Origin of the sequence: Solilutibacter silvestris (genome assembly GCF_002895945.1) — a bacterium.
GTDB lineage: Bacteria > Pseudomonadota > Gammaproteobacteria > Xanthomonadales > Xanthomonadaceae > Solilutibacter > Solilutibacter silvestris.
Genome location: NZ_NPZB01000001.1, coordinates 1451491 through 1563960 on the forward strand (window position 1 = coordinate 1451491; position 112470 = coordinate 1563960).

Below are 112470 nucleotides of genomic sequence, written 5' to 3' on the forward strand. Positions count from 1 at the left end.
GCCAGTGATGGATCAAAAGGCCAGACTCGCGTCTGGCCTTTTTGTTGATTCGTCTGCCATGTTCGACACCACGCCGATACTCGATTGCGCCGGACGCATCCTCAAGCTCGACCGCGTGCGGGTGATGGGCATCGTCAATGTCACCCCGGATTCGTTTTCCGACGGTGGCGATCATTTCGCTGCCGATGCGGCGATCGCGCATGGCTTGAAGCTGGCGGAGGAGGGCGCGGACATCCTTGATGTCGGTGGCGAATCGACGCGCCCCGGCGCTGCCGATGTCCCGCTGGACGAAGAACTGCGGCGCGTGATCCCCGTGATCGAAGCCTTGGCGAAACAGACGACGTTGCCGATCAGCATCGACACGTCGAAACCGGAAGTGATGCGCGCAGCGGTCGCTGCCGGCGCCGGCATGATCAATGACGTATATGCATTGCGACGCGAGGGTGCGCTCGATGCCGCAGCGGAACTTGGCGTGCCAGTGGTGCTGATGCACATGCTGGGCGAACCGCGTTCGATGCAGGATGACCCGCGCTACGACGACGTGGTCGCCGAGGTCCATCGTTTCCTCGCCGAACGCATCTTCGCCTGCGAGATGGCGCGCGTCGAGCGCAAGCGGATCGTCGTCGATCCCGGTTTCGGTTTCGGCAAGACGCTCGATCACAACCTGCAATTGCTGGCGCAGTTGCAACGGCTCACCGATCTTGGCGTGCCGGTGCTGGCCGGAATGTCGCGCAAGCACACCATCGGCAAGCTGACCGGGCGCCAAGCACCGGCTGATCGCGTGCATGGGTCGGTGGCCGCGCATGTGATCGCTGCCCAGCGTGGCGCCCGCATCATCCGCGCACACGACGTCGCCGCCACCGTCGACGCGCTCAAGGTCTGGGAAGCGGTGGCTGTGGTGCCCATGCCGCGCGTGGCCGCAGCGCCTCCTGCCATCCAATGGCCCGACGACGCCTGATCGAACCGGTTTCACACCCCCTTGTCGGAATCTTAACAACCGCGTAGCTTCCGGGGTTGGCATTCAGGATTCCCTCTCCGATGCACGCCAGTTCCGAACCATCCGGGACACTCGAGACTGCGCTCGCGCATGCGGCGCGGCTGCTCGGGGAGTCGCCGCGAATGGCCGAGGCACAGGCACAGGAAATCATTGCCAAGGTCGGGCCGCATCCCGCTGCCGAACACATCCTGGCGCGCGCGCTGGCCGGGCAGGGGCGTTGGCAGGAGGCTCAGGGACAGCTGCAGTCCCTGTGCGAGCGTTATCCCCGGATCGCGCAGGTGCAGTTCGATCATGCGCAGGCCTTGCTCGCGCTCGACAGGCATGCCGAGTCGGTGGCGCCCTTGCAGGCGGTCATTCGCGGGCAGTCGCCACATCCCGCCGCATGGCGGATGCTGGCCGATGCGCTGGCTGCAACGGGCGATCCCGGCGCGGGCGCGGCCTATCTCGAGCACGTCCGCCAGTCGGGCCGTGATCCGCTGCTGATGCAGGCGGCCGATGCATTGACGCGCGAGGAACTTCCGCTCGCCGAATCGCTGCTGCGCGAGCGCCTGAAGGACGCGCCAACCGACGTCGCCGCGATCCGCATGCTCGCCGAAGTCGCGGCGCGCCTCGGTGAATATGGCGACGCCGAATCGCTGCTGCGGCGCTGCCTGGAACTGGCGCCCGATTTCCACGAAGCGCGCCAGAACCTGGTGCAGGTGTTGCACCGGGCCAATCGGATGGAGGAAGCGTTGGCCGAAACCGAGCGATTGATGGCGGCCGATCCGCATAGCCCCGCCAATCGCAACCTCAAGGCGGTAATGCTGTCGCGCTTGGGCGATTACGATCAGGCCATCGCGCTGTATCGCGACATCGTCGCCGAATTTCCGGCGCAACCGAAAATCTGGCTGAGCTACGGTCACGCGTTGAAAACCGCCGGACAGCAGGCCGATGCCGTCGGTGCCTATCGCCGCAGCGCGGAATTGCAGCCCACGTTTGGTGAAGCGTGGTGGAGCCTGGCCAATCTCAAGACCTTCCATTTCGCCAAGGAAGATCTCGCCGAAATCGAGCTGCGCCTCGCTGATCCGTCGTTGAGCGACGAAGATCGCCTGCATTTCGAATTCGCGGCCGGCAAGGCGCGCGAGGACGCACGCGAGTACGAAGCATCATTCGCCCATTACGCCCGCGGCAATGCCTTGCGCAAGCGCATGATTCCCTACGATGCCGGCGACGTCAGCGCGCGGGCGGCGCAGGCAAAACGCATGTTCACCCGCGAATTCTTCCGCGAACGCGCGGGTTGGGGCGCGCCCGATGCCGATCCGATATTCATCGTCGGATTGCCGCGCGCCGGCTCCACGTTGATCGAGCAGATCCTGTCGAGCCACAGCCAGGTCGAAGGCACGATGGAATTGCCGGAAGTGCTGGCGCTGGCACACCAGTTGCGCAAGCGCGTCGATCCTGCGGGGCAGGCGCCGTATCACGGGCTGCTGGCATCGCTGGATCGCGACGAAGTGGCCGAACTCGGTCGCCTTTATCTTGAGCGCACCAAAGTGCAACGCAAGGACGGCGCGCCGTCCTTCATCGACAAGATGCCGAACAACTGGCTGCACATCGGCCTGATCCATCTGATGCTGCCGAATGCACGCATCATCGATGCGCGCCGCCATCCGCTGGCCTGCGGCTTTTCCGGGTTCAAGCAACAGTTCGCACGCGGACAATCCTTCACCTATGACCTCGCCGATGTCGGCCGCTATTACCGCGATTACGTGGAACTGATGGCGCATGTCGACGACGTGCTGCCCGGTCGCGTCCATCGCGTGTTCTACGAAGCGATGGTCGACGACACCGAAATGCAAGTACGCGCGCTGCTGGCGTATTGCGGCCTGCCCTTCGAGGACGGTTGCCTGCGCTTCTTCGAGAATCGCCGCGCAGTGCGCACCGCCAGTTCCGAACAGGTGCGCCAGCCGATCTATCGCGATGGCGTGGACCACTGGCGCCACTACCAACCCTGGCTTGGCCCGCTCGAGGCCGCGCTGGGCGATGTCCTTTCGTTGTACCCCACCGTGCCGGTGTTTTCCGGCGTTTCCCGCCCCGCCCCAGAAGGAAAGACCGCATGAAATCGAGAAGTCCCGATCGTCGTTCCTGTCGCCCGCCCACGCGCCTGCCGCTTGCGGTCGCGATCGCCATTGCCTGCGTGCCGGTGGCTCATGCACAGGACGCCACCGCGCCAGCGCCGCAACAAGCGAGCGAATCGCAGAAGAAGAACCAGGCTGGGGATCTCGGGCAGGTGATCGTGACCGCGCAGAAGCGCAGCGAGAACATGCAGAAAGTGCCGATCAGCATCCAGGTGCTCGGCCAGCAGAAACTCGAGGAATTGCACGTCAACAAGTTCGAGGATTACGCCAAGCTGCTGCCATCGGTGTCGTTCCAGAACGATGGCCCGGGGTTCGACAAGCCGTACATGCGCGGCGTGGTCAGCGGTGACAACGCCAACCACTCCGGTTCGTTGCCCAGCGTCGGCGTCTATCTTGACGAAGAGCCGATCACCACCATCACCGGTCCACTCGACATCCATATCTACGATGTCGCGCGCATCGAAGCACTGGCGGGGCCACAAGGCACGCTCTACGGCGCCAGTTCGGAATCGGGCACGCTGCGCATCATCACCAACAAACCGGACCCGAGCGCTTTCCAGGCAGGTTTCGGCCTGGAAGTGAACACGGTGCACGGTGGCGGTCTCGGCAATGTCAAGGAAGGTTTCGTCAACATCCCGCTGGGCAAGCGCGCCGCGGTCCGCCTGGTGGCTTGGGACAAGACTGATGCGGGATTCATCAACAATGTCCACCAGACGCGTACGTACCCGTCGTCCGGTCTCACCAGCGACAATGCCGAACTGGTTCGCAACCGCTACAACGATTCGCACAGCACCGGTGCGCGCGCTGCGCTCAAGATCGATCTCGACGATGGCTGGAGCATCACGCCAGGCATCATGGGACAGACCCAGAAGACCAACGGCCAGTTCGCCTTCGACCCTGCCATCGGCGACCTGAAGGTTGGCCACTTCAAACCGGAATGGACGAAAGACCGCTGGTGGCAGGCGGCGTTGACGGTGCAGGGCAAGATTGGCAACTTCGATCTCACCTATGCCTATGCGCACCTCAAGCGCACGGTCGATACCGCCTCCGATTACAACGATTACAGCTTCTGGTACGACACCTTGTTCGGTTCCGGCACGGCTTGGGTCGACAACAATGGCGCGATGGTCAATCCGTCGCAGTACATCCAGGCGCGCGACGGCTACGGCAAGACCAGCCACGAACTCCGCCTCGCCTCGCCAGTGGAAAATCGCTTCCGCGTGGTCGGTGGCCTGTTCGTGCAGACGCAGACGCACAACATCTTCCAGGACTATCGCATCGATGGACTTGCCGACAATCTCTCGGTGGGCGGCTGGCCGGGCACCATCTGGTTGACGCGGCAGCAACGTCGCGATCATGACGAAGCGGTGTTCGGCGAAGCGTCTTTCGACATCACCAAGAGCCTGACCATCACCGGCGGCATTCGTCATTACCGCGCGCACAACAGCCTGGAGGGTTTCTTCGGATACGGGCTTGGTTATTCCAGCAACCCCGAAAAAGGCGAAGCCAAGTGCCAGTTGTTGTATGGGCCGGATCGCAGCAAGTGGCCGGGATTCAACGGTGCGCCGTGCAGCGACTTCAACAAGAGCGTGAGCGAAAGCGGCAATCTCGGTCGCGCCAACCTGACGTATCACTTCGACAAGGACAAGATGGTCTATGCCACCTGGTCGCAGGGCTATCGCCCGGGCGGAATCAATCGCCGTGCGGTGAGCGACGAACACGCGTTCTATCTCGCCGACACCCTCACCAACTACGAGTTGGGTTGGAAGACGACTTGGCTGAACAACCGCCTGCGCTTCAATGGTGCGGTGTTTTCGCAGCGCTGGAAGGACTTCCAGTTCTCGTTCCTGGGGCTGAACGGCCTGACGGAAATCCGCAACGCCAACCAGGCGCAGATCGACGGCACCGAAATGGATCTGACGTGGGCCGCGACCTACAATCTCACGCTCACCGGCTCCATTGGCGCCTACAAGCCACGCCTGACGCAGAACTACTGCTCGCTGGATGCCAGCGGCAACGTGAGGACGAATTGCTCCGGGGCCGATCTGCTGGCGCCAAAGGGTGCAGCGCTGCCGTTCGCGCCGAAGTTCAAGGGCAACCTGGTGGCCCGTTACGCCTTCAACCTCGCTTCGTACAACGCCTATGTCCAGGGTGTCGTCGCCCACGTCGGCGAGCGTCGCTCGGATCTGCGCACGTTCGAGAACGGGATCAAGGGCAATATGGCGGCCTACACCACGTTCGATCTCTCCACAGGCTTCGGTACCGACAAGTGGAACGTGGAACTGTATGCCAGCAACCTGACCGATTCGCGCGGCATCACCAAACGCGGCCTGGAATGCCTTGAAGCGGTTTGCGGCGCCAATCCGACCGTCGCCGGCTCGGTCTACTCCACGCCGATCCGTCCGCGCACCGTCGGCATCCGCTACCGCCGGGACTTCTGATCCGCGCGTCACCACCGGTCGGCCTTCGGGCCGGCCGGTTCGTTCGATTATGCTGTGGCCATTCGCGCGTCGCGCCACCGATGGACACAGCCGCATGCACAGCCTGCTTCGCCGCAAGGACATCAACCGCATCACCGAGCACGAGGAAGGGCGGCGACTGGTACCGACGTTGTCGTGGCCGCATCTGGTCGCGCTCGGGATCGGCGCGATTGTCGGCACCGGCATCTACACGCTGATCGGCGTCGGTGCGGAGAAGGCAGGGCCGGCGGTGCTGTTGTCGTTCCTGATCGCCGGCGTGGTCTGCGCCTGTGCGGCGCTGGCCTATGCCGAACTGTCGACGATGATGCCGGCGGCGGGCAGTGCCTACACCTACAGTTATGCGGCCTTGGGTGAAGGGCTGGCGTGGATCATCGGCTGGAGCCTGATCCTCGAATATTCGCTGGTGGTGAGCACGGTCGCGGTGGGTTGGTCGGGCTATTTCGCCGGTTTCCTGCAATGGATGCAGCACCAGACCGGCTGGGCCGTGGCCTTGCCACATGCACTGGCGGCGGGTCCGCACGCAGGCGGGATCATCAACTTGCCGGCAGTCGTGATCGTGTTCGTGGTCGCCGGCGCGCTGATGGCGGGCACGCGCGAAAGCGCGACGATCAATGCGTTCCTGGTGGTATTCAAGCTGATCGCGCTGGCGATCTTCGTCGCGGTGGCGATGCCGGCATTCAACAGCGACAACCTGCACCCGTTCATGCCCTACGGATTTCCCAAAGCGATGGGCGCCGATGGTGTCGAGCGCGGGGTGATGGCGGCGGCTGCGATCATCTTCTTCGCGTTCTACGGCTTCGATGCGATCTCCACCGCGGCGGAGGAAACGAAGAATCCGGGACGCGATCTGTCCATCGGCATCATCGGTTCGATGATCGGCTGCACGCTCATCTACATGCTGGTGGCGTTCGCTGCCGTTGGCGCGATGAACTTCGGCGTGTTCGGCAAGAGCGCCGAGCCGCTGGCGTTGATCATGCGCGAACTCGGACACGGCACCGTGGCGCTGCTGATCGGCATCGTTGCGATCATCGCGCTGCCGACGGTGTTGCTGGCGTTTTTCTACGGCCAGAGCCGCATCTTCTTCGTGATGTCGCGTGATGGCTTGTTGCCGCGCGGATTGTCGAAGGTGAACGCACGTACCGGCACGCCGGTCGCCATCACCGCGTTCACCGCCGTGCTGGTGGCAGCGCTGGCGGGCGTGGCGCGACTGGATGAAATCGCGGCACTGGCGAATGCCGGGACGCTGGCGGCCTTCATCGCCGTCGGTGCCTGCCTGCTGGTATTGCGCAAGCGCGAACCGAACCGTCCGCGCAGCTTCCGCACGCCGATGGCGTGGCTGGTCGGACCGCTGGCCATCCTCGGTTGCCTGTATCTGTTCTGGAGCCTGCCGCAAAAGACGCAATTGTGGTTCCTGACCTGGAACACGATCGGCGTGGTGGTGTATTTCGTCTACGCGCGCAGTCACAGCATGCTCGCGCGCAATGACTGATGTGGTGATGGTGCGGCGATGACCGGTGGTGACGCGCGCCCGCTCGCGATCGCACTGCTCGGGCCGACCGGGTCAGGCAAGACCGATCTCGCGCTGGAACTCGCCGAACACATCGGTGGCGAAATCGTCAGCATCGATTCGGCGCTGGTCTATCGCGGGCTCGATATCGGTTCGGCCAAGCCGAGCGCGCAGGAACAACGGCGCGCGCCGCATCACCTGATCGACATCCGCGATCCCTGGCAACCGTATTCCGTCGCCGAATTCGTGGAGGATGCGCGTTCCGCCGTCGCCGGGATCGTCGAACGCGGTGCGCTGCCGATCCTCGCTGGAGGCACCAGTCTCTATGCCCATGCGCTGTTCTGCGGGTTGGCGCCGATGCCGGCCGCCGACGCCGGGACGCGCGCGGCGATCAGTGCCGAAGCGGAATTGCAAGGCTGGCCGGCGCTGCATGCGGAGCTGGCGTTGGTTGATCCCGAAGCGGCGGCACGCATCCATGCGACTGACCCCCAGCGCATCCAGCGCGCGCTGGAAGTGTTCCGCCTCAGTGGCAAGCCGATCACGCAGTGGCAGCGCGAACACCTGCATGCACCGCGCTGGCCGGTGCGGGTGCTGAAACTGGCGCTCGTGCTGGATTCGCGCGATGAATTGCATGCGCGCATCGAACGCCGTTTCGACGCGATGCTGGAACGTGGCTTCCTCGATGAAGTTCGACGCCTGCGTGCATTGCCGCAACTGGCCAACCATCCGGCGCCGCTCGATCTCCCTGCCATTCGCGCGGTCGGCTATCGGCAGGCGTGGGAGCATCTCGATGGCCGGATCGACGCCGGGGACTTCCGCAGTCGCGCCATTTACGCCACCCGCCAGCTCGCCAAGCGCCAGATGACGTGGCTGCGCGCGCAATTGGACGTGCGCCGCTTCGATGCCCAGCGGGAACGGGGGGGAATCGTCGACGCGCTCGGACTGTTCCTGCGCGGAACGCCGTTGGGCGGGCGTTTTGCCGGGTTCCGGTAGACTAATCGGACCGCGCCAGAGACGCGGGCCGATAAAAACTTCAAAAAAAGAGATTCCCATGCAGCAGCGCAATTCCCAGGCCCCCCGGCCGCAGTCCCTGCAAGATCCCTTCCTCAATGTCCTGCGCCGCGAGCGCGTGCCGGTGTCGATCTATCTGGTCAACGGCATCAAGCTCCAGGGCACCATCGAATCGTTCGACCAGTTCGTGGTGTTGTTGCGCGGAACCACCAGCCAGATGGTGTACAAGCACGCGATCTCCACCGTGGTACCGGCGCGCGCGGTGCGCGTGGGGCCGACCGGTGCCTATGTCCAGCAGGACTCGCCGGCGCGCAGCATGGGCGCGGACGACCACGACGAAGATGAAGACGATGACGGCTACGACGACGAAGATGAAGAAGACGATGACCAGCCGCCGCATCACGGCTGACGGGAGCGACATTGTTCGAGCGTTCCCGCAAGGGTGAACATGCGCTGCTGGTGCAACCGCACCGTGGCAGCCGATTGGAAGAGGATGTGCTGGAGGAGTTCGTCGAACTGGCGCGCTCCGCCGGCGCCGAAGTCGTGGCCACTGCCAACGCGCGCATCGATCGCCCGAATGCGGCGACGTTGATCGGCACGGGCAAGCTCGAGGAACTGAAGGCGATCGTCGAAGCCAGTGGCGCCGATCTCGTCCTGGTCAATCACTCGCTGACGCCGGTGCAGGAGCGCAACCTTGAGCGTGCTCTTGAGCGGCGCGTGATCGATCGCACCGGATTGATCCTCGACATCTTCGCCCAGCGTGCGCAATCGCACGAAGGCAAGCTGCAGGTCGAACTCGCCCAGTTGAAGCATCTGGCGACGCGCCTGGTGCGCGGCTGGACCCATCTTGAGCGCCAGCGCGGCGGTTCCATCGGCCTGCGCGGGCCCGGCGAAACCCAGCTGGAAACCGATCGTCGCCTGCTGCAGACGCGACTGGAACAATTGCAACGCAAGCTCGAAAAAGTCGAGGTGCAGCGCACCCAGATGCGCCGCGCGCGGACCCGCAGCGAACTGCCGCGTGTCGCGCTGGTCGGTTACACCAATGCTGGCAAGTCGACACTGTTCAACGCGCTGACCGGAGCGGAGGCCTACGCCGCCGACCAGTTGTTCGCGACACTCGATCCCACCGTTCGCCGCATCGAGATTTCCGGTGGCCACGCCCTGCTGGCCGATACCGTCGGTTTCGTCCGCGATCTTCCCCATGATCTGGTGGCCGCGTTCCGTTCGACCCTGAGCGAAGCGCGCGAGGCCGACCTGCTGTTGCACGTGATCGACGCCGCTGATCCGCATCGCGACGATCGCATCGCCCAGGTCGATGCCGTACTGGCCGAGATCGGTGCCGGCGACTTGCCGCAGATCCTCGTGTTCAACAAGATCGATCGCATCGACGGCGCCGAAGCGCGCCGCGACGTGCCGACCGATGATCGTCCGCGGGTGTGGCTATCGGCGCGCGATGGCATCGGCCTTGAGCATCTGCGCGATGCCCTGGGCGATGTCTTCGCGTTGCGCCGGGTGATCGGCGAATTGCATCTGCCCGCCGATGCCGGACGCCTGCGCGCGCGCCTGCACGCGCTGGATGCGATCCAGTCCGAGACCCACGATGACGCCGGTTGGCATGTCGCCATCGACCTGCCGGAAACAGACGTCCTGCGCCTGCTCGCCGCCGGTGACGCCGAGCCGCTGCGTCTACTCTTGCCCGAACCGGAACCCGACCCCATTTAAGCGCCATGGCCTGGACTCCCCCCGGAAAACACAGTGATCCCGTCGACGCGCCAGCGCGTCCGCGACTCGACCTGCGCGGCTGGTTGCCGGGCGGCTCGTGGTTGTGGACGGGCATCGTGCTGGGGGCGTGGCTGGCGTTGTCCAGCGTGGTGGTGGTCGGGGCAGGGCGGCAGGCAGTGATCTCGCGCCTCGGCCAGCCGTTGCGGGTGGTGCAGCCGGGCGTGCATTTCAAGCTGCCGTGGCCGTTGGAACGCGCGACCGGGATCGACATCGGCGGCCGCCAGTCCATCGACGACACCTTGCCGGTGGTGGTCGGTGATCCGGCGATGTTCGATCTGCCGTTGCAGGTCGGCTACACCATCGACGATCCGCTGCGCTATCTCTCCAACAGTCATGAGGTGGTGCAGGACGCGTTGCGGCGAATGGTGCGCGATGCGGTATCGACAGAAGTGGTGGCCGGATCGCTGGCGACCTTGGGCGGTCGCGACGGACAATTGTCAGTGCCGGCGCTGACGGCATTGCAGGCGCGCGTGCAACACGCTGGTCTTGGCGTGAAACCGTTGTCGGTGACGTGGTCGGCGCCGGTATTGCCGGGCGCCGTGCGTGATTCCGGTGAGACGCTCAAGACCATCCAGGACGAACAGGCGCGCGCGCTAGCCGACGTCAAGGCGGAAGCGGAGAAGCAGTCGCCGGCGACACAGGCCGAAGCCGACGCCATGCTCGCCGCGGCCGAACGCGATCGCGCAGCGCGCGTGCTCGATGCCCAGGGCGATGCCGCGCATTACCGCGCATTGGCGGCGCAATATCGCGCATCGCCGCTCGTTACCCGCGACGTAGTGTTGCAGGGTGCAGTGCGCGACAGTGCAACGATCAACCCCGCACCCGCGACGACCACGGTGGTCGCATCTTCCCCGTCTCCGGCATTGCCCACAGCGACGGACAGCGTGCGCCCGCAGCGCGATGATTCGCGCAAGGTCGATCGCAGCGTGGATCGCCGCCGACCGGAAGCGGGGGGACAGCGATGAAGTCGCTGGCAGCAAGTTTCCTGTTGTTCGTGCTGGCGCTGGCGGCATTCGATGCCAGCTTCCGCGTCGAGCCCGGGCAGTTGGCGGTGGTGACGTCGCCGATCAACGGTGTGCGCAACAACCTCGCCACCGGATTGCACCTGAAATGGCCGTTGCTCGACCACGTGCAGCGCGTGCCCGCGCGCGTGGTGCTGCAACCCGACGTGCGTGAAACCACGAGCGATGGCCGCGAACTGGTGCAATCGCCATGGCTGCTGGCGCGCGTGACCGATGCCGCGGAATACGCCGAAGCGACGCGCGCGAATCCGGCCGCGCCGCGCGATCGCATTGCCGCGGAATTGCAGTCCACGGCACTCCCCGCCTTGCATGCGCAGACATTCCCGCAAGCCCTGGTCGATCGTGGCCAGGCCGTGTGGACGAACAACGCGACGCTGGATACCGCCGCCGGGAAGCTCGGATTGAAGATCGAGGATCGCGGTGACGCCGGGATCGGCATCGCCACCGGCAGCCCGACCGCCGCTGCCATCCAGTCCGGGATGCGCACCTCGCAGGATGTCGTGATCGCCCGCGCCCGTGTCGATGCGCAGGCCCAGTTGCAAGCCGCCAAGGCGCAGGCCGACGCTGCGCGCGCGCAATTGCTGGCGGAGGCGCGCAAGAGTGCGGATGCGCGGCGCGCCGATGGCGAGGCCGAGGCGGCGCGCATCTACGCGGAAGCCGCCGGCGATGACCCGCAGGCGGCCGCGTTCGACCGTGCCGCAATGGCCTATCGGCGCGCGCGAGTGGCCGGCAAGCCGGTTTCGCTGGACGATCCGGCGTTCCAGGCGCTCCGCTACGCCCACTGACACCGCACGCTGGCCGCATCCGCCCGACAGGCGTACAATGTCGAAAAGCCGGGGCTCGCCTCGGCTTTTCTCACGTCTGGAGCTTGGAAATGGGTCAATCGGTCGTTGTGTTGGGTGCCCAGTGGGGCGATGAAGGCAAGGGCAAGATCGTCGATCTGCTGACCCAGGACATTGGTGCGGTGGTGCGCTTCCAGGGTGGCCACAATGCCGGCCACACGCTGGTGATCGCCGGCAAGAAGACCGTCCTCCACCTGATCCCGTCCGGCATCCTGCGCGACGACGCGCTGTGCCTGATCGGCAACGGCGTGGTGCTGCATCCGGGAGCGCTGAAGAAGGAAATCGCCGAGCTGGAAGGCAATGGCGTCGAGGTGCGATCGCGCCTGAAGATTTCGCCGGCGACGCCGCTGATCATGCCGTACCACATCGCGCTGGACCAGGCGCGCGAGAAGGCCGCCGGCAAGTCGGCGATCGGCACCACCGGGCGCGGCATCGGCCCGGCCTACGAGGACAAGGTCGCGCGCCGAGGCATCCGCATCGCCGATCTCCACTACCCCGACGAGCTGGCCGAGAAGCTGCGCGCCGCGCTCGATTATCACAACTTCGTGTTGACCCAGTACTTCAAGGTCGATGCGGTCGATTACCAGCAGACGCTGGACGAAGCGCTGGCCTTCGGCGAATACGTCGAGCCGATGAAGGCCGATGTCGCCGGCATCCTCCACGATCTGCGCAAGCAGGGCCGCAAGGTGTTGTTCGAGGGTGCGCAGGGCTCGCTGCTCGACATCGACCACGGGACATATCCCTACGTGACGTCGAGCAACACCACGGTCGGTGGCGCGCTGGCCGGCACCGGCGTCGGCGCCGATGCCATCGACTACGTGCTCGGCATCGCCAAGGCCTACGCCACGCGCGTCGGCGGTGGTCCGTTCCCGACCGAACTCCATGACGAGATCGGCCAGGGCATCCGCGATCGTGGCCAGGAATACGGCGCCACCACCGGCCGTCCGCGCCGCTGCGGCTGGATGGACATCGTCGCGCTCAAGCGCGCGGTGGCGATCAACGGCATCACTGGCCTGTGCATCACCAAGCTCGATATCCTCGACGGGATGGAAACGCTGAAGATGTGCATCGCCTACGAATACCGCGGCAAGCGCAGCGAATACGCGCCGCTCGACGCCAAGGGCTGGGAAGAGTGCACGCCGGTGTACCTGGAATTCCCGGGCTGGCAGGAATCGACCGCCGGCATCACCGAGTGGGACAAGCTGCCGGCCGCGGCCCGCGCCTATCTGCGGGCGCTGGAAGAACTGGCCGGCTGCCCGCTGGCGATCGTTTCGACCGGTCCCGACCGCGACGCCAACATCATTCTTCAGGATCCCTTCGCCTGAATGGGTGAGTTTCCAGCCGGAGCATGACTTCCGGCGGTGGGCGCACGCGGCGTGCGGCCCCAGACTCTCCGGTTTCCCACCACGGAACCGGAGCGTTCATGTCCCGCATTCTCAGTCTTGCCATCGCTGCCGCGCTTGCGGGCCAGGCGCACGCCGCCACCAAGCCTGCAGCCGCGTCCGCGCTGCCGCGCATCGACACCACCACGACCACCCAGCTGCCGCGCACCACGGTGCCGTTGCACTACACGGTGGAAGTGACGCCGCATGCGCAGGACATGAACTTCGACGGCGTGGTCTCGATCGATCTCGCCGTGGTGAATCCGACGAAGACCATCACCCTCAACGCCATCGACATGGCGTTCTCGCAGACCAGCCTGAAGGGTGCTGGCGGCGCGCTGACGCCACAGGTGAGCATCGATGCGGCCAACCAGACCGCGACCTTCACCTTCGACAAGGAATTGAAGCCGGGTCGCTACGTGCTGTCCACGCACTACACCGGCAAGATCGGCACGCAGGCCGTTGGCATCTTCGCCCTCGACTACGACACCAAGGACGGCAAGAAGCGTGCGCTCTACACCCAGTTCGAAAACTCCGACGCGCGCCGCTTCATCCCGAGCTGGGACGAACCGAACTACAAGGCGGTGTTCGACCTCAGCGCGGTGGTGCCGAAGGACCAGATGGCCGTCAGCAACATGCCGGTCAAGTCGAGCGCGGACGCCGGCAACGGCATGAAGCGCGTGACCTTCGGTACCTCGCCGAAGATGTCGACCTACCTGCTGTTCTTCGGTCTTGGTGATTTCGATCGCAGGACCACCAAGGCCGCGGGCGGCACCGAGATCGGCGTGATCGCGCAGAAGGGCATGGTCTCGCAGGCCGATTTCGCGCTGGAATCCGGCGCCAAGATCATCAACGAATACAACGACTACTTCGGCGTGAAGTACCCGCTGCCGAAGCTCGACAACATCGCTGCGCCGGGCCAGAGCCAGTTCTTCAGCGCGATGGAAAACTGGGGTGCGATCTTCACCTTCGAATACGCGTTGCTGCTCGATCCCAAGGTCTCGACCGAAGGCAACAAGATCGGCGTGTTCACCACCGATGCGCATGAAATGGCGCACCAGTGGTTCGGCGATCTGGTGACGATGCGCTGGTGGGACGACCTGTGGCTGAACGAAGGCTTCGCGTCGTGGATGGAAGGTCGCACCACCGCCAAGCTGCATCCGGAATGGGAAACCGCGATCAACATGGTGTTCGTGCGCGAAGGTGCGATGGGCCGCGATTCGGTGGCGACCACGCATCCGGTGGTGCAGCATGTCGAGACGGTGGAACAGGCCAGCCAGGCCTTCGACACCATCACCTATTCCAAGGGCGAATCGGTGATCCACATGCTGGAGAACTATCTCGGCGAGAACGCGTGGCGCGCCGGCGTGCGCCGCTACATCAAGAAGCACGCCTATTCCAACACCGTGTCCGACGATTTCTGGAACGCGATGGACGAGGGCAGCAAGATGCCGATCAAGGACATCGCGCATGACTTCACCCTGCAGCCGGGCATCCCGCAGATCGATGTCGGCAGCGCGACCTGCAGCAACGGCAAGACCACGGTGCAGCTGACCCAGGGCGAGTTCACCCGCGATCGCCCCGACAAGACGCCGCTGCGCTGGCGCGTGCCGGTGTTGGCGCAGGTGGTGGGGCATCCGGATTCGCGCACGCTGGTGCGTGACGGCAAGGGCAGCATCACCCTGCAAGGTTGCGGCCCGGTGCTGGTCAATGCCGGCCAGGCCGGTTACTACCGCACGCACTATTCCGCCGACCAGTTCGCGGCGATCAGCAAGGCCTTTGCGCAACTCAAGCCGATCGATCAGCTCGGCCTGATGAGCGATACCTGGTCGCTGGGAACGGCCGGTCGCCAGCCGATCGCCGATTACCTCGAACTGACCCGCAGCATCAACGCCGATTCCAAGCCGCAGGTGCAGCAGAGCTTCGTCGGTTCGCTTGCCACCATCAACGCCTACAAGAAGAACGACGCCAACCGCGGTGCGTTCCAGTCGTATGCGGTGAAGCGCCTGCGTCCGATGCTCGACAAGCTGGGCTGGGAACAGCAGGCCAGCGATTCCGCGGCGGTGAAGGCGCTGCGCATGACCCTGATCGGCACGCTCGGCGACATGGGTGATGCGGCGACGCTGGCCGAGGCGCGCAAGCGTTTCGCCACGTTGCAGGCGGGTGGGGCGATGACTCCGGAAATGCGTCGCACCGTGCTCGGCATGGTCGGTGCGAAGGCCACGCCGGCGGAATGGGACCAGCTGCACGCGATGGCCAAGTCGGCGCCGACACCGATGGTGAAGTCGCAGATGTATTCGCTGCTGGCGGGTGCGGAAGACCAGGCGTTGACGCAGAAGGCGCTTGATCTTGCTCTGACGGACGAGCCGGGCGCGACGGTGAGCGCGGGGATGATCCGCGGCGCTGCGTTCGACCATCCGGACATGGTGTTCGACTGGGCGATGGCGCATCGCGGACAGATCGACAAGCTGGTCGACGCCTCGTCGTTGAGCCGTTACTACGCCGGCCTCGGCAGCAGTTCGTTCGATCCGGCGATGATCGGCAAGATCCGCGCCTATGCCGAGAAGTACCTGGCGCCGACCTCGCGTCGCGAATCGGAGACCGCGATCGCCAACATCGAGTACCGCATCAAGGTGCGCCGCGAGCAGTTGCCGGCCATCGATGCGTGGTTGGCGAAGAACGGCGGCTGATCGAGCTGCCGGAGTTGCAAAGAAAAACCCGCCGAAAGGCGGGTTTTTTGTCGTTTCGGATACGGCCGTTCAACCCGCGCGGGTCATCCGCTTGAGGATCAGATGGTCGAGGCTGGCGCGCCCCGGCCCGGCCATGAACAACCAGAACAGCACCAGGATGTAGAGCACTTCGTTGAGTTCGACGAAATCGTCCAGCATCGAGATGCTGGGCAGCACCACCAGTGCCAGCGCGATCACCATGTTGAAGATCATGGGCAGGGTGGTGAGTCGCGTCATCAATCCCAGCATCAGCAGCACGCCGCCGACCAGGTCGGTGGCGCCGCTGAGCGTGGCGCTGAGATCCGGGAACGGAACGCCCCAGTTGGCGAAACGTTCGGCGAAGCCCGCATGGTTGACCAGCTTGGCCCAACCGGTTTCCGCCCAGAAATAACCGAACACCAGGCGCAGCAGCAATGGCGCGAGCCAGTCGAGGCGGGTGGTGGCTGCCACCAGCCGATCATGGATGCGGATCGCAATGGATGCATTCGCTGTCGTTGCCTGCATTGACGGGGGATTGATCGGCGGTTTCTTCAAGAAAGTGGCGCAGCGTTGCATGGTGGATTCCTCAGGTCGTCGTGTTTTCGGGAAGAATCGTGGCGGCGATCAGGTCATCGGCGATCCAGCGTTTGATCAGTCCGATCGCGCGCAACGCGGCATCGGCTTCGGGGAGCGACGTGGCCAGTCGTGCGCAGAGTTCGGCGAAGGTCGCGCCATCGTTGGCTAGTGCAAGCAACGCGGCTTCATCGTCATCGAGACGACGCCAGTGCACGCGGAAATCGTGGCGCCACAACAGCCATCGGGTGGGAACATCACCAACCGCGGCAAGCAGCGGTTCGCCAGCGTGATGTGCTTCGATCATCGCGGGAATGCCGGCGGCAACCTCCACCACCCGCATGGCCGGTTGCAGGCGCAGGCGCAGTGCGGGCCATGCATCGGGCGTGAGCGTGGCGAGATCATCGAACCCAAGCACCGGCGCATCGACGGCATCGAACACTTCGCCCTGCATCCATTCGAATTGCGCGAGTGCCGACCATGTCGCCGGATGTTCGTGATGGTGGATCCAGGCAGGAAAGCCGCTGCCGAAATGGCGAACCGACGGCTGTCGTGACGGATGGGCGCGCAGATAGCCTTCCGCGAGCGTGTCGAACATTTCTTCGCCGACCAGCGCGTGCAACACCGGGAAATCGTTGGCGAGCACGTCGATCAGGCGCAGTCGGTAGGCATCGGCGTAGATGCGCAGGCGATCATCGCGGCGATCTTCGCCAATGAAACCGGAAACGGCGGAGTTGCCGTTGATCAACCAGTGCCGCAATGCGTCCTGTTGCGCGAAGAGGGCGGGGGATGGCGCGTTCATGCCGCCTCCTTGCGTTGCATTGCGGGCGCCGATTCGGCAATCGCGCGGGCTCGCGACAGTTCATCCAGCAGTTCGGAAAACGGCGGGTAGTTGTCGTCGCGTTCGATCATCGCCGGCACGTCACCAAAGCGGCGTACGGCGTGTGCGTACAGATGCCACACGGCCTCGCACACGGGTTGGTCGTGGGTGTCGATCAACAGGCCACTGCCTTGCGTATCGCTGGTGTGGCCGGCGAGGTGGAGTTGTTTCGCTGCGTCGACCGGCAACGCATCGAGCATCGCGTACGGATCGACGCCATGATTGTGGCCGTTGACGTAGATATTGTTGACGTCGAGCAGCAGGCCGCAACCGGACTCGGCCACGATCGCGGCGAGGAATTGCGCTTCGTCGAGCGTGTTGTCGGCGAAACGGAGGTAGCTGGAGACGTTCTCCAGCAGGATCTGTCGGCCCAATGCGTCCTGGACCTGGCGCACGCGTGCCGCGACATGACGCACGGCGTCGTCGGTCTGCGGCAGCGGCAACAAATCGTGCAACTGGATGCCATCGCCGCCGGTCCAGCACAGGTGATCGGAGACCAGTGCCGGACGCACGCGTCGCTCGAGCGCGGACAGCTTGCGCAGGTAGTCGCGATCGAGCGGATCGCGTCCGCCGATCGACAGCGACACGCCATGCATCGCCAGCGGGTAGCGCTCGGCGACTTCATCCAGCACATGCAACGGGCGGCCGCCATCGATCATGTAGTTCTCGCTGATGATCTCGAACCAGTCGACCGGGCAATCCGCGGCGAGCGCGTTTTCGTAGTATTCGGGCCGCAAGCCGAGGCCGAATCCCTGCAATGGGCGTGTCATGGGGTGTGCTCCGCGATTGCGTCGATGCCAAAGTCCTGTCCCTTCGCGCGGAAGGGACAGGGCATCGGTCGCTCAGGACTTGGCCGGCTCTGCCGTCGCAGCCTTGACCTTCTCGAAATGGCCGCCGGCGACCTTGCAATCCTTCTTGGTCGCTTCGGTGAAGCCCTTGCCCTTGCACGCGTTTTGGCCCTTGCAGGCATTGCTGGTGCTCTTGCATGCGCCTTGGCCCTTGCAGGCGTTGGCGCCCATACAGTGGCCCATCGGCGCACTACCGCTGTCAGCGGCCTGCACGATCGGAGCGGTCATGAACAGGGCGGCAGCGGCCAGGGCGACGGACAGTCCGGAAGCATTCTTGATCTGGGTATTCATGGGGAAACCTCGAATGGTTGTAGAGGGAAGCCGTCGTGGTCCGGCGGCATGCCCATTTGACGCCCATCAAGTGTCCGTCGATATCCCCTCGCGTCCCGCTGCCATGCCCGAACGTCCGCGGGTCAACCCCGATTCAGGCAATCCGGACGCTTGGGCATGGCTGGCGCATCATTGGACATGGCCAAGGCAGATGCCTGCCTTCAGGATAGGGCGATGCACGAGAACACGAATCCCGCGATGGGCCCCGACAGTATCGACAACGTGCTGGAAACAGTGCTGGGTGCCTACCGCATCCGCGTGGAGATCACCGCCAACGTGGCTTATTGCGGCGGTGTGTGGTTCGAGCAGGAGCCGGCCACGCCGCACGGCCAGTTCCATCTGGTGACGGAGGGTGGGTGCTGGATCACCGGCGAAGCGTTGCAGCAGCCCCTGCATCTGGACAGGGGCGACCTGATCGTCTTTCCCGGCGGCTGCAGCCACATGTTGTCCGCTGGCCCGGATCCCCACTTGCCAGAACTTGGCGATCATTCCAATACCTGCATGCTCTGCGGCGAACTGGACTTCCTCGGCGGCCACGGCAACCCGATCTTCGCGGCATTGCCGTCGTGTTTCGTCATCCGGTCCGAAGAAAGCGGCCCGGCGTTTCGCCAGCTCGCGGAACTGCTGGCGAGCAACAGCCGTGATGCGCGCTGGGGCCGGCAAGTGATGCAGAACAAGCTCGCCGATTCGTTGTTCACGATGGCGGTGTGCGAATACGTGCGGCGTGCCGAACAGCCTCGCGGATTGCTGGCGGCGCTGGTCGATGCGCGCTTGTCGAAAGCGCTGGCGGCCGTGCACATGCAGCCCGGGGAAGACTGGACGATCCAGGGCATGGCGCATGTCGCCGGGATGTCGCGCACCTCGTTCGCGGAACTGTTTACCCAGGTGGTCGGCATGCCGCCGATCCAGTACCTCGCGCAATGGCGCGCCACCGAAGCACGACGCCTGCTGAAGAACCGACGGTTTTCCGTCGCCGCTGTCGCGGAAATGATGGGGTATCGCAGCGAGGCCGCGTTCCGGCGTTTCTTCAAGCGGCTCGAAGGGATTGGTCCCGGGCGTGCGCGCAGCGAGGATGACATGGGATGAAGAAAGCCCCGCATTGCGGGGCTTTCTTCCGTACACGATCCGTTGTCAGGTGTTGCACTTACATGAAGTTGTATTCCACCAACGCATTGAAGGCGCGTCCGCGCGGATCGGCCACGCGCGCTTCCCATGCGGCGCCGTCGCCATCATCCAGATAGCGGATGGTGAACGGTGGTTTGGTATTGAGCAGGTTGCGGATGCCGAAGGTCAGCCTCAGGTTTTTGGCGGCATTCCAGCTGGCACTGTAGTTGTAGGTGATGTATGCCTTCACGTTGGGATCCCAGTCCGGCGGGCGGTAACCGTTGGCGATGCCCGGCGGTTGCCAGTCCTTGTAGCCGCCGCGATAGACCTGGGTCAGGGTATGCGCCCAGTTGCCCTTGCGCCAGCTGAAGTCGAGCGTGTGCTTCCACTTGATCGGCAGGTTGAAGTAGCGGTCGTATTCGCCCACCAGGTTGTCGCTGTAGGGCAGGTCATCGAAGCTCTTGGTCCGGAAGGCCTGCAGGTAATTGCCGTTGAGGTGGACATTCCAGTTGCCGCCGGCGAGCTTGCCGCCGACATTGGCATCCAGTTCGATGCCGCGGGTCAGGGTGCCGCCGGTGTTGATGTAGCGTTGGTCGACGTCGATGATGTTGCCGCTGGAATCACGAATGAAGTTGGACGCGTACAGGGGATAGTTCGCGGTCATCGTGCTCAGGCTGAAGCCGCTGCGGATCGTGTTGGTGCGCTCGATTTCCCACCAGTCCACGGTGAGGTTGCTGTTGCGCGTGGGCGCGAGGACGAAGCCGATGCTCTTCTGCTTGGCCTTTTCCGGCGCCAGCTTGGGATTGCCGCCGCTGAGGATATTGGGGCGGATCTGCACGCTGCAGTTGACGACATTCGGATTGAATTGGCCCTTCGGGCAGATTGCCGGATCGGCCAGGTCGAGGCCGGTGTATTGGCTTTCGGTGACACCACGGAAGAGCTTGGCGAAATCGGGCACCTTGAACCCGGTGCTGTACGAGCCGCGGAAGGCCAGCCAGTCCACCGGCTGCCACTTGAACGAGTACTTGGGATTGGTGGTGCCGCCAAAACCGTCATATCTGTCGTGGCGCACTGCCAGATCCAGTGACAGGCTGTCGAACACCGGCACGTTGAATTCGGCGAATATCGCTTTCACGTTGCGTGTCTTCTTCGGCATGTAATTCGCCGAATCACCGGGTGGGCCGAAGACAAAGGCATTGCCCAGCGCCCATTGTGCCGGCCCATCGAACTGGTATTCCTCGCGGCGCACATCGACGCCGACGGCGGCCTGCACCTTCTCCTTGGCCCACAGATGGAAGCCGAGGCTGCCGCTGAAGCTGGCATCGAACGTGGTCATGGCGGTGGTGCCGTTGTACAACTCCAGGCCGGTGGCATCGGCTGCGGCCAATGCGGCCTCGGCTGCCGCCGATTGCGTTTGTCCGGGCATCAGGAACGGGTTGAGCACGCCATTCTTCAGCATCGCTTTCAGTTGCGGCGTGTAGTAGTAGCCACCCGCAAGGGTCGACTGGGCCTTGCTCTGCGCGCGCGACAGGCCGACGTTGTAATCCCAGGTGCCAAGGGTGCCGGTCAGGCCGAGCAGCAGGCGGTAGGCCTTGGTCGTGGTTTCAAGTTGGCGCGGGCCGCAGGCCTCGCAGCGCCAGCGGTAGGTGATCGGCTTGCCATAGACCAGGTTGGCCTGTGGACCAAAGTAATTGAGCAACTGATTGTAGATCGAGTCGTAGGTCGCCTTGGTGTTCGCGTTCAACTCGTAGGCGTCAAGCTGGGTGGCACTGGCATTGATGCTGGTCGAGAGTTGTTGCGCTTCGAACTGGCGCTTCGACGTGACTTTCGAAGCCATGAATTCGGCAAAAAACTCATGGTGCTCGCCGATCCTGAAAGTGGCGCGACCGATTGCCTGCAAGGTTTTCACTGGCTGCTGGATGGTGCGCGCGCGGCCGTAATCCCAGGCGCAGGCGAAACTGGCACTGGGGCTGGCCCAGATATTCGCGTCGTACGGGCCCATCATGTCGCCACCGTTGGCGCAGCCGGCACCGCCGGGCAGGTTGAGCGTGTTGATCGACGTCTTGGTGAGGCCACTGGCCGGGTCTTTCAGGCCACTGCCGATCATGCTGCCGGTGCCGGTGCCGACTGTAGCGAACGGTGTGCCGCGGGTATCCGGGGACAGGCCGCGATTCGGCTGGAAACTGTTGGCGAAGTCGCGCTGGTTGCCGCGGAGGGCGTCGTTCTTCTTCGCATTCACTGCGGCCCAGACATTCCAGCGGTCCTTGTCGAGGTTGCCCCAGCCGCCGAGCATGCTGGCGTGGTAGATGTTGCCGCCGCCTTCCTGGGTGACGTCCACGCCGGAGGTCAGTTGCAGGCCCTGATAGTCGGTGCGGGTGATGAAGTTGATGACGCCGCCGATGGCGTCGGTGCCGTAGATCGCCGATGCACCGTCGCGCAACACTTCCACGCGATCGATGGCGGCGAAGGGAATCGAGTTCAGGTCCACCACCTGGCCAGCAAGGCCGTGTGCGGCCACGCGCCTGCCGTTGAGCAGGACCAGCGTGGCATCGGCGCCCTGTCCACGCAGGTTGGCGCCGGACACACCGTTGTTGCCGCGCGTGCCGGGAGGAGCGATACCGCTGTTGGCGGCCAGGCTGTCGGGACTGTTGCTGGCGATGTTCAGTTGTTGCAGCAACTGTTCCGCCGAGGTGATGCCTTGCGCCTGGATCTCGGCCCTGTGGATGATGGTGACCGGCATCGCCGCTTCCACGTCCGTGCGCTTGATGCGCGAACCGGTGACTGTCACCGTGCCGAGGCTGCTCTTGTCCGGCTGCTGGGTGGCGGAAACCTGATCGGCCTGCTGGGCAAAGGCGGGCAAGGACAGCGCCGCGAGGAGCGCGATGGAAAGGCGATGGGCGACAGGCGCCGTGCGATTTGGCATGAGTCCCTCTTAGACGATGAATGCGATGTGCGGGATGTCCCAGCGCGCTCCCGGCACGCGGCGTTGACTCCGCGTCATGTTCCGGTCACGTTCGATTCACAATCTAGACGATTTTCGCCAACCGCGCAGTATTGCGATGCCGCAACCGTCACGAAGGTGCGGGGCAATCACCGAAAGCCGGGCGAAGGGTCGAAAATCCATCATTTGCTGAAGTCATTCATTCTCACGAACCAGCATGCGCGACGAGATCGTCCGATATTTCCTGCTCGCCACGATCCAGGTCCTGGTGATCGCGCTGGTGTTCCGGCCGATGGAGCGACGCTGGCCGGTCGAGCAGTGGACGGATCATCGCGCCACCCGGATCGATCGTGCCTATACGTTGATCAAGCTGTTCGGCGTGCTGCCATTGTTCGCCTATGGCGTGCTCGCGTCGCTGGGCCATTTCTTTGGTGATGACGGCAACGATGCGGCTGGCGTGATCAGCGTGCAGCAATTCATTCCATGGTTCGATCACCATCCGTTGCTGTTGTTTTTCGTCTATTACGCGATCTACGATTTCACCTACTACGCGATCCACCGCCTGCAGCACGCGATTCCGTGGTGGTGGGCATTGCACAGCCTGCATCACAGCCAGCGCCAGATCGGCTGCTGGTCGAACGATCGCGATCATTACCTCGACGATCTGCTGGAATCATTGATCGTCGCCGGCGTCGCGGTGCTGATCGGCGTGTCGCCAGTGGAGTACGCGGTGATCGTGCTGTCGGGCGAGTTGTTGCAGAACCTCAGCCACGCCAATGTGCGTTTGCGCTTCGGCCCGGTGCTGGACAAGCTGGTGGTCGATCCGCGCTACCACCGCCTGCACCACATGCGTGTCGATCCCGAACGACCGACGCTGCACGCCTGCAATTACGCGCTGGTGTTCCCGCTGTGGGACATCGTGTTCGGCACCGCGCTGTACGGTGAAGCGCCGCGGCCGACCGGCGTCGGCGATCCGATGGTGGATGCCGACAATCGTCGCGGCATCGTCGCGCAGCAACTGTATGTGCTGAAGCGTTTCTGGGGCGCGTTCCGCTGCCGCGCCGGCTGGCGGCCGGGCGATGTCGCGTTCAACACGAATTACCGGCCGGTGTCGGTGCGTGACTTCGACTTGCACGCACTGGAGGAGAGTCAGGTGCCGTTGAAAAGCTCATCGCCCGGCTGAGCGCCTTTAGCGGTTATCCGCAGTGTCCGACACGCCGTGAATCCATCCATGGAGGCTCGACTCGGCGTCCATGCCTCGTATGGTCGGCCACTGCGGACGAACCGCACGGCGCTGCCGGTGGCGAGTTTTTTGCTCTTCTCTTGAAAGCAACAACACGCCCACGCCAGCCAGCGCGTGCGATCAAACCGCCATCGGTTCGCTGAAGGCTTCCGGCTCGTGGTCCTTGAACTCGCCGACCGGGATGCAGCTGCAGAACACGTTCTTGTCGCCGTACACGTTGTCGATGCGCGCGACCGGCGGCCAGTACTTCTGCTGCTTCAGCGATTCCAGCGGGAACACCGCCAGTTCGCGGCTGTAAGCGTGCGTCCATGTGTTGGAGGCGGCCTGCATCGCGGTGTGCGGTGCATGCTTGAGCGGATTGTCCTCGCGGTCGAGCTTGCCGTTCTCGATCATGCGGATTTCGTCGCGGATCTGGATCATCGCGTCGATGAAGCGGTCGAGTTCGTACTGCGATTCCGATTCGGTCGGTTCCACCATCAGCGTGCCGGCGACCGGGAAGCTCAACGTCGGCGCATGGAAGCCGAAGTCGATCAAACGCTTCGCCACGTCTTCAGCACTGATGCCGGTGACGTCCTTGATCGGCCGCAAGTCGAGGATGCACTCGTGCGCCACCAGTCCGTTGCGACCGGTGTAAAGCGTCGGGTAATGCGGTGCCAGCCGCTTGGCGATGTAGTTGGCATTGAGCAACGCGACCTGCGTGGCCTTCTTCAGGCCTTCATTGCCCATCATCGCGATGTACATCCAGCTGATCGGCAGGATCGACGCCGAACCGAAACTGGCCGCGCTCACCATGCCGCCCTTGCCGACGCCGTCGGTGGTCAACGCATCGTCCTGCGCGGTCTTCGGCAGGAACGGCGCGAGGTGTGATTTCACCGCGCACGGACCGACGCCGGGGCCACCACCGCCGTGCGGAATGCAGAAAGTCTTGTGCAGGTTGAGGTGCGAGACGTCCGATCCCCACTTGCCGGGCTTGGCGACGCCCACCAGTGCGTTCATGTTGGCGCCGTCGGTGTAGACCTGACCGCCGTTGGCGTGGATGATCTCGCAGATCTCGACGATCGCTTCCTCGAACACGCCATGGGTGGAGGGATACGTCACCATCAGCGCGGCGAGGCGATCACTGTATTTCTCGGCGTTCTTGCGGATGTCCTCGACATCGACATTGCCGTTGGCATCGCACTTGGTCACGACCACGTTCATCCCGCACAACTGCGCCGATGCCGGATTGGTCCCGTGCGCCGACTCCGGGATCAGGCAGATATCACGATGGGCTTCACCGCGGCTGGCGTGATAGGCGCGGATCGCCAGCAAGCCGGCGTATTCGCCTTGCGCACCGGAATTTGGCTGCAGGCTCACGGTGTCGTAGCCGGTGCATTCCACCAGCATCGCTTCGAGGCCGTCGATCAGCGCCTTGTAACCCTGGGCCTGATCGGCGGGTGCGAGCGGATGGATGTTGGCGAATTCCGGCCATGTCACCGGGATCATTTCGGCGGTGGCGTTGAGCTTCATCGTGCAGGAACCGAGCGGGATCATGGTGCGATCCATCGCCAGATCCTTGTCGGCCAGCGAACGCATGTAGCGCAGCAGTTCGTGTTCGCTGTGATGGGTGTTGAACACCGGATGGGTGAGGAACTTCGATGTGCGCTGCAATTGCATCGGAATCAGCGAGGGTGCGCTGGCGTCGAGCGCTTCGATGTCGGGCAGCTTGGCGCTATCGTCGGCGAAGATTTTCCACAACAGTTCGACGTCGGCGCGGGTGGTGGTTTCATCCAGCGAAATGCAGATGTAATCGTTCCACGCCTTGCGCAGATTCACGCCGTGCGCCTGCGCGCGCGCGATCAACGCGTCGGTCTTGCCATCGGTCTTGAGGCTGATGGTGTCGAAGGCGCTGCCGTGGTGCGATTTTGTGTATCCGAGCTGCTGCAGGCCGGCCATGAGGATCGCGGCGAGGCGTGACACACGACCGGCAATCCGCTTCAGGCCATCGGGGCCGTGGTAGACCGCGTACATCGACGCCATCACCGCCAGCAGTACCTGCGCCGTGCAGATGTTCGATGTCGCCTTCTCGCGACGGATGTGCTGTTCGCGCGTCTGCAGGGTGAGGCGATAGGCCTTGTTGCCTTCGGTGTCGACCGACACACCGATCAAACGGCCCGGCATGTTGCGCTTGTAGGCGTCACGGCAGGCCATGTAGGCGGCGTGCGGACCGCCGAAGCCGAACGGCACGCCGAAACGCTGCGAATTGCCGATCACGATATCGGCGCCCATTTCGCCCGGCGTCTTCAGCAGCGTCAGCGCCAGCAGGTCGGTGGCGAAAATGGCCAGTGCCCCCTTGGCGTGGACCTTCGCGACTTCTTCGCTCCAGTCCATCAGCCAGCCACTGCTGGCCGGATACTGGATCAGCGCGGCGAAATAGTCGTCCGCGGCGATCGCGGCATCCCATTCTTCGGCCGAATTGGCCAGCTTGATCGTCAGGCCCAGCGGCTCGGCGCGCGTGCGCATCACTTCGATGGTCTGCGGGTGCGCATCGCCGGACACCACGATGGTATTTCCCTTGACCTTGGACGAACGCCTGGCCAGCGTCATCGCTTCGGCGGCGGCGGTGGCTTCATCCAGCAAGGATGCGTTGGCGATTTCCATGCCGGTGAGATCGGCGACCATCGTCTGGAAGTTGATCAGCGCTTCCATGCGGCCCTGCGAGATTTCCGCCTGGTACGGCGTGTAGGCGGTGTACCACGCCGGGTTCTCGAGAATGTTGCGGAGGATGACGTTCGGCGTGTGGGTGCCGTAATAGCCTTGGCCGATGAAGCTGCGGAACACCTGGTTCTGGTTGGCGAGGGTGCGGATGTTGGCGAGCGCCTCGACTTCGGTGAGCGCGCCCGGCAGCGCCAGCGGCGCCTGGCTGCGGATCTTCGCGGGAACGATCGCGTCGGTCAGCGCGTCGAGTGACGTGTGTCCAAGCGTCTTCAGCATCGATGCGATTTCGTCATCGCCGGGGCCGATGTGGCGGGCGATGAAGGCGTCGTGGTCTTCCAGCTGGCGCAGGGTAGGGGTGTTCGACATGGCAGCGACCTCGGGCAGGGAGTGGGGAACGAACATCGGTCGCACCCATGCGCTGCATGCGCAAAGACACTTGCGTGTTCGCCCCTCTGTCCTTTTGCCTGAGAGTTTGGACGGCGAACCGTCTTGCCCCTTCGGCGCCGGCATGTGGCCGGTCTCTCCAGAGTGTTGCCGCTTGCGATGGTTCGGAGCCTGAGCGATTGCGGGCGGTTGCGCCTTCGGCAGCGGTTTGCACCGCTTCTCCCATTGCCGGGGAATTATACGATGTGGTCGCCTGTGACTGCCGGTTACCATGTCTGAATGGAACCAGCCACCAGCCTGACGCATTGACCATGGCGAAACCGGCAGCTTTATCAGCCCTGCGTCTCGCCCCGGTGCTGGGCGCCTTGGCGATGATCGGGCCGTTCTCGATCGACACCATCTTCCCGGCGTTTCCGCGCATCGGCGCGCAGTTCGGCGCCGACAAACTGGCGATGCAGCAGACCATCAGCGCCTATCTGTTCGCCTACGCGCTGATGAGCATCGCGCACGGCCCGCTGTCCGATGCCTTGGGACGACGACGGGTGATTCTCGCCGGGCTGGCGATGTTCGGGTTGGCGTCGGTGGGCTGCGCGCTATCGACCAGCCTGCCGATGTTGCTGGCGTTCCGCGTGCTGCAGGGCTTGTCGGCGGGCGTGGGCTTGATCGTCGGGCGTGCAGTGATCCGCGACGTGCTGCATGGTCACGATGCGCAACGGTTGATGAGCCAGGTGTCGATGATCTTCGGCATCGCCCCGGCGATCGCGCCGTTGGTCGGTGCATGGTTGCTCGGCTGGTCGCGCTGGCCGGCGATTTTCTGGTTCCTCGCGGTGTTCGCGTTGGTGTTGAGCGCTGCCGTGGTGTGGCGATTGCCGGAAACCCATCCAATCGAATCGCGGCAACCATTGCGCGTTGCGCCGATGGTGCGTGGTTACTGGGCGATGTTGCGCGATCCGCCTTTCCTGCGCCTGGCATTGGCGGGCAGCCTCAATTTCGCCGCGTTGTTCCTCTACATCGCGTCGGCACCGGCGCTGGTGCTTGATCACCTCCGTCTCGGGCAAAACGGCTTCGGCTGGTTCTTCATCCCGATGATCGGCGGGATGATGCTGGGCGCGTTTGTTTCGGGACGATTGGCTGGACGCATGGATGGCACCGCGCAGATCCGCATCGGCTTCGCCTGCTGTATTGCCGCCGCGCTGCTCAATGCGGCATATCACTACGCGGTCGTCGTACCTGCGGTGCTGCCGACGGTGTTGCCGGTGGCATTGAATTCCTTCGGCATCGCGCTTGTGTTCCCGATCCTCACGTTGGCGATCCTCGACATGTTCCCGGCGGTGCGCGGCGCGGCGTCATCGATGCAGGCCTTCATCGGCCTGTTGGCGAATGCACTGGTGGCGGGGCTGGTGTCGCCGTGGTTGAGCGGCGATCTGTTCCATCTCGCATTGGCGGCGGGACTGTTGAGCGTATTGGCATGGCTGTTCTGGCGCTGGGAATATCACCGTCGTTCGCGACCACCACGCACACCGCAGGATGCGGATGAAGCACGCGCGCTGGAGCCGACCAATCCCTGAGCGTGACCTCAGGCGCGACGCCGCATCCACCAGTACACCGGCGCGCCGGCCAACAGCAGTGCCGCACCCCACAGCAGTGCTTCCTGGCCGATACCCGAGATCGCATAGAGCGCGAATGCCAGGCCGATCGCCGCAACCACGCGTCCGCGACGATCACCGCGGCGCAACCACGCGCCGGCGCCCGCCAGGTACGGCAGCAAGGTCGCGGCGGTGGACAGCAGGATCGAGAACGTGAACAACTGCACCAGCGAACGCGTGTAGTTGGCGACGATCAGGAACGTCGACAACAGGCTGCTCGCCACCAGCGCGAAACGCGGCGTGCCGTTCGCGTCCAGGCGTGCGAACGCAGCGGGCAGGAATCCGTCGCGCGCTGCCGCCAACGGCACCTGCGCCGACAACAGCACCCAGCCGTTGAGCGCGCCGAGACATGCCACCGCCATCAACGCGGCGATCGCCACGCCGGCGCCGTTCCCCCACAACTGGCGCGCGGCGTCGGCCATCGGCGCCGATGAATTCCTGAGCAGATCCGGAGCGACGATCCCGGTCACCGCAGTGCAGGCGAGCACGGTCACCACGCCTGCCAGCAGCGCACCGAACACCGTGGCACGCGGAATGGTGCGTTCCGGATTTTCGGTATCGCCGGCCGGAACCGTGGCCGATTCGAATCCGAGCATTGCCCACAGCGTGAGGGCAGCGGTGGCATTGATGGCTGCGGGAAACGACATGCCCACGGGGTGTGTGAACACCAGATTGTGGCGATTGATGAACCAGACCGCGACCAGCGCGAACAACAGCAACGGCACGAATTTCATCGCGGTCAACACGATCTGCGCACGACCGGCCTCGCGGATGCCGGCGAGGTTGATGGCGAGGCACGCCCATAATGCGAACAATGCGCAGGCCGCGGATCGCACCGGCGTCGCCGCGAGTGCAGGGAACAAGGCGCCGACGCTGCCGGCGAACGCCACCGAAATCGCGGCGATGGCGCTCCAGATCGAGACCCAGTAACTCCACGCCACCAGGAATCCGGCAGCATCGCCGAACCCTGCGCGCGCGAACGCATACGGGCCGCCGGTATGCGGCCATTTCATCGCCAGGCGTGCGAACGTCGCCGCCAGCGCCAGCGTGCCGGTCAACGTGATCGCCCAACCGATCAACGCCGTCGCGCCGAACGGTGCCAGCGAGGCCGGCAGCAGGAAGACGCCGCTGCCGATCATGTTGCCGACCACCAACGCGGTGGCCGACCAGATGCCGAGCGCGCGGCGGTTCATCCGCGATACGCCGCGCGCAGCAGTTCGTGGAAATGATGGACGCCGGATTCGCGCAGGGGATTCAGTCGTCCTGCCACATACGATCCCGACGCCAAGCCGCGCTGCACGTCCTCGCAGATGTGGATGTCCTCGTGCTGCACGTCGTCGCTGAAATCGATGTCGGCCTGGCGGCGGGCCGCATCGTCGAGATCGGGCGCATACCAGGTGTCGAATTCGACGCGGCAACGGTCTGGCCCCAACGGCAATATGCGATTCACCTGCAAGCGGCCGGGGAGGATGTTGAGCGTCGTCGTCGGCCACAGCCAGTAGTACAGCGCGTCGCCATTGCCGTAGAGCGAATCGCTGCTTTCCAGCGGACTCCATTGCAGCGAATGCCAGCGCGACAGTTCGGTGCGGTAGCTGCGGTAGTCGAGCAGTCGATTGAGTTCCGGATGCACGTGCGGGACGTGGTAGCCCTCGAGATAATTGTCGACGTAGACCTTCCAGTTGCAATCGATGTCGTAACCGACGCGATGGTGGCCGACGTAGTGTTCCAGCCCGCGATCGGCGCCGATGCGCGCCGCGATGCCAGCCAAGAATTCGTCGAAGTCGGGCGCCTGCGCCGCATCGGGAGTGGCGAACACCAGTCCGTTCCAGACTTTCACCGCGAGCTGCGGCAGGCGGATGTCGCTGACATCGAAGGCCTGCGCATCCTTCATTTCCGGCGCGGAACGCAACTGGCCTTCCAGCGTGTAGGTCCAGCCGTGGTAGCGGCAACGCAACGCCTTCGCGCCAAGTCCGTCGCATTGCGCGATCGGTCCCGCGCGATGGCGGCAGACATTGTGGAAGACGCGGATCTCGCCATCGTCGCCGCGCACCGCGATCACCGGAAGTTGCCCGATCCTGCCGACCACGTGATCGCCGGTATTGGCGAGTTGACTGACGTGGGCGATGAATTGCCAGCTGCGCGCGAAGACCTGCTTGAGGTCGAGGAAGTGACTGTCGCTGCCGCTGTAGTACGGAGCGGGCAGGGCAGTGGCGGTATCGAGGGATTGCGGGGCGAGGTCGGGGTGTGCGCTCATGGGCCGAGTATCGCGCGAAAATTGCCGGGCATGCGTGGTTCTGTTCCCCGCCCCTGGCCGGTCCCGGCGTCGGCAGAAATTTCGACGTGGATACGCGGTGCACTCAATCAGGGTGATGCCCACTCCAATTCCGCAAGGAAGTTTTGCCAGCGACGATTCGAGGCGAAAATTTCACGCTGCTGTTCCATTCGCGCAGCGCAGGATCCCGTGCAACCGGCAACACTATCGCTCGGGATATTCAAGGAGTGGCAGTGGGCCACAGGGAGGTGGCCTGCCGGTGCACTACGCCAGCCGACGTTCCGCAACCACCAGCCCGCGTTGTTGCAACCAGCTCCACGCATCTTCCGCATCCTCTTCGACATAGGCGCGCGCGCTGCCGAGTCGAAAGGTGTAGCCCCAGGCGTCCATGTCGGCGAACAGGCGATCGCGACCGTAACCGGGCAATGCCTCGGCCAGCAGCGATTGCAGGACGAGGACCGCATTTTCTTCATCGATGGAATCGGTGGCATCGGTGTGGACGCCGGATCGCCGCTCCGGCGGCAGCACGATCAGGTGCCCGGCTTCGTGCAACAGCGAATGCACCGGCGTGTCGCTGCGCGCGTAGACAGTGTTGCCGACGATGCCGGCTTCGGTGTCGCCCCAATAGGTGCCGGGAATCGCTTCGCCATCGGCGACGCGAACCAGTTCGAGCCGATAGCGGTCGAGCAGCGCCGCACAATCAACCCACTCGATGTCGGCGAGACGGGTGACCGCAGACTCAGGCATCAAATCCCGCGCGCGGGTCCGGCAATTCCACCGAGATGTCGAGCACGTCGTAGTCGCCGTGCTTTTCCTTGGCGACCTTGATCGAGTCTTCCGGCACGTGCACGTACTTGCGGATCACCTCGATCAACTCCTGGCGCAGGCGCGGCAGGAAGTCGGGCGCACCGGCCTCGCTGCGCTGTTCGGCGATGATCACCTGCAGGCGGTTCTTGGCGGTATTGGCCGACTGCGGGCGGGGTTTCAGGAAATCAAAGATGCCCATGCTCAGCCCCCGAAGATCTTGCTGAAGAAGCCCTTCTTCTCCACGGTGGTGAAGCGCATCGGTCGTTCTTCGCCGAGCAGGCGGGCGATGGCATCGTCATAGGCCGCGGCAGCATCGGATTCGGCTTCCAGGATCACCGGCTCGCCCTTGTTGGAGGCGCTCAGCACATCACCGGATTCCGGGATCACGCCGATCGCCTTGAGGCCGAGCACATCCTCGACATCCTTCACGCTGAGCATTTCGCCCTTCTCGACGCGCGTCGGGCTGTAGCGGGTGAGCAACAGCGCTTCCTGCACGCGGCCGCCTTCCTCCGCCTTCTTGGTCTTGGAGGCGAGCAGGCCGAGGATGCGATCGGAGTCGCGCACCGAGGACACTTCCGGGTTCACCACCACGATCGCGCGATCGGCGAAATACATCGCCAGGAACGCGCCTTTCTCGATGCCCGCCGGCGAATCGCAGACGATGTAGTCGAAGCCTTCGCCGTCGAGTTCCTTCAACACCTTCTCGACGCCTTCCTTGGTCAGCGCGTCCTTGTCGCGGGTCTGCGACGCGGCGAGCACGAACAGGCTGTCGAAACGCTTGTCCTTGATCAGCGACTGCTTCAGCGTGGCTTCGCCCTGGACGACGTTGACGAAGTCGTACACCACACGGCGTTCGCAGCCCATGATCAGGTCGAGGTTGCGCAGACCGACGTCGAAGTCGATCACCGCCACTTTCTTGCCGCGCCTCGCGAGTCCGGTTGCGATGCTGGCGCTGGTGGTGGTCTTGCCAACTCCACCTTTGCCTGAAGTGACGACGATGATCTCGGCCAAGGGTTATTCCTCCTGAAATGGGTACGACTGGTGCGCTCAGTCGAGCGCGGCGATCTTGAGTGTTTCATTGTCCAACCACACCTGCACCGGCTTGCCGATCAGATGGGCGGGGGCTTCGTCGGCCACGATGTAGTGTCCGGCGACGGCCACGAGTTCGGCATGGAACTCCTGGCAGAAGATACGCGCCTGGGTGTTGCCCTGGGCGCCGGCCAGCGCGCGTCCGCGCAGCGAGCCATAGATGTGGACGGAGCCGTCGGCCATCACTTCGGCGCCGGCGCCAACGGTGCCGACCACGGTGAGGTCACGCTGTTCGGCATAGACCTGCTGGCCGGAACGCACCGGCGCGGTCATCACCAGGCCGGGGTCGGCGGCGATCGGCGGCGCGGCGGTCGGGGCCGGAGCGGGCGCATTGCGCGGTTGACCAGCCTTCGGCTGTTGTGGAGCGCTCGGTGTCGCTGCTGCAGCCGGAGCGGGCGCAGGGGCGGGAGAGACCGCTTCGCCGCCCGCGCGTTCGTACTGGGCGCGGAATTTGGCGAGGGTGGGCAGGTCCAGCGCCTCGGCGAGACGATCGTTCTCGCTGGTGCCGTAGGCGAGCGCCACCGGAATGACCCCGGCGCCGCGCAAGGCGACAAGCAGGGCGCGGGCCTCGTCCACGGAAGGCAGGTCGGACAATCCGCCAAAATCGACGATCACCGCGGCGCGGCGGAACAATGCCGGCGCGCGTTGCACGCGTTCGCGCATCTCGTCGGCGAGGCGTTCGACCTCAAAGCTGCGGACCCGCAGATTGGCGATGCCGACCTGGCCGATCTTGAGATCGCCGGCCTGCTCGTAGTTCGGGGCTGCATTCATGCGTGCGTCCCCGTGCTGCGCGGGGCAGGCAGGGGCGTGCGCGGGCGACCCACCCACGACGCATCCGGCAATCGCGTGCCGTAGGTCTGGTGGATCCATTGATAGCTGCAGAGGTCGCGGACAAGCATGGACGCCATGGTGCCATCGTCTTGGCGGCGCTGTCCGATTTCCTGGAACCCCAACGCGCCGTGGAACAGCAGCACCGGGTCGGTGCCGTCGCGCATGAAGACTTCGCAGGCCAGTTGCGGATAGCGTTGCTCGGCGTAACTCTGGACGTCGGCGTAGAAGGCGCGGCCGACGCCGCCGCCGCGCCGCTGGCTGGCGACGATGATCCGGTCGATGTAGAGGAACGGGCCGCTGGCGTGCTGGCGGAACCAGTCGAAGTTGCCGCTGTCATGGCCGGAATCGTGGCCAAAGGCGACCAGGAAGCCCGCCAACTGGCCGTTGCGCTCGGCGATGCGGAAATACTCGGCGTCGCGGAAGAAACGCTGCAGGCGCGCCGCATCGAGTGGAAGGATGCCGGGACCCGCCGCGTTGTTCATTGCCAACACCAGTTCAAGCTCGTGCTCTTGCACGTCGCGGATCAACAGCGACATTCCCAACGCTCCAAAGGCAGAAACAACATGGGCGCCGTGGCGCCCCGCGGCATTATCGCATGGCCCGGGAGGCTTGCTTGAATGGCCCGCCTGCCATGACTTCCGGGCTGCGCGCCGGCGCCGGCGACCTCCTAAGATGAATCCATGCTGCAACGCCTCAATCACATTCGCCTGCTGCGCTTCGTCGGCATGTTCACCTGGGCCCTGGTGGGCTGCTGGCTGCTGAATGTCTGGCTGGACCCCGAGTATGTGCGCGAGAGCCTGTTCCTGAAGGAGGGTGAATCCCTGCTGCCGCGAGTGGCGCCGTGGCTGGCCTGTTTCATTGCATTTGGGGCGATCTACTGGTGGCTGACGCGCAAGGAGCATCCGAGCAAGTCGACGATCGTCGATCACCTGCTGCTGCTTGCGATGACGATGTGTGCCGTCGGGGTGACCTATTTTTCGGGAACCGGGCTCGGCAGCATCCTGCTGATGGTGCTGGCCAGCCTGCTGCCGTGGCGGGTACCGGTGCTGGTCGGCCTGCTGTGGATGCTGGCCGGTGACCTGGTCTTCGTGCCGTTCTACGTGACCAGCATGAATTACCCGCTGATCCTGGCCTTCATCCAGTCGCTGTTGTATGTCGGTTTTTCCGGGCTGGTGTTCGCCACGGCGTATGTCGCCAAGGAACAGGTCAACGCCCGCGAGGAACAGCGCCGCATCAACGCCGAATTGCGCGGCACCCGCGCCCTGCTGGCGGAAAGCGCCCGCGTCAACGAACGCACCCGCATCGCCCGCGATCTCCACGACTTGCTCGGGCACCACCTCACCGCACTCAGCATGAACCTGGAAGTGGCCGGGCATCTTGCCGATGGGTCAGCGCAGCAGCACGTGAAACAGGCCCACCAGCTGGCGCGCCTGCTGCTCACCGACGTCCGCGAGGCTGTCAGCCATCTGCGCGAGGGCGGGGCGATCGAGCTGGAGCCGGCGTTGCGCCCGCTCACCGAGCACGTGACCGGAATGACGGTCGAGCTCGACATGGACCCGGGCCTGCGCATCGACGATCCCGAATGCGCGCACGTGCTGCTGCGCTCCACCCAGGAAATCATCACCAATGCCGTCCGCCATTCCGGTGGCGACCGCCTGCACCTGCGCGTGCAGCGCAGCGTCGACGGCATCCGCATCGATGCCGAGGACAATGGTCGCGGCAGCGATTCCGTGGCGACCGGCAACGGCCTCAACGGCATGCGGGAGCGGGTCGCTGCCCATGGCGGCACAATGCGGGTGGAGACAGCCCCCGGGCACGGCTTCCGCCTGTATCTCGATCTTCCCTTGAAACCTCTGCCGCCCTCCACCGTGAGAGACACCGCATGATCCGAATCCTCCTCGTCGACGACCAGACGCTGGTCCGCCAGGGCATCCGTTCGCTGTTGTCACTGCCGGAAGCCAATGGGCTGGAAGTGGTCGCCGAGGCCAGCGACGGCCAGCAGGCGATCGAAATGGTTCCCGAGATCAAGCCGGACCTGGTGCTGATGGACATGCGCATGCCGGTGATGTCGGGGCTGGAGGCGCTGCAGACCCTGTCCCGCCTTGGCCAGTTGCCGCCGACGATCATCCTCACCACCTTCGACGACGACCAGCTGGTGCTGGCCGGGATCAAGGCCGGCGCGCGCGGTTACTTGCTGAAGGACGTGTCGCTGGAACATCTGGTCGGCGCGATCCGCACCGTGGCCGGCGGCGGCTCGCTGGTGCAGCCGGCGGTGACCCAGAAGCTGCTGTCCGGGCTGGAACACATGCAGACCGAGTTCGCCAGCCTCGACCGCCCCGATCCGCTGACCGAGCGCGAGACCGAAATCCTGCGGCTGATGGCGGGTGGTTACTCCAACAAGGAGATCGCCAATACGCTGGGTGTGGCCGAAGGCACCATCAAGAATCACGTCTCCAACATCCTGAGCAAGCTGGGCGTGCGGGATCGCACCCGTGCTGTGCTGAAGGCTCTTGAAGCAAAGTTGGTCTGACAACTGCTCAGGATGTCCGGCCCGGCGCAGTGCGCCGGGCGTTCGCGGTCGAACGGGCCAATGGCCCGCAAGCATCGACCGCTCACCCTCAGCAAGCTGGGCGTGCGGGATCGCACCCGCGCGGTGCTGAAGGCCCTGGAAGCCAAGTTGGTGTGAGAAATCGTTTCCGGACCAACCAATAGCTGCACGCAGGGCGGTCGGTTTGCTACGATGCTGGGCTCGTATCGGCCCGACGGACGCGCTCCGGAGACCTCCTGAATGAAGATGCTTAAAGAGTTGATGATTTCCGTGGCCATTGTGGCCGTGTTCTTCCTGCTGGTGGGCATCGTGCTGCCCTCGCATCGCCATCTGTCGGAAAGCATCGATACCAACCGCAAGCCCACCCTGGTGTACGACACCATCAACGGCTTCGGTCGCTGGAAGGACTGGAACGCAGTGACCGCGCATGATCCGCGCGCGCAGCTCAAGATCAGTGGCCCGGCCGCCGGCGTCGGCGCGCAGATCGATTACGACGGCAGCGGCGTCGGCAAGGGCAGCTGGAAGATCACCGGCTCGCAGACCAACCAGAGCGTCGATTTCGCCATCACCAATGGCGACATGGGCAGCAACAAGAAGTCGGCCATCACGATCAAGCCGGACAAGAGCGAGAAGAACACCACCGTCGTCCAGACCTATGACGTCGACTACGGCTTCAACCTGCTCGGTCGCTACGCCGGCCTGTACGCGGGCAGCTACGCCGGCGAGGACATGAAGGTCGACCTGCGTCGCCTGACCGGCCTGCTGGCCGAGGTGCCGAACCTGGCCTATGACCAGCTGACACCGGCGTTGACCGGCACCAAGTACGCCGAACTGCCGGCCAGCGACGTCATCACCATCAACTCGGGTACGGTGATCAACGACTTCGCGCATGTCTATGACAGCGTCAAGAACAACAACCAGTGGTTGAAGCGCGTGATGGACGCCAACAACCTGGAACCGGCCGGTCCGTTCTACCTGGTGACCGAAGACGTCAACACCGCCAACTACGGTTACAACCTGGTGCAGCCGGTGAAGAAGAAGGGCAGCACCGCCACCACCGGCCTGACCGGCGTGGCCCTGCAGGGCACGGTGAAGTTCGCCACCATCCCGGCGCGCAAGGTGGTGACGACCTCGGTCGCCGCGACCGACTACAACGCGCTGCAGCTGACCCGCGATGCGCTGCGGGCCTGGGCGCTGGTGCATGGCTACCAGATCGCCGACAAGTCGTTCGAGGTCTACAAGGATGGCGTGGACAAGTCGTTCACCGCCGGCGCTGCCAGCTTCGACGTCTACTGGCCGGTCAAGTAATCCGACCAGCCGCAACACAACCGAACGCCGCGCCAGTCGCGGCGTTCGCGTATTTGGGAAGAATGGCCCGGAGTTCGCGATGTCCATGCAGATCGCCATGCACCGTATTCCCTCGGTCGTTGCCGCGTTGATGGCGGCAGCGGGCATCGCGTTGTCGGCCTATGCCGCGCATGCTCCGCTCGACGCCGAAGGCGCCCGGCGCGTCGGCAATGCGGCGCTGTTCCTGCTGGTGCAGGGCGTCGCGGGATCGGTGCTGCTGCCGCAGGCCAGCGGTAGTGGTGAGCGTGGCGCGATCCTGTTGCAGATCGCCGGTTGCCTGGTGTTCTCCATCAGCCTGGTGGCGAAACAGTGGCTGGGCTGGCCGTCCACGCTGGCGCCCGCCGGCGGAATGGCGATGATCGCGGGCTGGTTGTGGTTGGCCGTACGACGGATGTGGAGCTGAGCGATGGCGACGCGTTATTCACGGGGATTCGATATCGATGCGGCGAGCCGCCATCTGCGCAAGGTCGACAAGCCACTGGCGGCGTGGATGCGCAGGATCGGTCCGTTGCCGGAACCGACGGACTGGCGGAAAACATTCGATCCGGTCAACGCGTTGGCGCGCGCGATCCTCTACCAGCAGTTGCACGGCAAGGCCGCGGCGACGATCACCGGCCGCGTCGAGGTGGCGGCCGGCAGTCGTCGTCTCAATGCCGATTCGCTTGGCCGCGTGAACGATGCCGATCTGCGCGCCTGTGGCGTCTCCGGCAACAAATTGCTGGCGCTGCGTGACCTCGCCGAGCGTGAAATGGCCTGCGAGATTCCCGGCGTGCGCCATATGGCGACGATGGACGAGGACGCGATCATCAAGGCGCTGGTGCCGGTGCGCGGCATCGGTCGCTGGACGGTGGAGATGATGCTGATGTTCAAGCTCGGCCGACCCGACGTGTTGCCGATCGATGATTTCGGCATCCGCAAGGGCCACCAGATCCTCGATGGTCTGGAAGAGATGCCATCGCCGAAGGAAACACTGGCCCGCGGTGAAGCCTGGGGCCCATATCGCACTTGGGCCAGTCTGTACCTGTGGAAGATTTCCGATTTCGGAAAAGGTCCAATCCCGCGTTCGCAGAGCACCAAGAAGTAGGTATTGGAACCGGTTTACGCTGCGTGCCAGCGCCAATGCCACGGTTCGTAAACGATGCCGTGCGGGTTGTCGCGCGGATAACTGAGGCGGAAACCGAAATCGCCGGCGTGACCGGATAACCAGTGGAACGCCTTGGTGTGTTCGAACGATTCCTCGGCCGGCGGTTCGCCTTCGGTGCCGATATCCAGCGCATCGCCGCAATGGTGTTCGGAGAAACCAGGTGCGGCATTCACCGCGAGGATCTCGTCGACGCTCAGATCGCGCGCACGTTTGCGGGCGAAGATGCCCATCTGGTAGGCATGACTGCGATAGCCGGAAATGGCATCCAGCGCCACGCCGTCGACGGCTGCAGCGGCCTGCAGTTGGTTCCAAGCGCGTGCGGCGCCGTCACTCAACCACAGCGGGCGACGGTAGCGATCGAAACCCGCCAAGGTCAGTCGCGACGGTTCGGCGACCGGCATCAGTCCCGTGCGCCGCGCGTAATCGTCCGCGTCCAACCCGAGTTGATGCAACCGACGTTCGAGACCGTGCATCGGCAAGACATGCACGGGTGTTTGAATATCGGCGGCGCGAACGAGTGATCGCCAGGTCTCGCTGTTGCGCGAAGAATGGATCGGCGGCAGCGTGTGCAGGTTTCGTCGTGCGTCGACGGTGGCGAGATAGGCGCCGTCGCGATCGCGCACCACCCAATCCGCGGTCGCCAGCGCGCGGGCATCGGCATTGCGGCGCGCGCGCAGCAGCCACGCCGGCCACAGTTCGGCGTCGGCACTGTTGATCAGATGGCGCGGGCGATGGCGCATGGCGAACAGCTTAGCGGTGCGGTGTCGGCGCGGCCAGTGCGTTGAGAGCGTCGAGCAGCTGCTGCGGACGTTCCGGGCTCAGCAGCAGGATGCGGTCACTGCTTTCCGGCAGCACCAGCACGCGCTGGCGATCGGTAAGCAGGCAGAACGCATGCTTGCGATTGCGCAGCAGGAAGCGGCCCGCCTTGAATCCCGGCAATCCATAACCCCCGAGTTTGATCATTGGCGCGAACTCGGTGTGCTCGGCGAGATCAACGATGCGCGCGTTGGCGAGATCCAGCGCATCGATGTCGACGCGGCGGGTGTACATGGTCGCCCGCACGACCAGTTCGCGACCTTCAATCGTGATGCGGCGGCGGTGCAGGGCAAGCAGAAATACCGTGATGATCAGCGCGACGAAGAATGGCGTGACCAGCCACGGCGATGCCGGCAAGTCGTGCTTGTGTGGCAGTAGCAGCCCGAGCGCGATGATGAAGACGCCGATTGCGACCAACGTCAGCCACGAGGCGCGTTGCAGCGGGGCGAGCGGGAAATCCTGGTTGGAACTTGCAGTCGTCATGTCAGTGCGCCTTGATCCAGTCGGCGACATCATTGATGAGTTGCGCATCGACGTGCCCGGGGTTGGCGTATTCGGCGGTCGAAGGCGTTCCCGTTCCGGCGATGCCCATGTGATTCAGCGTCGGATACAGTTTCAGGGTGAAGCGCGCATCGCCAGCGATCGCGCGCTGCCACGTGTGCCAATCCTCCATCGGCACCTGGAAATCGCGGTCGCCGTGCAGCAACAACATCGGCAGCTTCACTGCCTTGCTGTCAGCGAGAGGATCGATCGCGTCGACGCTGCGCCAGTAGCTCGCACGCAGGCCCATCACCTGGTCGTCGGGCTTGGCGTTGCCGCGGATCGCGGCGATGTCGCGTTCGACGCCGGCAATCGCTGCCTGCGTCTGCGGATCATCCTGCTTGCCCTCCAGCTTCGCCATGTAACGCTGCTGGTAGGGAATGATGTCGATCAGCTTGCGCGCCGGGCCAGACAACTGGATCACGCCAGCGACATGGCCGGCCCGTTGCGCGATGCGCGGCGCCAGCATCGCGCCGAGGCTGTGCCCGAACACGAAGATGCGCTTGGGATCGATGCCCGGGGTCGTCGACAACGTCTTGATCGCAGCGACGGCATCGTCGGTGGTCTCGCCGTCGATGGTGATGTCGCCGGAGGCGAAATCGCCCGGTCGCGCCTGCGTGCGTTTGTCATAGCGCAATATGGCGATGCCCTGCGCCGCCAGTCCGCGCGCGATATCGGTGAAGACGTGGTTGGGGCCGATGGTTTCCTCGCGATCCTGCGGCCCCGATCCATGCACCAGCACCACGGCGGGGAAGGGCCCATTGCCCTTGGGCATCGCCAGCGTGCCGCCGAGCGGATGGCCCGGTGCACCGACGGTGATGTCGCGCTCGCTGTAGTTGGCGTCGGCGGGAATCGCTGGAGGCGGCGCGGCCTGTGCCAGCGGCTGCACGAAAAATCCGCTGACCTTGCCCTGCGCGTCTACCGCGACAGCGACCGTCCACGAGGTCGTGCCACGATGCAGCGTCTGCTGGACGACCTGCTTGTCGTTCTGCTGGAACTGGCGCGGCGTGCCGCGTTCGCCTGCGGGTGGCAACGACTGCCACACCGACTTGAGCTTGTCGGCGGGCACATGCAATTGCATGTTGGCATCGAACAACGTTTCGGCCTGATCGTATTGTCCGGCATCGAGGCGATCAAGGAGCAGTGCGGCCACGGTTTTCGGTGTATCGGTGCCGGCAAAGGCGGGCAGGGCGAGGGTGCCGGCGAACGCGAGGGCGGTGATGGAGTCGCGGACAGGTTTCATGCTCATGCCCCGCGCTTGAAGACCATCCGTAACGAACTCGATGGATTGGCTTGGACAGTGTTCACCAGTTCCCAGCCTTGTGGCCCCATGCGGTCGAGCTCTTCCTGCATGCGTTCGGTCAGCTTCCCGCTGAACAACGTGATTTCGATCTCGATGACCTTGTATTGCCAACGACCGCTCATGTTTCTGCTCCCTCATCATTTGTGTGTGACGGCGACTTCAGCCGCCCCGTCTTGCGCAGCGCCTCGCGCAGCAGGTACTCGATCTGCGCGTTGAGGCTGCGCAACTCGTCATCGGCCCAGCGTTGCGTCGCCGCGAGGATCTCGGCGTTGATGCGCAGCGGATAGGCTTTTTTCTCGGCCACGATGGAACTCAGTACAACGTGCCGGCGTTGACGATCGGCTGGGTCGAGCGCTCGCCGCACAACACCACCAGCAGGTTGCTGACCATCTGTGCCTTGCGTTCCTCATCGAGATGAACGACCCCGTTCTTCTGCAATTCGCCCAGCGCCATTTCGACCATGCCGACGGCGCCGGCGACAATCCGCGTGCGTGCGGCGATGATCGCGTTGGCCTGCTGGCGTTGCAGCATCGCCTGGGCGATTTCCGGCGCGTAGGCGAGGTGGCTGATGCGCGCGTCCAGTACTTCCACGCCGGCATCGGCGAGACGTGCCCGCAGTTCATCCTTCAGGTGCTGGCCGACCTCGTTGGCGTGGCTGCGCAGCGCCAGCTGGCCTTCCTCGTGCTGGTCGTAGGGATAGCTGGTGGCCATCGCCCGCAATGCCGATTCCGACTGGATGTGCACGAAGCTTTCGTAATCGTCGACGTTGTACACGGCTTCGGCGCAATCGAACACGCGCCAGACGATCACCGCTGCGATTTCGATCGGGCTTCCGTCAAGCTCGTTGACCTTGAGGCGACTGCTCTCGAAATTGCGCACGCGCTCGCTCACCTTGCGCTTGCCGTAGAACGGGTTGTTCCAGCGCAGGCCGTTCTCCTTCACGGTGCCGACGTACTTGCCGAACAGGCTGAGCACCGCGCCCTGGTTGGGTTCGATCTTGAACAGGCCGGTCAGGGTGAGGAAGGCGGCGATGCCGAGCACGACGCCAGCGACGATACGCCCAGCCGAAGCCACGCCGCCGTCCGGATTGCCGATTCCGGTGATGAACAGCCAGATGGCGACGATGCCCGCCAGCAGGATCGTGAACAGGACTGGGATACCGGGCAGGGACTTGAGGATGCGTTCTTTCATGGGAAATCTCCGTGGATTGATCGGATGATATCAATTTGATATCAAATTGTATGAATGGGACGGCAGTCCGGCCTGACGTGGCCAGCGGACCAGCCGCTAGACTGGCGGCCCCTCCGAAGCCCTTCCACCGATGACCACACTGGGAACACCGTTGACCGCCGAAGCCACGCGGGTGCTGTTGCTGGGATCGGGCGAATTGGGCAAGGAAGTGGCGATCGAGCTGCAGCGGTTGGGCGTCGAGGTGATTGCCGCCGACCGTTATGCCGACGCCCCGGCGATGCAGGTGGCACATCGCAGCCACGTGCTCGACATGCTGGATGGCGAGGCCCTGCGCGCGTTGATCGCGCAGGAACGACCGCACCTGGTAGTGCCCGAGATCGAGGCCATCCACACGCCGACGCTGGTCGAACTCGAGCGCGATGCCGGATTGCGGGTAATCCCGACCGCGCGTGCGGCGTGGCTGACCATGGATCGCGAAGGCATCCGTCGTCTCGCCGCAGAAACGCTGGGCCTGCCGACGTCGCCCTATCGTTTCGTCGACACCCATGCCGATTACCGCGCCGCTGTCGCAGCGTTGGGCCTGCCCTGCGTGGTCAAGCCGGTGATGTCGTCATCGGGCAAGGGCCAGTCGCTGGTGCGCAGCGACGCCGATATCGACGCGGCGTGGGATTACGCGCAAACCGGCGGGCGTGCCGGTGCCGGGCGCGTGATCGTCGAGGGCTTCATCGATTTCGATTACGAGATCACCTTGCTCACGGTGCGTCATGCCGGCGGTACCGCGTTCTGCGCGCCGATCGGTCATCTCCAGCGCGATGGCGATTATCGCGAGAGCTGGCAACCGCAGCCGATGTCGCCGCAGGCGCTGGCGCGCGCGCAGGAGATCGCCGCTGCAGTGTCCGGCAATCTTGGCGGTTGGGGCGTGTTCGGCATGGAATTCTTCGTCAAGGGCGACGAGGTGTGGTTCTCGGAAGTGTCACCGCGCCCGCACGATACCGGCCTGGTCACGCTGGTCTCGCAGGAACTGAGCGAATTCGCGCTGCATGCGCGCGCGATTCTCGGCTTGCCGATTGGCGTCGATGACGATGGCATGATCGCGTGCATCGGTCCGTCGGCATCGTGTGCATTGCTGGCGGAAGGCGAGGGCGTGCCGGTGTTCGCCAATCTCGAGGCGGCGTTGGCGTCGCCGCACAGCGCGTTGCGCCTGTTCGGAAAACCACGCGTGTCGGGACGGCGTCGCGTTGGCGTGACGCTGGCGCGCGCCGGCAACTGCGATGATGCGCGAGCACAGGCGCGCGACGCTGCCGCCGCCATCCACATCAATCTCGATTCAAGCAGCCTCGATTGAAGGAGCCCAGCATGTCCGATCCGATCGGTTACGACGTTTTCCTGTTTCCCAACGCCATCGAGGCGCTGGGCGATGCCGGCAAGCCCTATCTCAAGGATGGTCCGACCGGCACGCACATCGTCTGCAAGGATGTAGATACCTCCGGCGTGCTCACCGAGATGACGCTGGACATGGGCGATGGCAAGGCGATCGCGTTGATGATCCCGACCAACATGGTGCGGATGATCGTGTCGAGTTCGAGCGGCGCAGGATCGTTCGGGTTCGGGCGGCGCGACGCGACGGTGGAGCCGGGAATCCCGCAGCCTTGAGGCAGGCCTCTATCGCTGCCATGCCCGGCCGTCGTAGCGTTCCAGAGGCTGGAAGCGGCGCTTGTAGTCCATCTTCGGATGACCGTCGATCCAGTAGCCGAGGTAGAGATGGCTGCGACCTTCGCGTCGCGCCCACTCGATCTGCTGCAACACCCCGAAAGTGCCGAGCCCGCGTGACACCTCGTCGGGATCGTAGAAGGTGTAGACCGCCGACAACGCATCCTCCAGCACATCGGTGACGGCGACGGCCAGCAGGCGTCCGGGTGCATGGTCGCCCGGCATCCGGAACTCGAGGAAACGCCCCTGCGACCAGCGCCCGATCAGGAAGCCGTCGAAATCGGCTTCGCTGTGATCGTCCATGCCGCCACCGGGATGGCGATGGTGCAGGTAGCGGCGATACAGCGCGAAATGTTCATCCGTGCGTTGGGCCGGCACCACCCGCACTTGCAGGTCGGCATTGCGGGTGAGGCAACGACGCTGGCTGCGGTCGGGATGGAATTCGCCCACCGGCACGCGCACCGCCACGCAGGCGCGACAGGCGACGCAATCGGGACGATAGATCACTTCGCCGGAGCGCCGGAATCCCCATTCCAGCGCCAGTGGATAGGCCTCGGCGCTGCGCGGATCGCGCGGATCGATCAGCAGATCGCGCGCGAAACGATCCGGCCAGTAGCCGCAGGGATGGAACCCGGTGCGGTAGATGCGGAGATCGTCGGACACGCTCATCTCCCCGAGTCTAGCTCGCCAGTGAATCCGGGCGTGGAGACGTCAACCGCGATGGTAGTCGCCGCGTTCTCCGTGCAATCCGATCCGACACAGGAAGATGACGATGAAAAGTTCAACCCCGCTGGTTGTGACGCTGGCTTGTGCGCTGGGTGCCGCTGCCGTGACCGCCATCGCACAGCAGATGCCTTCCGATCCGCCGGCCGCCGCCGCGCAGGGCACCCCGCCACCGGCGCACCCCGACTTCCAGGCGATGCGCAGCAAGCATGCGCAGGAACGGTTCGCCGAGATGGATACGAACCACGACGGCAAGGTCAGCAAGGAAGAGATGCTGGCCTACATGGCGAAGAAGGATGCCGAACGCGCGCAGAAGCGCAGCCAGTTCGTCGACGAGATGTTCAAGCGCCTCGATACCAACGGCGACGGCGCATTGACCCAGGACGAACTGGCGAAAGCCCACGGCCCGGATGGCGGTGCATGGGGTGGCCACAAGGGCCAACGCCCGCACACCGAAATGAAACCGGCTCAGTGACGGAAGAAGAACGTCCACGCCGCCACCGCCGCGCAGAGGATCAGCAACACGATCCGCAGGCGGTTGGCGCGCTGGGCCGACGACTTGCCCGCCACCGGCGCGGCATTGCGTGAATTGAACGTCAGTGGCGCGCTTTCCGGGCTGTTCGCGCGATCGAGCAGCCCGGCTTCGTGCAGCACCTTGCGCGCCTGCGGCAACTGATCGGTGCGCACCACCCACACTTCCGGTTGCGGCGTCTGCCCGCGCGGGTTTTCGCGATAGCTGAAGGCATGGCGATGGGTGCCCTTGTAGGAACGTCCGTTGAGGATGCGCACCTCGATGCCGGCATCTTCCAGCATTTTTGCCACGCCCTCGGCATTCTCGAGGCGGCGACTGGTGAAGACCTGGCGCATCAGCCCATATTCCCGGGTGCGGGGCCGACGCGGATCAGGCCTTCCTGCACGGTGCTCGCGACCAGCTTGCCGCTGCGATCGAAGATCTGGCCGCGGGCAAGTCCACGCGCGTCCTGCACGCTGGGACTGTCGATCGAATAGAGCAACCAGTCGTCGACGCGGAACGGGCGGTGGAACCACAGCGCGTGATCGAGCGAGGCCATCGCCACGTTCGGCTGGTAGTAGCTGATCCCATGCGGAAAGGTCGCGGTGCCGAGCAGATGGAAATCGGAGGCGTAGGCCAGGATCGCGCGATGCAGTTCGGGATCGTCGCCGATGCGTTCGCCCAGGCGGAACCACACTTGCTGGAAGGGCGGGCGCTTTGGCGGATTGAGTTCGTCGCGCGGATAGACGTGGCGGAATTCGAACGGCCCGGCGCGATCCAGCCAGCGCTGCACCTTGGTCGGCAGTTTCGCCAGCGCTTCGGCCGACAGGGGCGGTGCCGGTTCGATGTCTTCCGGTCGCGGCACTTCCGGCATCGACAACTGGTGTTCGGCGCCCGGCTCGGGCTGGTGGAACGATGCCGCGCAGAAGAAGATCACCTTGCCGTGCTGGATCGCGGTGACGCGACGCACCGAGAAACTGCCGCCGTCGCGGGTGCGATCGACCTGGTAGACGATCGGCGCGTCGATGTCGCCGGCGCGCAGGAAATACGCGTGCAGGGAATGGGCGGCGCGGTGGCTGCTGTCGCTGTCCACCGTGGCCTGTGCGGCCGACAGTGCCTGGCCCAGCACTTGCCCGCCGAAGACGTATTTGGTGCCGATGTCACGGCTCTGGCCGCGGAAGAGATCATCTTCCAGCTGTTCCAGTTTGAGGAGTTCGACGAGTTCGTGGACGGGCGACGTCATGCGTGATGCTCTGTTGCGATGCGTCAATTATAGGGAATCGGGCTTGGTTCCGACCGGAATCCGCCGCAATGCCACCGCGGCCTCGATGCGTTGCCAGGGAAAATGCGGCCCGGGGTCGCGCTTGCGATGCACCAGCCGCGTCGGGTCGTCGCTGGATGGAACCATATCGGTATCGAGATCTTCGTGGCCGGCGATCCACTGCAGTCGCGGCAGGCGCTGCTGCAGGTCACGCAACAGATCGATCAATGCGACGACCTGTGCATCGGTATATGGTTCATCCATCGCCTGGTGGCGCGAATCCATCCAGTCCGGCCAGCGCCCGCGATTGACCAGCTCGATACCGATGCTGCGCGGGTTCCAGCCACGGGTGTGGTGGGCGACGCGGCCATCGTCCACCCATTGGTGCAGGCTGCCGTCGCGGTCGATGTAGTAGTGGCCGCTGTTGCCGGTATCACTGTCGGCGTAGTGGATTTTTTCACCGAACTCGCGTGCGCTGGCGAGGTCGGGCAGTTCGGTGCAGTGGATCACCACGGTGTCGATGTCCGACAACTCGCGCGGCGTCAATCGCGCCTCATAGGGCAGGGCATTGCGATCAATGGCGAACGGCGTCGGCATGGCCGGATGCTAGCATCACCATATTGTTTCCAGCGGACCACAGCGCGAATGAAAGGCCATTGCATCCTCTCCCACGGTTTCGAAAGCGGGCCGGATGCGACCAAGGTCACCGCGTTGACGGAGGCCGCCGAAGCGCTGGGCTGGAGCCACGAACGCCCCGATTACACCGATCTCGATGCGCGTCGCGATGTCAGCGAACTCGGCGATGTCCCGGCGCGGATGCAACGATTGCTGGCGCGCATCGATGCAGCGCCTGCCGGGCCGGTGGTATTGGCGGGATCGAGCCTCGGTGCCTACATCTCGGGATTCGCCAGCCTGCAACGCCCGGTGCGCGCGCTGTTCCTGATGGCGCCGCCGATCCAACTGGGGCCAGCGCCGCGTCTCGATGCTGCCGCCGTTCCGCTGTCGATCCTGCATGGTTGGGATGACGAACTGATTCCCGCCGCCGAAGTGGTAGCGTGGGCACATCCGCGGCGTGCGCGCCTGTTGCTGGTCGACGATTCGCACCGATTGAGCGCCCATGTCGACACCTCGCGCGATGCCTTCGCCGAACTGTTGCGCACGCTGTGAGCGAATCGCATTTCTTCGCCAGTTGCGCCCGCGGGCTGGAATATCTCCTCGTCGATGAACTGACGGCACTGGGCTGCAAGGCCACCGCGGCCACCGCCGGTGTCAACGTACGCGGCACCCAGCTAGACGCGCAACGCGCATTGCTGTGGTCGCGACTGGCCAGCCGCGTGCTGTGGCCGATCGCGGAATTCGCCTGCGCGGATGAAGCCGCTTTGTATGCCGGCGCACTGGACACCGACTGGACATTGCACCTGTACGCGCGCCAGACCTTTGCGATCGATGCGCATGTCTCGGGCGAGGGCATCAGCCATGGTGGTTTCGCTGCGCTGCGACTGAAGGACGCGATGGTCGACCGTTACCGACAGGAACGCGGTGAACGTCCCGATGTCGATACCGCAGCGCCCGACGTGCGTTTCAACCTGGTGGTCCGCAAGGGTCGCGCGGTCGTCTCGATCGATCTTGGTGGCGCCATGCATCGTCGCGGTTGGCGCGGCGAGCAGGGGACGGCACCATTGAAGGAAACGCTGGCAGCAGCGGTGCTGTCGCGTGGACGCTGGCCGCGGATCCATGGCGATGGCGGCGGATTGTTCGATCCGATGTGCGGCAGCGGCACCTTGCTGATCGAAGGCGCATTGATGGCCGCCGATGTCGCGCCGGGACTGCAGCGCCACGGCGAGGCATTGCCGACGGCATGGCCCGGATTCGATGCGGCAGCGTGGCAGGCCTTGCGCAACGAAGCAGCGCAACGCGCGCAGGCGGGATTGGCGGCATTACGCGCGGTCTTCCATGGTCGCGATATCGATGCCGCGGCTATCCGCAATGCGCGTGCGAATGCCATGGACGCAGGTGTCGCCGACGCGATCGACTTCGCGGTCGCCGATGTCCGCGATGGATTCCAGGCGCCGGAAGCGAATGGACTGGTTGTGTCCAATCCACCCTACGACGTGCGCCTTGCCACCGGCAGCGATCTCTATGCCGCGCTGGGCAATGCGCTGAAACGCACGGTCCCGGCGTGGAGTGCCAGCCTGCTCTGCGGCGATGAAGCATTGGCGCGTGCCACTGGTCTGCGCGGGCGCAAGCTCTACACGCTCTACAACGGTGCGCTGGAGTGCGCGTTGCTGGTGTGCGAGCGCATCGCGCCGGAAGCATCCGCGGAAGCGCGCGAGTTGAACGAAGGCGCGCAAATGGTCGCCAATCGCCTGCGCAAGACCTTGAAGCAGGCGCGTACTTGGCGCGAGCGCGAGGGCATCACCTGCTGGCGCGCCTACGACGCCGACATTCCCGAATATGCCGCTGCCATCGACGTCTATACCGATGCCGACAACGATGAGCGCTGGCTGCATGTGCAGGAATACGCCGCTCCCGCCGATATTCCCGAAGCGTTGGCGCGGCGTCGCCTCGGTGACCTGCTGACGGCGGCCCGCGAAGTCTTCGGTCTCCCGCGCGAACGCGTGGCGTTGAAAACGCGGCGGATCGGCAAGGGTGGCAGCAAATACGGCCAGTTCGACCAGCGCGGCGAACACCTGGTCGTGCGTGAAGGTCAGGCGCGGCTGCGGGTCAACCTGTACGACTATCTCGATACCGGCCTGTTCCTCGACCATCGACCGTTGCGCGCGCGCATCCATGCCGAAGCACGCGACAAGCGCTTCCTCAACCTGTTCGGCTATACCGGCGTGGCGACGTTGCAGGCGGCGCTGGGCGATGCTTCAGCCACCACGACTGTCGATCTGTCGGCGACCTATCTTGGCTGGCTGGCCGACAACCTGCGCGAGAACGGCATTGCTGGCGCGGCCCACCAGTTGGTGCAAGCCGACGCGCTGGAATGGTTGCGGCGCGAGCGTGGCCAGTTCGATTTGATCTTCTGCGACCCGCCGACCTTCTCCAATTCCAAGCGTGCGCAGGATTTCGATATCCAGCGCGAACACGTCGAACTGCTGCGCTTGGCGATGGCGCGACTGGCGCCGGGTGGCGTGCTGTATTTCTCCAACAATTCGCGGCGCTTCAAGCTCGATACCGAAGCTGTTTCCGAGTTCGCCGAAGTCGAGGACATCACCGCAAGCACGATCCCGCCCGATTTCGCTCGCAATCCGCGCATCCATCGCGCGTGGCGCTTGCGCCCGCGCTGAATCTCAGCGGATCGCGACCGGGGCGATCTTCAGCGCCGAGATCTCGCCGAAGGCGCGTTGCAATCCGGTGGCGTCGTTGGCGCGCACGACCATTTGCAGCGTCGAGCCGTCATCCAGTTTCACCAGTGACTCGCGCACCTGCAGATCGGGATTGCCGGCCAGCGACGAGCGATACCACTGCAGTGATTGACCATCGAAGCTGCTGACATCGGCGCTGTTGCGGCGGTCCGGGTTGAAGGTCGGCTTGCGGGTGAAGGTGAGGGCGAAGGCATCGCTGCCGTCATCGCGCACGGCACGACAGAACAGCAGCGAGTCACTCTGGATTTCCTGCCAGACCAAGCCGCTGTTGGCGGGCAAGGTAGGGCATTTGCTCCCCGATTGCGCCGATACCGCACCGGACCACGTCAGCAGGATGGCCACAACGGATCGAAAAACGGCGCGCATGGAATTCCCCCAAGTAATGATTCAACTCTCAGTTATCAGGGATTCGATGTCATGTCAATCGTGGGAAAAGCCCTTGTTTCAAGCGTCGAGACGAACTGTGGCGCGAGCCGGGGAACTGCGCGTGACCGCTTGCAGAAACGGAGTGTGATCGATGACGCGGATCGACTTCGGATCGGTGTCGGTGTGCAGGGGCATGGCCCGCGACTGGCCATCTTTGTTCATGTAACTGAAGGCGGCATCGTCGGCGCCGGTCCCAAGCACGAGGCCGCACGTTCACCCGGCTTCAGGGCGATGGCGCCGCTCGTCGCGACGCGAGGCCAGCCGGTCGGCGAGTCGGGTCGGTTCCGGCAAGCGATAGTGGGTAGCGAAGCGCATCACCAGTTCCGGCGCCGCGGCCATCGACACGCGATGTCCGGGCGAGACGATCAGCGGCAGGCAGCCCGGTTTGCTCCGCAAGATCCAGCCGATCTGTTCGCCCTTGTCGCGCAGTGGCGTATGCGCACCACGGGTGTCGTGCAGCGGTCGCGCTGCGCCGACCAATACAGATTTGGCGACGCCGATGGACGGCAGTCCGGTGATCACCCCGAAGTGTGCGGCGATCCCGAGGCGACGCGGATGGGCGATGCCGTGTCCGTCGATCATCACCAAGTCCGGTGTTCGCGCCAGCGCTTCCAGCGCCGGCAGCAGTGCCGGCAATTCGCGGAACGACAGCAGTCCGGGGATGTAGGGCATCCGCGTCGGAATCCTGACGATCTGTTGATCGATGACCTCGAGCGTATCGGCATCCAGCAATACCGCCGCCGCGCGGGTGATTGCGCCGTCCTTCTCGAATCCGACATCCAGTCCGGCAACCGTGCGCAACGGGCGCGGGAAGTCGTCGCGCACGATCACGCCTTTGGCCAGCTCGCGTTGCAGTTCGCGCGCGGCCTGCACGTCGCCGTTCCATTCGGGTATCGCCAACATCCCGAGCCACTATGTGCGGAAAGAATTCAGGGTGCCACAAGCCGCGTTATGGCGGGTATGCTGCGGCGATGAACAAAGTGATCCTGCTTGCCGCCAGCCTTGTTGTTTCGGGAATGTTCAGCGGATGCGCCAGTGCGCCGAAATCCACTGCGGCCACCACGTCGGCGTGGAAGGATGCGCGCCAGATGATCGTGGTGATGACGCCCGATTGGAACGCCACGCAGGCGACATTGCGTCGCTATCGGCGTGATGGCGCGGATGCGGCGTGGATCGCGGTCGGCGATGCATCGCCAGTGGTGCTGGGGCGTTCCGGCAGTGCATGGGGGCGCGGCCTCAGTCCGGCGCAGGCCAATGGACCGCAGAAGCGCGAAGGCGACGGTCGCAATCCCGTCGGTGTGTTCGCCATCGGCCCGGCATTCGGCGCGGCGACATCGCTGGCGACCGGGCTGCAATACCTGCCGATGAGCGCAAGCAGTTATTGCGTCGATGTCTCCGGATCGCCGCTGTACAACAAGATCGTCGATGCGCAACAGGTTGGCGCCGATGCGGTGAAAGGCGCCAGCGAACACATGCGTCTCGATCTCCTCAATGCCAACGATCATCGCTATCAGGAAGGTTTCGTGATCGAGCACAACGCCGATGGCGCGGCGAATGGTGGCAGCTGCATCTTCGCCCATCTGTGGGGACGACCCGATCAGACCACCACCGGCTGCACGGCGATGGCGTATGACACCATGGACACGCTGCTGGCGTGGCTGAAGCAGGACGACCATCCGGTATTCGTGCTGCTCCCGAAAGCCGAATACGATCGACTGCAACGCGACTGGAACCTGCCGACACCATGATCCCGACCTCCGCCACCGCGCGCGTATTGATCGCGCTGGTGCTCGCTGCCGCGAGCGGATTGATCTTCGCCTGGATCGCACCGCAACAGGCCGCGACCGTCGCCGACGTGCTGCAACCGTTCGGCAAGTTGTGGATCAACGCATTGCAGATGACTGTGGTGCCGCTGGTTGGCGCGCTGGTCACATTGGGTGTCGGCACCGCGCGCGATGCCGCCGCATCGGGACGGATGGCGCGGCGCGCATTGATCGTGTTCTTCGTGTTGCTGGCCTTCGCTGCCACGGTTGCTGCATTGGTGGCACCGGCAGTATTCCATCTGTTCCCGCGCAACCCCGAGCTGGCGCAGGCACTGGCATCATCGTCCGCCGCTGTACCGAAGACCCCCGCCGTCTCCGACTGGCTGGGCAACATCATTCCCAGCAACGCGGTGAACGCCGCCGCGCAAGGCGCGATGTTGCCGCTGGTGGTGTTCTCGTTGTTCTTGGGTTTCGCGTTGACCAAGATCGACCACGATCGTGCGCAACGCGTCTTCGACCTGCTGCACGGCATCGCCGATGCGATGACGCAGATCGTGCGCTGGGTGCTGGTGGTCGCGCCGTTGGGGGTATTCGCACTGGTGTTCGCGGTCACCGCGCGCGCTGGCGTGCACATGCTGGCCGCGCTGGCGGTGTACCTGCTGACGGCGATCGGTCTCTACCTGCTGTTGGCGATCACGATGTACGCCGTAGTGGCGGTGGCCGGCCGCGATCCGTTGTCGCGCTTCATGCGCGCTGCGGTGCCGGCGCAGGCGGTGGCGATGAGCACGCAATCGTCGCTGGCATCGTTGCCGGCGATGCTCGACGCCACGCTCGGCACGTTGGGTCATCCGCGCCGCGTGCCGTCGCTGGTGCTGCCGATGGCGGTCTCGCTGTTCCGGCTCACCAGCCCGGTGCAGTACATGGTGGTGGCCGCGTTCATCGCGTGGGTCCACGGCGTCGACATCACCGTGTTGCAATGGGCAGTCGGGATCGCACTGGCGGTGGTGGTCAGTCTCGGCTCGATCGGATTGCCGGGACAGGCCAGTTTCATGATCACCAACCTGCCGATCACCCAGGCGCTGGGCTTGCCGGTGGAGCCGCTGGGCGTGCTGATGGCGCTCGACACCATTCCCGATGTCTTCGCCACGCTCGGCAACGTCACCGGTGACCTTGCAGCGGAGAATGTCGCGGCCCGCGGCGAGCGGGATGATGTCGTGAATGCTGACTAGGGTTGGCAGCCGGGTCATCGCCACGCTATCCTGTGCAGGCCGCATGGGGCCATAGCTCAGCTGGGAGAGCGCGTCGTTCGCAATGACGAGGTCGGGAGTTCGATCCTCCCTGGCTCCACCAAATTCAGAGAGTTGAAGAAGGCTGGATCTCAGGGTCCGGCCTTTTTCGTGGCTGCCTGTTTTTGCCAGCTGCGAAAAAAAGTGACTGCTGGCACACTATGGTAATGGGCCGGATTGGTGACAGGGGAGCTGGATGAAAGCGGGGAAGATCGTATTCGTGTTGGCCTGCCTGGTGTTGGCAGCGGTGGCGGGGCTATGGCTCTCGGGGATGTTCACGAAGATGTTGCTGGGCGTCGCCAGCCACAAGCCATTCGTTTATCTCGAGTATCTGAAGCATCTGCCGGAGCCGCGGTTCCAGGCGTATGGGTGGAAGATCAAGACCGGCGGCATCCTCGGGTTCGGGATTCCGTTGCTGGCGTGGATCGTGCTGCTGTTCCTGGCGTTGAAGCCGCAACGCAAGGCGCTACATGGGGATGCCCGTTTTGCGAGTGGCGGCGACGTTGGCGCGAAGGGATTGTTCGACGACAAGCCAAACGGCGTGGTGATCGGCAAGTTCAAGGGCAAGCTGTTGAAGCTGGCCGGCCAGCAATTCGTGATCCTCGCCGCGCCGACGCGTTCCGGCAAGGGCGTGGGCGTGGTGATTCCCAACCTGCTCGAGTACCAGGAATCAGTGGTGGTGCTCGACATCAAGCAGGAGAACTACGAACTCACTTCCGGTTGGCGCAAGTCGCAGGGGCAGGAAGTGTTCCTGTTCAACCCGTTCGCGGAAGACCGGCGCAGCCATCGCTGGAATCCGCTGAGCTATGTCTCGCAGGATCCGGCGTTCCGCATCTCCGACCTGCAGAGCATCGCCGCGATGCTCTATCCCGACACCAGCGACGAACAGAAATTCTGGGTGAGCCAGGCGCGAAATGCCTTCATGGCGTTCGCGCTGTACCTGTTCGACAACTTCGACGATCAATTGGCGCAGGGTATTCCAGCCGAAGCGGTGCAGTTCCCGACGCTGGGCGCGGTCTATCGCCTGTCGTCCGGCGATGGCAGCGACCTGCGGACCTATCTGCAGGGCATTTCGGGGCGTTCATTCGTGCGGTCGCATGCGCGCACGGCCTTCAACAATCTGTTGTCGCAAGCCAACGAAACCTTCGCATCGATCCTCGGCACCTTCAAGGAACCGTTGAATCCGTGGATCAACCCGGTGCTCGATGCCGCCACCAGCGCCAATGATTTCTGGCTCACCGATGTGCGTCGCAAACGCATGACCATCTACATCGGCATCCAGCCCAACAAGCTGGCCGAGGCGCGCCTGATCGTCAATCTGTTCTTCAGTCAGCTCATCAACGTCAACACCAAGGAACTGCCGCAGAACAACAAGGCGTTGAAGCACCAGTGCCTGTTGCTGATGGACGAATTCACCAGCATCGGCAAGGTCGAGATTATCGCCAGTGCGGTGAGCTACATGGCCGGTTACAACATCCGCCTGCTGCCGATCATCCAGAGCATGGCGCAGCTCGATGCCACCTATGGCAAGGATATCTCGCGCACCATCATCACCAATCACGCCTTGCAGATCGTCTACGCGCCGCGTGAGCAACAGGACGCCAACGATTATTCCGAGATGCTCGGCACCACCACCATCCGCAAGCGCAACCGCAGCACCTCGCACGGTCAGCAAGGCAGCGTCAGCTACAGCGAGGTGGAGGAGAAGCGCGCGTTGATGCTGCCGCAGGAGCTGAAGGCGATGAGCGATCGCAAGGAAATCGTCTTCTACGAAGGGTTGTCCAGCCCGGTGATGGCGGAGAAGATCCGTTATTACGAGGACAGCCACTTCAAGGAACGGTTGTTGCCCAAGGCCGAGGTGCCGATGTTGCAGGTGTAGGCGTTCCACGTCGTGGCGCGATCCCGCTAGACTCCGTGGATTCCCGGAGGTTGGCATGGTGATGAGACGATTGGTTCCATTGATCCTGATGGTCGCGCTGATGCCGGCGATGGCTGATGCGGCGGATGACGGCGACCGCAAGTTCTTCGATGCCGCATTCGATGCCACGGTTGCGCGCTATCACCTGCCGGGGCTGGCGCTGGGGGTGATCGAGGACGGCAAGGTGGTGTACGCACGCGCCGAAGGCGAACGCATCGTTGGCAGCGGCCAGCGCATCGATACGCAGACGCTGTTCAAGATCGCGTCGAACAGCAAGGCGATGACTGCGGCTCTGCTGGCGCGTCTGGTCGATCAAGGCAAACTCAAGTGGGACGATCCGGTGATCAAATATCTCCCGGATTTCCAGATGCACGACCCCTGGGTGACGCGCAACATGCAGGTGCGTGATCTGCTGATCCACAACAGCGGATTGCCGGCCGGTGCCGGCGACCTGATGCTGTGGCCCGATCCCAATCTGTTCACGCGTGCCGACGTGATCCACGGTCTGCGGTATCTCAAGCCGGTCTACAGTTTCCGTTCGCGTTATGCCTACGACAACACGCTGTATATCGTCGCGGGCGAGGTTGCGGCGAAGGCGGGCGGAGCACCCTACGAGGCATTGTTGCGACGCGAAGTGTTCCATCCGCTTGGACTCCAGCGTTGCCGGATTGGTGCCTGGAATCGCGATGCAGTCGGCAATGTCGCACAACCGCATGCGCGCAACGATGGCCACAACGTGCCGGTGCGCCAGGACGATGCCGAGATTCCCGAGGTGCCGATGGCAGCCGCCGGCGGCGTGCGTTGCAGCCTCGATGACATGCTGAAGTGGGCATCGATGTGGCTCGATCCGCAACATATCGGATTGGTGGACGGCAAGCCGTGGCTGTCGGATGTGCAGCGGCGCGCGGCATGGGCACCGCAGACGATCATGCCGGTGTCATCGTTGATGCGCGAATGGGACAACAGCCACATGTTTGCCTATGGCTACGGTTGGCGCATGACCGATGTCGATGGCGTGTGGAAGGTCTCGCACACTGGCACGCTGGCCGGCATGTATTCGGCGCTGACGCTGCTGCCGGACAAACGCACGGGCTTCGTCATCCTGATCAATGGCGATGCCGATGATGCACGCACGGTGCTCAACCAGACGCTGGTCAAGCACATCACCGCGCCGCTGCTCGGCAAGACCGTCACCGACTATGCCGATGCGCTGGATGTACTCGCGGCGAAGGCGGCGGCATCGGCGAAACCGGCAAAGGAGGAGCCGCAACATCGGCTGGCGACCCGTGACGATCGCGCGATCATTCCGGGGCGCTATCGCGATCCATGGCTGGGCGATGCCATGATTTGTCCGGATGGCGACGGCTTGCGCTTCACCGCAGTGAAGTCGCCGAAGATGAGCGGTCGCCTCTACATCGCCGGCAAACGCCCGATGGTGCATTGGGACGACCCCACGCTCGATGTCGATGCATGGCTTGATTTCGCCAATGGCAAAGGCTCGACGTCGTTGAAGATGTCGAAGCTCGATCCGCAAGGGGACTTCAGTTCCGATTACGAGGATCTCGCGTTCCAGCGCGTCGCCAAGTGTCCGGCTCAGCCGCCGATGGCGCGCGCCATGCACGAGCGATAACGTTTTTCGACACTGTTGGCATACCACTCGGTGGTGAGCTTGCGCGTGATCTTCGGCCCGACCAGGTTGATCTGCGGAATCATCGCGCGCGGCAAGGCATGTCCAGCGCGTTGTTCGGCCAATGCGAACATGCGCAGATAGAGCTGCGTGCTCTCGAAATCGATGCTGCTCTTGTCCTGCAACGCAGCGTGGATTGCTGCGTCATCCATGCCGAGAGAGGCGCGCAGGGAACGCGCCACGGTTTCGGTCGCGCTGACCTTGTCCGGCGTGACGAGGTCGCCATCCAGTGCCAGCTTGACGCCCGACGCGATGCTGGCGGCATTCTGGAACGCGGCGTTGCGACTGGCGTATTGGCCTGCGTTGAAATCGGCGAACCGGTAGATGAACCGCGGGTAGTGATTGGGGTAGACGAATAGATGCGCGACGCCGTAATACACGCCACCACGACGGGTGAAAAGCTCATGGCGAACCGTGTCGGGATTGGCGTACGGGTAGGCGTGGCTGGCGGAGAAGCGTTCGGCGAAATCGACGCTGACCTGCATCGGCCCGGCGGTGTGCACCGGATTGGCGCGTGTCAGCAGTCGATGCCCCATCGGCACGCGTTCGACCAGATCCTCGTAGATGCGACTGAGTTCGCCTTCCGTGTGCGCGTTGTCGATGCGGTCGGCATAACTGCGTCCATCAGACGACTTCACCAGCAGCGCACCACTCACCACCAGACTGGGAATGCCGAGCTTGCCGGCGCGGCGATCGATTTCATCACGCGCGATCTTGCCGAGGCCCGGTACTGGTGGATCGACCTTGTATCCGGATTCCTGTTCGATCACCGCCAGCGATGCGCACAGGTTGTCATTGCTTGGCGGCACGCCCAACACTTGGTATGCGGCCTGGAGATCCGCAGCCCAACCGGCGCGATCCTGCACCGATGAAGGGATCAACCGACGCAACATTGCACGTACATCCTCGGGCGTCCGTTCGCGACGCACCGGTGTTTCCGATGAGCAGGCAGCGATCAACGCGATCACCACGCCCAGCGCGACGATGCGCGTCAATCCTGGCGACGGAAGAGGGCGGAGCGGGTTGGCAGGCACGATGGGTGGCGTCGGGAATTCGCGCGAGTGTAGCCAGCCGCAATGGGGGTCGCGGAAGTGCCGGACGGGACTTTGCGAATTCGTGTTCAGGCGCCGTCTACGATTCGGGCGAACCGATCACCAACGGATTCGCCCGGCCAACATGTCCAGCCACAGTTTCCAGTCGCCCGCGAAGCTCAGCAACGGATGCTTGAACGTGGCGGGGCGGTTGTGCTCGAAGAAGAAATGGCCGATCCAAGCCCACGCGTATCCCTGCACCAATGCCAACAGCAGGAACCAGTAGCGACCACTCGCCAGCGCATACAGGATCAGGGCGATCGCGATCGATGTGCCGAAAAAGTGCAGGCGCCGGCAGATGCAGTTCTGGTGCTGCGACAGATAGAACGGGTAGAACTCGCGCAACGAGCGATAGCGTCGTGTTTCCATGGATCCCTTCGCGTCGGAATGGCCCGCTGCCGCAACCGGCTAACTTCGCGGCAGTATGCGCGCTTTATTGGCGATCGCAGTGAACAGCAGGAATGCGGCACAGCAGGCGATGGGCAGCAGGTTCTCGCGAAGTGTCGGCGGGAAGACCAGGACATAGTTCTTGCCCTTGATCAGCGAGGAAAAGCTCGACACGCAGAATGGCATCATGAACAGACGCAGGGTCTGCCAACGATCAGGTGTGCCGGACACGCTGAGCAGCAGGGCGATGCCGATGATCCCGCTGATTCCCAATGAACTCAGCCAGATGGACGGTGACGGATCAAAATTCGCCGCGACCGTCGCCAGGTACCAGCACAGATAGCACCAGAGCGCGATCTTCCCTGCCGACAGGCGCGCGAAGTAACCGATGAATGCTCGCATCGACGTCATGAAAAACGAGAGATGATGGCGCCACACAGGCACGATTCGGCATGCATCACGAGTTCCCCGTCAGCGCGTGCCGAAATCGTGCGGTCATCCGGCATCGATTCCGGCGATTCCGTTGCGTGCGCGAATATCTTCGATGCTCGTTTCGGTCATCCACAACAGGGTATTGAGATAGTCGTCAAGACAGCCGACCAACGTTTCCCGTGGGCCTTTTTGCCATGCATCCGATGAATAGAACGCGTCCTGTTGCTGCTCCAGTTGCACGCGATCGCCATAGGCGCGGATCAGGTAATAGCTTTCATGTTCGTGGTCGGATCGTCCGAACGCGACTACATCCATTCCGCTCGCTCGTACCAGCGGCAATGCTTCGCGAAACGCGGCGACGAACGTCTCCGCGCTCCCGGGCTTGAGTTTGTAGTTGCGGATTTCGACCAGCCTCACGCGGACGGTTCTTCCTCGCGGACGTACGGTGCCAGGAACATCATGAAATCGGTTTTGCCGACTGGTGCGCCGTGGTGCCGAAGAATCGCGTAGGCCGTGGTGATGTGGAAATACAGGTTCGGTGTCAGATAGTCGCTGACATAGCGGTGACCGGGCAATTCGCAATACAGGCCGGGGCCGAGGCCAATGCGCTTGATGTCATCGAGCTTGGTATCGTCAACGGAGATCGCGGCAACGCGCGCCTTGGTGTCACGGAGATGCGAGCGCGCCATTTCCATCGTCGTGACGTCGCGGCCGAAGTTGTCGATGGGTTGCCCGGCGCACCATTGCGAGAATCCTCGTGGTTGGTTGCAGGCGAAGGCGATCTGGGTGCCGAGCGGGAACATGTCGTCGACGAGGCGTTCCTGCAGCATGCGCCCCATGTCCGGGAAGTGTTTCTCGCCGACCGACAGAATGTGGTCGAGCGCGTCGAGCCGGGTGATGAAAATGCGCTTCAGCTCATCAATTCGTTCGTTGGACATGGAAGACTCCTGGGTTGTGTCGGGAGAAGCAGCAGGGTGCGTCAGTTGCTGGTGCCGTAGAGGTCTTCCTGGATCACCGTGTCCTTGCGATCCGCGACCAGATCACCGAACAAGGCCTGCTCATACGATTGCGTCGAGCCGACCTTCTGGTCGGCATGCGAGGATGCGTCCTTCGCAAATGCTTCCCAACTGCTCCATTTGATCTTGACACGGAATGCCCACTGCTCGTTGCTGGTGTGCAACAGCGGTGACGCAGTGCTGAAGGATGCGATCTGGTGTTCTCCGAGGAGCGCTTTCAACCGCGGCAACTGGGTACGGTCGAATAGCGTGGCGAATTGCCGTTCCTTCCCGGGTTTCACCCAAAACGTTCGCTCGACAATGATTCCGGTTGACTTGGGAGTGTCCTGCGCGATACCCGAAAGCGGCAGCAGGAGAAGCAGGAGACCGATGAAGGAGGAGAGGATTGTTTTCATGTCGATATTCTATGGGGAATCCACGGACAGTTTGGCACCCGGCCAAAAACGGGAGGCGACTGGGGACTCGCAATACCGACGGAGCATGGACTTCGTCGCGCCCCGACCGCGGAACCCGCAGGCGCTGGCCGGGGACACAATAATGGGCGACATGGCGTGCTGCTCAGCTGTCGTACTGCGAGGCCGGGTCGGTCGCGGACCGCCTGAATGCGACTACAGAACTCATCGCGGCCACCATCTGGAAAGTCTGTTTCCATCAATTCAAGGGGGGGTGATCACGTAATCCAGCGTGTCACCGGGATTTCCGGAGGGGACGGCATTGAATGACTCGTACAGTTTGATTGCTCGGGAATTATCCGGACGGACACCGGAAAAAACGAACGTCGAACAACCATTCGCCCGTGCCTTCAAACGCAACTCTTCGACAATAGCGGTCCCATAACCACGTGAACGGTATCGATGGGACAGCTCGATCTTCTCAAGGACAAAAGCAGCGTTTGGCGCAAACCAACCGTGGGCACGGCCAATGATGATTTTGTTGCGAAGGGCCTTGACCAGGAAGTGGTGTTTGTCGCCAACAATGGCGCAGCTCCAGTTTGCCTTCAGGGTTATCAAGCGCGCGCTTTTTTGAGCAGGATGTTGAAGATTATATATGTCCAGTTCGGCACTGGACCGCCAGGAAGCCGGGCACTACGAAGGCGATACGGTTCAGGGTGGACCGAAGCCAGGCCAGGCGGAGCTCGCAGGCCAGGCGGAGTATGGTCCCGAGGCCAGGAAGATCAAGAGCCACCAAAGGCGACAGCGCGGGCGAGGGCGCTGCTGGGGTTGACCCGTTACCGCGCCCTTGGTGGCCGTTGAAAGGCCAAGGAGCAATCAGCCGATGGCTTGAACTGCAAAGCGGTGCTGCGCGCATTGGACCTGACTGAAGCGAACTACCGGCAACGAGCTTTTGGAGCAAGAGCGAGAAGCGTGCCGCTTGCGCCGAGAACTCAGCACAAACCCTGCGAAAGCTGAGGCATAACAACTGAGTTAAGCCGCAACGCGTAGTGGCGCAGACGGCGTGGGAGCGTGAGCGTACCACGCTGGCAAGCCACGAAGCGGTGTCGGCTTGAACGATTAGTTAGGTGCTACTCGGCGAAACTATTTGCCACCCATAATGCACGCCTTCGCGGGCGAAGGTTCAACGGGAATGCGCGCAGGTATTTGTCCGGGCGGATTTCGGAATACTTCCAAATAGCATTTGTCGTTCGGAAATGTGAACCGAATGATGTGCAGTAAACCCGATTCAGGAATAAACGAAAAATCCGCTTCGCACGTACTTGTTACGGCTGTGGTTCGGAATTTGGATCTTATATAGATCCAAGTCCTCTTTCCGGCTGGAACCTCAAAGGAAACATTGCTGGGGCTGTCAATGACTGTGCGTTTTCCACAAAAGCCGTCCTGGCCGACATTGAGATGATCAGCGTCCCCAACAACCGCTATTGTTGCCTTTTGAGGGGTGTCGCGTGCTCCGCTTGATCCTGAGGCTGCCAACAATAGGCAAGCGAAAGGCAGGAAGCGACTCCATTTGAATGAAAGATTTTCCATGACGCTCCCCGATAGCACCTAACACCCGAATTAAGCCGCACTGATTTGCGGCGGCGGATTGGTGCAACATATCACAGTGCCGAACCGACGCCGCGAAGCGGTGTCGGCTTGAATGAGCAGTTAGCGCGCGGGCGGATTGCCCGGAGCCTGGTTACCGGGTAACCGCCGAAGGATGTTAGCCGGAGCGGGCTTTGGGCAGAGCACTTGGACAGGCAGCGCCAAGGCTTTTGCGACCGAAGGCGAGGGCACTGTCCGACACGCGGGGCAGTTGGAGAACGAGCGCCGGCGGGCTGATGGTAAGGGCGATGGCTTTTGCGAGAACCAAACGCTTTCGCCGATCTGCGCCAGATGAGAAATGCGAGTGCTAACACCTGAGTTAAGCCGCAACGCGTAGTGGCGCGGACGGCGTGGTAGCGTGAGCGTACCACGCTGGCAAGCCACGAAGCGGTGTCGACTTGAACGATTAGTTAGGCGTTAACCGAGCTTTGCTTTTCCGGCAAGGAAGAGTACGAGAATTAGAACCGATCCCAGCCCCAGAAAGAGAGTGGCTACTGCAGTCAAGTACCCAAGAGATTTTCTAAATGCGCCTAGTGAACGACTTGCACCGCTTGCGAGAAGGTAAGTAGACGGTATCCACAGAACTCCAATTGCTGACATGGTTGTCATTACTTGGGCGCCGTTTAGGGGTCGGAAGGCTCCACGTCCAAGTGCAACAGTGAATATGGCAACTATAAGTGCCAATAAATAACCGTAGAGAAGCCGTCTATTCATCGCGCGGGCCGTGGCCTTTTCTAGGTGCAAAGTTGTTTGTAGTAACGCCTAACACCAGAGTTAAGCCGCGCCGAGAGTGGTGCGGTTTTGGGCTAGCGTAGCGCAAAGCCCAAAACCGTGCCACGAAGCGGTGTCGGCTTGAACGATTAGTTAGGCATCGCAGTAGGGCTTTACCGAGAGGAAGTCGGGAAGTCCGGTTTGCCCGTATCCGACAATTTCCAGGCCAACAATGGTTTCCCCTTGCGACCAAACGATCACGTTTACGGTTTCGTTGTTGATCAAAGCAATGACCTCTGCAAGGTTATGCCCTGTCGTGGCGGCTCCATTGGGACCGAACCATACGGTGGCGCAGCCGCACTTGCAGGTGTCGGTAACTTGTAACGTGGGAATGGAAGCTATTGAGGACGGCAAGATCGGCCCATTTGCCCCGATCGCGAGCACTCGCTCGATCAGTATTGCTTCATCTTGTGAAATCAGTCGAGACATTTGGAGTGATGCCTAACACCAGAGTTAAGCCGCGCCGAGAGTGGTGCGGATTTGGGCTAGCGTAGCGCAAAGCCCAAAACCGTGCCACGAAGCGGCGTCGGCTTGAACGATTAGTTAGGCCACACCAGCGACTGTGAGACCAACATATTGGCCAAACGCAATTTCCAAGGTATGACCATCAGGGTCACTGATAAGCGCCCAATATCCGACCGGTGGGCCAGATTGCTCTGCGGAACGTAATAAGCACCTATTGTCCAAAGCAATGGCACACAAACGATCGACCTCGTGTTCAGATTCGACTGCTACTCCTAGATGAGCCGTCGGTACCAAAGGATAGATTGGTGTATTCAAGGGTGTTTCAATAAGCACGATAACAAACGGTCTGGTGTGGTCGCATAACCAAACAGTTCCGGTGCGGCGGTGGACAACATCCATGGACGCATAAAGGCGATAAAAAGCGATGCTCGCTTCAAGAGAGCGAACTGGAAGTGCTATGTGGGTCAGTCCAAGATCTGCCATGGTGAAGCCTAACACCTGAGTTAAGCCGCAACGCGCAGTGGCGCAGATGGCGTGGTAGCGTGAGCGTACCACGCTGGCAAGCCACGAAGCGGTGTCGGCTTGAACGAACAGTTAGAGCGCACTTGCTATGGCCTGAACTTCATTTTGCTGAGGACTTCTTGGGCAAGCTTGGCATCTGCTTCATTGTCTGCGGATATCCAGACATGCATCAATATCTTTCCATCGACGTGGAGGACGGTTTGCTTCGAGAACTGCTCGGCATGCTCTCCAGACGCCGGATACCACTGAATTTTCTGGCCAGCGACGATTCCCTCGCCAATCGGAGATGATGTCTCTGGCTTGAAGCTTGGGAAAAACCCGGTGTAGACCCCGAAAAGGTCTTTCTTTGACTTTGCATCCATGGCGTAGCATAGGTCGAAGTCAGGCCCTTCCTGATAGGACCATTCGACTCCCGAGCTGTCCGGAAGAATAGGGCAGCGATCGGCCTCTTGGGTGAGCCCCAGAGAAGGAATGGCTAGAAGAAGGAACGCGATGAACGTTTTCATGTGCGCGCTAACACCTGAGTTAAGTTGCGACGCGCAGTGGCGCCGCGTTGTGGTAGACGCTACCACAAAAAGACGGCGCCACGAAGCGGCGTCAACTTGAACGAATAGTTAGAGCTTATGGCGACGGCTTAAGAGCTCGGAAAATACTGCGGTGAATAATGTGATTCCAGCAGTTCTTACGATGACAAGCAGTGCCAATCCTGTGCTAACGGGCTGGATGGGGAAAACGAAGTGATTCCAAATCGCAACAGAAAGCCCGACGATCGCCCCAATCAGTAAAGGCCGCTTGGTATAAATCCGGGATATGAACCAAGCGGGTGGAAGGCTGGCAGCAGCAGCTGCGACGGACTCTACCGAAATGAGATATGCAAGGACGAAACCTTTCGAGGCATGAACTGCCGGGGCGACGTAGGGAATATAGAGTGCAAAGTTGAAGCAAATGACTGCGAATACCATTAAGCAGGGTAGTGCCAAAGCTTTAACTAGCAAGGATTTATTGCTTGTTTGCAATGGGCCAGCTGCTTTTGGGGCGGCGTAAAGGTCATCCATAAGCGCTAACACCTGAGTTAAGCCGCGCCGTGAGTGGTGCGGTTTTGGGCTAGCGTAGCGCAAAGCCCAAAACCGTGCCACGAAGCGGCGTCGGCTTGAACGATTAGTTAGGCCATTCGTACTTTACTGCGGTTTTTCACCTTTCAACGCACTTAGTAGTGCACGAGTGAGGAAAAACCAGAAGAAAACTGCAAGACAAGCTCCAACTAGAACCGAAATTCCAATGATTTGGATCGCTCTATCGGGTTCGACGCGGCCGGAGTCGCTTAATTCCAAGAGCAAATAGAGGGTGCAGAGTGGGACACTGAAGCTAATTTCAAATAGGACAATATGCCCAATCAGAGATCTTGAGCTCCATGTAATGAATCTGGAGCGAGCAAGTTTGCGGAATATTGCCATGAGAAGGGCCTAACACCAGAGTTAAGCCGCGCCGAGAGTGGTGCGGTTTTTGGGCTAGCGTAGCGCAAAGCCCAAAACCGTGCCACGAAGCGGTGTCGGCTTGAACGATTAGTTAGGCTTATTGACAAGACCTGTTAAATGGTCTATAAAATGGTCTCATTCTGCCGGGAGTCCAAACGTGCCGCACCAAGTCCTCAGTGAGATGGCCGCAAGCATTTCCGAGCTAAAAGCGAATCCCATGAAGGTGGTGGCCAGCGGCAACGGAATGCCGATTGTGGTACTTAACCGCAACGAGCCCGCGTTCTATTGTGTTCCGGCTGATGCCTATGAAGCTTTAGTCGAAATGATCGACGACCTTGAGCTGGTCGAGATAGTGAAGAAGCGTCAAAAGGAGAGGTCCATCAAGGTCTCTCTCAATGACCTATAAGCTCGAGTTTAAGGAATCGGCCCTCAAGGAGTGGCGCAAACTTGGGGCGACGGTAAGAGAGCAGTTCAAGCAAAAGCTAGGCGAGCGCTTGGAGAGGCCGCGTGTTCCATCCTCAGCCCTTCACGGTGCGAAAGATCTTTACAAGATCAAACTTCGATCGTCCGGCTATCGCCTGGTTTACTCGGTGTCCGACAAAGTTGTGACCGTTACCGTAATAGCGGTCGGGAAGCGGGACAAGAACGCTGTTTATGAAGTTGCACTAGCTCGCGTTAAGTCCGACCAATAAGCCTAACACCTGAGTTAAGCCGCAACGCGGAGTGGCGCAGACGGCGTGGTAGCGTGAGCGTACCACGCTGGCGAGCCACGAAGCGGTGTCGGCTTGAACGATTAGTTAGGCGCGTGCTCCAACAAGCAAGCGGCTGTCTTTTTGGTGCAGCCTAATGAAATAATAGGCAATCACAATGATGCCAACTACGGATGGCAAGATTTGGGACCACGGTTGTCCGAAGCGGACAACGTTGCCAACCAGCGCTGAGAGCATTGCGAAGATTGAGGCGATTAGCTTGTAGGTGTGCTCATATTTCCAAAGCGAGCGATACCAGCGACGCGGAAACAACCACCTAATTGTGTCATAAAGCAAGATGGTGGCTAGAGCACCTAATGACGAATACACCACAACTGAACCCTCCGCATGCGCGAGTACTGCGGGAATTAAGGCAATCAAGAGAACAGTGGCGAACAACGTCAAAATCGCGTCTATTTTGGCTGGACCCTGGTCTTTTGTGTAGATGGATCGCCAGCCGCTAATCAGTTGATAAGGCACCAAGACACTAAGAATGGCGAACACTGGTATGAATCTAAAGAACAGCGTGCCAATAGCAGCAGAGACGCACACAATTAGGGTGAAATAGCAGAAAATCCGGCCCCAATAGCGATGGTTCGAAGTCCCCTTGGATCTGCCAAGAATAGAAAAACCAATTACGAGGGCAATCGTCCCAGCAGTAATGTGAATTGCCAAGTTGATGAGATGAGCAGAGGACATTGCATTTTCCCTAATGCGAAGAAGCGCCTAACACCAGAGTTAAGCCGCGCCGAGAGTGGTGCGGTTTTGGGCTAGCGTAGCGCAATGCCCAAAACCGTGCCACGAAGCGGCGTCGGCTTGAACGATTAGTTAGGTGTGTCCGGGTGGCATTAAGATTTTCTCAATTGACGACTTTGTGCTTTCCGAAATTATGCAGACCTTTCCTATTTCGCTATCGAAGTAGTCGAAGTTAGATGCTTTCCATGTCCGCTTTCCTGCACTTGATGAGAAGTAGATAAGAACTCTGAGGTCCATATCATCTTCATTTCGAGGCGATTTCTTGCAATTAATACTGATGGCAGAGATTGTTTTGGAAATTACACTTTGATCTTGAGTATGAAGTTCATTTAATGCCGATGATCGCATGGAGGATTCTGTTTTTCTTACGATTGGTGTGGGCAAGAATGGCTGAAAATATGCATCCATCCTCTGGATCGGTTGAGACTTCTGGCCGCATCCCAATAACCCAAGTGTTAGGCCAAAGACCGCCAAGCTTTTGACAAGAAGGATTTTAATATCCACGGCACACCTAACACCAGAGTTAAGCCGCGCCGAGAGTGGTGCGGTTTTGGGCTAGCGTAGCGCAAAGCCCAAAACCGTGCCACGAAGCGGCGTCGGCTTGAACGATTAGTTAGGCTTCTGAGGCTTGGCTAGTTAACGCACTGCGTAACAGTCCCATGCTTGGTAGGTGCAAAACAGCCGTCAAAGTGATCAGCGCACATGTTTCCGGTTTTCTCCTCTACGCATTTGCTTTGACACTGGCGAGACGTTTTGCACGCTTTTCCTCCGTCGTTAGTTTGCAGGGAGCAATACTTAAAAGCGTTTTGAGGTCCGGCGAAAATCCATTCCCCACCTTTAGCAAGGCACGCGGCTTCTGTTTTTGGCAGAGTCGGCTTTGAGGCGGCACTATGGCGCGCTTTTCCCGCGGCCGCGTTAAGAGTGAATAGTGATAACGCCAAAACAAATAAGTATCGAAGAATCATATCAGAAGCCTAACACCTGAGTTAAGCCGTAACGCGCAGTGGCGCAGTCGGCGTGGTAGCGTGAGCGTACCACGCTGGCAAGCCACGAAGCGGTGTCGGCTTGAACGATTAGTTAGGTCCCGCCCGGTGTTTTGTGCAAAGCGAGTAGGAGGACGCCGCCTGCAACCATGGCGATTCCAGCCCACTCTTGGGCGGATGGACGCTCCTTTAGGAACGCAAATGCGAATATGGCCACCAATACAACGCTGAGCTTATCGATAGGGGCTACCTGAGATGCTTGGCCGATTTGCAAGGCGCGGAAATAGCAGGCCCAAGATGCGCCCGTAGCAAGTGCCGACAACGCCAGGAACAAAAGAGTTTTCCCAGAAAGTGATAGCGGATTGCTCCATTTCCCGGTCAGCCACACGAAAGGGGCAAGCACGAGAATGATGATAAACGTTCGAATGAGTGTTGCTAGATCTGAGTCGACGCCCCGAATGCCAATTTTGGCAAAGATGGCAGTGAGTGCTGCGAAGCAGGCTGACAGGAGCGCCCAGAGAATCCAACCGGTAGGAAGCGTCATAGCGGGACCTAACACCTGAGTTAAGCCGCAACGCGCAGTGGCGCGGACGGCGTGGTAGCGTGAGCGTACCACGCCGGCAAGCCACGAAGCGGTGTCGGCTTGAACGATTAGTTAGGTGCTACGCGCTTTGCCGATTTTGCCTAAATGCGTGAAGCCGAACCCGGCGCTGTATTTCAGCCCATAGCCGAGCATGCGATCAAATCCGACATGCGAGGCCCAGATGAGTGCCACGAGTAACGCGCTATGCAAGCCTGGCGTCAAGCTAGCAATCAAGGCAATAAGTGGTCCGATATAGGAATGAGCGGAATTGTATGCAATTGCACCAATTTTTGGACCCAAAAGGTAACCGAAGAAGGATAGATCTGGCGCCAAGAAGAAGATGGCATAGATTGCCCAACTGGCATCGATATGCTGGTACGCGATGACACAGCACAGAAACACGAGAAAGCCCTCGATCCTTAGTGTGGTTTTGATGCCGCCTGTTGTTTCTCCAGACACTTGAAGGTTCCTTAGTAGCACCTAACACCAGAGTTAAGCCGCGCCGAGAGTGGTGCGGTTTTGGGCTAGCGTAGCGCAAAGCCCAAAAGCGTGCCACGAAGTGGCGTCGGCTTGAACGATTAGTTAGGGCGCGCACCGCCATACTGAACCCGCCACTGATTGAGGAGCTGGGCGAGATCAGTCGCCGAGTAGCCATAAGTGTCCGGCAGGCCTGCATCTACGCCTGTGACATTCTTTGATAATGCGCGAAGGGCTTTCTGGCCTTTGTAAGACGGCGAATAGTGCCAGCAAACCATTTGGCGCCCGCCAATTGGAACGACGAAGAATTCCGAGATGTCCGTCCAGCTATATCGATGGTCTCTATAGGCGCTACGGATTGTCATGCCACTTGGTTCTAGGCGGAGATAACTGCTTCCCGGCAATACGGCATTAAGAACAACGGCGATAAAGAGAATGGCAAGCAGTGCCACACATACCCAGCCGGCAATCGAATGCTTCTGAAGGGTCAGTCCGGCGGCAACGATAATTGCTAAACCAAGAAGTCTTAGCTGATTCGTCCATGTGCGCGGTTTCAACTGCATGGCTGTCTCCATAGCGCCCTAACACCTGAGTTAAGCCGCAACGCGCAGTGGCGCGGATGGCGTGGTAGCGTGAGCGTACCACGCTGGCAAGCCACGAAGCAGTGTCGGCTTGAACGATTAGTTAGGCATCGCAGTAGGGCTTTACGGAGAGGATGTCGGGAAGTCCGGTTTGCCCGTATCCGACAATTTCCAGGCCAACAATGGTTTCCCCTTGCGACCAAACGATCACGTTTACGGTTTCGTTGTTGATCGAGGCAATGGCCTCTGCAAGGTTATGCCCGGTCGTGGCGGCTCCATTGGGGCCGAACCATACGGTGGCGCAGCCGCACTTGCAGGTGTCGGTAACTTGTAACGTGGGAATGGAAGCTATTGAGGACGGCAAGATCGGCCATTTGCCCCGATTGCGAGCACTCGCTCGATCAGTATTGCTTCATCTTGTGAAATCAGTCGAGACATTTGGAGTGATGCCTAACACCAGAGTTAAGCCGCGCCGAGAGTGGAGCGGTTTTGGGCTAGCGTAGCGCAAAGCCCAAAACCGTGCCACGAAGCGGCGTCGGCTTGAACGACTAGTTAGACCGCACTCGATTGCCTCTATCCTTATTCGCGATTGCCCCAGTGCCAGCTAGGCGGTTCGCCCTTTAACCACATAACAAATGTTAACAACCCAATTAGACAGATGATGAAGACGGCAAAAATGGCATGGTTGCGATGTGGTTGGATGTAGTAACTGCCTATGAGTGCGCTGGCAATGAAGAGTGCGAGAACAACCCAGCCTTGCCAAGCGATGGGGAGGCCCCAACCCCACCCGTAACGCTTGGTAGGGAACCAGTATCGAGGATCATTTGACACGAAGAACCTCCCGGGTTCAGGCGTTAAATTATTGTCCAGTGCGCTTAGGGCTGAACAAACGCTGCTCTACCAATGAGCAAAGAAGAAGCACTGCGCCGAGAATGGCGTAATGCTTCCATCCGGAGAATTGGAAGTACGAGTTAATTAAATTTGCCAAGGTGACTGCAGCAGCTAGTGCCACAACAAATGTAATTCTGATTTGCTTATCGCCCGCGATCCTCGCAATCACCCATACAGCGCCTCCTGCAAGGAGGGATGTAATAAAGGTCATTAATGCTTGTTGGATATCCATGGGGTTCCTTGTGCGGTCTAACACCTGAGTTAAGCCGCGCCGAGAGTGACGCGGTTTTGGGCTAGCGTAGCTGAAAGCCCAAAACCGTGCCACGAAGCGGTGTCGGCTTGAACGATTAGTTAGGGCGCAATGACCTTACACGTCGTCATCTGGCCCTATGTCTTCAAATCTAAAGCCGGGCTTTAGCATTGGGCCAATTTCCCGAAAATGTTCATAGTAGAGTCGCTGAAGTCGGTGCCTTGTCGCTTTTCTAACTTCAGGGTCATTCTTCTTTGAGTTTTCCAAGAAGATATGCTCGATTTCTTTGAGTTGTTCTTTACAAAATTGAAGTGATTTTATGGCTGCTTTGCTCTTTGACTTATTGACGACGGAATCAATTCCAAGCTGAACTGCCTCAAAAGCTTCTTCAATGGATTGTCCATGCATGGAAAATTCCGGTGCATCGACCATCAATGCGGCAAACATGTCGCCGGTTTCTGAATATCCAGATGGGATATATCTCATCATTGCGCCCTAACACCAGAGTTAAGCCGCGCCGAGAGTGGTGCGGTTTTGGGCTAGCGTAGCGCAAAGCCCAAAACTGTGCCACGAAGCGGCGTCGGCTTGAACGATTAGTTAGGCTATGGAACTAGGAGGCCAAGGCTTTGGATCATTGCGAGGAGGTGGTTCATACAATTCTTGCTCCCACGCTTCAAATGGTGGAGTGGCCTGATACGAAGAATCACAGTATTGACGAATGTATTGAGCGGATCGAAATTCAGCGTATTTGGCATTGACTGGGGCGCCAGATTCGTCAAACTCAATTACATTTGCGAAAATTGCATAAGCAATTTCGAGCATGCTTGGTTCTTCAACCATTACATCTCGGTATTCAACGTTTTCAAGGAGTGGGAAACCGAGAGAGCCATTGGCGACCCAGAAACTGAACGTTCTGAGCGCACCAGAAAATGCGGGACTAAGTTTCTTCGGATGCGACATTTTAGTAGTCCGTAGCCTAACACCTGAGTTAAGCCGCAGCGCGCAGTGGCGCGGACAGCGTGGTAGCGTGAGCGTACCACGCTGGCAAGCCACGAAGCGGTGTCGGCTTGAACGAGCTGTTAGACCGCATGCTGTGATTCTACTTTTTTGCAATCAACCATTGCCTGAGCGAAATTGGCGACGTTTTTTGCAGCATAGACTGCGGCTGCATTAAACGCATCCAAGTTAGCCTCGGATTTGTCGGACTGATAGCGTTTCTGAGCCTCGGCGGTTTTAGCATTTGCAGCGTGTGCGTCGGCATCGAGTTTAGACAAGGCAGAGTGAGAGCAGTCTACGGGACCATTTTTGCCCTCGACCAGATGGGAGTCCTGCGACGGAGTATGGGCGCAGGAAGCGAGAGTAGCTGTAAAAACGAGATAGCGAAATAATTTCATCATGCGGACTAACACCAGAGTTAAGCCGCAATGCGCAGTGGCGCGGGCGGCGTGGTAGCGTCAGCGTACCACGCAGACAAGCCACGAAGCAGTGTCGGCTTGAACGACTAGTTATGCGACACCGGCGACCATGCTGAGCATAAGTTTCTGGTCGTTCCTTTGGTTGCATCGACGCCATGCCACGGCGGCGCTGACGCGCCTGGCGCCATGCCCACTGGCAAAAAACGCCAGCGGACACGGTCGGAAAAGCGCTTTGGGGCCGCGCGACAGATGCGAGCATCTGCTGCGCGATCCCTGCAGCGCTTTTCTAGCATGTCGTCGAGCATTCAGTCACTTGGGAAAGCTGCCCTTTGCGATTCAGGCTTTTCAGGCAAAGGTCGGCTTTTCCTGACGGTCGACCAACAAATGCAGTGCCTAGAATTCTCGTTCCGGTGCCGCATAACACCAGAGTTAAGCCGCGCCGAGAGTGGTGCGGTTTTGGGCTAGCGTAGCGCAAAGCCCAAAACTGTGCCATGAAGCGGCGTCGGCTTGAACGACTAGTTAGGGCCAGGACTATGGAACGCGATGTTCTGTCAAAGCAGTGCCATCTTTGTCTACGGTGGAAAGCTGCGAATGATCTATGGAGATTACTTTGTCCCGACTAACATCGCCAACGGGAACAAATTTAGGAGAATTTGAGCTTGTGCATGTGGTTACGACTGTATCGCCCTCGACTCTCCAAGTGCCGACTGTTACTACTTCCGAGACATTTTGGCCCTGAATGATTTTGACGGTTTCTTCGACGATACCATCAGTCTTGAAAATTCTACTGCCTACTAGGTGTGCTCCGTTGGTATCAATCACTCCGGACCATTGACCTGGAAGTAATTCCTTAATCTTATCGGATTGCGGGGTTTTAGTGCACCCAAGAAGAAATAGAGTGGTAAATAGTAAGCTTATAAACTTCACGCTGGAAACTCCTGTTGACTTGGCCCTAACACCTGAGTTAAGCCGCAACGCGCAGTGGCGTAGACGGCGTGGTAGCGTCAGCGTACCACGCTGGCAAGCCACGAAGCGGTGTCGGCTTGAACGAACAGTTAGGCGTTTCTCTTTGGGACGTGTTAGCCAAGTAGGTGCCTTTAAAAAAGATTGGCCGACGGCAAGATTCTATATGGGGTGACGGTTTTTGCAGTTGCCTTTGGGCAGAGTATAGAACTGAGCCGTCATTCTATTGGAAGGGCTTCCAGATGTAAGCTTGCACGGCCATGGACAGGCAGGGCGCTCCCGAAGGTTCTTGGGCGCCACAAGGGCTCGGAATGGCCGTGCAAGCGTTCCCGAGCGAGATTGTTTTTTTGATCTTGGGTCACGACCAAGAAATGGCCAACTTGAAGCTCTTTAATGGAGCGCGAAATAACCTACGAATGGAACGCCTAACACCTGAGTTAAGCCGCAACGCGCAGTGGCGCGGACGGCGTGGTAGCGTGAGCGTACCACGCTGGCAAGCCACGAAGCGGTGTCGGCTTGAACGAACAGTTAGGCATTTCTCTGGGCTGCTAGTGAGCCTGGAAGCGCTTTAGCCAAAATTGGGCTGCCGGAATGCTCGATAGGGCGATGTATTTGCTTTTGCTCGCATCGAAGAAGCATTTCTCACACCGATTGCCTACCGCTTGGGAGAACTGCCTGATGCGAGCTTGCGCGGCTCTGGGCGGGCGGGGCGTACCCGAAGGTTCCTTGGAGTTCTGGAGGTTTGGAGTGGCCGTGCAAGCGTTGGTGAGCGAAACGCTTTTGCCCCTTTGGTGCGATGCAACACATAGTCAAATGGCAGATTGTCTTTTGGAGCGCGAAACTAATACCGAATGGAAGGCCTAACACCCGAATTAAGCCGCGCCGAGAGTGGTGCGGATTTGGGCTAGCGTAGCGCAAAGCCCAAATCCGTGCCACGAAGCGGCGTCGGCTTGAATGAGCTGTTAGATTGTGCGGCGCCTGGAACGCCCGGGCGCAAAAAGACGCCGCGCCGCGCGCAGCCTGACGAGCACGGCGCGGGGCGGAGGGAAATGGGAAAAGAAGCGACAGACTTCCCAAAGCCATGCCCGACGCCGAGAGTGGGCCAGATTGCCCCTGCAGCTTTGCCTTTAAAGCCAACACAACTACCGAACGCACAAACTAACACCTGAGTTAAGCCGCAACGCGCAGTGGCGCGGGCGGCGTGGTAGCGTGAGCGTACCACGCTGGCAAGCCACGAAGCGGTGTCGGCTTGAACGAATAGTTAGCGATCAATGGCTTAGAAGTACTTAGCCTCATATTTTGATGGTGTATTTGACCAACATCCCACAAATAGCCACGACTAATCCAGTAACCGAAATCCAAAACAAGTAAGAATTTTCAGTTGTGGCCTCTTTTAGGTTGAGTGGGGCATTGCGGTACGTAGCGAAAGCCATTAGTCCAAAACCAACTGCTTCCAATAAATTGTAGATATGGTGGCCATACCAAATAAAATCCACAAGCGACCCAACGGAGAGTATTGCTGGGAGCCAAAACCAAATTGCAGATCGTGTGCGAGTGCTTTTTTCCATGATCTCCCTCCATTGAGCGCTAACACCAGAGTTAAGCCGCGCCGAGAGTGGTGCGGTTTTGGGCTAGCGTAGCGCAAAGCCAAAAACCGTGCCACGAAGCGGCGTCGGCTTGAACGATTAGTTAGGCGTCACGCTGGCCACTTGAAAAGTAGGCTATGACCTCTGGGTCATCTTGGACAATATGGTCAGTTATATGAAAGACTTGGTCTTTCCAATGATGGGCTAGGGCTTCTCCACGGTTTAATAGTCGGCCTAAGTACGTCGTATCCGCCCACGGCGATTCATCTGCGTCCATAAGGCCAACGTTGAAATTGTCGCCTGTTTCCCAAAGGCGAAAGGGAAAGGCTAGACGATCTTCAGGAGTGGATTTGTCGCCCCATGAGCCGAGTCCAATTAGGCCGACCATTTGGTGATCAGGATGACTTGGAGTGTATTGCAAGTAATACACAGCAAGAGCATTTCCATCATCTGTCACGAATCGCGTCAAACGGATGGTTTCTTTCCCGCAACATTCACAGGTATATGAGTTTTGTGGTTCAAATTCGATAGAAATCATCTTGTGACGCCTAACACCTGAGTTAAGCCGCAACGCGCAGTGGCGGCGGACGCGTGCTAGCGTAGCGTAGGCACGCGGACGATGCCACGAAGCGGGGTCGGCTTGAACGAATAGTTAGGGCTCACGATCAGCCATTTCCTGAATAGGACCAAGCCGACTTTGTATATGGCATTACAAAGACAAAGTCGTCAGAATGCGGAAAAGCAGCATTGCCATTAGGCCAAACACGATAGAAAAATAAAGGCTAAAAAAATGGCCCTCTTTATCCCAAGCATGTATGTAATCTTCTGGAGTTCGACCAAATAGAGTGCTTTCACCATTAGCAATAGTAAGCGCCAATGGGACCTTATCAATGTATCCGCTGTTAACTCGAGTAAATCTTGCCGTCATTGTCAGTCCATCCTGTCGGGGCAAAAAATAAACACAAGACCCGACTCCGCCGAAAGTTATCGAACAAAATACCCGCTGGTCCCCAATCCAAGTCGCAGATCCATATTTTCCGTGGTCCTCATACCTATAGATTCCAGTTACTTGATACGTCTGCTGAAAATCGGCGACCTTAGGAGGGGCGCAGTAGTGGCTGCGAAATATGCTCTGTCCCGCATATGAAAGAAAAAAGACGACAATACCGATTGCAAAGTACTTGATCATAGGGAAACAAAATTGTTCTGGTTTGATAATGGTTGCTTGATCGCGAAGGTTTTCATCGTGAGTCCCTAACACCAGAGTTAAGCCGCGCCGAGAGTGGTGCGGTTTTGGGCTAGCGTAGCGTAAAGCCCAAAACCGTGCCACGAAGCGGCGTCGGCTTGAACGATTAGTTAGGGCGAATGGTCTATGGGGCCAACAAGCTCCGCGGATTTACGAAGAGCTAGTCCAGATACGAGATTGGTGAGGACGGGAATTGCGAGAATTGTGGCCGTGGCCCGCCAGCCATAGATGTGCCTTGTGCCGGAGAGTACGAAATAAAGCCACACCAATGTGACGGAAACGGCTATTGAGATGACGGATGCAATAGTGGCAGAGGTAACGGAGCGGTTAGAAAAACGAAACCAGTTCTGACAGATACGGCACCAGAACAATTCGCGTGCGAGCCTGAGTCCAGGCAGGAAGTCCCAGAGCCTGGTCTTGATTCGCTTTTCACACACGGGGCAATAAATGGTTTCCATGCGCCCTAACACCTGAGTTAAGCCGCAACGCGCAGTGGCGCAGACGGCGTGGTAGCGTGAGCGTACCACGCTGGCAAGCCACGAAGCGGTGTCGGCTTGAACGATTAGTTAGCCTGAACGGACTAGAACATTCCGAGCTTGTTTGGCGAATCCTTCGGAATTTGCTGGCCCACGTCCCACATCTCAACAATCTTGCCATTCTCAAATCGCAGGATATGGACGACAGCAATGTCGATGTCGACATTTTCACGGCGTAGATGAGAATAGACCGCGACTCGGTCAGCAGATTCTATGGTTTGCTTGACCACAAAGGACTTGTTGGGCTCGGACTTGGCGCTTTCTTCCATCCCGCGAAGCAGGGATTCCCGGTCGCTTGGGAAATACGTATTGTGGTGCCGGAAGTCGTCAGATACGTATTCATCATAGGCTTTCCTGACTTGGCCAGCGGCACATTTGGTTAGAAAATCAGTGGCTTTATCAGCGTTGCCTTGAATCGCCATGATGTTGCTCCGTGCAGGCTAACACCTGAGTTAAGCCGCAACGCGCAGTGGCGCGGACGGCGTGGTAGCGTGAGCGTACCACGCTGGCAAGCCACGAAGCGGTGTCGGCTTGAACGATTAGTTAGCCTGCTGTGCCTTGAAGCCTTGCCCACATCCAGACTTTGGTCCCGTTCGGAAGATTATGGGTACCAATGCCGGAAAAATTGAGATTGCGAAGCACAGAGACCGATGGGCCGCTTTCTACACTTGTGACGGCAATTGGGCAGGCATCACTGCGTGTGGAGAGGACGGTCTTCATCGCGGCCGTGGCGATTCCTTGACCTCGGTAAGCAGGGGCGACCTCATACCCAACTTGAACCTCGCTCTTGTGGTCAGGGGCGGAAAGGAATCCGCCACTTCCAAGAATGGCCTTTTTGTCATGATCTAAGAAAAGGAAGATCGGCCAGCCAGGAATGTGCGGACTAGTGAGGGCATCAGGAAATTCCGGCCAACCATCGGGAACGGATAGTTCTAGTTTTTCCCCAAGCTTGTTTGGGGATTCTCGGAATATTCTTCTGAGATCCTCGGTCATTTCCAATAGCATGATCGAGAGCATCGAAGTGACCAAAAAGCAGGCTAACACCTGAGTTAAGCCGCAACGCGCAGTGGCGCGGACGGCGTGGTAGCGTGAGCGTACCACGCTGGCAAGCCACGAAGCGGTGTCGGCTTGAACGATTAGTTAGGTCTCGGACGAATCAAGTATTTTGCGATAAACGATAAACCCGGAACGCTCCGCGATCTTGTCGTATAGCCGCATGGCGGTTGCATTGGTTTCATGTGTTTGCCAATAAACCCGAGGTGACCCAGCGGATTTTGCGAGGTCATAAACAGAAAATATCAATTTCTGCCCAATTCCCAAGCCGCGAGCTTGTGGTTCAGTGAAAAGATCCTGCAGGTAGCACGTAGGCTGGATCTGAATCGTGCTGCGATGGAACAGATAATGGGCCAGCCCGACAATTTTGCCATTAGTCTCGGCCACTAGGGCATGGACTGGTTCGGCTGGGTCAAAAATCCTCTGCCAGGTAGTATTCGTGATTTCGTGGGGGAGAGCAGTTGTACCGGAACGTCCGTAGAACGCGTTGTACCCAGTCCACAGTTGCAGCCATTGCGAGAAGTCGTCGCTCCTGACTTCACGGACTACGATTTTATTCATACGAGACCTAACACCAGAGTTAAGCCGCGCCGAGAGTGGTGCGGTTTTTGGGCTAGCGTAGCGCAAAGCCCAAAACCGTGCCACGAAGCGGCGTCGGCTTGAACGATTAGTTAGACGTGTGGCTTTAACGCATTGCATTGGCGAGAGCTTCAGTTACCAAAGCTTCCACTATGGGAGTGGCGGCCGTGTGCATGTCATCAGACACGGCTCCTTGAACTTGTTGAAGCTTCGCAAAGTAGGGGATGAACGGCCTTGCTCCGATAGAGATAGCAACTCTGCCTGTGACAGATGTGCAGCATATGCTTTTGCCAGGGCAGCATCCCACTGGGCTTGATATTGTGGAACCAACCGATGGATTTCGGCAGTCACCTTCACCGGTCCAGCCATGCCATAGGTATGAGTTGCGGCCGCAGTTCTATTGGCGATGCCTTCTAAATTACGACCCATCTGGAAGTTGTGAACCAAGTCAGCGGCAGCATCGTTGGTGGTTTGGCGTGACTGAGATGCAAATGCTTCCGTGTTGGAGCTGTGTCCACTACAGCCGGCAAGAAGCAAGGTCAAGGCCACGATTACAAGTCGCATATGTGTCTCTCCATACGTCTAACACCTGAGTTAAGTTGCGCAGCGCAGTGGCGCCGGCTCGTGCTAGCGTAGCGTAAGCACGGGCAGGATGCCACGAAGCGGCGTCAACTTGAACGAATAGTTAGGCAGATGGCCGCTATTTCCAATTCAGAACCGTGAAATCATTGCCAATAGCGCCTTGAATGCGCTTCAGGCTTTTCTCCGTTGGGTTGACAAGGAACCTGCTTTCAGCGGCCAGCAAGACCGGAATGTCGCAGTGGTGGTCCGTATAGGTCACTGCCCATGGAGGCGGAAAGCCGCGTTCAGTCAGCATGGGGATCTTGTTGTGACTGAAACAATGCTTGTCACGGGCCATGCCGCCAAAGTGTGGCCGCATGGTTGAGGCCACAAGCGGAACTGAGTCGAGTCCTGCCTTTTTCAGGAATGAGGATGCTAGATCAACTAAGCAGCCAGTGGCAACAACGACTTGGTCGCCTTGGTTAAGATGAGCCCGAAGTTTTGCTAATGCGTCGCTGTAGAAGGGGCTTGCGCCGTCTTGGAAGAGAGTTTCAACATGCTCGGATGCAAGATGCTTTATGTCGCTGGGGGTTCTGCCCAAAGTGGCCAGCCAAATTCCGTACCGAAGCGGCCATTTCCTGGTTTTCGGGAATACAAGCAAGGGTCCAACAAATGGAAGCGATATAACCACCGCAGCCATTCTCCAGGCTTCTCTTTTGAGGAGCCATCTAAAGAATCTGTCTGCCGTATCCCATTTGGTAAGGGTTTGATCGAAGTCAAAGAGGACGATCAAGAACTTCCTCCATCTGCCTAACACCTGAGTTAAGCCGCAACGCGCAGTGGTGCGGACGGCGTGGTAGCGTGAGCGTACCACGCCGGCAAGCCACGAAGCGGTGTCGGCTTGAACGATTAGTTAGGTTTTGCTGCGACGAACAAAAACCTGCTGTGTGGGAGCACCTTCTGATGTTGCATGGGCTTTAACTTCTAAATAGTTCTGGCTTTTTACAAGGTCACCTAACTTCTTATGCCCGTACACGCGGGCATCGAATGATGGATCGGCCTGCATTAGTAATGAGCCTACAGCGGCAAGGACAGCCCAGCCGTCCTCTCGGGCTGCACCATCCACGGCGGTCAGCAGAAGTTTTTTAAGTTTTGGCTGACTTTTGGTCGTCTGGGCAGGAGTGGAAGGCTCTGGGCGAAGAATTTCTGTGTAAATGAACTTGTCGCAGGCTGCGACAAATGGCTTCGGAGTCTTTTGTTCGCCAAAGCCATAGACAGTATGGCCGGCTTCCCGTAGGCGTGTTGCTAAACGTGTGAAGTCGCTATCGGATGAGACAATGCAAAAGCCATTTACATCGCCAGTGTGAAGAAGGTCCATTGCGTCAATGATCAACGCAGAGTCCGTGGCGTTCTTGCCCGTGGTGTAACTAAATTGTTGGACGGGCTGAATGGCAAGATCCAAAAGTACTTGTTTCCAGCCAGACAAATTCTGCTTAGTCCAATCCCCATATGCACGTCGTACCGTAGCAACCCCATAGCGGGAAACTTCGACCAATAGTTCTTCGGAGATTGATGCCTGCGCATTATCAGCATCAATGAGAACTGCAAGCTTTTGACCTTCCATGAAGCTCCTTCAAAAAACCTAACACCAGAGTTAAGCCGCGCCGAGAGTGGTGCGGTTTTGGGCTAGCGTAGCGCAAAGCCCAAAACCGTGCCACGAAGCGGCGTCGGCTTGAACGATTAGTTAGGTGCCGGGCCTTGACACGGACGGTCCGATGTTGTACAATTATTGGTACATAAGGAGCCGCCCATGGATGCCATTACCTACAGCACCGCCCGAGCCAACCTGGCTGACACCATGGATCGCGTTTGCGATGACCATGAGCCGATCATCATCACCAGGAATGGTGATCAGGCTGTCGTGATGATGTCGTTGGACGATTTCAAGGCGCTCGAGGAAACCTCCTATCTGCTTCGTAGCCCCAAGAACATGCGCCGTTTGATCGAGAGTATTTCCGAACTCGAGTCAGGGAAGGGCAAAGCGCGGAGCTTGGCTGCGTGAAGCTCGTGTTCTCTGAGCAGGCGTGGGAAGACTACCAGTACTGGCAAAAGACCGATAAGAAGCTACTGCAGCGGATCAACGGTTTGATCAAAGAAATCACTAGAACGCCGCACACGGGAACGGGAAAGCCTGAGCCGCTAAAGCATGCCTTGGCAGGTTACTGGTCGCGCCGAATCAATGATGAGCACCGGATTGTCTACAAGGCTACGGATGACTCTGTGCTCATTGCCCAGTTGCGATATCACTACTGACGGAACCTAACACCAGAGTTAAGCCGCGCCGAGAGTGGTGCGGTTTTGGGCTAGCGTAGCGCAAAGCCCAAAACCGTGCCACGAAGCTGCGTCGGCTTGAACGATTAGTTAGGCCACACCAGCGACTATGAGACCAACATATTGGCCAAACGCAATTTCCAAGGTATGACCATCAGGGTCACTGATAAGCGCCCAATATCCGACCGGTGGGCCAGATTGCTCTGCGGAACGTAATAAGCACCTATTGTCCAAAGCAATGGCACATAAACGATCGACCTCGTGTTCAGATTCGACTGCTACTCCTAGATGAGCCGTCGGTACCAAAGGATAGATTGGTGTATTCAAGGGTGTTTCAATAAGCACGATAACAAACGGTCTGGTGTGGTCGCATAACCAAACAGTTCCGGTGCGGCGGTGGACAACATCCATGGACGCATAAAGGCGATAAAAAGCGATGCTCGCTTCAAGAGAGCGAACTGGAAGTGCTATGTGGGTCAGTCCAAGATCTGCCATGGTGAGGCCTAACACCCGAATTAAGCCGCCCAGAGAGGGGCGACGGTCGCGTGCTAGCGTAGCGTAAGCACGCAGACGGCGCCACGAAGCTGGGTCGGCTTGAATGAGCAGTTAGCCTGAGCCCCGCTGGGGTTGAGAAGCGACAGCGGGTTGCCCGCCTTTACCCCAAGTTGCCTTGAATTCCTTCCGAGCGAAGGCCGGACGGTAGCCTGCGGCGCGCAACTGGTACAGGAGAGCTTGAACTAAGAAGTACATGACTTTTTGCCGCGAGGTGACCCGAAGCGAAAAGCAGGCGGACGGAAGGTCCCTCGAGTAGGAGTGCGGTGAAAGCACTGCTCTTGGCTTTTTCAACACCAGCAAAGATGTTGCTGGCTGACAGGCTAACACCAGAGTTAAGCCGCGCCGAGAGTGGTGCGGTTTTGGGCTAGCGTAGCGGAAAGCCTAAAACCGTGCCACGAAGCGGCGTCGGCTTGAACGATTAGTTAGGCGTTAAGTGAACTGCTTTAGCTGGGCTTCAATTTCGCGCAATTCAGGTCCAATCCGCTTTTGCCATGCGCCGAAGAAAATCGCAAGGGACATCATAAAAATCACTATGAAAAAAGCGATGCCTTTACGGAAAAAGAGCAGAAAGCTGCAGAACACCGCTAGGAGAAAACAGAAATAGGTTAATCTCCAACGCATTGGTGGATTAATGAGCTCTCTTCGACGAGCCAAGAGATCAAATTTGGTGCGCTGCTTTTTGTTTTCATCAGCCAAGGCATCTATGGCAGCAATTCCTTGCTCTTTTGTGAGAGCCATAAGTCCTCCTCTTAAAGCCTAACACCAGAGTTAAGCCGCAATGCGCAGTGGCGCGGGCGGCGTGGTAGCGTCAGCGTACCACGCAGACAAGCCACGAAGCAGTGTCGGCTTGAACGACTAGTTATGCGACACCGGCGACCATGCTGAGCATAAGTTTCTGGTCGTTCCTTTGGTTGCATCGACGCCATGCCACGGCGGCGCTGACGCGCCTGGCGCCATGCCCACTGGCAAAAAACGCCAGCGGACACGGTCGGAAAAGCGCTTTGGGGCCGCGCGACAGATGCGAGCATCTGCTGCGCGATCCCTGCAGCGCTTTTCTAGCATGTCGTCGAGCATTCAGTCACTTGGGAAAGCTGCCCTTTGCGATTCAGGCTTTTCAGGCAAAGGTCGGCTTTTCCTGACGGTCGACCAACAAATGCAGTGCCTAGAATTCTCGTTCCGGTGCCGCATAACACCTGAGTTAAGCCGCAATGCGCAGTGGCGCTGGCGGCGTGGTAGCGTCAGCGCACCACGCAGACAAGCCACGAAGCAGTGTCGGCTTGAACGATTAGTTAGACCACAAGGCTAGTTCACGCACCAAGCTCCCCAACAACCACCTTCTGGCTCTTTTTTTATAAGTACTTCACCAGTTTTTGTGTTTTTAATTTGGAGCGTGGCGCCATTGTCCGTATTGCCAATGCACTGATATTCCCCACCAGGTTCAGGCTTGAAGTCGAATGTCATGTAGCGCGTGTTGCCGATGTGGTAGTACATGACTTCTATCTTATGCGGCACAGCATCTATCCGAACAGAGGTGGCCATCGCGCGCCACCCTCTTGTGTTCTTTCCATCAACCTGCTTGATAAAAAATTTCTGTCGTGGAAATCCATGATCTTGGGGAAGGCAAGTTAAGACGGCTGATGACGCAGATGGTGAAGATGTGAGGTCTCTGGGCTGTTCTTGAGCACTGGCTGAGGAGCTAACTATTAATGTTAAAAGTATCGCTTTGCCGGCACGGCGCATTGTGACTCCCCTTGTGGTCTAACACCAGAGTTAAGCCGCGCCGAGAGTGGTGCGGTTTTGGGCTAGCGTAGCGCAAAGCCCAAAACCGTGCCACGAAGCGGCGTCGGCTTGAACGGCTAGTTAGGCGCTTTACAGACCCAATTCACTGAGCCCCGGGTGGTCATCTGGACGGCGTCCCAATGGCCAATGATACTTCCGGTCAGTTTCCAAAATTGGCAGGTCGTTGATGCTGGCGATGCGCCGGTGCATGAAGCCATGCTCGTTAAATTCCCAGTTCTCGTTGCCATAGGAGCGAAACCAGTTTCCTGCATCGTCGTGCCATTCATAGGCAAATCTGACGGCGATTCGATTGTCTCGGAATGCCCAAAGTTCCTTAATGAGCCGATAGTCCAATTCTTTGCTCCATTTGCGGATCAGGAATTGGACAACAGCTTCACGTCCCGCGACGAATTCCGAACGGTTGCGCCACGTGGTATCTGGGGTATAGGCAAGAGACACACGCTCTGGATCACGCGTATTCCAGGCATCTTCGGCTAAACGGACCTTTTTCGTCGCTCCTTCGAGATCGAAGGGAGGGAAGGGCGGTCGTGGCGTTTCAGCCATGGCATATGCTCCTGATCGAGTAGCGTGAAGCTGGACAAAAGTGCCTAACACCAGAGTTAAGCCGCAATGCGCAGTGGCGCGGGCGGCGTGGTAGCGTCAGCGTACCACGCAGACAAGCCACGAAGCGGTGTCGGCTTGAACGATTAGTTAGGCTAATTTACCGATGCTTGTCTTCTATGGTGTAGTCGGGCCAGAGCATGAGATGTTTTTGTTCGTTGACGATAACGCGATCGCCAGGACTAAAAATGGCCGAGGCGCTGCCAGCAACTGTTGAAACGACACGGCCGTCATCTAGTTGAATCGTAACGCCTTGAGCATTGCCCTTCACAATAGCTAGTCCAACGCTTTGAACTGTACCCGGATAGGAAGCAAGATTGCCTCTTGGCGAGTCAATAAGGAAAAATAGAAGAAGAACTAGGAAGACAAATGAAATGAGGGCGAAGGTTTTGGCCTTTCCCACGAGTTGAACTGCTAGCCAGCGCTTTTCTGAGAACATTCGAGATATTCCATAAATTGGCCTAACACCTGAGTTAAGCCGCGCCGAGAGTGGTGCGGTTTTGGGCTAGCGTAGCGCAAAGCCCAAAACCGTGCCACGAAGCGGTGTCGGCTTGAACGATTAGATAGACCTGCCGCTCAGGCTGTCCAGCAATACATGGCCGAGCCAAAAACGCCATGAGCGCCGAGGCTTCCCGGATTGTCGCCCCAAAAACACACGTATCTTTTACCCGGTTCATCCCATCCCAACCAATAGCCACGATCGTGGGCGAGGCATATCGCTTTAATTTGATTCCCAATAGCCAAGTCAGGGAATCCTGGAGCCATAACTGTGGCGGTCATTTCAAATGGCTCGCAGGCGGAGTCGAGAATGTGCTGTCTTATATCGGTTAATTTCTGAGATTCATCTTCCGATGGATGGATATAAACCTCTGAGCCATCGCCCAGATCTTGATCTAGCTTTTGGAGTAGCGAAAGGTCTTCCATAGGCAGGTCTAACACCTGAGTTAAGCCGCAGCGCTTTGCGGCGACGGATTGGTGCAACATACCACGGCGCCGATCCGACGCCGCGAAGCGGTGTCGGCTTGAACGATTAGTTAGGTGTCACATGCCATATAGACGATATATCAGCGCGCTCAGCAGTAAGAGGGCACCCAAAACGGATACTGTAAACATAAATCGAGAGCTCATGCGCTTGGTCCATGGTTCGTTTTTTGAGAAGCTCCAGAGATAGCCAAGTCCAGTAAGCAAAGCTCCCACACCGAAAAGGAGTAAATGGATTTCCTTCATACCTGAACGAAACCAATCGACCATATCCAGAACGCCAACCATGATGATTAGGGCAGATAAAGCCTGGCTTACGCGTGACGGCTTTCCAGTTTGCGAAATATTGTTCATGTGACACCTAACACCAGAGTTAAGCCGCAATGCGCAGTGGCGCGGGCGGCGTGGTAGCGTCAGCGTACCACGCAGACAAGCCACGAAGCAGTGTCGGCTTGAACGACTAGTTATGCGACACCGGCGACCATGCTGAGCATAAGCTTCTGGTCATTGCTTGGGTTGCACCGACGCCATGCCACGGCGGCGCTGACGCGCCTGGCGCCATGCCCGCTGGCAAAAAGCGCCAGCAGACACGGCCGGAAAAGCGCTTTGGGGCCGCGTGCAGATGCGAGCATCTGCTGCGCGATCCCTGCAGCGCTTTTCTAGCATGTCGTCGAGCATTCAGTCACTTGGGAAAGCTGCCCTTTGCGATTCAGGCTTTCCAAGGCAAAGGTCGGCTTTTCCTGACGGCCGACAAACAAAAGCAGTGCCTAGAGTCTTGTTCCGGTGCCGCATAACACCTGAGTTAAGCCGCCCCGATTTTCGGCGGCGATTTAGCGTATCACTTCCCAAACGCTAAAGCGACGCCGCGAAGCGGGGTCGGCTTGAACGATTAGTTAGGCATATTTTTTATTGAATTATTTGTTGAACAGCATGCGCATCATATAAGCCACAAACAAAATTATGAAAACTAAAAGTATTGGGCGTGATTTTCTAGTTATTTTGGCGTCTAAAATAGCGCCTTCTATTTTTGAAGATCCAAAATTATTCATTGATCTGATCCAGCCGAGAAACTTTGTATCCTGATACCAGTCGGTGCTCAGCCCAAATTGCGTTTTTATAGGGAATGATTCATTTGCAGAAACATATACTAACGAGATGCTGTAAAGCCCACCCTTGCCTGTAGAGATGTAAGACAAATCGTAGCCTTGTATGTTCTGGGCTGGTATCTCGATATTTTGTTCTTTGCCCAGAATTATCACTCTATCTCTTTCTAGAGTGATGCCGCCATATGGTGGAATTTTGTAGATAAAAATTCCTGCAGCTCCAATGATAATTGGCCCAAGTGCCAGAATGAAAATGGATCCTCCCTTCGATGAAACGGACACCATAAGAGAAATAAGTAAGATAAAAATTAATGCCATTGCAGCAAGAACGTACGTTCTGCCTTGTTGGGAGGCTTTATACGTCTTAGGCAATATGTAATACGTTCTGAGATAGTTTGGTTCCGGTTGCATCATCACCCCCAAAAATATGGCTAACACCAGAGTTAAGCCGCGCCGAGAGTGGTGCGGTTTTGGGCTAGCGTAGCGTAAAGCCCAAAACCGTGCCACGAAGCGGCGTCGGCTTGAACGAATAGTTAGATTTCACAGCTTCCCGAAGAAACTTGTGATGTCAAAATAAAGAGACTTCTTTTGCCCATCCGCTGTCGTGATGTCAATTTTGTCGTAACTCTTTCCACCAGACATCAAAAGTGATTGGCCGCCGCGCTTAAATCCTGGGTAGCGAGCCGAAATCCACTGGTATTCCATCGGAACGCCTTCAGATTCGTTTTTTGCGTTAATAATGATCGCTTTCCCCGTGCTACTTCCGTCCAACGCAGGCGATAATTGGTTGTTGTTGTTTTGTGCTTGCGACCCTGTTGAAGCACAAGAAGCAAGAGTCAAGATCAAGATGCTGGAAGAAATAAGACGACGCATTGATGCCTCCATGTGAAATCTAACACCAGAGTTAAGCCGCAATGCGCAGTGGCGCGGGCGGCGTGGTAGCGTCAGCGTACCACGCAGACAAGCCACGAAGCAGTGTCGGCTTGAACGACTAGTTATGCGACACCGGCGACCATGCTGAGCATAAGCTTCTGGTCATTGCTTGGGTTGCACCGACGCCATGCCACGGCGGCGCTGACGCGCCTGGCGCCATGCCCGCTGGCAAAAAGCGCCAGCAGACACGGCCGGAAAAGCGCTTTGGGGCCGCGTGCAGATGCGAGCATCTGCTGCGCGATCCCTGCAGCGCTTTTCTAGCATGTCGTCGAGCATTCAGTCACTTGGGAAAGCTGCCCTTTGCGATTCAGGCTTTCCAAGGCAAAGGTCGGCTTTTCCTGACGGCCGACAAACAAAAGCAGTGCCTAGAGTCTTGTTCCGGTGCCGCATAACACCTGAGTTAAGCCGGACCACTGCGCGGAACGGCGGAGTGGTACACGTCACCATGCAGCCGAGCCGCGAAGCGGTCTCGGCTTGAACGAATTGTTAGACCACAAGGCTATGAGCACATGTCGTTTACAACGTTGATGTAGTACTTGATCGCGCGCGTGTAGAGCTTGAAGTCTTGAAAGCTCAACATGCCAGGCGGATTTGGTGCCCCATAGATGTGAGCATAGGATTGGAAATGCTGATGGTCCGTAGGCGTTAAGTCTGCGAAAGCTCGCTCTGCAGCTTGCCTAGTCTCGTCATCTAGATGAACGGATGCGATTCGCACGCGCCTGTAGTACTCAAGCAGTTTGTGCTCGGGCGGTGCAGTTAGCGCCAGCTTCTGCTCCGTGCTTGTGTTATAGGTGAGCTGATCTAAGGGATGTAACGCAACCCCACCTTGTAACGTTGTTTTCCATGTGTTGAGTGGGATTTTCTGCTGATAGAGCCAGTTGCACTGCTTAATGCACTTCTCGAACATGGTGTACGTCAAAGACACGAACGAAGCGTAGATCTTTTCTCGCATCTCGTCGAAGCTATAAGTCCCACGTGGGATGTTGTTACTGATATACAGAAGCTTCAAGTAGTCGTTCATCTGCGCGTTCATGGCTTGCGCGCTTTTCTCCAAATGAACGATTGCGAGCTCCTGCATTTGCAGGCAAGCGTCCTGCGCGCCGAGCTCAGTGAAGAGTCTCGAGACGGGCTCGATGTATGGATGAGCGTTTACATAGCCGGGATGCGGTACGGGCGCGGGATTGTTCATCTGTGGTCTAACACCTGAGTTAAGCCGCAACGTGCAGTGGCGCGGACGGCGTGGTAGCGTGAGCGTACCACGCTGGCAAGCCACGAAGCGGTGTCGGCTTGAACGATTAGTTAGGTCCCGCCCGGTGTTTTGTGCAAAGCGAGTAGGAGGACGCCACCTGCAACCATGGCGATTCCAGCCCACTCTTGGGCGGATGGACGCTCCTTTAGGAACGCAAATGCGAATATTGCAACCAATACGACGCTGAGCTTATCGATAGGGGCTACCTGAGATGCTTGGCCGATCTGCAAGGCGCGGAAATAGCAGACCCAAGATGCGCCCGTAGCAAGTGCCGACAACGCCAGAAACAAAAGAGTTTTCCCAGAAAGTGATAGCGGATTGCTCCATTTCCCGGTCAGCCACACGAAAGGGGCAAGCACGAGAATGATGATAAACGTTCGAATGAGTGTTGCTAGATCTGAGTCGACGCCCCGAATGCCAATTTTGGCAAAGATGGCAGTGAGTGCTGCGAAGCAGGCTGACAGGAGCGCCCAGAGAATCCAACCGGTAGGAAGCGTCATAGCGGGACCTAACACCTGAGTTAAGCCGCGCCGAGAGTGGTGCGGTTTTGGGCTAGCGTAGCGTAAAGCCCGAAACCGTGCCACGAAGCGGCGTCGGCTTGAACGATTAGTTAGACCTATTTCCGGATGACTTTTGGAGGAAGGTAGATTGTGAACTCATTGATAGGTTCGATGAGAACGCTGTATGGGTGTTGCTGTTCTTGCAGGGTGACCAATCCAAGTCGATCCAAAAGCCCAAACTCCGCATGCTTTAGATGAGCAGGTGCTACTTCTAGTTGCTTATGCCAGACGCGATAAGTGCCAAGCTCTCCATCTAGCCGGTGATAGTAGCCGCGCAATGGATGAGTCAAAAATACTAGGCCGGTTTCAATGTCCGGGAATCCGGGCAGCAGGATTTCCCCACCACTAGTCAGTTCTACCGAAGCTGGGCCCCAAGTTGCAACCGTCTTCATGGAGTACTTGGCATAGGAACCGTCTTCTCGCTGCTGGCATTCAAAACGTACGTGGCCAGGATACCAAGGGAGTTTCCAGAAGCGATGAGGAAGGATTCGTGTCCAAGAATCGAGAGTCGTTCCTATGAACCAAACACACCTTTCGCCAGTCAGAGTATCAACGATGTAGATTCGATAGTTGGTTTGGCCCATTCTGAACTTTGGGAAGGGGAAGACGGCTGAGGTGAAATCAACGTCAACGAATGGAACAACCGAGATCAATGCTTTTTCAGAACCATTGATGTGAACGGTGTCTAGTCGGAATCGATCAGGCATTACTCCAGAAAATCGAGAAGGATCAAATGCGTAGGTGATAATCGCAAAGTGCTGGAGCTTGCAATGAACATCGATCCCGCTTGGAGCAGGGCGATCATGCAAGAATTCCGAGAATTTTAGGGGCTGCTGCATAGTCTGATAAATAGGTCTAACACCAGAGTTAAGCCGCGCCGAGAGTGGTGCGGTTTTGGGCTAGCGTAGCGTAAAGCCCAAAACAGTGCCACGAAGCGGCGTCGGCTTGAACGACTAGTTAGGCCCTGCTTGGTTACTTGTCTCAAGATTGATGGTGTAAACCTCGTAGAAAGGCGATTCTGGTGGCGTCGGATACTTTCGGCCAACCATTTGCTCCGAAAAGCACTTCAGTGCCGGAGAATTTGAACTAGGAAGGTATTCTGTCACCACGCCATCTTTATTGATGACTGCGACTGCCTTGAAGTTTGTAATGCCCGCTGTCTTGGCCTGAGGCGCACAAGCAGCGAAGATTTTTGGCCAGAATTCGTTGTGAATAGGAAGCATCTCATGCTCCCAGAACTTTCCACGAAAAGTCGCCGTGAGTCGATCGGATTCGGCGGCTAGCTGGTGCCAGCGATCCTCGGCAGGAGCTTGCTGGCTTGTGCAGCCAGTCACGAGAAGAGCAGCGATCAATACGGATTTGTGCATGACTTCCCTTGGGCCTAACACCTGAGTTAAGTTGCGACGCGTAGTGGCGCCGCGTTGTGGTAGACGCTACCACAAAAGACGGCGCCACGAAGCGGCGTCGACTTGAACGAATAGTTATGCAACAGCAGGTCAGGTCGCCAAAGTGGTCGAAGCACCCTTGTGACCGAAGCCAGGACAGTCAGAGCGCGCAGCCCAGCCGGAGTATGGTCCCGAGGCAAGGACGATCAAAAGCCACCAAGGCGACAGCGCGGGCGAAGATGCTACTGGGGATTGACCCGTTACCGCGCCCTTGGTGGCCGTTGGAAGCCTAAGGCGCAACCAGCCGAAGGCTTGAACCGCAGAGCGGTGCTGCGCGCATTGGATCTGACCAAAGCGAACTACCGGCCACGAGCTTTTGGAGCAGGAGCGAGAAACGTGCCGCTTGCGCCAAGAGCCCAACACAAACCTGCGAAAGCTGAGGCATAACACCTGAGTTAAGCCGCAACGCGCAGTGGCGCGGACGGCGTGGTAGCGTGAGCGTACCACGCTGGCAAGCCACGAAGCGGTGTCGGCTTGAACGAATAGTTAGATGTCCCGCCGGTTTTTGATTAACCCAATTAAGGTTAAGAATATTCCGAGCATCATAATTGCAACTGAAATGACAAAAGAAACACCGAAGAACCACATTCCGCCTGTGAAGAATGCCTCAAACACAGGCGAAGCTTTGTATCTTGCCAGAATTGAAAGAATGCCGAAGGCGAACGTGAGAACCCATAACCAAAGCGCGACTCGCTTTAGTGTGAACTGCCATGACGGAATCGCGATTATTTGCTTCGGGAACATCTAACACCTGAGTTAAGCCGCGCCGAGAGTGGTGCGGTTTTGGGCTAGCGTAGCGCAAAGCCCAAAACCGTGCCACGAAGCGGTGTCGGCTTGAACGATTAGTTAGGTGTTGAGCTTTTAGCCAAGACCTTGTCGTCATAATCGACTCCGCCGACGTTAAATGACCGGGTTCCAATCTGTTCGAAACCAGAGCGGGTATAGAAAGAAAGTGCCTTTTCGTTTTCGGCATAAACACCGAGGAGTAAGCGCTCGGCGCCATGAGCCTGAGCATATGAAACAGCTGTCTCAATGAGGCGCCTTCCTAGGCCGCTGCCTTGAAATTTGCTCATGAGATAGATCCGTTTGAGCTCTAGATCACCAAAGGGGTTAGCGCCGGGAAGATCCGGTGGCGAAACCATCACGAACCCTACTGGAGCTTCTCCCGGCTCGATTTCGATGAGCCAAAGGGCGTAATGGGAGTCGCTTAACCAGAGCCGGTATTGTTCTACGGAATGCGCTTTTCCGCAGTGCGCCACGATTGCCTGTCCAGCAAGAATGCCAGCAAAGGTTTCCAGAAAGGTCGCCTGACCAATAATGGAAAGCGCGGCTTCGTCCCCTAAGGTAGCACGTCTGATGTTTGCTTCGGCGAACATGTTCCGTCTCAATACCTAACACCTGAGTTAAGCCGCAGCGCTTTGCGGCGACGGATTGGTGCAACATACCACGGCGCCGATCCGACGCCGCGAAGCGGTGTCGGCTTGAACGATTAGTTAGGTGTCACATGCCGTATAGACGATATATCAGCGCGCTCAGCAGTAAGAGGGCACCCAAAACGGATACTGTAAACATAAATCGAGAGCTCATGCGCTTGGTCCATGGTTCGTTTTTTGAGAAGCTCCAGAGATAGCCAAGTCCAGTAAGCAAAGCTCCCACACCGAAAAGGAGTAAATGGATTTCCTTCATGCCTGAACGAAACCAATCGACCATATCCAGAACGCCAACCATGATGATTAGGGCAGATAAAGCCTGGCTTACGCGTGACGGCTTTCCAGTTTGCGAAATATTGTTCATGTGACACCTAACACTAGAGTTAAGCCGCGCCGAGAGTGGTGCGGTTTTGGGCTAGCGTAGCGCAAAGCCCAAAACCGTGCCACGAAGCGGCGTCGGCTTGAACGATTGGTTAGGGCCCAGGTTGCTTTGCTTAAACTGTCACGCTATTTTGCGAAATGGACGTCATCTGGGCACTTGTAGTGCACTGAGTATCTCGTTTCTGCAGGTGCGTACTTCTTTTCCGATTTGGGTCGGGACTGATGGGATCTGCTCATGTCCGAATCGGAGGCGGGCGATGTGCCTATGACTGAATAGTCCAGAAGCGTTGCTTTAGCTCCGCAGCTTTTGTAGGCATAGCTGTCGCAGCTATATGGACTGCCGGTACAAGTAGTATAGAACTTTGATCCTGGAGGTCGCTGTTCAACCTCGAAAATAGAACAGCTACTCAGGTAAAAAGAGAGGCATGCCGCAGCTACCAGCCTTATAGAAGTCGATGCGTTCATTGATTCGCTCCTTCCATTGCTATTGCGAGAACGAGAACTACGATCTGGGCCCTAACGCCTGAATTAAGCCGCGCCGCGAAGCGGCGTCGGCTTGAATGAATTGTTAGGCCTCGCTAGCTGCACTTGAATTCCGAGCATTTCTCTGAGAATTCATAGACAAGTACAAAAGCGTAATCACGGTGGGAATAATAAATCCCTTTAGATATGAAAGCGGGTGTCTGCCATCCAAGAAATGGAATGGGAAATCGAAGAAGAATGCCCAGTAGTGCGTCGCTATCAGCGATGAAATTGCGATCCACATTCCATACAGGCCAAATCGCTTATTCAAGACCACAAGGATTAGGCTAAAAATAATTATCACGCGAAGTATGGATTGCGCGTTCTCAAATAGAGGGTGTGTGTTTCTGCTCCCCCCATCGTACAAGTCGGTGCCTGAGCCAAAATACAAGTCGAGGAGAGTGTAAGTGTGGTAGAAAATAAGAAGGCCGGCCAGCGCGCAAATGACTATTCGCTGTGCTGGAAAGTGTCTGCGGACGAGCTGAATTATGCGCATGATTGACGGACACCAGAGTGTGAGTTCGAGGCCTAACACTCTATTGGATTCAAAACTGCGGGTGTAGCCGGGACCTCAATCGGGCCCCTCAGACAAAACCCACCCAATGCCAACAGCTTATCCGATAGCGAGACAAGCATGCAGCCCCCACTCTCCCAAATATATGGCGTGTCGCCGCTGTAACAGGTGATTACAGATGCTAAGTGAGGGTGTAACACAAGTCTGGCAATGGTTTTTCCCGTCAGTTCCACTGCTCATCCATGATCCGGTAGACGATCGGGAAGGGCAGGAGGATCGACGCACGCTCCATGGCGATCATGACCGCCACGACACTCGCTCACCCACGCCCGAAATCGTCGGCGGCAAGCGAACCGACCTCGCTGCGCTGCAGCACGAGGCCGTCGCTTTCCAGCCGAAGCTGTTCGAGGCAATCAGCCAGCGCATCCGGCGGCTCAATTACAGTCGCCGCACGGAGCAGGCTTATCTTGGCTGGATTCGTCGCTTCATCTTCGCGCATGGGATGCGTCACCCGCGCCAACTGGGCGAGCGCGAGGTCGAGAATTTCCTCAGCATGCTGGCCAATTCCGGGCGGGTCTCGGCCGGGACGCAAAATCAGGCGTTGTCGGCGCTGCTGTTCCTCTATCGCGAGGTGTTGCGGACCGATCTGCCGTGGATGGACAACGTGGTGCGTGCCAAGCATTCACGCCGCATCCCGGTGGTGTTGTCGCCAGATGAAGTGCGTCGCATGTTGGCGATGATGGACGGGCAGTCGTGGCTGATGGCGGCACTGTTGTATGGCACCGGCATGCGGTTGATGGAGTGCGTGCGTTTGCGCGTCAAGGATGTCGATTTCGAGCGCAACGAGATCATCGTTCGCGATGGAAAGGGGGCCAGGGATCGGCGCGTGCCGTTGCCGCGCCGATTGATCGAACATCTGCATGCCGCCATCGAACGGACCCGCCTGTTGCACCAGCACGATATCGCGCGTGGGCTGGGACGCGTCTGGATGCCCGCGGCACTCGCGCGCAAATATATCAACGCCGAGCTCGACTTCGGCTGGCAGTATGTGTTTCCGGCATCGAAGATTTCGGACGATCCGAACGGCGGTGTCACCCGCCGCCACCATATCGACGAAGCGGTGTTGCAACGCGCGGTCAAGACGGCACGCGCCAAGGCCGGGATTCTGAAACCGGCGACCTGCCACACCTTGCGACATTCATTCGCCACCCATCTGCTGGAAGCCGGGCACGATATCCGCACGGTGCAGGAATTGCTCGGTCACAAGGATGTCGCAACCACCCAGATCTACACTACCGGCAGGTAGCGTGGTATTGACGTTCACCCTCATGTGTGTTGATGTATGGACATCGAGGGGCTGGGACTCGTCTGAATGGCTCGACTTGAGTACATCCACATGCCGCTGGAGCGCAGTGTCGTTGAAGACTGCGTCATTCGGTTTGTCCCACAAGAGGTCGTTGATCCGCGAACGCGGATGAAACTGCACGCGGCCGCTGAGCGAGTACCACAGTTGCTGTGGGACAGCGGCGAGTTCTGGAGCGAAGCAAATCTTTGGCTTTTGGCCCGCACACGTCTATTGCTAAGCGGAAAACTAAGTGAAGACACCATTGGGGCCAATGGAAAGGATCTCTTGGCGTATGCGGGCTGGTTGGAGCAATCCGGTATGCAGTGGTGGCAATGCCCGCCGCTGGACGATCAGCGCCCATTAAATTTGTATCGAGGTCATCTTGTTGACAGTCACGAGAAGGGTGTCATTGCACCCACCCTTGCCAGTCGCCGCATGTCAACGCTTAAAGCGTTCTATCGCTGGCTCCTCAAAGTTGAAATTCTGAGTCCTGGATTCCCTTTGTGGTCAGAACGTAACGTGCGCATCGCCTACGAAGATGCTTTCGGATTCCGCCGTCACGTAGAGGCAGTGCAGACCAGCCTAGATATAAAAGCAGCCAAGCGCGTTGGCGAAGCGCAGCTGGAAGAAGGGCTGCAGCCAGTTTCACTTGAAGTCCGTGACGCGATCTTAGATCTGGCCCATCGCCGCTGCAGTCATGAAATGTTCTTGATGCTTTCCCTGGGGTTTTGGAGTGGGCTTCGCCTCGGGACAGTGTGCGACCTCAAGATTCAAACCATCGAAAATGCAACGACAATTTTGAATTGTGATGCGCTCAAGCACATCAGCGTAGGGCCACAGGCGAACCCGCAAGTGCAGATGAAGCTGGATCAGAGCAGCAATGGGATCGTGGTGCCGACGCGGCTGCTTGAAGAACTATCGGACTACAGCATCAGTGTCACGAGAGGGAAGCGGGCGGCCTTGGCCAAGCCTGAACATAAGCACCTGCTATTTCTCACAAAGTATGGCAATCCATACGGTGCCGTTGGATCTGATCGCAGCCCAACTGTCAACGCGGAAATGTCCCGGCTGAAGCGGTTGGCTCGAGAGGAGGGCCTGAACATTAACGACTTCACCTTTCACTGGTCACGGGCGACTTTCGCAACGATGTGGGCCACAGTCGCGCGGGCAAACGGATATTTGCATCAATTCATGCCAACTTTGAAGAGGATGCTCGCTCATAAGCATGACAGAACAACGGAGCGTTATATCCGCTGGGTTGAGAGGGAGGAGGTGCGCGCTGCAGTGATGGACGCGTTTACCAAGACCATGTTTGGGCCCTTCATCGAGAAAGAGAGAGAGCAGAGTGCTTGATGACGTCATTCCTGATATGACGTTTCGAGGGCTATTGCTTGGTCCTAAAGAGGAGCCGGTTGATCTGCGCTGGTTGCTCTACAAGGGCATGCCATCGGTGCACAAGCGTAATGTCAAGAAGGTCATTGAATCTGGCCATCTTGGGCAACCACAGTTGGAGCGCTTGCCCTTAATAAAAGAGATTCATAAAATTTTGCAGGCGGAAATTACTGCCAAAAACTTGGGGCGTCTGAGTGTCGCGAACTATTGGAAGGTGCTCAAGTACCTCGTTGGATTTGCGGAATCGGCGAGGCTGTTACTGACGCCGTCGAACGCCATGAGTCTTTATCTCGCATACTGCGCGCACATTAGGCGTCGCGACGACCTTAGCGGCGATAGTAAGTACGCGTACTCACATACTCTTGCAAAAATCATCGCTCCAGTATTAGGCGTGGATGCGAATAAGCTTCAATGGAAAACCAACATAAGGCAACCAAAGCGACTCGGCAACCAGACGGCAAAGGAGAATCTTGAAACAACGGCAGCGTTCGTGCAGGTAATGCTCCAGGTTGCCCAGCAGCTGCCAGTCAGTGTGATTCGTGGCCCGCTCCCAGTGGCCGTGCATTTTGATTCTGGCGTCGAGTACTTTGTACATATTGGAAATGAACTTAAGCCCGTAGATGGCTTGAAGCGCCAGGACCCTGCAAGGCTAAAAAGAGCTCATGATGCCCGTAATCGTCGATCAAAAAATAATTCCAACCGAGCGCGTGCTAGGCTTATAAATCTTCGCATAGAAGCCGAGATTTTGATCTTTATTAATCAGACGGGGGGTAATCTCACTCAAGCCTTACAGCTTACTGGTAGCAAATATCGTTACCAAAGTGCTGGCGATTATCTAGTTCTTTATGTCTGGAAAGGTCGAGCTAAACATGCTGTCGAGCTGCGCATTCATAAGGCTTATCGCCCGCACTTCGAAGCGTATTTGAAGTGGCGTTCCGCCATCTTTCCTGACGATCAGGATGGCTTAACTTTTCCCTTCGTCTTTGATGATGGCGATAAGGCCATGCAAAGGACATGGTGGGCATTTTCGGAGGTGCGCAGACTAGCAAAGGAGATCGGACAGCCGTTTGTGCACTCGCAGCAGCTGCGAAAGACCGCTGGCAACTTCATGAAGCGAAATGTGTCTCGCCAAGCTGCCGCCGAATTACTAAGCAACACCGAAAGGACCTTCCGGGAAAACTATGAAGAGGTTCATCACCAGAGTGCTAGCCGCGAGCTGGTCAGCTTCTGGCGAGACACAGAGGTCTTCGTGTCGGCGGTCGGGCCAGGGGGGTGTCAAGAGGCAAAGCCAAAATTGCGTGATGATTCGCCAGTTGGAGCTCCTAAACCTGATTGCGAGGGAGGGGGCGGATGCCTGTTTTGTGACAAGAATCGGGACCTACGCAGCTTTGATCATGCATGGAGCTTGGCGAGCTTCCATCACCTGAAACTTGCTGAATTCAATGCGGATCGCACGCCGCTGAGTCTTATGGAGGGACATCCGGTGGCCCTCGTTGTCGAGCGAACGGCAGAAAAGCTCGATGCGTTGTCCGAGATGGATAAGGAGTGTACCGAGTGGGTGAATGAAGCACGTTTGCGTGTCAATGAAGGACGTTACCATCCGTACTACACGGCGGCCTTCGCAATTTTGAAGGGCATCTGATGGTCGCCAACGCCCAGCAATTTATCTTCCTGTTGAGAGGCCCGGAAGTTGACCACATCGGCCCCGAAAGCCTGTGTTACAAGCTTCAAACGCTGCCGCCTAACGATGATTTCCCTGTCATCGTCGATCTTCAAGGCAAACCAGTGTGTCGCTATAGAGATCATAAGTGGCTGATCGGTGCCGCGCCCTTGAATTTTGGCACTGACCTGAGCGACTTGGGACCCAAGGGTCGCTACTTGACGGACGCCAACGGTGAGCTTCTCAAGCGCTGTGTTGCGTGGTTCATGTTTGGCGAGAGACGTGGCATCAGCGTCTTGACGCTAACAAGCTACCATACGAATCTCAAACGTATTTTTGCGTTCTGCAGTAGCTGTGCTCGACCGATCGTTGCCAGCGACCTCTCGCGCTATTTTGATTCTATGGACGTAGCGCTGGCTCAAGCGATTCCTTCAGGCTCTTCAAGGTCGACCATATACTTGCTCCACGAGTTGTGGCAGGCACGAGACCATTTGGGCTTTACCCTGCTAAATCCTGAGCAGATTGCTCGTCTAATGGAGCTAATTCCGGCGCATGTGACGGAGCAGACCGAATTCATTCCGCCGCGAATCTGGGCATATCAGGCCGGGCGAATGCAAGCATGCTTACGAGATTTTCTAGAACATAAAGCGCAATTCGAATCAGCGCTATACGAACTTATTGACGCCTATCGGTCCAACTTTGGTTCGCTGATCACGGCCAGAGATACGCCTTACGCTAACCGGAACCCATGTCGTTCGGCGCAGGCCGGACGAATTCGTGGCTGTACATATATTGGTTCGTTCGTAGATGTCGCAGAGCGACATGGCATTCGTGGTGTTATAGGTCGATGGTTGTTTCGACCCGGGACTACATGGGATGACCTCGATAGCAGTCAGGCATCCCCTCAGATGCTAACTCAATATTTCAATGCTCTTGGTTTGGTCGGAACGGCCTACCTCCAATGCTTTTCGGGCATGCGCTTCGGTGAGGCTATGTCCTTACGCTGTAACTGCCTGAGCGTCGAGCATGATTCATTGCTCGGCGATATCCATATTTTAAGTGGCGAGACTACTAAGACGACGCAGGATGACGACGCGCGCTGGTTGGCAGCACCGACAGTTGAGTTCGCGGTGGAGTCGTTAAGCATCATCGCTCGATGGAGAACTGCGATCGCGGTTGAGTATGGGGATGTGCCCCTGACACTGGAGGACAAGACTAATCCCTACCTGGTATGTCGCCCCTACGAGAATTGGGCGAACGGAAACGGTTATGCAAAAAAGCTGGTCCCCAGCGCTTTGCGGCCTTCCTCCTATGAAATCTCCCGGTGGAGGAATAGGGTGCCTGGCCTGTTTGAAGACCATTCTCTGTGCATCACTGCGGATGACGAAGCCTACGTCCGTCGATTCAACACAAATGCGAACCTTGAGCATTATGGCGAGGGGCAGCTATGGCATCTTACTAGTCATCAATACCGGCGCACGTCCGCGGTCATGATGGGTGCTTCGCAAGTGAGCCTGGAAGCTCAGCAGTACCAGTTCAAGCAACTCACACTCAATCAAAGTGGTTACTACCGCAACGGCTTCCAAAGCCTTCGCCTCAACCGTGCGTTCACACAGGAGCTCGTCTCAACTAAATATGAACTTGTTTCGTTGGAACTTGGTTTGCTTAATGGGCCCGAGTACGTCTCTCCACTGGGCCCATCTCGCAAGAATGAGATTCTTCGATTCTTCGAAATTAGCAGTGGCGATGAAATCCAGAAGGCCGCGAAGAAGGGCCAGCTTGCTGTCAAGCAGACGTTGTTCGGGATTTGCACACGTCTTGATAGCTGCCCATATGGTGGCCATGACAACATAGCTTACTGCCCCGACTGCAAAGATGCGCTCCTGAGCAAGCGCAAACGTGGCAGCGTCGAGCAATTGGGTAAGACGATTGCGGTGCGCTTGGTTGATGTGCCTCTGGAGACGCCATTGCGGGCCCAGCTGGAGCGTAGCGCCAAAGCAGTTGAGAGGTTCATGAATGTCACAGCCTGAGTACGTTGGTGACGCTGAAAAATTATTCCAGGATGCCTTCGAACGACTGAAGCGCGATAAGCCTACACAGCTGCCTCGTGGCACGCCGGTCAGCCAGAACAATGTCGCCAAAGAGGCGGGGCGCGATCCCAGCGCACTGCGAAAGAGCCGGTATCCGCGACTGATACGCGCGATCCAGAAGTGGATTGAAGACAACGGCAACGCTCCCCGCGCCCGCGCTTCGAGCGCCTCGTTGATCAAGGGTGCTCGGGATAAGAATCGCCAGTTGAAAGCTCGTCTTGAGGAGTTGACGAAGCAACGTGACAAGGCCATGGCACGCTTGGTTATCGCGGAGGAATCAATCCTCGATCTGCATCGCCGGCTTCAGGACTATAAGGCGCGACTCGGTGAAGCGGATACAGTAGTGCCAATTCGCGGTGTCGCAAAACGAGCTAAGCCCAGAGTCAAATAGGAGTTTCCGAAGATTCAGGACTCGGAGCCGCTTGCCGTAAGGCGGCCGCGTCGTTCTTTCAGATCTTCCTCCGTTGCCGCTCGAAGGCGGACGAAGTCCCGCTCTGGCAGGGCGCTGAACGTCCGCGAGAACGGCAAGTACACCAGGATGATCCAACCATCTGCTCCTTCCTCGGCTGCGTAGGGATGCAGGATTTCTCCAGAGGTATCTACGCGGTCGATTAGGAGCAGCCGTCGCCGTGGATACTTGCGTGAAGCACTCTCAAGTTCTGCTCTGAGCATGAGCCGGGCGGCATCAGCGGGGATACCTGGATGAGCTTCGTCATCGAGTGCTTTCATGCTCTGTGAGATGGCTTCGTCGGTCGACCTGAAGGCCCGTTCCATTTCTATCTCGTCGAACACGACTTCCTGTACGACATACGGTGGTCCAGCCAGCCAAGCTTCGTCCAGATCTGGGTCGAGCTCGATGGCCAGGATCGTACGACGGCCGACATCGGTGCAGCGCCAACGGTGCCAAGTACTGGTTTTGAACTCCGTGCCGATGTCGAAGTCACTGAGTTTCATAGGTGAAAATACTTCGTTGGGTCACTGGTTTGGCGCTCCGATTTAATAGAAATCGGTGGAGCATCGCTGATAGGTCTGGAATGCAGTTTGAAATGCAGCCTCGGTAATTTCGTTCGGTGTGACGATTCCTTTCTTGGCAATCTTCAAGGCAACCGGATACCAGGCGCGGAATTCCTCGAACGTCAATCCCGACCCGTGTCGTGCCGCTTCGTATTCAGGCCCGGAATATCGCTCGTTGTCGATATCCAGTTCGCGAAGCTGGTGGACTACCCAGTCCGCCCATCTGATCGCATTGACAGGGTCGCCTGCCAAGGAGGCGTAAGAGGAAGCCCAGACAAATTGCTCCCGTCCGGTCATTTGATGCCAGGGAATTGCCGGGGTCAGCATGCGTCATTGTCGCTTGAGGGGCTGGCCTTCAACTTCTCCGCAACAAGCGCCTGTGCTTTCTCGATTTCCACGGTGTTTGGCGTGGGAAGCTTGGACATCTCCGTCCGGTACTGCTCGTTGTAGGTATCGATGAACAAAGCCATGTGAAATCGATACTTCACGGCCTCTGACGGTATTGATACGTCCAGTTTCCTGCTGATGAGCGCAGCGTAGGACGCCTGTGCTGGGGTCGGCTCCTTCAGGTCCCAGTCCATACATTCGACTATCAGGCGCTCAAGCTGCTTCTCGAGCTTGCGGACAAAGGTCTGCCGGATGGCCTTGTCCTTGACCCGTTCCCACTGGATGCAAATGGCTTCCTCCACAGCGGGGGCTATGTAAAGTTCTAGAGTGAGATCCACACCGGGATTGACGAGGTAGAGGGCCATGTCTCGGCGACGGCAGGAGGAACAGACAAGGAAGGCACCCCATCTTAACCGATTCCACACAAATTTCATGTAATCGGTAGTCGTGCCATAGATTCCTTGATCGCCCATTTCGGTGCGGTCATGGCCACCAAGACCATCTATTCCACGGCTTACCGGCGACTGGTTGCCCAACTGCGGGAAATTCGGGAAGCAGAAGGCATTTCCCAATCCGCCCTCGCGGCGATGCTGGGTTGGCCGCAGCAACGGCTATCCGCCGTGGAGGCCGGTGCCCGCCGGTTGGACATCATGGAGTTCCTGCACCTCACGAGCGTCCTTGGCCTGTCTCCTGAGGCGGCCATCCAACTGGCGGCCGCTAAGGCGGGCGCGTCGACCAAGTCGCGCCTGACCCAGCAGAAGGGCTGATCCGACCAGCGTCGTAATGGGTGCGGCCCCATTGCCTCAACGTGCCAGGCAATAGGAATTGAATCGCCGGCTGTGCGAACCCGAGGGACTTAACGGCCAACTGCAAGCTCAGGGACACCATCAACTTGGCGAACCAGTAGTCGCGTCCCAATTGTGTCCAGAAATCCCCTAATCTCTCGCTGCATCCGTTTGACGGTTTCGATGTTGTCCAAGGCGGGTTGAAGATCGCCTTGATCCAGCGAATAAACCGCATTGCCTAGGATTTCAGGCAGGGATATCGAGGCTTCCTTGGCTATGGCGACTCCAAGGAGCGACTGCAGTCGACGACGCGACAGGTTAAGTCGGTACGACTTCCCGCGTCGTTCATCCTGAATTTCCATCAAAAGCGACGAGGGTGAGAAGTACGGGGTCACTGCATTCAAGCGAACGGCTCGGTCGTGGAAATCCAGTAGAGGCAGCCCTGCCGCATCCAACTTGGAGGCAAGCGTCCTCAGCCCTGTTAGAGCGTGATCGTTGTCGATGAGAACCCAGCCAGTGCCGCTGGCTATCGACACACCAACGGCCAACTCTTCGATGTCATCCCCACGACGCACGGCCGCAAGCCAGTTCAGCAGTTCAATCTCGCCGGCGTCCAGATCGGCATGAACTTGCCGCTCCCGGCTTGTGATGCCGACTGCGAAAGGTTCAGAAGACCTGCCAGGAATATCGACAGGATCTTTCACCGGTGTCGCATTGCCAATGGGAATCGTGAAGGCATCCGGGTCAAGTGCCGGACCGCCCTGTCGAATGGCATCGACGAAGGCCTTGGCTCCTGCCGCATTGGCGCCAGCAGCCAACTCTTCGGCCGTGAACCAGGCAAAACGCTCTGGGTGCGCAGCCAAGCAGCGCAGGAGTTCCGTCTTGCCAGCATCCTTCAGGGCAACCTTGAAAGGCTGGATGTGATATTCGGTAGCGGAGTAGGCGCTCTTGGCACCTTCCAAGGCCGTGTAGTGGATGGGCTCATCCACGGGGATCAGTGCCTCGAAAGCATTGCCAGGAATCTCGAGTTCTTCCCGCAGTTCCCGACTTACGGCCTGGGAGAAGGCGTAACGGATATGACTGGGGTCGATTTCAATGTTGGGATCGAAAAAGTCCAGACACTGGGAGGCGGTCAGATACACCAATTCCGGCAGGTCCTCGTTCGAAACACGGCCGCCGGGGAACACGAACTGGCCCCGACTGCCATCCCGATGGGGTGCTGGATCCTCCCGACGAACCATCAGGAATTTCCCGTCCAGTGCGATCCACGCCCAGGAAACCCAGACCCGGCGGATAGGCACTAACCCGGCCGATAACGCCGCGCGGAGCTCCTCTGAGCGCTTGATGAGCGCCCGCTGTCGGTCGACCAGGTACTCACTGGCATTCCAGAAGCCCGGTTCCAGCAGCCGGAACTCTGCTTCACCAAGCCCCCCCAGCACGCTGCGGGCTAAGAGAGAGGCTGGGAAGGAGACGAAGGCCCATACCCCGGCGCCCAAACGCGCCTCATCGAGCACAGACAGGGCTTGTAGCAGGCGTTGGACGAAGCCGAGTGCCGAACCAGCCTCCTCCGCTCCGACGCCCGTGGCGGCAATCAGGCGCTTGATGAGATCGGCCTCGGGGATCTCCTCCCGGTCACTGCTCTCCTCGGCGATCCGGGGGAGGATTCGGGAAACCGCAGCCAGCAGTTCGATGGAAGGGCGCATCAACCTATTGTGACCGCACTTGCCCCCGGTACCAACGCCTGCCTCCGCCTCGGCTCCTCCCAGTTGGAAGCGGCTCGCGACAACATGGGCGACTTGGCGGGGACGGCCCGTTAAAGTATCGGGGTTAGGCACCACGGCGCCAAACCCGAGGTCCGATCCGCCATCCAGCCATTCAAGGTTCCCGTGACAGCTCCTTCCTCTGAAGCCGACGCCCGCATCCTGATCGACGACCTGCTCCGGGTCGCTGACTGGAACCCGGCCGACAAGTCGCAGGTACGCACTGAGGTGCCGCTGAGCGAGACCTTTCATGTCGCCGAAGTTGCTGCGGTTGGCGGCGGAATGCGCACGGTTGATGCCGGCTCGCTGGGCTTCGCCGACTATGTCCTGCTCGACCAGCGCGGTCGCCCTCTGGCGGTGGTTGAAGCCAAGAAGCAGGCCATCAACCCATACACCGCCAAGCAGCAGGCGTTGCCCTACGCCAAGAAGATCGGCGCCCCCTTCATTTTCCTCACCAATGGCGAGCTGACCTATTTCTGGGACTACCAGAACGATGACGCCCGCCCGGTCGCCTCGTTCTATTCGCGCCGCGACCTGGAGCGCCTCGTCCACCTGCGCACCGAGCGCAAGCCGCTGGCCGAAGTTGCTATTCCAGACACCTATGTCCGCACCGGTGAGACCCGCGCCCTGCGTCCCTACCAGCAGGAGGCGATGAAGGCTCTCGACCATGCCGTCGAGCTGGGCAAGCGCCGCTTCTTGATCGAACTGCCCACTGGCTGTGGCAAGACTGATCTGATCGCGCTCTATCTCAAGCGCCTGATCCAGGCCGGCCATGCCGAACGCATCCTGTTCCTAGTGGATCGCGAGCAACTGGCCAAACAGGCCATCGAGGCCATTCAGGATTTGCTGCCGCAATATTCCAGCTACTGGCTAAAGCCCGGCGTGGTACGGCAGGAAAAGCAGATCACGGTGTGCCTGCTGCAAACCATGATGGGCCGCCATGAGGATTTCTCCAGCGGCTATTTTGACGTGGTGGTGATGGACGAATGCCATCGCTCCATCTACGGCGCGTGGCAGACCGCGCTGGCGCATTTCGATGCGGTGCACATCGGCCTGACTGCTACCCCGGCCATGTATATCGAGCGCAACACTTTCCAGTTCTACAACTGCAAGGACAACACGCCGGACTACTCCTACACCATCCAGGAAGCGTTCAAGAACGAATATCTGGTGCCGTACAAGTTCGCCACCGGTATCACCACGCTGATGTCCGAGGGCACGGAAGTCGAGGGTGTCGAATACGACCCGGCCCAGTTCGAGCGTGAATGGACGAACGAAGCCAGCAACAAGCTGATGATGCAGGAGTTCGACAAGCTCGCTTGGGAGAACTACAAGGAACTGGCTCCCGGCCAGAAGGATGGCCCTGGCAAGTCGGTGGTGTTTGCCATCACCAAGCACCACGCGGCGCGCTTGGCCCTATACCTCAACGACCTGCACCCGGAATTCAAGGGCAAGTACGCCGAAGTCATCACCTCGGACATCGCGGATGCTGACGATGCCATCCGCCGGTTCAAGCAGGACAAGCTGCCGATGGTGGCGGTGAGCGTGGGCATGCTGGACACCGGCTTCGACTGCCGGGAACTGTTGCACTTGGTCATGTGCCGCCGCGTGCGAAGCCCAATCCTGTACCAGCAGATGCGGGGCCGTGGCACCCGGACTGCACCGCACATCGACAAGCGGAAGTTCGTAATCTACGACTTCTTCGGTAACCATCAGTATTTCAACGACTCGGATGCCGACGCGTTCACCGGCGCAGGTAGCGGCGGTGGTGGCAGCCGTCCGCGTCCGCCCGGGCCGAGTGGGCGCGAGCTGGTCGAACTGGGCTTGGATGACGAATGGCTGCACGCGGTCAGCTATATCGAGGTTGGTCCAGATGGTGAGCGCATAGACAAGCGCGAATATGTCACCGACTGGGAAAAGACCGTGCAGCAGGGCGCCGACACTGACCCTGTGATTGCCAAGATCAAGTCTGGCGAAGCCCTGAGCGATCAGGAAGAAACCGAGCTGGCACATCGCTTGAACCAGCCGCAGAAATACTTCAACGAAGACAACCTGCGCCGCGCTTACCGTAAGCCCGGTGGCAACCTCGTAGATTTCATTCGTGAGGCTCTGGGTCTAATCAAGACCAAAAGCCGACCCGAAATCGTCGAGGAAAATTTTCGTGCTTGGCTGGTCAGTAAGAATTTCTCTCCGGAACAAGCCCAGTACATGTCCTTGCTGAAGAACCGCGGGGTAGTGCGTGGGAAAGTCACGATAGACGATCTCTTTTCGCCGCCATTGTCGCTACTTAATGCTGCTGGAATTGGCATCGAATTATTTGGCGAGAAGGGGCTCAACTCCATGCTTGACGAAATGAATCAAACCGTCCTGGCGGCCTAAAAACCATCTTTAATTAGCGATACGACCAATTAATGAACGAAAAAATGCGCCGCAAGCTCGATCACATCACTAATGTTCTCTGGGCAGGAGGTGTGACCAACCCGGTCACATACATCGAGCAGCTTTCCTATTTGATCTTCCTCAAGTTGCTGGATGAGGAAGAGACCCAGCGCGAGCAACGCATTCGCATGGGCGCCGAAGGCGGGAATGCCAAGCTGCTGTTTCCTGCCCAGTCGGAGCGATATAGGTGGAGCAAGTGGCGCTTCAAGAGTGGCACTGAACTTCGCGACTTCATTCGCGATGAAGTTTTCCCGTACATGGCGTCCTTGGCAAAGGACGAGCCGGAGGTCGCTGAATATTTTCGCGATGCCGTGCTGGAAGTGGTAGATCCGAACGTGCTCAAGCAAGTCGTGGATGAGCTGGATGGCTTCAAATTCAGGGAGTTTGGACCAGATGTAAAGGGCGACATCTTCGAGTATCTCCTTACCCACTTGGGCTCCAGTTCGCTCAACGGGCAATTCCGAACACCCAGGCAGATCCGGGCGTTCATGGTGGAGATGGTCGATCCAGATATTGGAGATACCTTGTTCGACCCGGCTTGTGGTACGGCCGGATTCTTGATCGACGCCGTCGACCATCTGCTGGCCAAGTATTCCGACCACGTCAGTGAGTACCCGATTTATGGTGAGGACTGGCTGGAGAAGAAGGGCAAAACGTTGGCCCAACTGAAGGCCGAAATGCCGCGTCTGCAGACCTATCGTAAGGGTGCGGGCGAGAAGATTCCCGATTGGGACGTGCTGGAAGCCAGCGTCTATGGCACCGACGTGTCGCGGCAGATGGTGCGCATCGCCATGATGAACTTGGTGCTGCACGGCATTCGCCATGCGCGGCTCAAGCGTGCCAATTCGCTCAGCGACATGGGTGGCTTGAGCGAGGACGACCTGCGTCGCAGATACAAGGTCATCCTTGCCAATCCGCCGTTCGCGGGTCAGTTGCCGAAGGATTCCATCCGCGCGGACTTGCCGACCAATAGCAAGAAGAGTGAGCTGCTTTTTCTTTCCATGATGATGCAGCACTTGGCGCCTGGTGGTCGTTGTGCGGTTGTCGTGCCGGAGGGGTTGCTGTTCGGTAGCACGAGTGCACACGTGGAGTTGCGCAAAAAGCTGGTGAACGATTTCGACTTGCTGGCGGTGGTCAGTTTGCCCGCTGGTGTATTCAGGCCCTATGCGGGCGTGAAGACAGCGGTGCTGGTGTTCCGCAAGCCGCTGAGCGACGAGGCTCGGCGCACGGATAAGGTGTGGTTCTACGAAATCCGCAACGACGGCTATGACCCCGACAAGGTATCCGGTGGTGGCCGCGTGGAAACGCCGGAAAAGAACGATATCCCAGATTTGCTGGCACAGTGGAAGGCGTACAAGGCCAGCGGCTTCGCGAAACCGCCTGGCATCGAGGCGAGGACGCTGTTGCCGCATGATGCAGACGAACTGGTGAGCTGGTTTGCGGCGAAAGAGAAATTGGCCGAGGACGATTTCAATCTAGGTGCGGGACAATGGAAGCCTCGTCGTGCGGAGAAAACGTCGGGCGAGGATCCGCGCGAGTTGGTCGGTGAAGTACTGAGCGATTACCGCGATGTGGTTTCCCGCCTCGAAAGGTTGCTCGAGGGGTTGGTGGAATGACGTTTGGATTACTGATTCCGTTTTCCGATGTTGTCGTTGACGCTACCGGCGGCAATGCAAAGATTCAGCGGAAGGAGTACTTACCCGCTGGGTTGCTGCCGGTTATCGACCAAGGGCAGGAAGACATCGCCGGATATACGGACGACGCGGAAGCCGTCTATCAAGGCAGCCTTCCCGTAATTCTGTTCGGTGACCATACGCGAGCTTTCAAGTACATTGATACGCCATTTGTTCTTGGCGCGGACGGTGTGAAGGTCCTTGCGCCGAAACCAGGTTTCAACGCCAAGTTCCTGTACTACTACTTCCAGTCCTGCGACATTCCAAGTCGCGGATACAGCAGACATTTTAAGTATCTGCGCGAGATTTCGGTGCCGTATTTCGCACCGAGTGAACAACAGCGCATCATCGAATTTCTCGACCAAGCCGACGAGCTGCGCCAGCTGCGCCGCCAAGCCGACGCTAAAGCCGCCCGCATTCTGCCCGCGCTGTTCCTTAAGATGTTCGGCGACCCAGTGAGCAATCCGATGGGGTGGCCTGTGAAGTCGATGGGTGATGCTGCCGTTTGTGAAATTAACCCTCGTTCGCGTCGTGACTTGCGTGATGAGGATATGGTTTCGTTCGTGCCGATGGCAGACGTGGATGAAATGCTTGGCCGCATCACTGGCAAGCAGGCGCGCCCATACGCCGAAGTGAAGAAGGGTTTCACACCATTTCAAGATGGTGATGTGCTATTCGCCAAGATCACACCGTGCATGCAGAACGGAAAATCGGCCATTGCCGAAGGTCTAGTCGGGGGTATCGGGTACGGTTCTACTGAGTTTCATGTGTTGCGCGCCACGCAGGACGTGACCGCGGAATACCTCTATGCACTGGTTCGCCTGGATGGTTTCCGCAATCAGGCGATGAGCGCTTTTACAGGCTCTGCTGGCCAACAGCGCGTGCCAGCTGACTTCCTTAGGAACTTTCGTTTGCCGATTCCTCCGCAGGCTGATGTGGAGAGATTTTCGAAGATTCTGCGCGGAGTCATGGCAATGCAAGTTGAAGCGGAGAAGGCCGCCACGAAGCTCGAAAGTCAGTTTGGCGTGCTGCTTCAAAGAGCCTTTAGTGGTGCGTTGACAGCCAACTGGCGGCAAGCGCATGCAAAAGAGCTTCTGGCCGAAATGCAGCAGCAGGCCAAGGTCATGAATCTGCCCATGCCCCAGGGGATCAACTGATGAGTCGCAGACTTAGTGCCCTGCATGTAGGCAACTTCAAGGCGTTTGCCGATACCCAGCGCATCCCCCTGAAACCTATCACCTTGGTTTTCGGTCCCAACAGCGCCGGCAAATCCAGCTTCATTCATAGCTTGGCCCTGGCTCACGAAGCCCAATTCGGGCGTGAGAAGCGGGGCCGGGCACGGCTGGACGTGCACCATACCGAGATCGGTGGCAGTGCCATTGACTTAGGTGGCTATCGTCAGTTCGTCCATCGCGGCCAGTTGCGTAACGGAGTGGAGTGGGGCGCAGAACTGAAAGTCTCCGAGTTGGGTGACGCGCCCCGGTATCGGCAGTTGAAGCAACTGCTATCTACTGTCGAAACAATTGCACTGAACATCACTCTGGGCGTAGTGCTGGATGATGAGGACCGCCCGGTCAAGGGGGCTCCGCCGCATATCAGGACAATGGAAATCCTCGCCGACGGCGTCGAACTACTCCGTATGAGCCGACGACCTGGAGAGGATGCTTCTGACAAATATGCAGCCGAGTTTGCGCAGGCTCTCAAGAGAGACGGAAACCAGGTCGTCCGAAATCTCTCGTCGGCGGGAATTTCCCCAAATGAGCTCGCTTCAATAGCCAAGGAGGAGATCAAGAGGAGGGAAGGTGATCTGGAAGAGCGGGCATTCCAGACCATGCGAATCGATCGCCTGGATAGTGACCATGCCGTACTACGGCAAGTGATCCAGACTATCGTCGAAACCCAGACTTTTGCACTGGGAGCCAGAGATCAGGAAATCCAAGAGGCACTAGGCGAATTGCTGTCGCGGCTTGAAGTGCGAGTCGACAACTTTCTGCCATCTGGCGTGGTGATTCCGGATTCGGAAGCGAAAGCTGCAAACGACGTCGCGGAGGCCTTGGGCTTCTGGTTGCCGCGTACCCTGAATGACCTGATCAAGGGCCTCTCGGATGTCTTCGCCTGGGAGTTGAAACAGCTTCAATACCTAGGCCCTTTACGCTCATTTCCGGCGCGGCACTTGGCTTTTGCCGAGCAGGAAGACAGCAATTGGTACGCCGGCGGTGGCTATGCCTGGGATGTGGTCCGCAACGACGAGAAGGTGCGGAAGGCCGTCAATGCATGGCTGGGCAAGGACATGCTGAAGACGCCCTACGAACTGCGTATCAAGGAGTTGGTGAATTACCAGCAAGTCGAGGACATCCAGGTGGAAGCCCAAGACTCTTGGGAGTTCTCCGATGAATCCGATCCTGAATCAGATACGCGTTCGTATGAGGAAATCGTGCGGGATGACTACACGACGTATGAGTCCGTGTTGGTTGACAACGCTCTCGGCGAAGATCGGATCGAAGTGATTAATGAGCTCGTGCTCATGGATGTTCGGAAGAACACCATCGTCACGCACCGGGACGTGGGCATCGGCATTTCGCAGGTGTTGCCGGTGCTTGTAATGGCCTACGCGTCGCGCAACAAGCTGCTGGCCATGGAACAGCCGGAAATCCACTTGCACCCCGCATTGCAAGCCGAGCTAGCGGACGTCTTCGTCGAATCCACGTTGGGGGAGCGTAAGAACACGTTCATCCTTGAAACACATAGCGAGCACCTGATTCTTCGTCTTCTCCGGCGTGTCCGGGAAGGCCGGCTGTCCCCCAATGATCTTTCCGTTCTGTATGTTCAGCCGACCGAGAGTGGCTCCACCGTGCTCGAGGTTCGTGTTGATGAGGATGGGGACTTTATCGATCGCTGGCCCGGTGGGTTCTTCGAGGAAGCGTTTGATGAACGTGAAGCGGGGCGCTAACTGATGCTGGTGCCTTTCGCGATTGAGGCGGACGCCATTGCCGGTGAAGTTCACTGGACGCCGCGTGAACTTCGTGGACACCATGACGCCTTGCTGAGGGCGTGGAAGCGCATCGGTCTGTTTGTGTTCGACGGCGAGCACCTTAGCAATTCCAGGTTGCGGCACGCTCTTGATGGTATCGGCGAAGGTAGTGTCTTGCGCGGACGCTGGAATGACTTCGTGCAGCGTATTCCAGTCGTTGCTGGCGGACAGCATTGGACAGGCGACTTGGATGAAACAACCTTGGACGGGCTGTCTAAGGTGGCGAAGATTTGTTTTGCCCGTAACGCCAAAGTGGAAGCTCTAGAAGCCGAGGCGCAGGCCTTGAAACTGGAATTGCTCACTCTCGCGGGTACCGGAGCTTGCAACGGATTTACGGCAGGAGAACAAGCTGCGGCACTGCATATCCGACAAGGTGACGCTGCGAGAGAAGTTTGGGAACAAAGGTTTGCGCCGCTCGCTGCCGCCACTTCAGACAGGTTGAAGCGGGTTTCAATCGTCGATCCTTACGCCGTAACACGTCATGTAATCGAACAGAAAGAGGAACTGACGCGCTTCCTGACCTATCTTTCGACATCGTCGCAGAAGACCAAGCATGTCAGTGTGTATGCGTTACAGCCGTTCCGGGAGAACCGCCCCATTCCTTCTGGCGAAATCATTGCTGAACTTCGTCACCTGCGTGACAACAATGCCCTGCCGAGGATCGCCTCTCTGACGGTCTACCTGGCCGGGGGGCAGCGCATCAACCGGGATCGCTTCGTGATGTTTGGGGACCACTACGTGTGGGACTTAGGACATGGTCTTGAACCGTTTGAGGCCGACATCGTGACGCGCGACTGCGCGGCGTCGCTGAAAACCTGGGATGCGGCAAAGTCCTATGCCGATATCATTGACTCCATGACTGGAGACGTTCGCGCAATCCCCGTCTGGGGACCGTGACCTCGGTACTCCGCCTCAACTCCTCCCGTCATGTGGCCGGGGGCGAGCAATATTTCCCTACGACGAAGCCGTCCCGTCTCAATTCCTGAGAAGGGCATCTGGTAATCGTGACTATGTGCCTTATGCCAGTGAAAGAGGCTTTGGTCGAGTACAGGAGTACGGGAAATATCCATGCCGCCAAAATCCCCAGCCCAAACCAAGCGAGCTGCGTCGCGAGCCAGGAACAAGCGGCACGATGTGCCCGAGCGCGTAAAACTGCTGGTATGGATCCGCGCCGCCGGCCATTGTGAGCAATGTGGCGCTGATTTGACGGTGGACTTGCGCAGCGGCCGCGACGTGAAGCTGGGCGATGTCGCTCATATCGCTCCGGCCAGCCCGGATGGGCCACGGGCATTCGAAGACTACACTTCGGAGGAGGCCGAACACCTCAGTAGCGATCCGGAAAATTTGCTACTGCTGTGCCCTGGCGATCACAGGCGCACCGACCGCTCGCCTGATGCCTACCCAATCTCAGATCTCCGGCAGCATCATCTTTCCCACATTGCCCAGATTCGACATGCGGCCCAAAGAGGGGAAACCCAACGGGCCCAGGGGTTGATCATCCTAGGGCAGCACTGGGCGACGGAGAACGTCATTCGCCCGCGGGACCTGCAGGAGGCAATGCTCGCCGAGGGGCTGTGGGCCGAAGTCGATCCGGTCGTCCACGTGCTTCCGGAGCCAGGTCGGAATGGCCGGGACGAACTGTACTGGCAGAGCGTCGAACGCTCCATCGATGAGCAGTTGGAGGATCGACTCACCAAACGGACCAGCAAGGCTGGCGATCCTCTCAACCTGTGCGTCGCTGGCGTAGCGGACATTCCCAGCCTGATCCGTGTTGGACGGCAGTTGGGCGACCGCAGCAACCGGTTCCTGTACTCCCGCGACCGCCAATACATCCTGCGATGGCCTGACCCGCTCGCGCCGCCGCCGGAATTTCTTTACGTGCCGCCTGGCGATAGAGAAGGCCCAATCGCCCTCGTGCTGTCACTGTCGGCTGAGGTTCCGCAACGAGACGTCCTGGCTGCGCTTCCCAGCAGTCGGATCGCATCTTTCACGACCCTACAGCCCCGTTATGACCTGCTCCAGAGTCGTGCCGCGATTCATGCCTTCCG

At 59.4% G+C, this 112470-nt stretch carries 115 protein-coding genes, 1 tRNA gene and 1 riboswitch (1 of these 117 only partly in view); of the genes, 45 read left to right on the top strand and 71 right to left on the bottom strand.

The features are described 5' to 3' along the window. Positions 1–58: 58 nt before the first annotated feature. The 11 genes from folP to Lysil_RS06695 all read left to right on the top strand — a co-directional run bounded on the left by folP (position 59) and on the right by Lysil_RS06695 (position 15827). On the top strand, positions 59–958 hold the full coding sequence (gene folP / locus Lysil_RS06645; protein WP_103074702.1) for a dihydropteroate synthase: 900 nt from the start codon (positions 59–61) through the stop codon (positions 956–958). An 80-nt stretch (positions 959–1038) separates the two neighbouring features. Continuing rightward, entirely contained in the window at positions 1039–3093 is a 2055-nt protein-coding gene (locus Lysil_RS06650) for a tetratricopeptide repeat-containing sulfotransferase family protein (protein WP_103074703.1), read from the top strand. After that, positions 3090–5552: a TonB-dependent receptor gene (locus tag Lysil_RS06655; RefSeq protein ID WP_103074704.1), complete on the top strand. Its 2463-nt coding sequence runs from the start codon at positions 3090–3092 to the stop codon at positions 5550–5552. Before Lysil_RS06650 ends, Lysil_RS06655 begins: the two co-directional genes overlap by 4 nt. Positions 5553–5646: 94 nt before the next feature. Beyond that, positions 5647–7080 (top strand): amino acid permease, encoded by a 1434-nt coding sequence (locus Lysil_RS06660; RefSeq protein ID WP_103075036.1) that lies wholly within the window; start codon positions 5647–5649, stop codon positions 7078–7080. Positions 7081–7098: 18 nt separating this feature from the next. Further along, the gene (gene miaA, locus Lysil_RS06665) at positions 7099–8091 is read left to right on the top strand and encodes a tRNA (adenosine(37)-N6)-dimethylallyltransferase MiaA (protein ID WP_103074705.1); all 993 of its coding nucleotides are present in this window, start codon (positions 7099–7101) and stop codon (positions 8089–8091) included. 58 nt (positions 8092–8149) lie between these two features. Beyond that, the gene (gene hfq, locus Lysil_RS06670) at positions 8150–8518 is read left to right on the top strand and encodes an RNA chaperone Hfq (protein ID WP_103074706.1); all 369 of its coding nucleotides are present in this window, start codon (positions 8150–8152) and stop codon (positions 8516–8518) included. Positions 8519–8529: 11 nt separating this feature from the next. Further along, positions 8530–9831, top strand: coding sequence for a ribosome rescue GTPase HflX (gene hflX, locus Lysil_RS06675; protein ID WP_103074707.1), 1302 nt, complete (start codon positions 8530–8532; stop codon positions 9829–9831). Positions 9832–9836: 5 nt separating this feature from the next. Then, a complete protein-coding gene (locus Lysil_RS06680; RefSeq protein WP_103074708.1) occupies positions 9837–10856 on the top strand; it encodes an SPFH domain-containing protein in 1020 nt (339 codons plus the stop codon). After that, positions 10853–11698: an SPFH domain-containing protein gene (locus Lysil_RS06685; RefSeq protein WP_103074709.1), complete on the top strand. Its 846-nt coding sequence runs from the start codon at positions 10853–10855 to the stop codon at positions 11696–11698. Before Lysil_RS06680 ends, Lysil_RS06685 begins: the two co-directional genes overlap by 4 nt. 89 nt (positions 11699–11787) lie before the next feature. Beyond that, entirely contained in the window at positions 11788–13080 is a 1293-nt protein-coding gene (locus tag Lysil_RS06690; protein ID WP_103074710.1) for an adenylosuccinate synthase, read from the top strand. Positions 13081–13178: 98 nt separating this feature from the next. After that, entirely contained in the window at positions 13179–15827 is a 2649-nt protein-coding gene (locus Lysil_RS06695; RefSeq protein ID WP_103074711.1) for a M1 family metallopeptidase, read from the top strand. 69 nt (positions 15828–15896) lie between these two features. Here Lysil_RS06695 and Lysil_RS06700 read toward each other — a convergent pair whose 3' ends face one another. The 4 genes from Lysil_RS06700 to bufA2 all read right to left on the bottom strand — a co-directional run bounded on the left by Lysil_RS06700 (position 15897) and on the right by bufA2 (position 18437). Continuing rightward, positions 15897–16316 carry a DoxX family protein gene (locus Lysil_RS06700; protein WP_205756874.1) on the bottom strand — a complete coding sequence of 140 codons (420 nt, stop codon included), beginning with the start codon at positions 16314–16316 and terminating at the stop codon, positions 15897–15899. Positions 16317–16431: 115 nt separating this feature from the next. Then, positions 16432–17220, bottom strand: a complete 789-nt coding sequence (locus Lysil_RS06705) for an HvfC/BufC N-terminal domain-containing protein (RefSeq protein WP_103074712.1) — start codon at positions 17218–17220, stop codon at positions 16432–16434. Then, a complete protein-coding gene (bufB, locus tag Lysil_RS06710; protein ID WP_103074713.1) occupies positions 17217–18068 on the bottom strand; it encodes an MNIO family bufferin maturase in 852 nt (283 codons plus the stop codon). The genes Lysil_RS06705 and bufB overlap by 4 nt, the downstream gene beginning before the upstream one ends. Positions 18069–18140: 72 nt before the next feature. Beyond that, positions 18141–18437, bottom strand: a complete 297-nt coding sequence (bufA2, locus tag Lysil_RS06715) for a BufA2 family periplasmic bufferin-type metallophore (RefSeq protein WP_103074714.1) — start codon at positions 18435–18437, stop codon at positions 18141–18143. 213 nt (positions 18438–18650) lie between these two features. Here bufA2 and Lysil_RS06720 point away from each other — a divergent pair, with 213 nt between their 5' ends. Further along, positions 18651–19562 (top strand): AraC family transcriptional regulator, encoded by a 912-nt coding sequence (locus tag Lysil_RS06720; RefSeq protein WP_165782406.1) that lies wholly within the window; start codon positions 18651–18653, stop codon positions 19560–19562. A 58-nt stretch (positions 19563–19620) separates the two neighbouring features. Here the strand turns inward: Lysil_RS06720 and Lysil_RS06725 are convergent, their stop codons facing one another. Then, on the bottom strand, positions 19621–22503 hold the full coding sequence (locus Lysil_RS06725; RefSeq protein ID WP_103074716.1) for a TonB-dependent receptor domain-containing protein: 2883 nt from the start codon (positions 22501–22503) through the stop codon (positions 19621–19623). A 235-nt stretch (positions 22504–22738) separates the two neighbouring features. Here Lysil_RS06725 and Lysil_RS06730 point away from each other — a divergent pair, with 235 nt between their 5' ends. Then, positions 22739–23704, top strand: a complete 966-nt coding sequence (locus Lysil_RS06730) for a sterol desaturase family protein (protein ID WP_103074717.1) — start codon at positions 22739–22741, stop codon at positions 23702–23704. A gap of 180 nt (positions 23705–23884) precedes the next feature. Here Lysil_RS06730 and gcvP read toward each other — a convergent pair whose 3' ends face one another. After that, on the bottom strand, positions 23885–26827 hold the full coding sequence (gene gcvP / locus Lysil_RS06735; protein ID WP_103074718.1) for an aminomethyl-transferring glycine dehydrogenase: 2943 nt from the start codon (positions 26825–26827) through the stop codon (positions 23885–23887). A gap of 76 nt (positions 26828–26903) precedes the next feature. After that, a riboswitch (glycine riboswitch) is annotated at positions 26904–26998 on the bottom strand. A gap of 152 nt (positions 26999–27150) precedes the next feature. On the opposite strand from gcvP, the gene Lysil_RS06740 reads away from it, so the two are divergent. Then, positions 27151–28413: a multidrug effflux MFS transporter gene (locus Lysil_RS06740; protein ID WP_425477135.1), complete on the top strand. Its 1263-nt coding sequence runs from the start codon at positions 27151–27153 to the stop codon at positions 28411–28413. Positions 28414–28421: 8 nt separating this feature from the next. Here Lysil_RS06740 and Lysil_RS06745 read toward each other — a convergent pair whose 3' ends face one another. The 7 genes from Lysil_RS06745 to Lysil_RS06775 all read right to left on the bottom strand — a co-directional run bounded on the left by Lysil_RS06745 (position 28422) and on the right by Lysil_RS06775 (position 34026). Next, positions 28422–29684: an amino acid permease gene (locus Lysil_RS06745; RefSeq protein WP_103074720.1), complete on the bottom strand. Its 1263-nt coding sequence runs from the start codon at positions 29682–29684 to the stop codon at positions 28422–28424. Beyond that, positions 29681–30745, bottom strand: coding sequence for an aromatic ring-hydroxylating oxygenase subunit alpha (locus tag Lysil_RS06750; protein WP_103074721.1), 1065 nt, complete (start codon positions 30743–30745; stop codon positions 29681–29683). The genes Lysil_RS06745 and Lysil_RS06750 overlap by 4 nt, the downstream gene beginning before the upstream one ends. Positions 30746–31027: 282 nt before the next feature. Continuing rightward, the gene (locus Lysil_RS06755) at positions 31028–31510 is read right to left on the bottom strand and encodes a hypothetical protein (RefSeq protein ID WP_103074722.1); all 483 of its coding nucleotides are present in this window, start codon (positions 31508–31510) and stop codon (positions 31028–31030) included. Then, positions 31503–31769, bottom strand: a complete 267-nt coding sequence (gene minE / locus Lysil_RS06760) for a cell division topological specificity factor MinE (protein ID WP_103074723.1) — start codon at positions 31767–31769, stop codon at positions 31503–31505. Before minE ends, Lysil_RS06755 begins: the two co-directional genes overlap by 8 nt. 2 nt (positions 31770–31771) lie before the next feature. Next, a complete protein-coding gene (gene minD / locus Lysil_RS06765; protein WP_103074724.1) occupies positions 31772–32581 on the bottom strand; it encodes a septum site-determining protein MinD in 810 nt (269 codons plus the stop codon). 36 nt (positions 32582–32617) lie between these two features. Next, on the bottom strand, positions 32618–33430 hold the full coding sequence (gene minC, locus Lysil_RS06770; protein ID WP_103074725.1) for a septum site-determining protein MinC: 813 nt from the start codon (positions 33428–33430) through the stop codon (positions 32618–32620). Beyond that, positions 33427–34026 carry a GNAT family N-acetyltransferase gene (locus Lysil_RS06775; RefSeq protein WP_103074726.1) on the bottom strand — a complete coding sequence of 200 codons (600 nt, stop codon included), beginning with the start codon at positions 34024–34026 and terminating at the stop codon, positions 33427–33429. The genes minC and Lysil_RS06775 overlap by 4 nt, the downstream gene beginning before the upstream one ends. A gap of 144 nt (positions 34027–34170) precedes the next feature. Between Lysil_RS06775 and Lysil_RS06780 the strand changes: the two genes are divergently transcribed. The 5 genes from Lysil_RS06780 to Lysil_RS06805 all read left to right on the top strand — a co-directional run bounded on the left by Lysil_RS06780 (position 34171) and on the right by Lysil_RS06805 (position 38469). Beyond that, positions 34171–35376 carry a sensor histidine kinase gene (locus Lysil_RS06780; protein WP_103074727.1) on the top strand — a complete coding sequence of 402 codons (1206 nt, stop codon included), beginning with the start codon at positions 34171–34173 and terminating at the stop codon, positions 35374–35376. Further along, positions 35373–36020: a response regulator gene (locus Lysil_RS06785; protein ID WP_103074728.1), complete on the top strand. Its 648-nt coding sequence runs from the start codon at positions 35373–35375 to the stop codon at positions 36018–36020. Before Lysil_RS06780 ends, Lysil_RS06785 begins: the two co-directional genes overlap by 4 nt. A gap of 258 nt (positions 36021–36278) precedes the next feature. Then, positions 36279–37346: an SRPBCC family protein gene (locus Lysil_RS06795; protein WP_129588377.1), complete on the top strand. Its 1068-nt coding sequence runs from the start codon at positions 36279–36281 to the stop codon at positions 37344–37346. A 79-nt stretch (positions 37347–37425) separates the two neighbouring features. Then, positions 37426–37788 (top strand): DUF423 domain-containing protein, encoded by a 363-nt coding sequence (locus Lysil_RS06800; RefSeq protein ID WP_103074731.1) that lies wholly within the window; start codon positions 37426–37428, stop codon positions 37786–37788. A gap of 3 nt (positions 37789–37791) precedes the next feature. After that, on the top strand, positions 37792–38469 hold the full coding sequence (locus Lysil_RS06805) for a DNA-3-methyladenine glycosylase family protein (RefSeq protein WP_103074732.1): 678 nt from the start codon (positions 37792–37794) through the stop codon (positions 38467–38469). 14 nt (positions 38470–38483) lie between these two features. On the opposite strand, the gene Lysil_RS06810 is transcribed toward Lysil_RS06805, so the two are convergent. From Lysil_RS06810 to Lysil_RS06835, 6 genes are read right to left on the bottom strand one after another with little or no spacing between them, the layout of a single operon-like run. Continuing rightward, positions 38484–39269 carry a M15 family metallopeptidase gene (locus Lysil_RS06810; RefSeq protein WP_103074733.1) on the bottom strand — a complete coding sequence of 262 codons (786 nt, stop codon included), beginning with the start codon at positions 39267–39269 and terminating at the stop codon, positions 38484–38486. Positions 39270–39279: 10 nt separating this feature from the next. Continuing rightward, entirely contained in the window at positions 39280–39828 is a 549-nt protein-coding gene (locus Lysil_RS06815; RefSeq protein WP_165782407.1) for a PH domain-containing protein, read from the bottom strand. A 1-nt stretch (position 39829) separates the two neighbouring features. Continuing rightward, positions 39830–41128 carry an alpha/beta hydrolase family protein gene (locus Lysil_RS06820; RefSeq protein WP_103074735.1) on the bottom strand — a complete coding sequence of 433 codons (1299 nt, stop codon included), beginning with the start codon at positions 41126–41128 and terminating at the stop codon, positions 39830–39832. A 2-nt stretch (positions 41129–41130) separates the two neighbouring features. Continuing rightward, positions 41131–41310: a DUF4177 domain-containing protein gene (locus tag Lysil_RS06825; protein WP_103074736.1), complete on the bottom strand. Its 180-nt coding sequence runs from the start codon at positions 41308–41310 to the stop codon at positions 41131–41133. Beyond that, positions 41307–41492 carry a type II toxin-antitoxin system antitoxin gene (locus Lysil_RS06830; protein ID WP_103074737.1) on the bottom strand — a complete coding sequence of 62 codons (186 nt, stop codon included), beginning with the start codon at positions 41490–41492 and terminating at the stop codon, positions 41307–41309. Before Lysil_RS06830 ends, Lysil_RS06825 begins: the two co-directional genes overlap by 4 nt. A gap of 8 nt (positions 41493–41500) precedes the next feature. Then, a complete protein-coding gene (locus Lysil_RS06835; RefSeq protein ID WP_103074738.1) occupies positions 41501–42379 on the bottom strand; it encodes an SPFH domain-containing protein in 879 nt (292 codons plus the stop codon). Between the two features lie 130 nt (positions 42380–42509). Between Lysil_RS06835 and purT the strand changes: the two genes are divergently transcribed. Further along, on the top strand, positions 42510–43724 hold the full coding sequence (gene purT / locus Lysil_RS06840; RefSeq protein WP_103074739.1) for a formate-dependent phosphoribosylglycinamide formyltransferase: 1215 nt from the start codon (positions 42510–42512) through the stop codon (positions 43722–43724). An 11-nt stretch (positions 43725–43735) separates the two neighbouring features. Next, positions 43736–44032 carry a hypothetical protein gene (locus tag Lysil_RS06845; protein ID WP_103074740.1) on the top strand — a complete coding sequence of 99 codons (297 nt, stop codon included), beginning with the start codon at positions 43736–43738 and terminating at the stop codon, positions 44030–44032. 9 nt (positions 44033–44041) lie between these two features. Here the strand turns inward: Lysil_RS06845 and Lysil_RS06850 are convergent, their stop codons facing one another. Then, positions 44042–44758: an arginyltransferase gene (locus Lysil_RS06850; protein ID WP_103074741.1), complete on the bottom strand. Its 717-nt coding sequence runs from the start codon at positions 44756–44758 to the stop codon at positions 44042–44044. A gap of 103 nt (positions 44759–44861) precedes the next feature. Between Lysil_RS06850 and Lysil_RS06855 the strand changes: the two genes are divergently transcribed. Beyond that, complete coding sequence (locus tag Lysil_RS06855; RefSeq protein WP_165782408.1) at positions 44862–45287, top strand: EF-hand domain-containing protein; 426 nt, start codon at positions 44862–44864, stop codon at positions 45285–45287. Here the strand turns inward: Lysil_RS06855 and Lysil_RS06860 are convergent. The 3 genes from Lysil_RS06860 to Lysil_RS06870 are packed head-to-tail and all read right to left on the bottom strand — an operon-like array spanning position 45281 to position 47181. Next, the gene (locus tag Lysil_RS06860) at positions 45281–45679 is read right to left on the bottom strand and encodes a putative signal transducing protein (protein ID WP_103074743.1); all 399 of its coding nucleotides are present in this window, start codon (positions 45677–45679) and stop codon (positions 45281–45283) included. The two genes, Lysil_RS06855 and Lysil_RS06860, sit on opposite strands and share 7 nt — an antisense overlap. Beyond that, positions 45679–46566 carry an acyl-CoA thioesterase II gene (gene tesB / locus Lysil_RS06865; protein WP_103074744.1) on the bottom strand — a complete coding sequence of 296 codons (888 nt, stop codon included), beginning with the start codon at positions 46564–46566 and terminating at the stop codon, positions 45679–45681. The genes Lysil_RS06860 and tesB overlap by 1 nt, the downstream gene beginning before the upstream one ends. 27 nt (positions 46567–46593) lie before the next feature. Continuing rightward, complete coding sequence (locus Lysil_RS06870; protein ID WP_103074745.1) at positions 46594–47181, bottom strand: N-acetylmuramoyl-L-alanine amidase; 588 nt, start codon at positions 47179–47181, stop codon at positions 46594–46596. Positions 47182–47229: 48 nt separating this feature from the next. Between Lysil_RS06870 and Lysil_RS06875 the strand changes: the two genes are divergently transcribed. Continuing rightward, a complete protein-coding gene (locus tag Lysil_RS06875) occupies positions 47230–47751 on the top strand; it encodes an alpha/beta hydrolase (RefSeq protein WP_103074746.1) in 522 nt (173 codons plus the stop codon). After that, the gene (rlmKL, locus tag Lysil_RS06880; RefSeq protein ID WP_103074747.1) at positions 47748–49877 is read left to right on the top strand and encodes a bifunctional 23S rRNA (guanine(2069)-N(7))-methyltransferase RlmK/23S rRNA (guanine(2445)-N(2))-methyltransferase RlmL; all 2130 of its coding nucleotides are present in this window, start codon (positions 47748–47750) and stop codon (positions 49875–49877) included. Before Lysil_RS06875 ends, rlmKL begins: the two co-directional genes overlap by 4 nt. A 3-nt stretch (positions 49878–49880) precedes the next feature. On the opposite strand, the gene Lysil_RS06885 is transcribed toward rlmKL, so the two are convergent. Both Lysil_RS06885 and nfi read right to left on the bottom strand, forming a co-directional pair. Continuing rightward, positions 49881–50234, bottom strand: coding sequence for a hypothetical protein (locus Lysil_RS06885; protein ID WP_103074748.1), 354 nt, complete (start codon positions 50232–50234; stop codon positions 49881–49883). Between the two features lie 360 nt (positions 50235–50594). Next, the gene (gene nfi / locus Lysil_RS06895; RefSeq protein ID WP_103074750.1) at positions 50595–51284 is read right to left on the bottom strand and encodes a deoxyribonuclease V; all 690 of its coding nucleotides are present in this window, start codon (positions 51282–51284) and stop codon (positions 50595–50597) included. A gap of 68 nt (positions 51285–51352) precedes the next feature. Between nfi and Lysil_RS06900 the strand changes: the two genes are divergently transcribed. The 5 genes from Lysil_RS06900 (at position 51353) to Lysil_RS06920 (ending at position 56978) form a co-directional block, all read left to right on the top strand. Then, positions 51353–52129 (top strand): L,D-transpeptidase family protein, encoded by a 777-nt coding sequence (locus Lysil_RS06900; protein ID WP_103074751.1) that lies wholly within the window; start codon positions 51353–51355, stop codon positions 52127–52129. After that, complete coding sequence (locus Lysil_RS06905; RefSeq protein WP_103074752.1) at positions 52126–53373, top strand: dicarboxylate/amino acid:cation symporter; 1248 nt, start codon at positions 52126–52128, stop codon at positions 53371–53373. The genes Lysil_RS06900 and Lysil_RS06905 overlap by 4 nt, the downstream gene beginning before the upstream one ends. Before the next feature lie 45 nt (positions 53374–53418). Next, a tRNA-Ala gene (locus tag Lysil_RS06910) sits at positions 53419–53494 on the top strand. A 132-nt stretch (positions 53495–53626) separates the two neighbouring features. Next, positions 53627–55309 (top strand): type IV secretory system conjugative DNA transfer family protein, encoded by a 1683-nt coding sequence (locus Lysil_RS06915; RefSeq protein WP_103074753.1) that lies wholly within the window; start codon positions 53627–53629, stop codon positions 55307–55309. 61 nt (positions 55310–55370) lie between these two features. Further along, positions 55371–56978: a serine hydrolase gene (locus Lysil_RS06920; RefSeq protein WP_240600209.1), complete on the top strand. Its 1608-nt coding sequence runs from the start codon at positions 55371–55373 to the stop codon at positions 56976–56978. Here Lysil_RS06920 and Lysil_RS06925 read toward each other — a convergent pair. The 11 genes from Lysil_RS06925 to Lysil_RS13155 form a co-directional block, all read right to left on the bottom strand. Continuing rightward, positions 56942–58030 (bottom strand): DUF1615 domain-containing protein, encoded by a 1089-nt coding sequence (locus tag Lysil_RS06925; protein ID WP_103074754.1) that lies wholly within the window; start codon positions 58028–58030, stop codon positions 56942–56944. The two genes, Lysil_RS06920 and Lysil_RS06925, sit on opposite strands and share 37 nt — an antisense overlap. Before the next feature lie 156 nt (positions 58031–58186). Next, the gene (locus Lysil_RS06930) at positions 58187–58495 is read right to left on the bottom strand and encodes an Mpo1-like protein (protein WP_103074755.1); all 309 of its coding nucleotides are present in this window, start codon (positions 58493–58495) and stop codon (positions 58187–58189) included. Between the two features lie 39 nt (positions 58496–58534). Then, positions 58535–58924, bottom strand: a complete 390-nt coding sequence (locus Lysil_RS06935; RefSeq protein ID WP_205756876.1) for a hypothetical protein — start codon at positions 58922–58924, stop codon at positions 58535–58537. Between the two features lie 84 nt (positions 58925–59008). Beyond that, positions 59009–59362: an NIPSNAP family protein gene (locus tag Lysil_RS06940; RefSeq protein WP_103074756.1), complete on the bottom strand. Its 354-nt coding sequence runs from the start codon at positions 59360–59362 to the stop codon at positions 59009–59011. Beyond that, positions 59359–59883: a DUF1993 domain-containing protein gene (locus Lysil_RS06945; RefSeq protein WP_103074757.1), complete on the bottom strand. Its 525-nt coding sequence runs from the start codon at positions 59881–59883 to the stop codon at positions 59359–59361. The genes Lysil_RS06940 and Lysil_RS06945 overlap by 4 nt, the downstream gene beginning before the upstream one ends. A gap of 41 nt (positions 59884–59924) precedes the next feature. Continuing rightward, on the bottom strand, positions 59925–60356 hold the full coding sequence (locus Lysil_RS06950) for a hypothetical protein (RefSeq protein ID WP_129588378.1): 432 nt from the start codon (positions 60354–60356) through the stop codon (positions 59925–59927). A gap of 261 nt (positions 60357–60617) precedes the next feature. After that, positions 60618–61016 (bottom strand): GNAT family N-acetyltransferase, encoded by a 399-nt coding sequence (locus Lysil_RS06955; RefSeq protein ID WP_103074759.1) that lies wholly within the window; start codon positions 61014–61016, stop codon positions 60618–60620. Positions 61017–62864: 1848 nt separating this feature from the next. Then, on the bottom strand, positions 62865–63200 hold the full coding sequence (locus Lysil_RS06960) for a hypothetical protein (protein ID WP_103074760.1): 336 nt from the start codon (positions 63198–63200) through the stop codon (positions 62865–62867). A gap of 114 nt (positions 63201–63314) precedes the next feature. Next, positions 63315–63719: a VOC family protein gene (locus Lysil_RS06965; protein ID WP_103075040.1), complete on the bottom strand. Its 405-nt coding sequence runs from the start codon at positions 63717–63719 to the stop codon at positions 63315–63317. Positions 63720–63844: 125 nt separating this feature from the next. Then, positions 63845–64264 carry a hypothetical protein gene (locus Lysil_RS06970; RefSeq protein ID WP_103074761.1) on the bottom strand — a complete coding sequence of 140 codons (420 nt, stop codon included), beginning with the start codon at positions 64262–64264 and terminating at the stop codon, positions 63845–63847. 108 nt (positions 64265–64372) lie between these two features. Continuing rightward, positions 64373–64813: a hypothetical protein gene (locus tag Lysil_RS13155; protein WP_129588379.1), complete on the bottom strand. Its 441-nt coding sequence runs from the start codon at positions 64811–64813 to the stop codon at positions 64373–64375. Positions 64814–65390: 577 nt separating this feature from the next. On the opposite strand from Lysil_RS13155, the gene Lysil_RS06975 reads away from it, so the two are divergent. Together Lysil_RS06975 and Lysil_RS06980 are read left to right on the top strand one after the other, a co-directional pair. Further along, positions 65391–65639, top strand: coding sequence for a type II toxin-antitoxin system Phd/YefM family antitoxin (locus tag Lysil_RS06975; protein ID WP_103074762.1), 249 nt, complete (start codon positions 65391–65393; stop codon positions 65637–65639). Next, positions 65629–65925 (top strand): type II toxin-antitoxin system RelE family toxin, encoded by a 297-nt coding sequence (locus Lysil_RS06980; RefSeq protein ID WP_103074763.1) that lies wholly within the window; start codon positions 65629–65631, stop codon positions 65923–65925. The genes Lysil_RS06975 and Lysil_RS06980 overlap by 11 nt, the downstream gene beginning before the upstream one ends. A 105-nt stretch (positions 65926–66030) precedes the next feature. On the opposite strand, the gene Lysil_RS06985 is transcribed toward Lysil_RS06980, so the two are convergent. From Lysil_RS06985 to Lysil_RS07045, 15 genes are all read right to left on the bottom strand, one after another. Continuing rightward, positions 66031–66681 (bottom strand): DUF2306 domain-containing protein, encoded by a 651-nt coding sequence (locus Lysil_RS06985; RefSeq protein WP_103074764.1) that lies wholly within the window; start codon positions 66679–66681, stop codon positions 66031–66033. Between the two features lie 1134 nt (positions 66682–67815). Next, the gene (locus Lysil_RS06990) at positions 67816–68265 is read right to left on the bottom strand and encodes an EamA family transporter (protein WP_103074765.1); all 450 of its coding nucleotides are present in this window, start codon (positions 68263–68265) and stop codon (positions 67816–67818) included. 111 nt (positions 68266–68376) lie between these two features. Then, positions 68377–68763, bottom strand: a complete 387-nt coding sequence (locus Lysil_RS06995; protein WP_240600212.1) for a DUF4260 domain-containing protein — start codon at positions 68761–68763, stop codon at positions 68377–68379. A 119-nt stretch (positions 68764–68882) separates the two neighbouring features. Then, entirely contained in the window at positions 68883–69344 is a 462-nt protein-coding gene (locus Lysil_RS13160; RefSeq protein WP_129588380.1) for a hypothetical protein, read from the bottom strand. Between the two features lie 877 nt (positions 69345–70221). Beyond that, positions 70222–70485 carry a hypothetical protein gene (locus Lysil_RS13165; protein ID WP_129588381.1) on the bottom strand — a complete coding sequence of 88 codons (264 nt, stop codon included), beginning with the start codon at positions 70483–70485 and terminating at the stop codon, positions 70222–70224. Positions 70486–70620: 135 nt separating this feature from the next. Continuing rightward, positions 70621–70950, bottom strand: coding sequence for a hypothetical protein (locus Lysil_RS07005; RefSeq protein ID WP_103074767.1), 330 nt, complete (start codon positions 70948–70950; stop codon positions 70621–70623). Between the two features lie 150 nt (positions 70951–71100). Next, on the bottom strand, positions 71101–71463 hold the full coding sequence (locus Lysil_RS07010; RefSeq protein WP_103074768.1) for a DUF7677 family protein: 363 nt from the start codon (positions 71461–71463) through the stop codon (positions 71101–71103). A gap of 119 nt (positions 71464–71582) precedes the next feature. Further along, entirely contained in the window at positions 71583–71900 is a 318-nt protein-coding gene (locus Lysil_RS13170) for a hypothetical protein (protein ID WP_129588382.1), read from the bottom strand. A gap of 2273 nt (positions 71901–74173) precedes the next feature. After that, complete coding sequence (locus Lysil_RS13175) at positions 74174–74449, bottom strand: hypothetical protein (RefSeq protein ID WP_129588383.1); 276 nt, start codon at positions 74447–74449, stop codon at positions 74174–74176. A 121-nt stretch (positions 74450–74570) separates the two neighbouring features. Continuing rightward, positions 74571–75005 carry a hypothetical protein gene (locus Lysil_RS07020; protein WP_103074770.1) on the bottom strand — a complete coding sequence of 145 codons (435 nt, stop codon included), beginning with the start codon at positions 75003–75005 and terminating at the stop codon, positions 74571–74573. 1288 nt (positions 75006–76293) lie between these two features. Then, positions 76294–76671 carry a nuclear transport factor 2 family protein gene (locus Lysil_RS07025; RefSeq protein ID WP_103074771.1) on the bottom strand — a complete coding sequence of 126 codons (378 nt, stop codon included), beginning with the start codon at positions 76669–76671 and terminating at the stop codon, positions 76294–76296. Positions 76672–76792: 121 nt separating this feature from the next. Beyond that, the gene (locus tag Lysil_RS07030) at positions 76793–77266 is read right to left on the bottom strand and encodes a GNAT family N-acetyltransferase (RefSeq protein WP_103074772.1); all 474 of its coding nucleotides are present in this window, start codon (positions 77264–77266) and stop codon (positions 76793–76795) included. A gap of 123 nt (positions 77267–77389) precedes the next feature. Then, complete coding sequence (locus Lysil_RS07035) at positions 77390–77863, bottom strand: GNAT family N-acetyltransferase (RefSeq protein WP_103074773.1); 474 nt, start codon at positions 77861–77863, stop codon at positions 77390–77392. 718 nt (positions 77864–78581) lie between these two features. Beyond that, complete coding sequence (locus Lysil_RS07040; protein WP_240600216.1) at positions 78582–79235, bottom strand: haloacid dehalogenase-like hydrolase; 654 nt, start codon at positions 79233–79235, stop codon at positions 78582–78584. A gap of 120 nt (positions 79236–79355) precedes the next feature. Further along, positions 79356–80066: an NYN domain-containing protein gene (locus tag Lysil_RS07045; RefSeq protein WP_103074775.1), complete on the bottom strand. Its 711-nt coding sequence runs from the start codon at positions 80064–80066 to the stop codon at positions 79356–79358. A gap of 186 nt (positions 80067–80252) precedes the next feature. On the opposite strand from Lysil_RS07045, the gene Lysil_RS07050 reads away from it, so the two are divergent. Both Lysil_RS07050 and Lysil_RS07055 read left to right on the top strand, forming a co-directional pair. Next, a complete protein-coding gene (locus tag Lysil_RS07050; RefSeq protein ID WP_103074776.1) occupies positions 80253–80504 on the top strand; it encodes a type II toxin-antitoxin system Phd/YefM family antitoxin in 252 nt (83 codons plus the stop codon). Next, positions 80501–80755, top strand: coding sequence for a Txe/YoeB family addiction module toxin (locus Lysil_RS07055; RefSeq protein WP_103074777.1), 255 nt, complete (start codon positions 80501–80503; stop codon positions 80753–80755). Before Lysil_RS07050 ends, Lysil_RS07055 begins: the two co-directional genes overlap by 4 nt. A 108-nt stretch (positions 80756–80863) precedes the next feature. Here the strand turns inward: Lysil_RS07055 and Lysil_RS07060 are convergent, their stop codons facing one another. From Lysil_RS07060 to Lysil_RS13555, 16 genes are all read right to left on the bottom strand, one after another. Next, positions 80864–81268 (bottom strand): VOC family protein, encoded by a 405-nt coding sequence (locus Lysil_RS07060; RefSeq protein ID WP_103074778.1) that lies wholly within the window; start codon positions 81266–81268, stop codon positions 80864–80866. A gap of 489 nt (positions 81269–81757) precedes the next feature. After that, a complete protein-coding gene (locus Lysil_RS13180) occupies positions 81758–82066 on the bottom strand; it encodes a hypothetical protein (protein ID WP_129588384.1) in 309 nt (102 codons plus the stop codon). Between the two features lie 564 nt (positions 82067–82630). Continuing rightward, positions 82631–83068, bottom strand: coding sequence for a hypothetical protein (locus Lysil_RS13185; RefSeq protein WP_129588385.1), 438 nt, complete (start codon positions 83066–83068; stop codon positions 82631–82633). A gap of 129 nt (positions 83069–83197) precedes the next feature. Further along, positions 83198–83671: a nuclear transport factor 2 family protein gene (locus tag Lysil_RS07070; RefSeq protein WP_103074780.1), complete on the bottom strand. Its 474-nt coding sequence runs from the start codon at positions 83669–83671 to the stop codon at positions 83198–83200. Positions 83672–83828: 157 nt separating this feature from the next. After that, on the bottom strand, positions 83829–84167 hold the full coding sequence (locus tag Lysil_RS13190) for a hypothetical protein (protein ID WP_129588386.1): 339 nt from the start codon (positions 84165–84167) through the stop codon (positions 83829–83831). A 137-nt stretch (positions 84168–84304) separates the two neighbouring features. Beyond that, positions 84305–84712 carry a hypothetical protein gene (locus Lysil_RS13195; protein ID WP_129588387.1) on the bottom strand — a complete coding sequence of 136 codons (408 nt, stop codon included), beginning with the start codon at positions 84710–84712 and terminating at the stop codon, positions 84305–84307. Positions 84713–84769: 57 nt separating this feature from the next. Then, complete coding sequence (locus Lysil_RS13200; protein WP_129588388.1) at positions 84770–85063, bottom strand: hypothetical protein; 294 nt, start codon at positions 85061–85063, stop codon at positions 84770–84772. Between the two features lie 560 nt (positions 85064–85623). After that, a complete protein-coding gene (locus Lysil_RS13205) occupies positions 85624–86229 on the bottom strand; it encodes a hypothetical protein (protein WP_129588389.1) in 606 nt (201 codons plus the stop codon). A gap of 123 nt (positions 86230–86352) precedes the next feature. After that, entirely contained in the window at positions 86353–86685 is a 333-nt protein-coding gene (locus Lysil_RS13210) for a hypothetical protein (protein WP_129588390.1), read from the bottom strand. Positions 86686–87244: 559 nt separating this feature from the next. After that, positions 87245–87934, bottom strand: a complete 690-nt coding sequence (locus Lysil_RS07075; protein ID WP_103074781.1) for a hypothetical protein — start codon at positions 87932–87934, stop codon at positions 87245–87247. A gap of 110 nt (positions 87935–88044) precedes the next feature. Next, positions 88045–88494 (bottom strand): EamA family transporter, encoded by a 450-nt coding sequence (locus tag Lysil_RS07080; RefSeq protein ID WP_103074782.1) that lies wholly within the window; start codon positions 88492–88494, stop codon positions 88045–88047. Positions 88495–88610: 116 nt separating this feature from the next. After that, positions 88611–89393: a DUF2071 domain-containing protein gene (locus Lysil_RS07085; protein ID WP_103074783.1), complete on the bottom strand. Its 783-nt coding sequence runs from the start codon at positions 89391–89393 to the stop codon at positions 88611–88613. A 114-nt stretch (positions 89394–89507) separates the two neighbouring features. After that, on the bottom strand, positions 89508–89921 hold the full coding sequence (locus Lysil_RS13215; protein ID WP_129588391.1) for a hypothetical protein: 414 nt from the start codon (positions 89919–89921) through the stop codon (positions 89508–89510). Positions 89922–90841: 920 nt separating this feature from the next. After that, positions 90842–91375: a GNAT family N-acetyltransferase gene (locus Lysil_RS07095; RefSeq protein WP_103074785.1), complete on the bottom strand. Its 534-nt coding sequence runs from the start codon at positions 91373–91375 to the stop codon at positions 90842–90844. 124 nt (positions 91376–91499) lie between these two features. After that, complete coding sequence (locus Lysil_RS07100) at positions 91500–91793, bottom strand: hypothetical protein (RefSeq protein WP_129588388.1); 294 nt, start codon at positions 91791–91793, stop codon at positions 91500–91502. 1372 nt (positions 91794–93165) lie between these two features. After that, positions 93166–93345, bottom strand: coding sequence for a hypothetical protein (locus Lysil_RS13555; RefSeq protein WP_240600352.1), 180 nt, complete (start codon positions 93343–93345; stop codon positions 93166–93168). Between Lysil_RS13555 and Lysil_RS07110 the strand changes: the two genes are divergently transcribed. The 5 genes from Lysil_RS07110 (at position 93259) to Lysil_RS07130 (ending at position 99724) form a co-directional block, all read left to right on the top strand. Then, on the top strand, positions 93259–94152 hold the full coding sequence (locus tag Lysil_RS07110) for an integron integrase (protein WP_240600338.1): 894 nt from the start codon (positions 93259–93261) through the stop codon (positions 94150–94152). The two genes, Lysil_RS13555 and Lysil_RS07110, sit on opposite strands and share 87 nt — an antisense overlap. 90 nt (positions 94153–94242) lie before the next feature. Then, a complete protein-coding gene (locus Lysil_RS07115) occupies positions 94243–95544 on the top strand; it encodes a tyrosine-type recombinase/integrase (RefSeq protein WP_165782410.1) in 1302 nt (433 codons plus the stop codon). Then, a complete protein-coding gene (locus Lysil_RS07120; RefSeq protein WP_129588392.1) occupies positions 95537–97225 on the top strand; it encodes a ubiquitin-conjugating enzyme family protein in 1689 nt (562 codons plus the stop codon). Before Lysil_RS07115 ends, Lysil_RS07120 begins: the two co-directional genes overlap by 8 nt. After that, positions 97225–99273 (top strand): amidohydrolase family protein, encoded by a 2049-nt coding sequence (locus tag Lysil_RS07125; protein WP_103074791.1) that lies wholly within the window; start codon positions 97225–97227, stop codon positions 99271–99273. The genes Lysil_RS07120 and Lysil_RS07125 overlap by 1 nt, the downstream gene beginning before the upstream one ends. Next, positions 99260–99724: a hypothetical protein gene (locus Lysil_RS07130; protein WP_103074792.1), complete on the top strand. Its 465-nt coding sequence runs from the start codon at positions 99260–99262 to the stop codon at positions 99722–99724. Before Lysil_RS07125 ends, Lysil_RS07130 begins: the two co-directional genes overlap by 14 nt. A gap of 14 nt (positions 99725–99738) precedes the next feature. Here the strand turns inward: Lysil_RS07130 and Lysil_RS13490 are convergent, their stop codons facing one another. Genes Lysil_RS13490 through Lysil_RS07145 form a run of 3 tightly spaced genes read right to left on the bottom strand, consistent with a single transcriptional unit; the run spans position 99739 to position 101099 of the window. Further along, complete coding sequence (locus Lysil_RS13490; RefSeq protein ID WP_205756878.1) at positions 99739–100287, bottom strand: hypothetical protein; 549 nt, start codon at positions 100285–100287, stop codon at positions 99739–99741. 42 nt (positions 100288–100329) lie between these two features. Beyond that, entirely contained in the window at positions 100330–100674 is a 345-nt protein-coding gene (locus Lysil_RS07140) for a hypothetical protein (protein WP_103074793.1), read from the bottom strand. After that, positions 100668–101099, bottom strand: coding sequence for a hypothetical protein (locus tag Lysil_RS07145; RefSeq protein WP_103074794.1), 432 nt, complete (start codon positions 101097–101099; stop codon positions 100668–100670). Before Lysil_RS07145 ends, Lysil_RS07140 begins: the two co-directional genes overlap by 7 nt. Before the next feature lie 120 nt (positions 101100–101219). Here Lysil_RS07145 and Lysil_RS07150 point away from each other — a divergent pair, with 120 nt between their 5' ends. After that, positions 101220–101501, top strand: coding sequence for a helix-turn-helix domain-containing protein (locus Lysil_RS07150; protein WP_103074795.1), 282 nt, complete (start codon positions 101220–101222; stop codon positions 101499–101501). An 89-nt stretch (positions 101502–101590) separates the two neighbouring features. Here the strand turns inward: Lysil_RS07150 and Lysil_RS07155 are convergent, their stop codons facing one another. Further along, the gene (locus tag Lysil_RS07155) at positions 101591–103222 is read right to left on the bottom strand and encodes a hypothetical protein (RefSeq protein ID WP_103074796.1); all 1632 of its coding nucleotides are present in this window, start codon (positions 103220–103222) and stop codon (positions 101591–101593) included. Between the two features lie 183 nt (positions 103223–103405). Here Lysil_RS07155 and Lysil_RS07160 point away from each other — a divergent pair, with 183 nt between their 5' ends. The 6 genes from Lysil_RS07160 to Lysil_RS07185 all read left to right on the top strand — a co-directional run. After that, a complete protein-coding gene (locus tag Lysil_RS07160) occupies positions 103406–105658 on the top strand; it encodes a type I restriction endonuclease subunit R (RefSeq protein WP_103074797.1) in 2253 nt (750 codons plus the stop codon). Positions 105659–105690: 32 nt separating this feature from the next. Then, positions 105691–107334: a type I restriction-modification system subunit M gene (locus Lysil_RS07165; RefSeq protein ID WP_103074798.1), complete on the top strand. Its 1644-nt coding sequence runs from the start codon at positions 105691–105693 to the stop codon at positions 107332–107334. Further along, on the top strand, positions 107331–108548 hold the full coding sequence (locus Lysil_RS07170) for a restriction endonuclease subunit S (protein ID WP_103074799.1): 1218 nt from the start codon (positions 107331–107333) through the stop codon (positions 108546–108548). Before Lysil_RS07165 ends, Lysil_RS07170 begins: the two co-directional genes overlap by 4 nt. Further along, the gene (locus Lysil_RS07175; protein WP_103074800.1) at positions 108548–110341 is read left to right on the top strand and encodes a DUF3696 domain-containing protein; all 1794 of its coding nucleotides are present in this window, start codon (positions 108548–108550) and stop codon (positions 110339–110341) included. Before Lysil_RS07170 ends, Lysil_RS07175 begins: the two co-directional genes overlap by 1 nt. 3 nt (positions 110342–110344) lie before the next feature. Continuing rightward, positions 110345–111319: a hypothetical protein gene (locus Lysil_RS07180; protein WP_103074801.1), complete on the top strand. Its 975-nt coding sequence runs from the start codon at positions 110345–110347 to the stop codon at positions 111317–111319. Between the two features lie 171 nt (positions 111320–111490). After that, positions 111491–112470, top strand: the 5' portion of a protein-coding gene (locus Lysil_RS07185; RefSeq protein ID WP_129588393.1) for an HNH endonuclease. It continues 226 nt past the right edge of the window; the window shows 980 of its 1206 coding nt (coding positions 1–980); its start codon is at positions 111491–111493; the stop codon falls past the right edge of the window.

Excerpts from the sequence above, each read along its gene's own strand:
- folP (WP_103074702.1), top strand. The coding sequence starts at position 59 with ATGTTCGACACCACGCCGATACTCGATTGCGCCGGACGCATCCTCAAG.
- Lysil_RS06650 (WP_103074703.1), top strand. The coding sequence starts at position 1,039 with ATGCACGCCAGTTCCGAACCATCCGGGACACTCGAGACTGCGCTCGCG.
- Lysil_RS06655 (WP_103074704.1), top strand. The coding sequence starts at position 3,090 with ATGAAATCGAGAAGTCCCGATCGTCGTTCCTGTCGCCCGCCCACGCGC.
- Lysil_RS06660 (WP_103075036.1), top strand. The coding sequence starts at position 5,647 with ATGCACAGCCTGCTTCGCCGCAAGGACATCAACCGCATCACCGAGCAC.
- miaA (WP_103074705.1), top strand. The coding sequence starts at position 7,099 with ATGACCGGTGGTGACGCGCGCCCGCTCGCGATCGCACTGCTCGGGCCG.
- hfq (WP_103074706.1), top strand. The coding sequence starts at position 8,150 with ATGCAGCAGCGCAATTCCCAGGCCCCCCGGCCGCAGTCCCTGCAAGAT.
- Lysil_RS06680 (WP_103074708.1), top strand. The coding sequence starts at position 9,837 with ATGGCCTGGACTCCCCCCGGAAAACACAGTGATCCCGTCGACGCGCCA.
- Lysil_RS06685 (WP_103074709.1), top strand. The coding sequence starts at position 10,853 with ATGAAGTCGCTGGCAGCAAGTTTCCTGTTGTTCGTGCTGGCGCTGGCG.
- Lysil_RS06690 (WP_103074710.1), top strand. The coding sequence starts at position 11,788 with ATGGGTCAATCGGTCGTTGTGTTGGGTGCCCAGTGGGGCGATGAAGGC.
- Lysil_RS06695 (WP_103074711.1), top strand. The coding sequence starts at position 13,179 with ATGTCCCGCATTCTCAGTCTTGCCATCGCTGCCGCGCTTGCGGGCCAG.
- Lysil_RS06705 (WP_103074712.1), bottom strand. The coding sequence starts at position 17,220 with ATGAACGCGCCATCCCCCGCCCTCTTCGCGCAACAGGACGCATTGCGG.
- bufB (WP_103074713.1), bottom strand. The coding sequence starts at position 18,068 with ATGACACGCCCATTGCAGGGATTCGGCCTCGGCTTGCGGCCCGAATAC.
- bufA2 (WP_103074714.1), bottom strand. The coding sequence starts at position 18,437 with ATGAATACCCAGATCAAGAATGCTTCCGGACTGTCCGTCGCCCTGGCC.
- Lysil_RS06720 (WP_165782406.1), top strand. The coding sequence starts at position 18,651 with ATGCACGAGAACACGAATCCCGCGATGGGCCCCGACAGTATCGACAAC.
- Lysil_RS06725 (WP_103074716.1), bottom strand. The coding sequence starts at position 22,503 with ATGCCAAATCGCACGGCGCCTGTCGCCCATCGCCTTTCCATCGCGCTC.
- Lysil_RS06730 (WP_103074717.1), top strand. The coding sequence starts at position 22,739 with ATGCGCGACGAGATCGTCCGATATTTCCTGCTCGCCACGATCCAGGTC.
- gcvP (WP_103074718.1), bottom strand. The coding sequence starts at position 26,827 with ATGTCGAACACCCCTACCCTGCGCCAGCTGGAAGACCACGACGCCTTC.
- Lysil_RS06745 (WP_103074720.1), bottom strand. The coding sequence starts at position 29,684 with ATGAACCGCCGCGCGCTCGGCATCTGGTCGGCCACCGCGTTGGTGGTC.
- Lysil_RS06750 (WP_103074721.1), bottom strand. The coding sequence starts at position 30,745 with ATGAGCGCACACCCCGACCTCGCCCCGCAATCCCTCGATACCGCCACT.
- Lysil_RS06755 (WP_103074722.1), bottom strand. The coding sequence starts at position 31,510 with ATGCCTGAGTCTGCGGTCACCCGTCTCGCCGACATCGAGTGGGTTGAT.
- minE (WP_103074723.1), bottom strand. The coding sequence starts at position 31,769 with ATGGGCATCTTTGATTTCCTGAAACCCCGCCCGCAGTCGGCCAATACC.
- minC (WP_103074725.1), bottom strand. The coding sequence starts at position 33,430 with ATGAATGCAGCCCCGAACTACGAGCAGGCCGGCGATCTCAAGATCGGC.
- Lysil_RS06775 (WP_103074726.1), bottom strand. The coding sequence starts at position 34,026 with ATGTCGCTGTTGATCCGCGACGTGCAAGAGCACGAGCTTGAACTGGTG.
- Lysil_RS06780 (WP_103074727.1), top strand. The coding sequence starts at position 34,171 with ATGCTGCAACGCCTCAATCACATTCGCCTGCTGCGCTTCGTCGGCATG.
- Lysil_RS06785 (WP_103074728.1), top strand. The coding sequence starts at position 35,373 with ATGATCCGAATCCTCCTCGTCGACGACCAGACGCTGGTCCGCCAGGGC.
- Lysil_RS06795 (WP_129588377.1), top strand. The coding sequence starts at position 36,279 with ATGAAGATGCTTAAAGAGTTGATGATTTCCGTGGCCATTGTGGCCGTG.
- Lysil_RS06800 (WP_103074731.1), top strand. The coding sequence starts at position 37,426 with ATGTCCATGCAGATCGCCATGCACCGTATTCCCTCGGTCGTTGCCGCG.
- Lysil_RS06805 (WP_103074732.1), top strand. The coding sequence starts at position 37,792 with ATGGCGACGCGTTATTCACGGGGATTCGATATCGATGCGGCGAGCCGC.
- Lysil_RS06810 (WP_103074733.1), bottom strand. The coding sequence starts at position 39,269 with ATGCGCCATCGCCCGCGCCATCTGATCAACAGTGCCGACGCCGAACTG.
- Lysil_RS06815 (WP_165782407.1), bottom strand. The coding sequence starts at position 39,828 with ATGACGACTGCAAGTTCCAACCAGGATTTCCCGCTCGCCCCGCTGCAA.
- Lysil_RS06820 (WP_103074735.1), bottom strand. The coding sequence starts at position 41,128 with ATGAAACCTGTCCGCGACTCCATCACCGCCCTCGCGTTCGCCGGCACC.
- Lysil_RS06825 (WP_103074736.1), bottom strand. The coding sequence starts at position 41,310 with ATGAGCGGTCGTTGGCAATACAAGGTCATCGAGATCGAAATCACGTTG.
- Lysil_RS06835 (WP_103074738.1), bottom strand. The coding sequence starts at position 42,379 with ATGAAAGAACGCATCCTCAAGTCCCTGCCCGGTATCCCAGTCCTGTTC.
- purT (WP_103074739.1), top strand. The coding sequence starts at position 42,510 with ATGACCACACTGGGAACACCGTTGACCGCCGAAGCCACGCGGGTGCTG.
- Lysil_RS06845 (WP_103074740.1), top strand. The coding sequence starts at position 43,736 with ATGTCCGATCCGATCGGTTACGACGTTTTCCTGTTTCCCAACGCCATC.
- Lysil_RS06850 (WP_103074741.1), bottom strand. The coding sequence starts at position 44,758 with ATGAGCGTGTCCGACGATCTCCGCATCTACCGCACCGGGTTCCATCCC.
- Lysil_RS06855 (WP_165782408.1), top strand. The coding sequence starts at position 44,862 with ATGAAAAGTTCAACCCCGCTGGTTGTGACGCTGGCTTGTGCGCTGGGT.
- Lysil_RS06860 (WP_103074743.1), bottom strand. The coding sequence starts at position 45,679 with ATGCGCCAGGTCTTCACCAGTCGCCGCCTCGAGAATGCCGAGGGCGTG.
- tesB (WP_103074744.1), bottom strand. The coding sequence starts at position 46,566 with ATGACGTCGCCCGTCCACGAACTCGTCGAACTCCTCAAACTGGAACAG.
- Lysil_RS06870 (WP_103074745.1), bottom strand. The coding sequence starts at position 47,181 with ATGCCGACGCCGTTCGCCATTGATCGCAATGCCCTGCCCTATGAGGCG.
- Lysil_RS06875 (WP_103074746.1), top strand. The coding sequence starts at position 47,230 with ATGAAAGGCCATTGCATCCTCTCCCACGGTTTCGAAAGCGGGCCGGAT.
- nfi (WP_103074750.1), bottom strand. The coding sequence starts at position 51,284 with ATGTTGGCGATACCCGAATGGAACGGCGACGTGCAGGCCGCGCGCGAA.
- Lysil_RS06900 (WP_103074751.1), top strand. The coding sequence starts at position 51,353 with ATGAACAAAGTGATCCTGCTTGCCGCCAGCCTTGTTGTTTCGGGAATG.
- Lysil_RS06905 (WP_103074752.1), top strand. The coding sequence starts at position 52,126 with ATGATCCCGACCTCCGCCACCGCGCGCGTATTGATCGCGCTGGTGCTC.
- Lysil_RS06915 (WP_103074753.1), top strand. The coding sequence starts at position 53,627 with ATGAAAGCGGGGAAGATCGTATTCGTGTTGGCCTGCCTGGTGTTGGCA.
- Lysil_RS06920 (WP_240600209.1), top strand. The coding sequence starts at position 55,371 with ATGAGACGATTGGTTCCATTGATCCTGATGGTCGCGCTGATGCCGGCG.
- Lysil_RS06930 (WP_103074755.1), bottom strand. The coding sequence starts at position 58,495 with ATGGAAACACGACGCTATCGCTCGTTGCGCGAGTTCTACCCGTTCTAT.
- Lysil_RS06935 (WP_205756876.1), bottom strand. The coding sequence starts at position 58,924 with ATGACGTCGATGCGAGCATTCATCGGTTACTTCGCGCGCCTGTCGGCA.
- Lysil_RS06945 (WP_103074757.1), bottom strand. The coding sequence starts at position 59,883 with ATGTCCAACGAACGAATTGATGAGCTGAAGCGCATTTTCATCACCCGG.
- Lysil_RS06950 (WP_129588378.1), bottom strand. The coding sequence starts at position 60,356 with ATGAAAACAATCCTCTCCTCCTTCATCGGTCTCCTGCTTCTCCTGCTG.
- Lysil_RS06960 (WP_103074760.1), bottom strand. The coding sequence starts at position 63,200 with ATGTCTCGACTGATTTCACAAGATGAAGCAATACTGATCGAGCGAGTG.
- Lysil_RS06965 (WP_103075040.1), bottom strand. The coding sequence starts at position 63,719 with ATGGCAGATCTTGGACTGACCCACATAGCACTTCCAGTTCGCTCTCTT.
- Lysil_RS06970 (WP_103074761.1), bottom strand. The coding sequence starts at position 64,264 with ATGAAAACGTTCATCGCGTTCCTTCTTCTAGCCATTCCTTCTCTGGGG.
- Lysil_RS13155 (WP_129588379.1), bottom strand. The coding sequence starts at position 64,813 with ATGGATGACCTTTACGCCGCCCCAAAAGCAGCTGGCCCATTGCAAACA.
- Lysil_RS06980 (WP_103074763.1), top strand. The coding sequence starts at position 65,629 with ATGACCTATAAGCTCGAGTTTAAGGAATCGGCCCTCAAGGAGTGGCGC.
- Lysil_RS06985 (WP_103074764.1), bottom strand. The coding sequence starts at position 66,681 with ATGTCCTCTGCTCATCTCATCAACTTGGCAATTCACATTACTGCTGGG.
- Lysil_RS06990 (WP_103074765.1), bottom strand. The coding sequence starts at position 68,265 with ATGACGCTTCCTACCGGTTGGATTCTCTGGGCGCTCCTGTCAGCCTGC.
- Lysil_RS13160 (WP_129588380.1), bottom strand. The coding sequence starts at position 69,344 with ATGCAGTTGAAACCGCGCACATGGACGAATCAGCTAAGACTTCTTGGT.
- Lysil_RS13165 (WP_129588381.1), bottom strand. The coding sequence starts at position 70,485 with ATGGATATCCAACAAGCATTAATGACCTTTATTACATCCCTCCTTGCA.
- Lysil_RS07005 (WP_103074767.1), bottom strand. The coding sequence starts at position 70,950 with ATGTTTGCCGCATTGATGGTCGATGCACCGGAATTTTCCATGCATGGA.
- Lysil_RS07010 (WP_103074768.1), bottom strand. The coding sequence starts at position 71,463 with ATGTCGCATCCGAAGAAACTTAGTCCCGCATTTTCTGGTGCGCTCAGA.
- Lysil_RS13170 (WP_129588382.1), bottom strand. The coding sequence starts at position 71,900 with ATGATGAAATTATTTCGCTATCTCGTTTTTACAGCTACTCTCGCTTCC.
- Lysil_RS13175 (WP_129588383.1), bottom strand. The coding sequence starts at position 74,449 with ATGGAAAAAAGCACTCGCACACGATCTGCAATTTGGTTTTGGCTCCCA.
- Lysil_RS07020 (WP_103074770.1), bottom strand. The coding sequence starts at position 75,005 with ATGATTTCTATCGAATTTGAACCACAAAACTCATATACCTGTGAATGT.
- Lysil_RS07025 (WP_103074771.1), bottom strand. The coding sequence starts at position 76,671 with ATGGCGATTCAAGGCAACGCTGATAAAGCCACTGATTTTCTAACCAAA.
- Lysil_RS07030 (WP_103074772.1), bottom strand. The coding sequence starts at position 77,266 with ATGCTCTCGATCATGCTATTGGAAATGACCGAGGATCTCAGAAGAATA.
- Lysil_RS07035 (WP_103074773.1), bottom strand. The coding sequence starts at position 77,863 with ATGAATAAAATCGTAGTCCGTGAAGTCAGGAGCGACGACTTCTCGCAA.
- Lysil_RS07045 (WP_103074775.1), bottom strand. The coding sequence starts at position 80,066 with ATGGAAGGTCAAAAGCTTGCAGTTCTCATTGATGCTGATAATGCGCAG.
- Lysil_RS07050 (WP_103074776.1), top strand. The coding sequence starts at position 80,253 with ATGGATGCCATTACCTACAGCACCGCCCGAGCCAACCTGGCTGACACC.
- Lysil_RS07060 (WP_103074778.1), bottom strand. The coding sequence starts at position 81,268 with ATGGCAGATCTTGGACTGACCCACATAGCACTTCCAGTTCGCTCTCTT.
- Lysil_RS13180 (WP_129588384.1), bottom strand. The coding sequence starts at position 82,066 with ATGGCTCTCACAAAAGAGCAAGGAATTGCTGCCATAGATGCCTTGGCT.
- Lysil_RS13185 (WP_129588385.1), bottom strand. The coding sequence starts at position 83,068 with ATGCGCCGTGCCGGCAAAGCGATACTTTTAACATTAATAGTTAGCTCC.
- Lysil_RS07070 (WP_103074780.1), bottom strand. The coding sequence starts at position 83,671 with ATGGCTGAAACGCCACGACCGCCCTTCCCTCCCTTCGATCTCGAAGGA.
- Lysil_RS13190 (WP_129588386.1), bottom strand. The coding sequence starts at position 84,167 with ATGTTCTCAGAAAAGCGCTGGCTAGCAGTTCAACTCGTGGGAAAGGCC.
- Lysil_RS13195 (WP_129588387.1), bottom strand. The coding sequence starts at position 84,712 with ATGTTGCACCAATCCGTCGCCGCAAAGCGCTGCGGCTTAACTCAGGTG.
- Lysil_RS13200 (WP_129588388.1), bottom strand. The coding sequence starts at position 85,063 with ATGAACAATATTTCGCAAACTGGAAAGCCGTCACGCGTAAGCCAGGCT.
- Lysil_RS13210 (WP_129588390.1), bottom strand. The coding sequence starts at position 86,685 with ATGCGTCGTCTTATTTCTTCCAGCATCTTGATCTTGACTCTTGCTTCT.
- Lysil_RS07075 (WP_103074781.1), bottom strand. The coding sequence starts at position 87,934 with ATGAACAATCCCGCGCCCGTACCGCATCCCGGCTATGTAAACGCTCAT.
- Lysil_RS07080 (WP_103074782.1), bottom strand. The coding sequence starts at position 88,494 with ATGACGCTTCCTACCGGTTGGATTCTCTGGGCGCTCCTGTCAGCCTGC.
- Lysil_RS07085 (WP_103074783.1), bottom strand. The coding sequence starts at position 89,393 with ATGCAGCAGCCCCTAAAATTCTCGGAATTCTTGCATGATCGCCCTGCT.
- Lysil_RS13215 (WP_129588391.1), bottom strand. The coding sequence starts at position 89,921 with ATGCACAAATCCGTATTGATCGCTGCTCTTCTCGTGACTGGCTGCACA.
- Lysil_RS07095 (WP_103074785.1), bottom strand. The coding sequence starts at position 91,375 with ATGTTCGCCGAAGCAAACATCAGACGTGCTACCTTAGGGGACGAAGCC.
- Lysil_RS07100 (WP_129588388.1), bottom strand. The coding sequence starts at position 91,793 with ATGAACAATATTTCGCAAACTGGAAAGCCGTCACGCGTAAGCCAGGCT.
- Lysil_RS13555 (WP_240600352.1), bottom strand. The coding sequence starts at position 93,345 with ATGCGCGAAGATGAAGCGACGAATCCAGCCAAGATAAGCCTGCTCCGT.
- Lysil_RS07115 (WP_165782410.1), top strand. The coding sequence starts at position 94,243 with ATGCCGCTGGAGCGCAGTGTCGTTGAAGACTGCGTCATTCGGTTTGTC.
- Lysil_RS07125 (WP_103074791.1), top strand. The coding sequence starts at position 97,225 with ATGGTCGCCAACGCCCAGCAATTTATCTTCCTGTTGAGAGGCCCGGAA.
- Lysil_RS07130 (WP_103074792.1), top strand. The coding sequence starts at position 99,260 with ATGTCACAGCCTGAGTACGTTGGTGACGCTGAAAAATTATTCCAGGAT.
- Lysil_RS13490 (WP_205756878.1), bottom strand. The coding sequence starts at position 100,287 with ATGAAACTCAGTGACTTCGACATCGGCACGGAGTTCAAAACCAGTACT.
- Lysil_RS07140 (WP_103074793.1), bottom strand. The coding sequence starts at position 100,674 with ATGCTGACCCCGGCAATTCCCTGGCATCAAATGACCGGACGGGAGCAA.
- Lysil_RS07145 (WP_103074794.1), bottom strand. The coding sequence starts at position 101,099 with ATGGCCCTCTACCTCGTCAATCCCGGTGTGGATCTCACTCTAGAACTT.
- Lysil_RS07150 (WP_103074795.1), top strand. The coding sequence starts at position 101,220 with ATGGCCACCAAGACCATCTATTCCACGGCTTACCGGCGACTGGTTGCC.
- Lysil_RS07155 (WP_103074796.1), bottom strand. The coding sequence starts at position 103,222 with ATGCGCCCTTCCATCGAACTGCTGGCTGCGGTTTCCCGAATCCTCCCC.
- Lysil_RS07165 (WP_103074798.1), top strand. The coding sequence starts at position 105,691 with ATGAACGAAAAAATGCGCCGCAAGCTCGATCACATCACTAATGTTCTC.
- Lysil_RS07170 (WP_103074799.1), top strand. The coding sequence starts at position 107,331 with ATGACGTTTGGATTACTGATTCCGTTTTCCGATGTTGTCGTTGACGCT.
- Lysil_RS07175 (WP_103074800.1), top strand. The coding sequence starts at position 108,548 with ATGAGTCGCAGACTTAGTGCCCTGCATGTAGGCAACTTCAAGGCGTTT.
- Lysil_RS07180 (WP_103074801.1), top strand. The coding sequence starts at position 110,345 with ATGCTGGTGCCTTTCGCGATTGAGGCGGACGCCATTGCCGGTGAAGTT.